The following is a 115,343-nucleotide window of genomic DNA, read 5'->3' as shown; positions in this document are numbered from 1 at the left end:
AAGAATTAATCTCCATCAACAATTTTTATGAATTTCCCATTGCTGTCGAGTAACACATCAAACTTTTTTCCGTCTTTTTTAATTTCGGCTTCATACGTAATCACATTTTTATCGTCTGTAATTTTGGAAGCTTCTGTAATTTTGCCGGTAGGATATTTTTTTTTCAAATATGCTAAAGCATTTGCAGGAAGTTCGTTTGTTTTAATAGCTGATTCGAGTTCTTTCCTATGCCCTTTTTTATCATAAACTGCTGAAGTTTCAGTCCCATTTATTTTAAATTCGGCTTCATATCCGCCGTCTTCTGCACTCCATTTTGCTTTTCGTTTCGGAAATTCTTGGGCAAAAGCTTCTGTAACCACTGTCGGAATTTTAGATGTCTTCGATTTTGTTTCCGTTTGTGCCGTTACCACAGCACTTAGTGCAATAGTTATGGCCAGGAATATTGTTTTCATTTTTTATCGATTTAAAATTAATTGCTTCTCAGTATAAGTACAAAGATGAAACACAATTCTATTTTAAATCTATGGGAAACCGGTGATATCCTCTTTTATCGTGTAGTTAACTTAAAATGATGCCTATCTGAAACATACTTGTAATCCAAGGTCAATCCGCTCACTTCTGCAATTTCTTTTGCGATAGACAAACCTAACCCTATAGAAAGATGGCATGTTGATTTTTTTTGAAAACGCTCAAAAAGGGTGGTGGTATCGAGTGATTCTTCTTTTCCGGTATTAGAAATAGTTACACTGTGATTTTCGATAAAAAAAACAATACTTCCACCTTCGATATTATGTCTTATAGCGTTCTGCACCAAGTTATTAATCAGAATCAAACATAAATCAGGATTGATATCAATACTAAAATCTTCTTCAATGTTTTTGCTTACCGTTAGTTTACTGGCTTTGATTTGCTCATCAAATAAAAGCAGCGAATGGTCAATTATTCCAACTATGGATACTTTTTCCGCAATTTTAAATTGCCTGTTTTCAATTTTTGTCAACAATAAAAGGGATTGATTTAGGCGCGTTAACTTAAAACAGGCATCATCAATACCGGCTATTAACTTCATTTCATACGCTTTCAAATTATCAGACTGCATCAATAAATCAATCTTTGACTTTATGACCGCTAGTGGAGTCTGAATTTCGTGCGATGCATTCTCTGTAAACCGTTTTTGGCTGTTATAATCCGCTATCATCTTTTCCATCATGGTATTGAGCGAATTATTCAGCGCAGCAAATTCTTTTATGGAAGTTTTTTCAAAACTGGGTAATTTATTAGTGCTGGCACTAAACGTCTCTAATGAAGTTACTGTAGTATTGAAAGGCTTCCACAAGGTTTTGGAAACCCAAAAATTAATCAATATTGAAATGATAAAAAGGAAAAGCAAGATGATAGCAAGTAATGATAAAATGCCTTCTATTAATTCGTCAAATTCTAAAGTGCTTCGCCAAATTTTGATTTGATAATTTTCTTTTCCGATAGGTACAACAGTGGTAATAATCCGGTTGGGAGCCATTTCATTTTCAGCTTTGTCCAGAATAAGCGTGTCTGAGAAAATAGTTTTACCTGCCAGTTGGGAATTAAATTTTGAAACCCGTTTAATCTGTGCTTCCCCGCTATTGACAATAAAGTGTAGGGCAACCGTATCATTGTTTTTAAGATACTGCACTATTTGAATTTTACGATTAAGCAATAGTTCATTATTGCTGTCTTTTACTTCTTGGGTAATAACATAATAACAAACAAATCCAGACAGTAGCAGCATCGGGATACTTAACACTAAATAATACAAACTTGTCTTAGTTAACAGTCTCATTCCTTGGTTTTAAAGTTATATCCTATTCCGTAAATGGTTTGCAGGTAATCTTCACATTTTTTTTCCAATAATTTTTTGCGCAGATTTTTCACATGGTTGTATATGAAATCAAAGTTATCCAGTTGATCCGCATTGTCTCCCCAAAGATGTTCTGCTAAGGCACTTTTACTAACGACCCTATTTTTATTGGTTATGAAATAAAGCAATAAATCATATTCTTTTGAAGTTAAAACTACAGGGTTGTTATGCACATAAACAGATCTTTCAACAGGCGAAATTCTAATTTCATTGATCACGATTTCCAAATTTCCGTCAAATTTTTTTCTCCTAATTAATGCTTTGATTCGGGAGTTGAGTTCTGACAAATGAAAAGGTTTTGGTAAATAATCGTCAGCACCTAAGTCGAGCCCTGTTATTTTATCATCCAGAGAATTTTTAGCCGAAATGATGATAATGCCAGCTTTAGATTTTTTGATTTTTATTGTCTTAATCAAATCAAGTCCTGATCCTCTGGGTAAAGTAATATCAATTAAAATACAGTCATAATCATAAAGGGCAATTTTTTCCTCAGCACTACTGAAATCATCGGCTACTTCAACCACATTACTTTCCATTTCAAAGTATTGTCTGATGCTTACCTGCAATTCCGGTTCATCTTCTATCAGTAATAGTTTCATTAATTATAAGCGATTTTAATAACAGTAAAAAAATTTAATTGTGCACTATAAAAGTAACTAAGTTAATTTACAAACACCTAAAAAATCATATTGGCTCCCACTAAAGTAAAGTTTTGATTTGAACGGAACGAATAGTGGAACTTAGGTTTAAAGCTTTTTACACCACCAATGGCTGTAGTTGTTTTCTCTGTAACCCTTGATTTCACAATGCTTTTACCAATAATGTATCCCATAAATATTGCAATGGGATAATCCGAAGCCCAATGCACTTTACTTTGCAACATCTCAAAACTCATCAGCCCCATCATACCGAAACCAACAGGTTTTATCCATTTGATTTCTTTATAATTTTCAGAGATAATCATCACGGATGTCATTAGCGTCGTAATATGACCCGATGGCATTCCGTCATAAGCAGGCGTGTTTTTTTGATAGGCACTAAATGAAGGGAATAAGTCCCAATCGCCACCATTATTTCCATTATCCTCAGCCACAAAGGGGCTTTCCCGTCCTGAAATTCTTTTAAAGGGTTGTACTAACAGCCCTGAAGCCAATAGTCCCTCCATCAATTCACTCGAGGTATGTAGCGCTCGGTAATTATGATTGATGGCGCCATAGGCCAACAATCCTCCACCAACCAATAGTGCTGTAAAACCATTGCCCAATCTAAAAATGGTAGAATTAATATTCTTAGGAAACATTTTAATAGGCCCTGAATAACTGTGTCCCGATTCAAATCCTATTTGTTGTCCAAAACTTCTGGAGCCATTGGTTATCTTTTGATCATACGGAAGTAAAGCAACTGTAGCTCCAACGGTAGCAGTAAACCCAATAAGATTCTCTTTTTGGATAAACATAGTACCCATGATGCCAAAATCGTTTGGAATTTTGGTAATAAAATCAAAGAATTTTGGTTTTTGATACTGATAGGAAAGCGTTGGTGTAATTCTAAATTCCTGAGTGCTGTCGTTTTTCAAAACTGATAAAGTGTCTAAAGCTTGTGCCTGAAACTTACTAATGGAAAAAACACAAAAAAAAACCAATATCCAATTTTTCATTTATGGCGTATCTTTTTTAAATTAAAGGGTAATGCTACTGATTAAATCTATTTAGATTCTATGGTATGAAAATTTCTATTGTAGTATAAACCGAAGTACTTTAGATTGTTTTCCGTTTGAAATTTTAGCAAAATAAACCCCTGAGTTCAATTCCGCTAAAGCTAGAGAGTTTTCATTATTAGATAATGGAATTGTTTTTATAGATCTTCCTAAAGTGTCATAAATTGCAAGTTGAGTGGGCTCATTATCTATATTTGAATATGAAAATTTCAATTCTTTATTTTGAAGAGGATTAGGAGTTATTGTAAAATCAATATTCGTTAAATTAGAAGTTTCAATACCCAATGCGCTGGGAGTAGCTAACCAAATAATAGCATTCATCAACAATTTCTGATGATTGCCATTAGCATCCGTGATATAACCATTATACAGTGTGTCACCGCTGTCCCCTGTGCCATCATCAGTTATAGAACTATCCCCTATGGCAACCACTTTGCCGCTTTGATAGGTAGCAGCAGCACATAATACATTCGTAGAACCTGTTGAACTTGTTCCTGTTTTATACACTAAACCGGTTACCGAACTGTTTTGAGCTGTATTCAAACTCATTGTCGTGCCGTTTGACCATTTAACCTGAGATACTGTTCCAGCTGTCCCGTGCAGTATAGGATTTGTTGGAAGATTGGCAATATTCGAAGATGTTTGTGAAATATCATTGTAATCAAAGGCAATACCAAAGGCATTATTCTGAACCGTATTGTTACTCAGCAAATCATTCAAAACCTGAGGCGAATCTGCTCCATCATTGTTTCTGTCTGAAATGGTATGGTCTGAAATAATACACAAACCACCGCCATGTTGGACAAAAGTGATAATGGCCGCTTTTTCAGTATCGGTAAATAAAATATTAGGCTCATCAATTACAAAAACTTTATAATTACTCAAATCCTGTAAATTCGAAGTCATGCCATAGGTGATTTGTCCGTTATAAGGCAAACTTTCAACCGTATAGCCTTGATTAACACAATCTATTCCCCAATTCGATAAACCGCCATTCCAGTAGGTCTCCGGTGTTGAGGAAGTAATGTTCGATTGTAAAGGAGATGGTGTTCTTTGCGGGTTGGCTTCATTACCTGTTCCCGTTATGGCAGGACCTGATGAAAATCCTAAATTATGAGTGTCAGCATCAATAACCCAATCTGCATTTCCGGCGGTTTCAGCTTTGGTCGCGTCAAATAAAATTTTGATTTGGGCGTTGGTATTTAATGTTAGTAGAAGAAGCGTAAAGAATCCTAGTTTTTTCATTTAAATTTTACTTTTAAAAAGCAAAATTAAAAGTCAATTCTATCGTAATTCTATGTCAAGTTTCTTTTGAATTTATTTTATAGCAGTATGTGTTAACTGCATTCAATGAATTCTTTTACTTGAATTTCCAACTATTTTTATTTGGAAAGGGGTGTATTAAAATCCAAGAATCAAACGGGCAATGGCAAAGTATAGAATAATACCAAAAACGTCATTGGTGGTAGTAATAAAAGGCCCCGTAGCGATAGCCGGATCGATTTTATTTTTGTGAAGAAATAAGGGTACTAAGGTTCCCAAAGTAGCGGCAAAAAGAATCACCACTATGATAGAAATAGAAATCGCCAATCCCACTTGATATTGCTGATACATCACAGAATGGTATATCAATAAGAATAATGAGATTATTGTTCCCGAAATCATGGCTACGGTGAGTTCCTTGCTGAAATATTTTCTACTGAATTCTTTCAAAGTGCCGTTGGCCAAACCTTGTACCACGATAGCTGATGCCTGAACGCCAATATTTCCTGCAGTTGCCGAAAGTAGCGGTACAAAAATGATTAAGGTTTCATATTTGTGAAAAGCAGACTCGTTGTTTTTTAACACAAACGAAGCTATGATTTCAATAACCATTCCTATTAAAAGCCAAGGCAAACGTGCTTTAGTGAGTTCGTAAACACTATCGCCAGCTTCTACGTCTTGCGTGATACCGGCCGCCATTTGGTAATCTTTATCGGCTTCTTCCTTGATAACGTCTAAGATGTCATCTACCGTTACACGACCTACCAATCGGCCCATTTCATCCACAACGGGAATGGCTTCCAGGTCATACTTCTGCATGATGCGCGCCACTTCGGTATTGGGAGTATCTACTTTTACGTAATCTACTTTTTTGATATAAACTTCGCTAATCGGAGTTTTGGTAGAAGTGGTCAATAAGTCTTTTAAAGACAATCTTCCTTTCAATCGGTTTTCATCATCCACCACGTAGATAGAATGTACGCGGGTAACGTGTTCTGCCTGAATCCGCATCTCTTTGACGCAGGTGAGCACATTCCAGTTTTCATTGACTTTCACCAGCTCTTTCCCCATCAAACCTCCGGCTGTGTCTTCGTTGTAACGCAACAAATCCACAATGTCTTTGGCGTGCTCTACGTCTTCGAGCTCCGAGATTACTTCTTCTTTTTTGCTTTGCGAAAGTTCAGCGATGATATCGGCAGCATCATCCGTATCCAATTCATCTAACTCTTCCGCAATTTCTTTAGCCGAAAGGCCATGAAGGATTTTTTCACGCACATCATCTTCCAGTTCAGGAAGGATTTCAGCGGTGATTTCACTATCTAATATTCTGAAAATATAAGTGGCTTCCTCAATGTTTAACTCATCAAAAATCTCGGCGATATCGGCATGGTGCATGTCATTCAACAATACTTCCAATTCCTGGTCGTTCTTGTCATGAATGAGTTGCTCGATTTGCGCTAAGAGTTCTTTGCTGATTTTAAACTGCATTGGCTTCTATTTTTTGGGTAAGTTCTATGAACTGTTCTACAGATAATTGTTCCGGACGGAGGTCAAAGATACTATCTTCTTTTAAATTATCCGAAAGGTTGAAGGATTTTAAACTATTTCGCAAGGTCTTGCGGCGTTGCTGAAAGCCCGTTTTTACAACACTAAAAAATAGCTTTTCGTTACACGATAAATGAAAATCCGCTTTTCTGCGCAAACGCAAAACACCCGATTTTATTTTTGGTGGCGGATTGAAAACGGTTTCATCAACGGTAAATAAGTACTCCGCCTCATAAAAAGCCTGCACTAAAACGGATAAAATACCATAGACTTTACTGCCTTTTTTAGAACAGATTCTCTCAGCCACTTCCTTCTGAAACATGCCCGAAAACTCCGGAACCTGTTCGCGTAAATCCAAACAGCGGAAAACGATTTGAGTCGAAATGTTATACGGGAAATTGCCAATAATCGCAAACGGTTTGCCTTCAAAAACCTCGTTGATATTGTACTTTAAAAAATCTTTGGAAATGATTTTGCCTTCCAGTTTTGGGTAATGGGTATTCAAATATTCCACTGACTCTGTATCGATTTCGATAACGTAAGTGGTGATTGGTTTTTCCAAAAGATATTTGGTCAACACGCCCATGCCCGGACCTATTTCCAATACATTGTCATAGCCTTCAAAAGCTAAAGTGTCGGCAATGTCTTTGGCGATAGTTTCGTCGGTTAAGAAATGTTGCCCGAGGTGTTTTTTGGCTTTTACTTGACTCATGATAGATTGTTAGGTTGTTAGACGTTTTAGACTCTTTTCTAAGATGTCTGAATTTTGTCTGTTAATGATCGGAGATTAATTCCAATTCCGTGCGGAAGGCCAACATTTTGTCACCGAATAATTGGGCGCTTTCAGCTCTGAGTTTTGGCGCATCTTCGTCGTAGTAGCGTTGCAGGGTTTCTTTACTGTCTGTTGTGAATTGAATGGAATAAGTGGTTCCGCCCATTTCTTCTTCCACCAATACTTTTACCATACGAGCCGAAGAAAACTTTCCAGTAGCCAGCATGTCGTTGATGTGTTTTTCCTGCATCCATTGCATCCATTGGTCGTGAACACTTTCGTGTATGTTGATGGTTACGTTGTAAAGTATCATTGTCTTGAAATTTGTAGATTATAAATTGGTGTCGCCACGCAGTTTTCGGTATTTGTTCCGCGAGTCGACATAGTAAATGCTGTCTTCATGATGAAAAATAATTTCTTCGTAAAGAGGCTTCGCTTTTTCACTGTCGTGGAGTTGGGTATTGTAAATTTCTGCCGAAAAATACAGCGCTTCATCTATGTAAATGCTCTCTTTTTGCTTGGTGACAATCTCATTGTAGTTGGCTAAAGCATTGGTGAAATCGCCCATTTTTTCATATATTTTTCCGATGCGCAACAAGGTTACTGCTTCAATCTGATCGCCTTTGTTTTCTTTTAAAATGGCTTGAAATTGGGATAAGGCTTCTGTTTTTTTATTTTGATACAAAAGAAAATCAGCACGGGCAAATTTCTTCAAAGCTACTTGCGTGGAATCCTCCACAGTGTTATCGCTAATCAACATGTACAAATCCAAAGCGTCATTGGCAATGAGCTCGGAGGTAGCTGATTTTAAGACTTTCAATTGGTGGGAAGCCCAGGCAAAATCGGTTTTGAAATAACTGGTTTTGGCGGTTTTTAAACTGGCTTCCTGACCAATGACATCCCCGTTCATTTCTTCATCAATCTGCGAATAATAAATCAGCGCCTGATTGAATTTTTCTTCGAATAAAAGAATGTCTGCCAACTCCATTTTTACTTCTGCCAATTGGTATTTGTTGATGGGCATTTCCATGGCATTTTTCAAAATCACTTTTGCTTTTTCCGGGTTTTTCAAATGAAAAGCGGTGAAATCGGCTTGTAATTTTAATAAGGAAAGCGTGTAAGGGCTTACGCCAAATTCTTTAATCAAGGCTTCCAATTCTGCTGTGATGGCCGGATAGTCTTTTTCTAAAGCGTGATCAATTTTCATTTGCACCAAATAGGAATGCGACTTGATGAGCAACTCTAAATCATTGGTATTGTCTAATACAAACGTCAGGATTTCTTTGGCCGAATCCTGGTCGTTGTCCTCAATCGCCATTTGACCTAAATTCACAATATTGGCAAACGATTCCGGATATCTTTTGTAGATGGCTTTTTGTTGAATGAACGCTTTGCCATATTCTTTAAGTTGCACGAAATACCAGCTCAGAAAATCATTCCAAAAAACATCCTGTGTTTTTTGAGCTCTGACCAACAGTGCTTTTTTCAAAGCATCATTGAAATTGGCATCTGTTTCTTCAGTCATAAATCGCGATAGCTGATTCTGAATTACAGGAAGATTTTGTGGGTTTTTGATGGATTCGTCTAAGAAAGTTTCAATCATTAAATCGGTGTGACCTTGTTGCCCATAGAGCATAGCCATTTGAAAATTAAAACTCAATTTAGGATCTTTGTCCAAAGCAGTTTTATAGGCTAATAGAGCATAATCAATCAATGATTTTTTTTCAAAAACATAAGCGATTCCGTATACTTCATTCGCATTTTTTTTGATTTTATCAATGGCTTGATCAAAATATTTAACGGCTTTCTCTTGATTTTTTTGCAGTTGGTAATTATAACCTAACTCCACCAGCAATTGGTTTTGTTTGAATCGGTCGTATTGCTCCTGAATGGCTTTTTCGGCTTTGTCGTACTGTTGCAATTGCTGATAACATTCTACCACTCTTTGGAAATAATTAAAATTCCCAACTTGACTTTTCAATAAATCCTGATAGCTGATTAAGGCTTTCTCAAATTCGCCACGGTCAAAATAATTATTGGCCAATTGCTCGTTTTGAGCAAAAGCCGAAAGCGACAAGAATAATAAAGCTACAGACAGGAGTTTTTTCATAATTTCCATTAAAACGAACAATGTACTAAAGTAACACTTTTTGTGTCGATTTAGTACATTGTTTACGAAAGATTAACGTTTTAGTTAATGATGTCAAAACCGGTGTAAGGGCGCAATACTTCTGGGATTACGATACCTTCCGGGGTTTGGTAATTTTCTATAATTCCAGCTAAAACTCTTGGCAGGGCTAAGGAACTTCCGTTCAGGGTGTGTGCCAATTGGGTTTTACCGTCTTTTCCTTTGAAACGCAATTTCAAACGATTGGCTTGGAACGTCTCAAAATTGGAAACCGATGAGATTTCCAACCAACGATCCTGAGCTGTTGAAAACACTTCAAAGTCATAGGTTAAGGCCGAAGCAAAGCTCATGTCTCCACCACAAAGTCTTAAAATACGGAACGGTAATTTCAGTTCGCGCATGATGTTTTTTACGTGTTCTACCATGCCGTCTAAAGCAGCATAAGAATTATCAGGATGTTCGATGCGAACGATTTCTACTTTGTCAAATTGGTGCAAACGATTCAAACCACGAACGTGCGCGCCATACGAACCGGCTTCTCTACGGAAACAGGGCGTGTAGCCTGTACACAAAACCGGCAATTCGGTTTCCTGTAAAATGACGTCGCGGAACAAATTGGTTACCGGTACTTCGGCAGTTGGAATTAAGTATAAATCGTCAACGCCAACGTGGTACATTTGCCCTTCTTTATCAGGTAATTGTCCGGTTCCGAAACCGGAAGCTTCGTTTACTAAATGAGGCACTTGAAATTCCTGGTACCCGGCTTCGGTATTTTTATCTAAAAAGTAGGCAATTAAAGCGCGTTGCAAACGAGCCCCTTTTCCTTTGTAAACCGGGAATCCGGCACCAGTAATTTTTACACCCAGTTCGAAATCAATGATGTCGTATTTTTTGACCAATTCCCAATGCGGTTGCGCTCCTTCGTGTAACACAGGAATGTCACCTTCTTCAAAAACATTTAAGTTTTCTTCCGGCGTTTTTCCTTCTGGCACAATGTCAGCAGGGAGGTTCGGTAATAAGTACATTTTTTGAGTAAGTTCCGTGGCAAACGTTTCCAATTTCTCAGAAAGTTCTTTGCTGGTTTCTTTGAGTTGGACTGTTTTTAGTTTTAATATTTCGGCTTTGGATTTTTCGCCGTTTTTCATCAAATCGCCGATAGCGGATGATAGTTTGTTGGCTTCTGCCAAAGTATTGTCAAGAGCCACCTGTGTGCTTCTTCTGTTTTCGTCTAATTGGATTACGTCTTCAACGATAGCCTTGGCATCCATGTGCTTTTTGGCTAAAGCGGTAATCACTTTTTCCTGATTTTCTCTGATGTAACTTATTTGTAACATGACATTTCTTTATAAGGTCGCAAATTTAAGGAAATGTTTTGTATAAAATTTGAGATATAAAAAAACTTATTTTTAGGGTAAATGATTACGAATCTGTTCATAAGGTATCATTTTACCAAAAATTTAATAACGGCTCATTATCTTTATTATTATATTCGCAAAAATTTCTCAAATACCATGAAAAAAATCTACATTTTCTGCTTGTGCCTTTCGATATCTTTTTCATTTGCCCAAAACAATCGGAAACGTTTAAATTCGATAGCAGAGGCTGAGATGAAAGCAGCAGCAAAAATTGCCAATTTTCAAGCCAATCCTCACACTCAAAATTATGATATAACGTATCATAAGTTAGAATTCACCGTTAATCCGGCGGTTTATTTTATAACCGGAAAAGTGACCACTACTTTCCGAGCATTGAGCAATATGACTACCGTTACGTTTGATTTGAACAATGTTTTAACGGTTAGTTCGGTAAAAAGCGGGACTACTAATTTGACTTTTGTACAAAATTCCAGTAAAGAACTAGTCATTACGTTGCCAAGCACTTTAACCATTGGCAATTCGGCTACCGTTGAGATTAATTATTCGGGAGCTCCGGGAACTTCGGAACAAGCGTTTACTAAAGATGTACACAATGGAACGCCAATCATTTGGACACTTTCCGAACCTTTTGGCGCCAGAGACTGGTGGCCATGCAAACAAGATTTGAATGATAAAGTGGATAGTATTGATGTTTATATTACGGCTCCATCCCAATACAAAGCCGTTGCTAACGGAATTGAAACGACTGCTCCGGTGATTTCCGGAAGTAATAAAACGACTCATTTTCATCACGGTTATCCTATTCCGGCTTATTTGATTGCTATTGCGGTTACCAATTACAGTGTTTACAATCAAACGGCGGGAACTGCTCCAAATACCTACCCAATTATCAATTACATCTATCCGGAAGATTTAGCTTCGGTGCAAACCGATTTGGATCAAACACCATTGATTTTGAATTTATATGAAAGTTTGTTCGAAGTGTATCCGTTTCACAATGAAAAATATGGCCATGCCCAATTTGGTTGGGGAGGCGGAATGGAACACACCACAGTTTCTTTCATGGTTAGTTTTGACCGACAATTGATTGCTCACGAAATGGGACACCAATGGTTTGGCGATAAAATTACTTGTGGTTCCTGGAAAGACATTTGGTTGAATGAAGGGTTTGCTACGTATTTAGCCGATTTGGTTATTGAAAACTTTGATGGTCTTGATGCTTTTGTTGCCGATAAGGCCGATATGATTAATTACATTACTTCCAATCCATCCGGAGCTGTTTATCTTACGGATGCCCAAGCGACAGATGTAAACCGAATTTTCAGCAGCCGATTGAGTTATGATAAAGGCGCTATGGTTTTGGAAATGCTGCGTTTCAAAATGGGAGATGTGATGTTTTTTCAAGCTCTGAAAAATTATTTAGCCGATACTAATTTGGCCTATAAATATGCGGTAACGTCTAATTTGCAAGCGCATTTAGAGGCGGTGTATGGACAAAGTTTAACGGAGTTTTTTAATGACTGGGTGTACAATCAAGGCTATCCGACATACAACATAACGGCTCAGAACTGGGGAGCCGGACAAGCTAAATTTACCGTAAGTCAAACCCAATCGGATGCCTCGGTAACTTATTTTGAAATGCCGGTTCCGGTTAGGGTTTATGGTGCGGGAGGACAACAAGCGGATTTGGTGTTAGACAATACTTATGATGGGGAAGAAATCATTAAGAGTGTACCGTTCCCAATTACCAGTTTGGAGTTTGATCCGGAGCGTCATATTATTTCCAATAACTCTACAGTGACTTTAGGCAATCAGAGTTTTGATTTAGAGAAAGCCATTACGGTATATCCGAATCCTAGTTCTGATGTTTTGCATGTTCAAATGCCGAGCACTATGACTTTGGAAAAAGTTACGATTTATAACAATCTGGGTCAGAAAGTTATGGAAAGTGCCACATCTGATTTCTCTGTGAGTACTTTGTCATCGGGTGTACATTATATGGATATTCAGACGGGTGAAGGTACTTATCATAAAAAATTCATAAAAAAATAATCAAAAACAAATTATCTATGCAGGAGTAAGGTGAAAACCTTACTTTTGTGCGTTTAAAAGAAACCGATACATAAGAAATGGAAATTGCAATCAAATTATCTCAATTTTTACTGAGTTTATCAATATTAATTATACTTCACGAATTAGGACATTTTATTCCTGCCAAATTATTTAAGACAAGAGTTGAAAAATTCTATTTGTTTTTTGACATCAAATATTCTTTACTGAAAAAGAAAATCGGGGAAACCGAATACGGTATTGGATGGTTGCCACTTGGAGGTTACGTTAAGATTGCCGGAATGATAGACGAGAGCATGGATACGGAACAATTGCAAGCCGAGCCACAGCCTTGGGAATTCCGTTCTAAGCCGGCCTGGCAACGTTTAATCATCATGTTGGGTGGTGTGACGGTGAATTTTATTTTGGCTTTTATTATTTACATCGGAATGACTTTTTTCTATGGCGAACAATACATTGCCAATAGTGAAGTAAAAGACGGAATCTGGATTACCAATCCGGTAGTGGAAAAAGCAGGATTAAAAACAGGTGACAAACTAGTTTCGATTGATGGCGAGAAAGTCAATCGTTTTTATGAGTCGAATGAGAAGTTGTTCTTGTCTAAAGAGATTGTGGTGCTTCGCGATGGAAAAGAAGTGAAAGTACATTTTCCGGTAAACTTTATTGATCAACTGATGCAGGGGAAAAAATCCTCGTTGGTTGAATTGCGTGTGCCGTTTGTGGTGATGGAAGTACAGGATGATTCTCAAAACAAAGGATTATTAAAACCGCGTGACATCATCACCAGTTTTAATGGGCAATCAGTTAAATACGCTGACAATGTTATTGCGGCAGTAGATACCCTAAAAGGGAAAACAGTACCGGCACTGGTTAAAAGAGACGGGAAAGAAGTTGCTGTTGCTTTAAAAGTGAATCAAAAAGGGAAGTTGGGAGTGGCTTACGCTTTCAGAACGCCTTATGACGATTTAGAAAAATTAGGCTTATACAAAATCAGCAAAGAAGAATACAGTTTTACTGAGTCTATTCCGGTGGGAATAAATAAAGGTTTTACGCAATTAAGCAATTACGGCAAACAACTGAAAGCTATTTTTAATCCAAAGACCGGAGCTTATAAAGGGGTGGGTGGTTTTGCGGCTATCTTCAATATTTTCCCGAATACTTGGAGCTGGGAAGCTTTCTGGAGCATTACGGCTTTGTTATCCATTATGCTTGGTGTTATGAATTTATTGCCGATTCCGGCATTGGATGGAGGGCATGTGATGTTTTTATTGTATGAAATCATTTCGCGTAAAAAACCTAGTGATAAATTTTTGGAAAGAGCCCAACTGGTTGGATTTGTACTACTTATTACCTTATTGCTTTTTGCTAATGGGAATGATATTTACAAGGCGATTGTAGGCAAATAATATTTTTCGAAATTTTATTCATTTTTATTTGCAAAAAATAAAATTCGTTCTATCTTTGCAACCGCTTAAAAGATATAAAATCTTCCTCCTTAGCTCAGTTGGTTAGAGCATCTGACTGTTAATCAGAGGGTCCTTGGTTCGAGCCCAAGAGGGGGAGCAAAAACAAAAAGACTATCAGAAATGATGGTCTTTTTTTATTTCCATACCTTACTGTCTTCGGAAAACCTATTTTGATTATTCCCTAAAGTATTTTGCTACCTTTGTAATCTGTTTTTAGATTATGGAGCAGCAGTATTTAGTACTTAGAAAGCATATAGAAGAGATTTGCCCGATATCCGATATGGAGTGGCAATACATTTATCCATTCTTTACCCATAAAAAACTCAAAAAACACCAATTCCTTGTGCAAAAAGGCCAACCGGTTTCTTGCGAATACTTTGTGATTAAGGGTTTGTTAAAAGCGTATGCCATTGATGGCGAAGGGAAGGAGCATATACTTCAGTTTGCTATGGAATACTATTGGACAAGCGACTTTCAGGCTTTTCAAACCCAAACCCCGGCAACCTTGTTTATCGATTGTATCGAAGATTCCGAATTTTTCTGTCTCGGGAAAGAAGGCCGGGAACAGCTGTGTCAGGAGATGCCTAAGATGGCTAATTTCTTTCGGATAAAATCGCATTACGGGTATATTGCCTTGCAACAACGTATCTTGTCAATGCTTACCGAAACGGCCGAAGTGCGTTACAATAATCTACTCAAAAAACTCCCGCATTTAGTGCAACGGGTTCCTAAGAAGTTACTGGCTTCTTATTTAGGGGTTACCCGTGAAACCTTAAGCCGATTTAAGGGATAGCGTATATGTGATCTACATCACTTCAAAATGGTGATGTTTGTCCTCGCACAGCCATTCTAGGTGGCCGAATTTTGTACTGTTAATTTTAATAGTACAACGGATGAAATCAATAACGTATGAGAATGCCCCCAAAACAACTACTGCCACCAGTATCCCGGCTGCGCTATGGGCTCTGACCATCAGTGCTTTTGGTATTGGGACGACCGAATTTGTCATTGTAGGTTTATTGCCTACCGTGGCCAATGATTTAAAAATCACCATCCCTTCCGCCGGATTGTTAGTGAGCCTTTATGCCATTGGTGTCGCCATTGGGGCACCGGTTCTGACAGCTTTAACGAGTCGCCTTCCCCGCAAAAAATTACTCATCGGTTTAATGGCCTTGTTTATTGTAGGCAATGGTTTAGCCGCTATAGCCCCAAGCTTCCTTACCCTAGTCATGGCCCGAATCATTACCGGTTTTGCCCATGGTGTTTTCTTTTCTATTGGGTCAACCATTGCTGCGGGTTTGGTGCCTGCTCATAAGAGAGCCATGGCCATATCCATCATGTTTAGCGGTTTGACCATTGCTATTGTTACCGGGGTTCCTTTAGGGACTTTTATCGGACAGCAGTTTGGCTGGCGGGCAACGTTTATAGGAGTGGCTTTGCTGGGTATTATCGGTTTGGTTTCGAGTTGGATATTGGTCCCCAATACTATTAAGAATGAAGCACAGGTATCGTTTAAGGAGCAGTTTAAAGTCATTACCAACAAACGCTTGTTATTGGCTTTCCTGATGACCGCTTTAGGATATGGAGGAACGTTTGTGACCTTTACCTATTTATCTCCCATATTGCAAAAAATCACAGGGCTTTCAGAATCTATGGTTACTCTGGTTTTGATTTTGTATGGTATTGCCATTGCTTTTGGGAACCTGATAGGAGGAAAAGTGTCTAATAAAAACCCATTAAAGGCTTTGTTGTGGATGTTTGTTTTACAGGCAATCGCACTGTTACTATTCACCTTTACAGCTAGTGATTCTGTTTGGAGTATCGTAACTTTGTTTGTTTTGGGAGCGCTTTCTTTTTCCAATGTACCCGGACTTCAATTGTACGTAGTGCAACTTGCCGAAAAACATTTACCGGGTACCGAAGATGTCGCCTCTGCTTTTAACATTGCCGCCTTCAATGTGGGTATCGCCATTGGGGCATTCGCCGGAGGATTGGTGGTAGAATCTTCCCTAGGCCTTGGAGCCACGCCATGGGTAGGAGCACTATTTGTATTGCTTGCCATAGTGGTCACTTTATTCAGTTCAAAAATTTCAAGAAAATAACAAATCAAATGAAAACAATACTACCGTATTTAAAAAGAGTCATGATGGTTATCGCAGTTGGCACCATAATGATAATCAGTTCACAAGCTACTGCCCAAACGCAAAACAATACGAAAATGAAAAAGAAAATTTTATTTGTGGTGACCAGTCATGATAAAAAAGGTTCCACCAATCAGCCTACTGGGTATTACCTGAGCGAAGTGTCCCATCCATGGGAAATACTGCATGAAGCAGGTTATGAGATTGATTTTGTAAGCCCTCAAGGGGGGAAAGCGCCGGTTGACGGATTTGATTTGAGCGACCCGGTCAACAAAAAGTTTTGGGAGGATAAAGTGTATCGCCATAAGGTTGAAAACACGCTGAAACCATCACAAGTCAATCCGGCAGACTATGTGGCCATTCACTTTGCCGGTGGACATGGTGCCGTTTGGGATTTTCCCGATAATGAAGCAATCGCCACTATTGCGGCCAAAATTTATGAAAACAATGGGATAGTAAGCGCTGTTTGTCACGGTCCGGCTGGGCTTGTCAATATCAAACTCAGCAACGGAAAGTATTTGGTGGATGGCAAAAAAGTAAATGCTTTTACCAACGAAGAGGAAATTGCTGTCGGATTGGAAAAAGTAGTTCCATTCCTCTTAGAAGACAAACTCATAGAAAGAGGAGCGAAATTTGAGAAGTCGGGGCTATGGCAATCCCATGTCGTAAGCGATCACCGACTCATTACCGGACAAAATCCACAGTCGGCCGTTGCTGTGGGAAAAGCGATTGCAGCGGAATTAGAGCAATTAAATAAGATATAAATATATTTCCATAAAAAAAGGAGCTCCATTGGAACTCCTTTTTACTTTTTATGCTGCTGTGTTTATTTGTTTAAAACTACTTTTTTGGTGGTTTTGTTTTTGCCGTTTTCAATGGAAAGCAGGTAAACGCCTTCCTGCAGGTTTTCTATGTTGATGACTTCATTGGCGGCATTGGTTTCTTTGGAAAGAATTTCTCTGCCTTGTATGTCATGCAATTTCAATAGTGTTTTATCTAACGCTGAAGGCAGGCTGATGTTGATGATTCCTTTGGTTGGATTTGGATAGACTTTTACATTGGCTAACTCATTTTCGGGAGTTGCTAAAGCCGGAGTCACATAACAAAGGTCGATGCTGAATGAGTTGACGCTTCCACCGTCGCCATTGTATGGGTCGTTTACGTGTAAGGTCCACTCGCCATCGGCTGGCAAGGTATTTAAGGAGCTTAAAGAATCATAAGGAGCAATGGTTCCTGATATAGAAGGATTGCCGGAACAAGCCGGTGCGCCTCCTGCATCATCCATAGTACAGGCAATATTGTCATTGTCACCACAAGGTTCTTTTAACAAAATAATGGTTGGGCTTCCAATAGCTGCCGGACCCACTAAGGAGATGGTCATGTCCTGAACATAGGTATGTGTAATGTTAAGACGTACTTTTAGATTTCCAATAGTGTAGCCACCGCTAACGGTTACCGGAACACTGGCTGTGGAATTGGAAACAGAGTCGATAAAGGCATTCGAGAAATCGGTAGCGGTAAATGAAGTGGAGCCACATACTACAATTCCGGTGTCAAAACTATAAACGGTAGCGTTGGCCGGAATTCCGTTGCCGCAGTGATTGCTTGGAATCACTCTCCAGTAGTATCTTGTTTGTTGGTTTAAACCGGTAGCTACGTATTCGTTTGTAGTAACGACATCATTGACGATGGTTGTGTCAAATGTGGATGAGGTAGAAGCCTGAACGGTATAACTCTCTGCATTGGCATTGGTATTCCATTTTAAATTTACCGAAGTGGAAAGTCCGGTTTGTCCATTGGTTGGCGAGCTTAAACTGATATTTTGAAAGGTGGAATTGTAAACTCTTAAGGTTTTGTATCGGGTTTCCGATTCTGTTCCGCTGGTACCTTTTATACCGATAATATACTCTCCGGGCACTATGTTGGATAAGCCCGAAAGAGTCATGGTAACTACACCATTAGCACTTAAGGAATTATTGTTGAAACTGGCCGTAGCTCCCGTTGGTAACCCAACAGCACTGAAAGTGGTGGTTCCGGTTCCGGTTTGTTTGTAATTAAAACTGAAAGCCGCTGTTTGATTAGCACAAACTACTAAATCGGAAGTGGTTGAGTTTAGCGAAAAAGAAGAAGTGATTCCGGTAACTACCAAAGAGTAATTTTGACTGCCTCCCTGTAAGTTTCCTTTGTGTGAAATGGTTATTGTATAATCACCCGCAGCGGTTGGTGCATCGATTTTGACTTGCTCTACATTGTCAACATTGTTGTCTCCGGTTCTGATAGCCGGATTGTTAGGATCAGGATCTAATCGCCAAGGGTAATAGGTGGAGTTGTTTTTGGTTATTCTGATGTCTAAATCATTTACTAATGCTGGTGTTGGATCGTTGTCTCCTAAGTCACCCAAATTGGCATTACCCGGTAAGTCGGTCCAAGTGATGGAAGCTATCAGCGGGGAAACCCCATCCGATTTTACCGTCATGCTGTAGGTTTGGTGTTGCGCTAAATTTTCTTCCGAAACCCAGGAGGTGAGTCCGTTTCCGGTAATGGTTTCTGCTGCTTTTTTGGCATTCAATAATCCCCATCCAAAAACTGCATCCGGGCCTACTTCGCCTGCATCATCGGCGGTGTGACAAGCCAGGCCTTTTAAGGTTGCCGCCTTCATGAAGCTATTGGTTATGTTTTTATAGTGTTGTTGCAGCAGTAATAAAGTTCCGGCTACGTTTGGAGAAGCCATAGAAGTTCCGGTTAGTGTAGCCGTTGCGGTATTGCTGGTACTACTGGTAGACGTAACGGCGGTACCGTTACCGGTAATGTCCGGTTTTATTCTTAAATCATCCGTTGGACCTTGGCTGCTGGAACCATTAATGGCTACACTGGTTAAGGTTCCGTTGGTGGCTACCACGGCATCCTGAGCATTGGCCACTACTAGATTGTTTTTGGCGGTTTTGTTGGTCGTTAATTTATCAAAACCATAAGCAATAGGATTAGCATTATTGTTGTCATACCCATCGTTTCCTGCCGAAGCTACCATTAAATAGTAAGGCGAAAGATAAGCAGCTTCGTCCCAATCTCTGGCTTCGGAAGAATAGGCGCCAATAAACCAGGCTGGTAAAGCATCGGTTGTCCCTGTTATAGGAGTTCCGTAGGAGTGATTGGAAATTAACATTCCTTGTTGTACTTCGTCTAATGCTTCTGAAAGATCATTGGTCCATTCAAAAGTTCGGGCGCTTGCCTGGTAGGCCATTCCTTTGGTCGCTGCCTGTGCATTGGAAGCCATGATGGTTCCGGTTACGTGGGTAGAATGTACTACATATGTATTGCTGCTTGGTTCGTCAACAACAGTGACTCTGCCTGAAAATAAAGTATGTGAAGCTCTTACGGTTCCTCCATCCCAAACCCGGGCAATCATGCCTTGTCCGTTAAGGTCTAAACCAAGGGAGCCGCCAGTATTTAAATGGTTGGCTCTGGTAGATTTTGCGGCATTGGCATTGTCGGTGGTGTAATAAATGGGATGGCCATCCGGAGTCAATCGCATCAATTCACTCATGGAGCTGTCTTTTACGATTTTGATAGGCCAATGATTGATTTTGGCTGCTGCTTCGGCTTTTGCTTTTTCTGTTGTTTCTTTCTTTTTGAAAAATTCCTGACGCTCTTTTATTTTGGCTAAGTCATAATTTTCAACAATCTTCGAAGCTTCTTTTTTGTCTTGGGCGACGCTTGTTGTGGTCACTATAAAAAAAGAAAGCAGGAAAAAATAAATAGTTTTCATGTGGTATTAGATGTGGTTTAGTTTAGTTGCGGCAAATATATAAATCATTCATTCTCTGACTGTATTATTTAACAATTATTCTAAAGACATTTAGGTCTTTGAGCGTAAATGCTGTGAAATTTTCAGAAAAGTGTTCGGTTACATCGCTTTAATCACATAAGTCACAATGCCCCAAATAATCAAATCGTTTTCTTCGGTGACTTTTATGGGTTGATAGTCCTTGTTTTCGGGAAGTAAAAACAGACCGTCTTTTTCTATTTTGATGCGCTTCACTGTGAATTCTCCATCAATGCAGCATACGGCAATTTTTCCGTTTTGTGGTTCCAAACTTCGGTCGATGACCATAATGTCGCCATCGTCTATACCGGCACCAATCATTGAGGTTCCTGAGGCTTTGGCATAAAAAGTGGCTTCGTGGTTTTTGACTAGTACTTTGTCTAAACTGATTTTGGTTTCGTCGAAATCGGCTGCCGGTGATGGAAAACCGGCTTTGATACCACCACTGAAATAAGGGAGTTCCAGATTATTGTTTGTATCTGACACAAAAAAAGAAAGCTTATTTTTTATCGGCATTGTACTTCCAGTATTTCGTTAAAATCAGTAGTGTATTTTTTAGACAGATGATTTTGTTTCATAATCCAGGTGTTTTGTAAATCCTGATTACCCAAACGGATTTTGCGTTCGCCCGTTTTTTTATGATAGGCATCCATCACCTGCATCAGTTTCCAATGTTTTGGATTTTCTTCTTCAAACAGATGGAGTTGCTTTTGGTTTTCCGCTACAAGTCCGGTTACAATGACTCCGGCTCTCAGATAGGTTTCACCAGGTTGGTGGAGTTTTTTCAAAAGACCAACAGCGACATTGCTAATCGTTAAACTGGAATTACTGGCAAAAGACAGGGTTTCCATCTGACTGAGGTAATAGCGTTTGTCGTAGGTCAGTTGTTTGTCTTTGACCAAAATAACAATCACGCTGTGGCAACAGGAATGCTGTTTGCGGAGCTTTTCGGCACAGACTGTGGCAAATGTTGAAATCCGTTCTTTAATGCCGTCAAAGTCTGAAAGTTTCTTTTTAAACATTCGGGTAATGGCAATGCTTTTTTTGTCCTCCAACGGATTGTCTAAAGTCAAAACAGATTTGCCTTCGAGTTCGCTTTTTAGGCGGAGACCGGTAACTCCCATAGTAGTTCTGATGAAGTTTTCATGCTGTGGCAATGTGAAATCGTAAGCGGTGTTGATGTTTTTGTCTTTCATCTTTTTCTTCAACCGAAAACCAATGCCCCATACGTCTTCAATTTTAGTCCATTTCAAGGCTTTGATGCGTTTCTCTTCAGAATCGATGCAATAGACCCCTTGGGTTCTTTCCGGATACTTTCGGGCAATTTTGTTGGCTACTTTTGAGAGGGCTTTCGTTTCGGCAAAACCAATCGAAACCGGAATGCTGAGCCATTTCATAATACGCCGTTTCATCTGTACGCCATAGTCATAAAAATCAGGAACCGGTACGCCATCAAAATTCAAAAAAGCTTCGTCTATACTATACGGTTCTGTATGCGGTGTGAAGCCTTCCAATATACTCATCACGCGACTGCTCAAATCACCATACAAAGGATAATTGGAAGAAAAGACATGAATGTTTTTATCCTTGAGTTCCTGCCGCACTTTAAATTCGGGAGCACCCATGGGAATGCCGAGTGCTTTGGCTTCATCACTTCGGGAAATAATGCAGCCGTCGTTATTGGATAAAATCACAATGGGTTTGCCTACCAGGTGTGGCTGGAAAACACGTTCGCAGGAAGCATAGAAATTATTGCAATCGACTAAAGCATACATGGTATAAAATTACACAATAGTCGATTATTGACAGCGGAACAAAAGTTAATTTCGAGGATTTTTTACTAACAAAAAAACCATCAAAATGGTACTTGATGGTTTAGATAGGTTTTAAGATTTTGCGTCAGGATTAAGGTTGTTTTCTTTTTTGTTTTGGAAGTAATGCCACAGTAATGAACCTGCCAGGAGTAACGTCCAGAACAGAGGTACGCCTATAGTGTAAACAGGGGTCAAGGTGTCGTAGCGCAAATACGGATTCGGATTGGTGTAATCTTCGGGGGTAACCGAGAGCCAATCCTGAACGCCTTCGTAGACATTTATTAGCATAAAAATGATAATATAAACACGTAGGTTTCTAAGGGTTTTGGTTACCGAAACTCTGTATGTGAACAGACTGCTCGAAATAGCGAAAATCAAAAACAAATAGCCTAGTCCAAACCCCCAGCCGGTATAGGGAACCAGGGTAGCTTTTAGGTTTTTATTGCTATCCAAATTCAAATAAAAACTGAATACCGAAATGGCAATAGCAAAGAGATAAAAGGCAATAATATCTAAAGGAGCTTTTTTGTAAGCAGCCGATACTTTAGTAGCGTTTTCCATGCGCAATATATTTTGTTACCCAAATATAAGATTTTATTTAAAAGAAAAAACCATCAAAATGACTCTTGATGGTTTTCGGTATAGTTATGGAGAACTCTTTTTAGTTCAATAAATTGGTCACGAATGACGGATAAATTCCCATTAGGATGTTTAGTAAAATAGCTAGTACTGCCACAGCATAATATACCAACGGAACCGGTTGTTTTGCTTCGGGAGCTTCTTTGGTATACATCGCCAAAATCAGTTTGAAATAGTAGCCCACACTGATAATTGAGTTGATAACCCCGGCAATAACTACAACTAAAAATCCGGCTTTGATGGTTTGACTGAACAACATAAACTTAGCAAAGAATCCGGCAAAAATCGGAATTCCGGCCATGGATAAAAGCGAAGCCGTTAAGATAGCGGCTAGTAATGGATTGGTTTTTCCTAAGCCGTTGAAATTGGCAATATCCTCGTTGTCTTTGTTTCGGGTAACATAAATGATTACGGCAAAAGAAGCGATACCGGCCAAGGCATAAGCAGCAGTGTAATATAAAAGCGTGCTGGCTGCTGTAGCTAAACTTAAAATAGCCATCAACATAAATCCGGCATGCGATATACCTGAGAATGCCAACATACGTTTTACATTTTCCTGACGCAAAGCCATGATATTCCCGACAGTCATGGATAGTATGGAAACGACCACAATTACCATTTCAAAAGTTGGTGTTAATGCGGTGGTCATGCCGTTTAGTAATTTGTATAAAGCGGCCATCGCTACTACTTTGGCCAACGTACTCATAGTAGCAGTTGTCATAGATGGGGAGCCTTCGTAAACATCGGGAGCCCAAAAGTGGAAAGGGGCTGCTGCAATTTTGAACAGCATACCAATAACCATCAAAGTAATCCCGATGGGGAACCAAATAGGCATTCCTAATCCTGACGATAAATCTTTGATTTCCGCAATGTCAAAATAACCGGTGGCACCATAAATCAAACAAATTCCGAATAACAGTATTCCCGAAGCGAAAGAACCCAATAAGAAATATTTCATTCCGGCTTCGTTGCTTTTCACGTCTAATCTTCGGCTGGCAGCCAAGATGTATAGGGAGATGGACAGTACTTCAATTCCTAAGAAGAACATCGATAAATTTCCGAAAGAAACCATAGCCACAGCTCCGGCCAAAAGGAATATTTTGATGGCGATAAAATCCGAGATTTTAGTGGGATGCTCTTTATAGAAATCGCCACTCAACGCCACTAAGAAAATGGTAAGGACAATAAACAAACTCGAAAACGCTACCGAAAATTTATCGACTACAATCATGTTGTTGTAATACGCATTCGGAGTGTTGAATTCAGAAACGGTAAGTCCAAGAATAGCCAATAGTCCTAGTACGGCAACCGGAACTAACAGCTTTCTTAAATTAAAGATTTCAGCGATGAGGCAAAAAACACCTAAACCTGATATGGCAATTAATGTATTCATTTCTGGACTTTTATCTATTTATAGTTTGTAAAATGACTTTTAAACTTGGCGTTACCAAATCGACAATCGGTTTTGGATACAAGCCGAAGAATAACAAAAAGGCGATGATAATGATTAGCGTTATGGCTTCATTGGTGGTTACGTCTGCAAACACTTTGGTGTTGGTTTCTCCCAACATGGTGTTTTGGAACATTTTCAACATATAGTAAGCACCCAAAATAATGGTAGTTCCACCTAAAACGGCGAACCAAATATTAGCCTGACTTAAGCTGAACAGCACTGTGAACTCTCCCACGAAGTTGAAGGTTCCCGGCAAGGCAACGGATGCCAAAACCAAAATCATAAACATCGAAGAGAACTTAGGCGTTTGTGTTCTGATGCCACCCATATCGGCAATGGTTCGGGTTTCGTATCTTCTGAAAATAATTTCTGCGGCGAAGAACAAGCCTACGATTACAAATCCGTGGGCAATCATTTGGGAAACCGCTCCACTCAATCCGTCAAGTGTCAAAGTATAGCAACCAGCTGCGATTAAACCAACGTGGGCCAAAGAAGAATAAGCCAATAATTTTTTCAAATCTTTTTGGCGCAAAGCCACGATTGAACCATAGATAACTCCGGCAATACTCAACCCAATCAGAATCGGCATGTATTGTCTGGCAGCACTGGGTGCGATTGGTAGTTGCCAACGAATAACGCTGTACAATCCCATTTTTAGCATGATACCGGATAACAGCATCGTTCCAACGGTTGGTGCTTTTTGGTATACTTTAGCTTGCCAGGTATGGAAAGGAATAATCGGAATTTTGATAGCATAAGCTAAGAAAAACGCGAAGAAAATCCAGCATTGTTCCTGGAAGGATAAATCAAGTTTGTATAAGTCTTCCAGTAAAAAGCTTCCGGCTTTTGAGTATAAATAAGCAAAAGCGATTAGCATGAAAAGGGAACCTCCTAAAGTATAGATGAAGAATTTTAAGACTGCTTTTTTGCGCTCTTCGGCATCGCCATTCCCCCAAATTAAAGCAATGAAGTAAATCGGAATCAAAGCCAATTCCCAGAAAATATAGTATAATAATCCGTCAGCAGCTAAGAACGTTCCTGTCATGGCAAAGGCCATAAACAATACTAAAGCATAGAAATTTTTGCTATTGGAGAATTGATTCCCAAAAGAAGAGAAAATAATTAGCGGTGTCAAAGCAGTAGTCAATAAAACCATGGCCATCGATAAGCCATCAGCTTTGAAAGCTAAAGCTACTTTCGGGTTGTCAATCCAGCCTGCCATGAAGCCGATGTTGGCGCCTTGATTCAATAAGTTCAATAAATACAAAGACACTCCCAACGCTCCTAAACTGAATAGCAGCGCCACTTTGGAAGCTAATTTATCTCCTGCTAAAAAGGTGGCAATCGAACCCACCAGAAGTACTAATAATATAGTAGTTACATCCATTATGTAAAATTATTGAGCGATATGAGTTATAAATAAATACGTTATGATGGCACAAACTCCAATCACAAAAGCGAAAAGGTATAAACCGATGTTTCCGTTTTGCAATTTCTTTCCTTGTGTTCCCAAGCCATTCGCGGCGGTTCCCAAACTGTAAACCACTTTGCCTAAAGCCGGTTCTAAAGTAGTTCGGAAGAAATTCGCCAAGCCGTTGATTGGTTTTACAAGTAAGAAAGTATAGAATTCATCTACATAATATTTGTTGTACACCGTTTTGTTGAAACCAACAATTTCGGCATCTTCTTTAGGAACAAAAGCTTGTTTGATGTATTTGGAATACGCCCAGGCAATCCCAACAAGAGCACCGGCTAAAGCAATCCCCATCAACATGTATTCGTTGCTGCCCAAAGCGTGTTCTTCGTGTTTGGTTGCTAAAATTGGTTCTAAGAAATGGTTTAACCAATTGCTGCCCGGTAAGTTGATGGCACCACCAATCAAAGCCAAAATCGCTAAGATTACTAAGGGAATAGTTATCAGACTTGGACTTTCATGCAAATGTTGTTTTTGTTCTTCGGTGCCTCTGAATTCTTTGAAGAAAGTCAGATACATCAATCGGAACATATAGAAAGCGGTCATGATAGAAGCGATTGAAGCTACTACCCATAAGACTTTATTGTGTTCAAAAGCTACCATTAAGATTTCGTCTTTGGACCAAAACCCTGCGAATGGGAAAATACCGGCAATCGCTAAAGTAGAAATCAACATGGTGATGTAAGTGATTGGCATGGCTTTGCGCAAACCACCCATTTTTCGCATGTCCTGTTCTCCGTGCAAACCGTGAATTACGGAACCGGAACCTAAGAACAAACAAGCTTTGAAGAAAGCATGCGTAATTACGTGGAATACTGCTACGTTGTAAGCGCCAAGCCCTAAAGCCAGGAACATTAATCCCAATTGGGAAACGGTTGAGTAAGCCAATACTTTTTTAATATCGTTTTGTAATAAACCAATCGAAGCCGCTACTAAAGCTGTAGCTGCACCAACAATGGCGATTATCGTTTGTACTTGTGGCGTTAAGTCGAATAAGAAATTCATTCGGGTTACCATAAAGATACCGGCTGTTACCATCGTTGCCGCATGGATTAAAGCCGAAACCGGTGTTGGACCAGCCATGGCATCCGGTAACCAAGTGTATAATGGCAATTGTGCTGATTTTCCGCAGGCTCCGATGAATAAACACAAAGCAGCGATTACAACTTGTGTACTTACTCCGGATACAGAACCTGAGATGAGCATTGGTTTCATGTGTACAAATTCTAAAGTCCCACAGTAATTGGCCAACAGGAATATTCCGATTAAGAAACCTAAATCCCCAATACGGTTCATGATAAAAGCTTTCTTGGCCGCATCGTTATAATCTTGGTTTTTATACCAAAATCCGATAAGCAAATAGGAGCAAAGACCAACGCCTTCCCAACCAATGAACATCACCAACAAGTTACTTCCGATAACAAGCGTTATCATGAAAAACACGAACAAATTCAAATAGGCAAAAAACTTGTGCATATTCTCGTCATCGTGCATGTAGCTGATGGAATATAAGTGAATTAACGAACCAATTCCGGTTACGAATAATAACCAAAGTAAAGACAATTGGTCTAATTGCAATCCGAAGAATAATTTGAAATTATGTACCGAAAGCCATTCAAATAATAAGATGTGAACCGGTTTTCCGTTTTGATTCAGTTGTGTAAAAAAGCAAATGCTCAGCAAAAAGGAAACCACCACCGTCAGCGTTCCAACGGCGCCGGCAAAACCTTTGCTTACTTTTTTTCCAAAGAAAATATTGAAAAGAAATCCAGCAAATGGAGCTAAGAGTAATAGTAAAGCTAATTTTGTTTCCATCCCGGGTTATCCTTTTAAATTCTTTAAATTATCAATATCAATCGAGCCTAAGTTTCGGTAAACCGAAACCAGAATCGCTAAGCCTACAGCCACTTCGGCAGCAGCCACAGCCATCGAGAAGAATACAAATACTTGTCCTTCGGCATCTTGGTGATACGTAGAAAAGGCTACGAACAATAAGTTTACCGCATTCAGCATAATCTCAATCGACATGAAAACGATGATGGCATTTCGACGGTACAACACTCCGAAAACGCCGATGCAAAAAAGCAACACCGAAAGGAAAATGTAGTTTTCTATTCCTATTTGATTTAAAATATTGTTCATTTTATTTCTCTGTTTTTTCTTTTTTAGACAATAAAACCACACCAATCATCGCTACCAATAATAAGATGGAAGCAAATTCGAAAGGCACCATGTATTCGTTCAGCAACACATTCCCAAGCTTTCTGATGGATTGGAAATCTTCGCCCAGCGGATCATAAGGACCCATGATGGTTTTGGAATGAATGAAAATTGTAATTAAAACAATGCTCAGTACTATGAAAACAACGATAGCACCCAGTCTTGTAATTCGGGGTTTATGGACTTCGTCTTCTTTATTCAAATTCATCAACATGATGGTAAAGAGGAAGAGCACCATAATGGCTCCGGAATATACGATGATGTGAACAATGGCCAGGAATTGCGCATTGAAAAGTAAATAATGACCGGCGATTGAGAAAAAGCAAATCACTAAATAAATAGCACTGTGGATTGGGTTTTTGCTGTAAATCGTTAAGAATGCCGTTGACAAAGTGATGGCAGCTAAAACGTAGAATATGATTTGAACTGGTGACATAATTAATTCAGTTTATTAGTGTTTGCCATAGCCATTTCTAATGGCATAACTAATTTATCTTTTCCGAAAATGAAATCCTCTCTGTCGTAACTCGCCGGAACTAATTCTTTGGAAAGGGTCAAGTAAATAGCGTCTTTCGGACAAGCTTCTTCACACAATCCACAGAAAATACAACGCAACATGTTGATTTCATAGATTTCGGCATATTTCTCTTCGCGGTATAAATGTTCTTCTCCCGGTTTTCTTTCGGCAGCTTTCATTGTGATAGCTTCCGCAGGGCAGGACAAGGCGCACAACCCACAAGCCGTACAGTTTTCACGGCCTTGTTCGTCGCGTTTCAACATGTGTTGTCCACGGTAAACCGGACTGAATTCCCTAACTTGTTCCGGATAATGAATGGTGGCTTTTTTTCTGAAAAAGTGTTTGATGGTAATCCATAACCCTTTAAAAATAGCCATCAGGTACATACGTTCCAAAAAGGTCATTTCCTTATTGGAAACCTGCTTTTTATGGCCTGATAATGATATATTTTGTATAGCTGTTGACATAATTTCTTTTCCTATTTAAATCCAAAAAAGGCAAAAATTTCACTTCTTAATAGAACCATTCCTACTAACATAATATTGACGATAGAAAGCGGAATTAAAATCTTCCACCCTAAATTCATCAATTGATCGTATCTAAAACGCGGTATCGTCCATCTGATCCACATAAAGAAGAAGATGAAGAAACACAATTTCATAAATAAAGCTCCGATTCCAATAACGTTGGCGATGTTAACCCCCCAATGTTCTAAGGCCCAGCCCATGCCAGGATAGTTGTAACCTCCGAAGAATAAAACCGCAATAATGGTGGAGGAGATGAACATGTTGGCGTACTCGGCAAACAAATAGAATCCCATTTTCATCGAAGAATATTCCGTGTGATAACCCCCAATTAATTCCGATTCACATTCCGCTAAATCGAATGGTGTTCTGTTGGTTTCGGCAAAAGCGCAAATTAAAAAGATTAGAAAGGATAACGGTTGGTAGAACACATTCCAATGCAAACCGTGTTGTTGTGCAGAGATTTCTTTTAAGCTCAAGGTTCCGGTCATCATTAGCAAAGCTATCATCGATAATCCCATAGCTACTTCATACGAAACCATTTGCGAAGCGGCACGAACGGCTCCCATCAAAGAGAACTTGTTGTTCGAGGCCCAACCTCCAATCATGATGCCGTAAACTCCGATAGAAACTACGGCAAAAATGTACAATAAAGCACTGTCGGTATCGGTCGCCTGTAGTTGAACGGTTCTTCCGAAGACTTCTAATTTATCACCCCACGGAATTACAGCACTCGTCATTAAGGCGGCACTCATTGCAATGGCTGGTCCTAAAAAGAATAGGAATTTATTTTTGGTATCCGGTTCAAATTCTTCTTTGGCAAATAATTTCATACCATCGGCAAGCGGTTGTAATAAGCCACCCCAACCGGCGCGGTTTGGTCCAACTCTGTCTTGCAAATAAGCTGCTACTTTACGTTCAGCCCAAGTGGAATACATCGCCATTACCATCGTCACAGCAAAAACTATGACAATCAAAACACTTTTTTCTATAATAAAGGCACTATCCATTTTTCTTTGAATTTACTGGGTTACCGTCTATTTTTTCATTGTATTCAATCTCGGCCATACTGATTTTTTTACGGTCGATGTCTCTACCTTGAAGGATGCCTTTTTCGGTATCGATTACTACTTTGTCTAATTTTCCGTAATGTTTATTTTGGTTGATAACCGAGTCTTTCTCGAATTTACGAGGCCCTTCGATTACCCAATCCGCAACGTCTTTTTTGTCGAAACGACAAGTGTTACAGATGAATTCTTCTACTTCATGGTACTCGTCTTTGCGGGCGGTTACCCTTTGAATTTCGTCACCAAACATCCAAACAGTCGTTTTCCCGCAACATTTATCACAATCTCTGTGCGCGTTGAACGGTTTGTTAAACCACACTCTCGATTTGAATCGGAACGTTTTATCAGTCAAAGCACCCACCGGACACACATCAATCATGTTTCCTGAGAATTCATTGTCGATGGCTGTAGAAATGCAAGTTGAAATTTGCGAATGATCCCCACGATTCAATACCCCGTGAACTCTTTTGTCGGTCAATTGATCCGCCACTTCCACACAACGTTGGCAAACAATGCAACGGTTCATGTGCAATTGAATTTTGTCTCCGATATCTTCCGGTTCGAAAGTTCTTTTTTCTTCTATGAAACGCTGTTGTAATTTTCCGTGTTCGAAACTTAAATTCTGCAAATCACATTCGCCTGCCTGGTCACAAACCGGACAATCCAAAGGGTGATTGATCAAAAGAAATTCGGTTACGGCTTTACGGGCTTCAAAAACTCTGTCCGAACCTTTGCTCGCTACTTCCATTCCGTCCTGACAACCGGTTACACAAGAGGCAACCAATTTTGGCATCGGTCTTGGATCGGCTTCGCTACCTTTGGTAACATCCACCAAACAACAACGGCATTTTCCTCCGGTTCCTTCTAGTTTCGAATAATAACACATGGCTGGCGGAACAGATTCTCCACCAATCATACGAGCAGCCTGCAGGATCGTTGTTCCCGGTGCTACTTCAATTTCTTGACCGTCTATGGTTACTTTCATGTTTATATTTTTAGAAAGGTCTCTTTTTAATTTTTAAAATGTTCGTTATATAGTTTTATAACTTCTTCTAATTTTTTTACTTTATAACTTTTTGGATTCATCCATTTATCATGTAATTCTGGATAATCAACAATAAATTCCCCCAATTTTTCTCTTACATCAGGGCCTTGTAATTCTACAAATTTTCCGTCCTTTAATCCAAAACCAATTCCAAATACTGGCGCTCCTGCAGCACTTAAATAATATCTGTAATACATAAGTTTCCCAACTATTACTTCGTGGTAAAAACGATTGTAATCATCATATTTAAGACTCACAAATTTTAAATCTCCAAACTTAGTTCCTTTAATTAAAAAAGATTTTAACTCTTTAGAAGTGTATTTTGCTTTTTCACCTTTACTGTATATACTAATTTCATCACGAATGGATGCGACCTCTAAAAGTGTTTTGTCAAACATATTTGTTGGAACAAAATATTTACAATTTATAGTGTCATTTGTATTGGTAACCACATATCCGTCAAATTTTTGAGAATGGACAAATAGTGGCAATAATAATATGAACAAATACAACCTCATTTTATACATTTTCCTTTGCTACTAAATGCTTTACTTTTTCAAAAGGCTCATTCACAAAGTGATCTCTATTCTTAATTTTTTCCGGGAAACGGATGTGGTATTCAAATTCATCTCTAAAGTGTCGAATAGCCGCAGCTACTGGCCATGAAGCCGCGTCACCTAAAGGACAAATCGTATTTCCTTCTATTTTGGATTGGATGCTCCATAGCAATTCGATGTCTTCTTCGCGTCCTTGTCCGTTTTCGATTCTCCACAATACTTTTTCCAACCAGCCCGTTCCCTCACGGCATGGCGTACATTGACCACAGCTTTCATGGTGATAGAATCTTGAGAAATTCCAAGTGTTGCGAACGATACAAGCGCGGTCATCGTATACGATAAATCCGCCTGAACCTAACATCGAACCCGTGGCAAAGCCACCATCAGCCAAACTTTCGTAAGTCATCAAACGGTCTTCGCCTGCAGCGGTTTTGTAGATTAAATTTGCCGGTAAAATTGGCACCGAACTTCCTCCAGGAACTAAAGCCTTTAAAGGGCGATCAGTTTGCATTCCGCCACAATATTCATCGGAATTCATAAACTCGTATACAGAAACCCCTAATTCAATTTCGAAAACGCCTTGGTTTTTGATGTTTCCGGAAGCCGAAATTAATTTGGTTCCAGTCGAGCGACCGATTCCGATTCCGGCATAATCAGCACCCGAATTGTTGACAATCCAAGGCACAGCCGCAATCGTTTCTACGTTGTTTACTACAGTAGGATTTTGCCAAAGTCCTTTCACGGCAGGGAATGGTGGTTTCAATCTAGGATTGCCACGTTTTCCTTCCAGACTTTCAATTAAGGCTGTTTCTTCTCCGCAGATGTAAGCTCCGCCACCAATTTGAACGTATAATTCCAAATCGTAACCAGAGCCTAATATATTTTTGCCTAACCAACCGGCTGCTTTCGCTTCGGCGATGGCTTTTTCTAAAATTTTATACACCCACATGTATTCCCCACGAATGTAGATGTAGGATAGGTTGGCGCCCAAAGCATAACTCGAAGTAATCATTCCTTCAATCAAAAGATGCGGAATGTATTCCATTAAGTAACGGTCTTTGAATGTTCCCGGTTCCGACTCATCGGCGTTGCACACCAAGTGTCTTGGGTTGCCCGATTTTTTGTCGATAAAACTCCATTTCATTCCGGCAGGGAAACCCGCACCACCACGACCACGTAATCCGGAAGTTTTTACTTCTTCGACTACTTCATCCGGAGTCATTTTTTTCAGGGCTTTTTCCACCGAAGCATAACCGCCTTCACGACGGTATACTTCATAGGTTTTAATACCCGGAACGTTTATTTTGTCTAATAATATTTTTCTTCCCATGATATTATTTATCGTGTAAAGTGATTTTTCCGTCTTTGCAATCAGCAATCAGCTGGTCTACTTTCTCTTTCGTCAAATGTTCTTGATAGAAATCACCCAACTGCATCATTGGAGCATATCCGCAAGCGCCTAAACATTCTACGCCACGTACTTCAAACATGCCGTCAGCAGTGGGTTCGCCAATGCCTACGCCCAATTTAGAACAAGTATAATCCATCAAATCTTCCACACCGTTTTGACAACAGGCAGCGGTTTGACAGAATTCGAACATGTATTTCCCAATTGGTCTTTGGTTGAACATGGTATAAAAAGTAACAACTTCGTATACTTCGATTGGCAATATTTCTAAGATTTCAGCAACCTTGTTTTGCAATTCAATACTCAACCAATTGTCGTGAGCATCCTGAACTTCGTGCAAAACCGGCAATAATGCTGATTTCTTTTTATCGGCAGGATAATGACTGATCAACTCATTGATGCGAGCCATCAACGTGTCAGTAATATTTATCTCTTGTTTGATATGTGATCTTTCCATACTACTTAAGCGTCTAATTCGCCAGCAATTACATTTAAACTTGATAAAATAACGATAGCATCAGACAACATGGCACCTTTTATCATCTCCGGATAGGCTTGGTAATAGATATAGCATGGTCTTCTGAATTTCAATCGGTATGGGGTGCGACTTCCGTCGGTAATTAAATAGAATCCTAATTCTCCGTTGCCACCTTCTACGGCATGATAAATTTCATCCACAGGTACCGGAACTTCGCCCATCACAATTTTGAAATGATAGATTAAGCTTTCCATGTTGGTGTACACGTCTTCTTTTGGCGGTAAATAATAATCGGGAACGTCAGCGTGGATTGGGCCTTCCGGCAATTTCGCCAAAGCTTGTCTGATGATGCTCAAACTTTCCCAAACTTCGCCATTACGAACGCAAAAACGGTCATACGTATCGCCTGATTTTCCAACAGGAACATCAAATTCGAAATCTTCGTAAGAAGAATACGGAGCGGCTTTACGCACGTCATAATCGATTCCGGCAGCGCGTAAATTGGGTCCTGTAAATCCGTAAGCCATAGCTTTTTCGGCGGTGATGCCACCAACATTTACAGTTCTGTCTATAAAAATTCTGTTTCTTTCAAATAGGTTTTCGAATTCTTTCCAGGCTACCGGAAATTCTTCGAGGAAAGTGTTTAGCAATTCAAATGCTTTTGGCGACCAGTCTCTTTCGAAACCGCCAATTCTTCCCATATTAGTGGTTAAACGGGCGCCGCAAATTTCTTCGTAAATCTCGTATACTTTTTCTCTGAATTGGAACACATACAAGAAACCAGTATAGGCTCCAGTATCCACTCCTAAAATCGAATTACAAATCAAGTGGTCTGTAATACGCGCCAATTCCATCACGATAACTCTTAAATATTGCGCACGTTTTGGTACTTCAATATTTAATAATTTCTCTACTGTCATCCACCACGCCATATTGTTGATAGGTGATGAACAATAGTTCATACGGTCGGTCAATACGTTGATTTGGTAAAACGGACGGTTTTCGGCAATTTTTTCGAAGGCACGGTGAATGTATCCTACAGTTGGCTCCGCTTCAATGATTCTTTCGCCATCCATCAATAAGATGTTTTGGAAAATTCCGTGAGTGGCCGGATGCGTTGGTCCTAAATTCAAGATAGAAAATTCACTTCCGTCTTGATTTCGGCTTTGCTCTATGATTTTAGCATAGCGATGCTCTGGTGGTAATAATAAATCTGACATTTATAATGTTGAATTATTTAATTATTAACTGGTGTTCTTCCAAAGAAACGGTCGTCTTTATCGGTTCTTCCGCTGTCTTCCATCGGGAATTCTTTGCGCATTGGGAACGACACCATTTCATCCATGTTCAAAATTCGTTTCAACTGTGGATGACCTTTGAAATTGATTCCGAAGAAATCCCACGCTTCTCTTTCCATCCAATTGGCGCAAAGGAACAAATCAGTTATGGTATCTACTTCTGCCGGATCTGACAAATAAGTTTTTACACGGATTCTCACGTTTTCAATCCAGTTGTGCAATTGATACACTACTGAAAATTGGTGTTCCTCATCATTATCCGGGAAATGAATTCCGGCCAAATCAGTAAGAAAGTGAAAATTTAGATCCTCTTGTTCTTTCAAAAAGCGAATCACCTCGTGAATGGTACTTGGCGTAGCTTCGAAAGTGAAAATATCGCGTTTCATCTCAAAATTCAGCACATTGTTGCCGAACGCCTGAGTCAATTTATCTTGTATATAAGCTGTTTCTAAAGCCATGTTATAGGTTATAAGAAGCTAATAATTCTTTATATTCTGGTGAATTTCTTCGGCGAACCGATTCGTTTTTCACCAATTCCTGCAATTGCATTACGCCCTGAACGATTTGTTCCGGTCTTGGCGGGCAACCTGGTACGTATACGTCTACCGGAATTACTTTGTCAATTCCCTGTAAAACGGAGTAGGTATCAAACACACCACCTGATGAAGCACAAGCACCAACGGCGATAACCCAACGAGGTTCTGACATTTGCTCGTACACCTGGCGTAAAATCGGCGCCATTTTTTTGGAAATCGTTCCCATGACCATCAACATATCGGCCTGACGCGGAGAGAAACTTACTCTTTCCGAACCAAAACGCGCTAAATCATAGTGAGAAGCCATAGTAGCCATAAACTCGATTCCGCAACAAGAAGTCGCGAAAGGCAACGGCCAAAGGGAATTAGCACGAGCCAATCCGACAACGTCGTTCAATTTTGTAGCGAAGAATCCTTCACCAACTACTCCTTCCGGCGGAGCGACCATATTTGGTTTTGTAGTACTCATAGCAATTGTTTTTTTATTCCCACTCTAACGCTTTCTTCTTGATAATGTAGAAGAAGCCCACTAAAAGCAACAACATAAAAATAACCATTTTAATCATGCCTGTCATTCCTAACGCTTTGAAATTGATAGCCCAAGGATAAAGGAAAATTACTTCGACATCAAAAAGCACAAAAAGGATGGCTACCAGGAAATATTTTACTGAAAATGGAATCCGGGCATTTCCGACAGATTCTATTCCGCATTCGAAATTTTTATCCTTGTTTTTAGAGTGTCTCTTTGGGCCTAAAAAGCTAGAGCCAATAATAGTTAAGACAACAAATCCGACCGCTAAACCTGCCTGCATGAGGATGGGAATATAATCTAATTGATTGGACTGCATAATGCTAAAATTTAGAAGTAATTAAAATAGCCACAAATATACATCGCATTATTTAATTCACAAAAATCAAGGGATAAACGTTTGGTAATTCTTCTGGGAAACCATTTATTTAAACTGATTTTAAATAACGAGGTTGCGGTATAAAAAAACGTCCCGAAAATTTTCGGGACGTTGAGTCATTCTAGGTAATCAAAAAATAATATATATTAGTCTTCGATAGCTACTACTTGAGCTGCTACTTTACCTTTTCTACCTTCTTCTTCTTCGTAAGATACTTTATCCCCTTCAGCTAGATTTTCAGATCTAACTCCGGTAGCATGTACGAAAATGTCTTTTCCTGTCTCGTCGTCAGTAATAAAACCGTAACCTTTTGATTCATTGAAGAATTTAACTTTACCTGTGCGCATTTTGTAATATAAAAATAATTAATAATGCCCAAAGATATACTTATTTGTGACATAGCAAACAAAAATCAAATAAAAAGTTAAAATATTTTTAAGAAATTTTAATTATAATTGAATGATTTTCAATGCGGTATTTGAATTATTCTAAAAATTAAAATAAAAAAAGCAACTATTTCTGAAAATTTAAATAGTTGCTTTCTAATAAGTTGCGAATTTGATATTTATTGCGTCAAGTCTAGTTTGATATGTAATTCCTGTAACTGACTACTGTCAATTACTGATGGTGCATCAATCATTACATCGCGTCCGGAATTGTTTTTTGGGAAAGCAATAAAGTCACGGATGGTTTCCTGTCCGCCAAGGATGGCTACTAATCGGTCCAAACCAAAAGCTAAACCTCCGTGTGGCGGAGCACCAAACTGGAACGCATTCATCAAGAAACCAAATTGATCTTGCGCTTGTTCGGGCGTAAATCCTAAAAGAGAAAACATTCGGCTTTGCAAGTCTTTATCGTGAATACGAATAGAACCCCCACCGATTTCATTTCCGTTCAATACCATATCGTAAGCATTGGCACGTACTTTCCCTGGTTCGGTTTCAATGAGTTTCATGTCTTCCGGTTTTGGTGACGTAAACGGATGGTGCATTGCGTGGTAACGACCGCTTTCTTCATCCCATTCTAATAATGGAAAATCAACCACCCATAACGGTGCAAATTCTTCCGGTTTTCTTAAACCTAATCTTGTGGCCACTTCCATACGCAAGGCAGAAAGTTGTGTTCTGGTTTTGTTGGCATTCCCGGATAATACTAAAATCAAATCGCCCGGTTTGGCATTGGTAGCTTCAGCCCATTTTTTCAAATCGTCCTGGTCGTAGAATTTATCTACCGAAGATTTGAAAGTGCCGTCTTCTTCACATTTCACATACACCATTCCTGAAGCTCCTACTTGAGGACGTTTTACCCAGTCAATTAAAGCATCAATTTCTTTACGCGTATAAGCTGCACAACCCGGAGCCGCAATTCCAACTACTAATTCAGCCGAATTGAAGACACCAAAATCCTTGTGTTGTGCCACGGCATTCAACTCACCAAATTTCATTTCAAAACGAATGTCCGGTTTGTCATTTCCGTAGGTTTTCATAGCGTAATCGTAGGTCATTCTTGGGAATTCTGCTACGTCTATGCCTTTGATTTCTTTTAGTAAATGCCTTGTCAATCCTTCAAAAACATTTAAAATATCTTCTTGCTCCACAAAAGCCATTTCGCAATCGATTTGTGTGAATTCCGGTTGTCTGTCGGCGCGCAAATCTTCGTCACGGAAACATTTCACAATTTGGAAATATTTGTCCATGCCACCCACCATCAACAATTGTTTGAACGTTTGAGGCGATTGTGGCAAAGCATAAAACTGTCCTTCGTTCATACGGCTTGGTACGACGAAATCACGAGCGCCTTCCGGAGTTGATTTGATTAAATACGGTGTTTCCACTTCGCAAAAATCTAAATCAGATAAATATTTGCGCACTTCCATAGCCACTTTGTGACGGAAAAGCAACGAGTTTTTTACCGGATTTCTACGAATATCCAGGTAACGGTATTTCATTCTAATGTCTTCACCACCGTCAGTTTCGTCTTCAATGGTGAACGGAGGAAGGATGGAAGCATTCAATAAAATCAGCTCGGAAACCAAAATTTCCACATCACCGGTTGCCATAGTAGCATTCTTGGATTCACGCTCAATGACAGTTCCTTTTACCTGAATTACGAATTCTCTTCCCAAAGATTTTGCTTTGTCAAAAACCGCTTTGTCTGTTCGTTGTTCGTCAAAAATTAACTGCGTAATTCCGTAACGGTCGCGCAAATCTACCCAAACCATGAATCCTTTATCACGTGATTTTTGAACCCATCCGGCTAAGGTTACTTCTTTGTTGATGTGTGTAGCGTTTAATTCTCCACAATTATGACTTCTGTACATTCTTCCCTAAAATTTAGGGTGCAAAAATACTATTTTGTTTCAAGTAATTAAAGCTCAAAAGAGTGTATTTTGATTTAATTTTTGACTTAAAAAAGAAATCCCAATGTTAAGTTTTCACTCAATGTTACCAAATTGTTAAGTAAAAGTTTTTTTAATGTAAAATAACTAGTAACTTTGTTATCTAATTATTAAGCAATTAAAACCTACGGCTATGAAAAAGATATTGATTTTAGGAGCATTGTTAATCTCAGGATTTAGTTTTGCTCAAACGGTAAAACCAGTTTTAGAACAAGAAGGAAACTTAGTGAAAGCTACTTATTATTACGATAACGGAAAAATCCAACAACAGGGTTATTTTAAAGACGGAAAGTTGGAAGGCAAATGGGTAGCGTTTGACGAACAAGGAAATAAAAAATCTACTGGGGAATATGCCAACGGAGAAAAAACCGGCAAATGGTTTTTCTGGAATGACAAATCACTAAGCGAAGTAGATTATTCCAATAGCAGAATTGCCGCTGTAAAAACAGTTAAACAAGAGGTGCTAGTGAATAGAAATTAAAGTTAATTATTCATCATAAATGAAAAAGGAACTCCATTGGAGTTCCTTTTTTTGTATCGCATTCGAAATTATGTTATGCTTCAACGGCATTTCTGTGATTTCTTCGGTCGCGCAACCAGTATTTAGTTCGTTTTACCAGGAAGAACATGACCGGTACCATTACTAAAGTCAATACAGTAGCATAAGTCAATCCAAAAATAATGGTCCAGGCTAACGGTGACCAGAAAATCACGTTATCACCACCCATGTATAAGTGAGGATTCAAATCGGTTACCAATCCGAAGAAGTCGAAATTCAATCCGATTGCCAATGGAATTAATCCCAATACAGCTGTCAACGCGGTTAACAATACCGGACGCAAACGCGATTTACCGCTTTCGATAATGACTTCTTTGATTTCGTCTAAAGTTAAATCGTCATGGCTTTCAACAGCTTTATCCGCTACTTTTTTGTCCAATAGTAAGACGAAGAAGTCCATCAATACGATTCCGTTCTTCACTACAATTCCCGCCAGCGAAATGATTCCCATCATCGTCATCAGAATGACAAAATCCATGTTGGCAATCACATAACCGTAGAAAACACCACTAAAACTCAGCAATACCGTAAATAAAATCACGATGGTTTTGGATACCGAATTAAACTGTAACACGATAATAATAGTAATACCAGCCATGGCTAGGAACAAAGCAAACATCAGGAAATTTTGATTTTTCCCTTGCTCTTCCTGCACACCCGAGAACGAATAGGTAATGCCTTTTGGTAACTGATAATTCTTTAATTCCGTACCAATTTGCTTAGTGATTTCGTCTCCGTTAAAACCAGTCAATACATTCGAATAAACGGTCAAAATACGTTTGTAGTTTTTTCGTTTGATTTGGTTATACGTATAAGTTTTCTCGGTTTGAGACACCGCAGAAATAGGGATTTGTACTATTTGGCCATTCCCTTGGTTTCTGAATGTCATCGATTGGTTGAACAACACGTTTTCGTTTTTGCGTTGGTCTTCCTGCATTCTGACTACAATGTTGTAATCGTCATCGCCTTCTTTAAAAGTTGAGATTTCCTGACCATAAACCGAACGACGCAAATTGAATCCTAACTGACCCGTGGTAACTCCGGCACTACCAGCATTTACCCGGTCAACCGTTACTTCCAATTCCGGACTTTCTTTATTGACATCAACGTTCAAACGTTCGATTCCCGGAATGTTTTTACTGTCAATATAGGCAATCATTTTATCGGCTTCTTTCAGCATCACATCATAATCAGCGCCCGCAGAACCGGTTAATTGAATACTGATAGGATATCCGGCTGGTGGCCCGTTGGCATCTTTTTCAACGGTAACTTTAGCTCCGGCAATTCCTTTTACCCGCGCCCGAATTTCATCTAAAACGTCCGAAGTATTGATGCCTCTTCTGAATTTGAATTCCGAAAAGTTCACAGTTACTTTTCCTTTAAAAGGGGTTTCCGAAGCAGAACCCGCATCCACATTTGGATTTCCGGCGCCAACTCCCACTTGGGAAACGATGCTTTCGGCCAAATAATTTTCACTGGTTTTTGGATCGATATATTTTTTCATGATATCGATGATTTGTTTTTCAACAAATAGAGTAGCCGTATTGGTTTTTTCAATGGAAGTTCCTTGCGGATATTCAATATAAGTGATTACCTGTCTCGGGATATTATCCGGGAAGAACAATACTTTTCTTGGGAAAGCCCCCAATAAAATTATCGATAAAAATAACATCGCAATAATTCCTCCTAAAGCCATCCAGGCATTTCTTCCTTTTAAGATTTTAGCCAAAAAGCGTTTGTATCGGTCTTCTAATCTTGGGAAGAAACTGTGTTGGAAATCCTGAGTCCATTGGTACATTTTCCATTTGTACAACCACATTAATCCTAATGAAATTAAGGATAAATGCCCAATAGCTCTGGCAAATGACGAATCGTTTACATTTCCGATGATGACAAAAATCAATCCGGTAATTCCGAAAATGATGCTGTAGGTTTTGGCCGATTTAGCGGTTACATTTCGATCTTCGATATCCATAGAACCACCGGTCATAGCGGCATTGATAACCATCGCCACAAATAAGGAAGCTCCTAAGGTTACCGAAAGCGTCATTGGGAAATAAATCATGAATTTACCCATGGTGCCCGGCCAAAGCGCGAACGGTAAGAACGCCATTAAGGTAGTAGCAGTTGAAGAAATTACCGGCCAGGCAATTTCCCCAATACCAATTTTGGAAGCCTGAACCCTTGGCATGCCCTTCTTCATGTTGGCAAATACGTTATCGACCACCACAATTCCGTCGTCAACCAGTAATCCTAGTCCCATTACCAATCCGAACAACACCATCGTGTTTAGTGTTAATCCGAAAGCGGAAAGTATCGTAAACGCCATCAGCATGGATAACGGTATCGCGGCTCCCACGAATAAGGAGTTTCGCAATCCCATCGTAAACATCAATACAATCATTACCAGCACAATTCCGAAAATGATGTGGTTGGACAATTCGTTTACTTGGTGTTCAACGCGGGAGGATTGGTCTCCGGTTAAGGCTAATTTCAAATCTTTTGGCAAATAATTTTCCTGAGCCAATTTGATTTTTTCTTTCACCTGTTCGATGGCGGAAATCATGTTTTGTCCCGAACGTTTTTTCACATTCAGCATCACTACTTCTTTGCCTTTTTCACGGGCGTAGGTCGTTTTTTCTTTTTCCTTAAACGAAACTTTGGCAATATCTTTCAGATAAACCGTTCCGCCATTGTGTTTTACAATAACGTTTTCCAGTTCAATCGGGTCTTTGATTTCACCGACAATACGGATGTTGTTGCGCGAACCTTGTGAAATTAAATTTCCACCGGAAATGGTCATGTTTTCATATTTCACGGCATTTTGAATATCGTCAAACGAAACCTGAGCCGCCGTCATTTTGAAAATATCTACGGCAATTTCTACTTCTTTGTCATCAACACCCAGGATGTCTACTTTTTTAACTTCCGGGATTTCTTCGATGTCATCCTGTAGTTTTTCGCCATAGCTTTTCAACTGTTGCGTGGTGTAGTTTCCTTTTAAATTGATGTTCAAAATCGGCACTTCTTCCGAAATGTTTAATTCGAAAACACTAGGTTCTACCTTACTGCCGTTGTCCAAATTAGGCCAATCGGTATCCGCTTTTACAATGTCAACTTTGTCTTTGATTTTGGTTTTGGCTTCTTCAATACCCACTTTGTCATCAAATTCAACGACTATCATCCCGTAATCCTGGAACGAACTAGCCGTTATTTTATCGACATGGCTGATGTTTTTGATTTCTTTTTCGAGCGGTTTGATGATTAACTTCTCGACATCTTCGGCTGAGTTTCCTGGGAAAACAGACGAAATGTATACTTTGTTTTCAATGATTTCCGGGAAATCTTCTCTAGGCATTGTGATGTAGGCCGTAAGCCCCATAACGACGATAAGCAGCGTTATGATGTATACGGTAACCCTATTGTCAACAGCCCAGCTTGATATACTGAATTCTTTACTTTGGTGACTCATTTTTTACTTTGGTTGGGTTGATTAGAAATTTAATTTCATTCCTTCCGAGATGCTATTCACACCTTCGGTTACGATAATGTCATTGGCCGCTACACCGCTTAAAATTTCGGTAACATTATCAGATGATTTTCCAACGGTTACTATTACTTTTTTAGCTTTTCCGGTTTTGCCGTTGCTACCTTCAACTGTGTACACATAGTGATTGCCATCGCCATCTTCCTGAACTACGTTCGTTGGAACAACTACCGCATTTTTATTGGTATAATCCACGATTTTTAATTTGGCCACTTGATTAGGTCTAAGTAAATTTTCCGGATTGGGAACACTTACTTCAATGCCAAAACTTCTGTTGTTCGGATTGATGAAATTACCCACCTGACGAACTTTTCCTTTATAGGTTTTGCCCAATGATGCTAAGAAAACATCTACTGTTGTACCCACTTTTAGTTTGCCGATGTACGTTTCAGGAACAGAAGTAGAGACATACATGTTGCTCAAATTCACAATTCGCATTAAACCTTGTGCACTTGGCGCCACTACTTGCCCTTTTTCTACAAAAACTTCATCGATGCTTCCGGTAAATGGAGCGCGGATAACGGTTTTAGCCAATTGGGCCTGAATTTGTGCTACGCCTTTTTGAGCCGAAACCATTTGGGTTTGCGCTTGTAAATATTGAATTTCAGAACCGATTTTTTTGTCCCAAAGATTTTTTTGTCTTTCGAAAGTCGTTTTTGCTAATGCATATTGATTTTGCGCGTTGGCCAATTGTTGGCTCATACCACCGTCATCAACGCGGCCTAAGATTTGTCCTTTAGCCACATGATCTCCGGCTTTAACGGTTAGCGAAGTTAATGTTCCGCTGAATTCCGGTTGTACCAAAATATTTTCTTTGGTATCAACACTTCCCTGAATGTCAAGATAGTGATTGAACAAAGTGTCTTTTACAGTAGCCACCGAAACCAAAGCCTCATCGGTTTTCACATCTAAAGTGGCTAAAGCTTCATCAATTTTGGTTACATCGGCCTGCAATGCAGCTTTCTTTTCCTGTAGTGCTTTTACGTTTTTGGCACTGATTAAGTCATCAATGTTTTCAGGCTTCTTCGCGTTCGAGCAAGACAGTAAAAACAGTGAAAATGCGGATAGGTATAGTATTTTTTTCATTGTTATATTGGATTAGTTTTTGTTTGTAATTTTTTCTAGAGCGGCTTTTTTGTTGATGATATTGACCATCGATTGTAAATAGTTTTGCTGAGCGGTGTACAATTGTCGTTGTGCTTCGCTGAAATCAAAACTGGAAGACAATCCTTCGGTAAATTTGATTTGTTGTTTTTTCTCAATACGCTCGGCCAAGTTCAGGTTGCTTTTGGAAGTCGCATATTCTTCGATACTGAATTCGTATTCGCTTTTGGCTTTTTCGTATTGCAATTTTAACTGTTGCTCGGTTTGCGTTAGTTGGGTTTTAGCTTGTTCGAAAGCAATTTTGGCTTGTTGTGTTTTGGCACTTCTTCCGAAACTACTAAAGATAGGCACACTCAGACTCACACCCAAGTTGGAAAATTTATTCCATTTTTGTTTGCTGTCGGCAAACGAAAAATCATTGGCAAACGAGTTGTAACCAAGGTTAACCGCCGCGGCAAGTGTTGGCAACGCTTTACTTCTTTGCAATTTTAATTCTAATGATTTTTGATCCTGAAAATTCGAAGCCATTTGATAACTGATGTTATTGGTTACTTCAAATCCGTTTTGGCCCAAAGCCATATCTAAGTTCGAAACCGTCAGATTATCCAATTTGTCAGTCAAGGTTAACTCGGAAGAAACATCAATTCCCAACGTGAATTTCAGCATCTTATTAGCCACATCTAACAATCTTTTGGTGTTGTTCAGATTACTTTCGATAGAAGCCAATGTAATTTGAAGCTGCTCCACATTTTCCTCTTCGATCAAACCGTTTTTATAGGTTTCCTGAGTGTCTGATAATGTTTTGGATAACGTGGCTTTGTTTTTTTCCAAAATGGCGATGCTTTCTTCTGCCAATAGCACATTTCCGTAGGCATTGATGACCATTTCTTTGATGTCTACATTGGTTTTTTGCTTCGCATTTTCATAGTACTTCAAATAGGTTTTAGAAGCCTGAAGAGCAACGATATAAGAACCGTCGAAAATCAGCTGGCTCAACGTCAGACTGGAAGTCATCGATTGTTTTGTGCCAAATGCTACCAAACTAATAGTATTAGGATCCGCGCTTGGATTAAATGCATTTCCGGAAATACCCTGCAAGGTAAAATCGAAATTGTTCAAATAACTGGCGCTGCCGCTAATTTGTGGTAATCCCGCTGCGGTGGTTTCCCATTTTTTCTGCTTGGCGGCATCAATATCCCGATTGGCATTGATGGCCGAGTAGTTGTTTTGCAGCGCATGATCAATGGCCTGTTGCAAACTAAACGAGTACGTTTGCTTTTGTTCCTGGGCCTGCAACATGCTTGCCATCAGGAGGAAGGTTAGTAAAATTTTGTTTTTCATAGAGTGATGATTGTTATTGATTATTGTTTTTGAGTAATTGTTCTAATACGGCAACACCTTTGGCGGTGCAAATGCCTCGCAAATGGTATTCTAGGTAGGTTTCCTGTACAACTTTGGTGCTGAATTGTATTGGGTTAAAAAGCTCGGCGTCTTTCAGGCTGGTCATTCCGGCAAAATAAAAGCGGCCGATTAATTCCAAATTCAAATCGTCTCGGAATAAACCTTGGTCAATTCCTTTTCTCAGATTGGCTATAACACAGTCGTCCATTTTGGCAAATTGCCGCGACATCAGAGTTTTGTGAATTTGAGGATAGTATTTTTGCAATTGGTAAATAGGCGAAGCGCTTTCGTTTTTTAAATTTCGCAACACAAAATCTTTGATGGTGAAAAGCTCTTCAATAGGATTTTGGTCCAAGGTCAATATTTCATCGATGCCACACGAAATGGTTTCGAATAAATTCATGGTCACGGCTTCGACCAAGTCATTTTTATTTTCAAAATGCTGGTAAATGGTTTTTTTGGAAATTCCCATTTTAGAAGCAATATCATCCATCGTAACACTCTTAAACCCGAATGTCAGATACATTTCTGTTGCTTTCGTTATAATCTTAGTATTCATTATCTGTTACATATTGCTGAATCTCAATAACTCAAGATTCTAAATTCTGGTGCAAATGTATGACGGAAACTTTTAACACAAAAATAGTTTCCAAAGTTTTTACATAAATTTAACATTTCGTTAAGACAAGACGTTTGTAATCCAAGGGGAATACCCTAAATTAGCCAAAAAATATTTTTCATGCACGCTATTGCACAGTATCAGGACCTAGTCTCGGCACATTTTAACTCCTTAACTTTTCAAAAAGAGCCAAACAATCTTTACGAGCCGATTCGGTATATTTTATCGCTTGGCGGCAAACGATTGCGACCTGTTTTGACGTTAATGGCCACGGAAGTTTTTGATGCTGATTGTCAAAAAGCATTAGCAGCAGCAACTGCTGTGGAGGTTTTTCACAATTTTTCGCTGATTCACGACGACATTATGGACGATGCGCCCTTGCGAAGAGGCAACGAAACAGTACATGAAAAATGGAACATCAATACCGGAATTCTTTCGGGCGATGCGATGCTGATTTTGGCATATCAGTTTTTTGAAAGTTATGAACCCGCAGTTTTTCAGGAATTGGCTAAATTGTTTAGCAAAACCGCTTTAGAAGTTTGCGAAGGCCAGCAATACGATGTCGATTTTGAAACGCGCGACGATGTAACCATTGCAGAATATCTGAAAATGATTGAATACAAAACGGCGGTATTAGTGGGAGCTGCCATGAAAATGGGAGCCATTGTGGCACAAACTTCCGAAGAAAATGCCAATGCTATTTATGATTTTGGTTTGAATTTAGGAATTGCGTTTCAGTTACAAGACGATTATTTAGACGCTTTTGGTGATCCGGAAACGTTTGGAAAACAAGTGGGTGGGGATATTATCGAAAACAAAAAAACCTATTTGTATCTCAAGGCGATGGAGTTTGCCAAGCCCGATGAGAAAGAACAATTACTGCATTTGTTCTCCATCCAACCCAATGACAATACAGATAAAATCGATTCGGTAAAAGAAATTTTTAACCAAACCGGAGCTAGTGAAACGACGCAAACAGCCATTCAGGACTATACTTTCAAAGCGTTTGAAACCTTAGAAAAAATGCAAATTGAGGAGGATAAAAAAACGATTTTGAAAGCTTTTGGTGAGAATTTAATGAAACGAAACGTCTAATGTTTGTTGCACCAATCAATACAGATTTGTTACTTTCGGAAGCCGAAAAGGAAAACCTGTACTCAAAACTCATTGAGCAAATCAACAAGGATTTCAACTTTGCCAACGAACCGATTGACTTTCCGCAAAGTACTTCTCCACACGAATTGAAAGTACAATTGCACGAAAAAATATACCGCTTAATTCAATACAGGTTTGCTGAATATTTAAACCTGTTATACATCATTGACGTGCCCGAAGAAACCGTGAAACAGCTTGACGGCTCTGACTTGGTAGAGCTTTCCGAACAAGTGTCTTTTTTGATTTTAAAAAGAGAATGGATGAAAGTATGGTTTAGAAATAAACTCTGATAAAAGGCATAAACGCATCGCCATAAACATCTTTATTTTTATCGAATAACAAGTTGAATCGCGCGCCAATCGTGACATTGTCAGCCCGATAACCGGCACCCACATACAAGCCAGTATTCCAAAAACTTTTCTTGAAATTGCCATCCGTAAACACATAAGTGTTGTTGACATGCATTTCTTCCAATTCCAGCGAAAGCTGAATTTCTTCAATAGGATTGAATAAACCGATAAGGCTGCCACCAATCATATTTGAATTATAGTAATTTTTTTGTTTTAAATGGCTGTATTGAAATCCGGTACCTAACGCAAATTGGTCGTTAAAATTATAAATGGCACTTGGCGCAATAGTAATATCGGTATAATCATTACCGGCGCTTACCCCAAAAACACCACCAAACTGAACATTGTCCCAAAAGGCTCCGGTTTTGGCTTTTGGTAACGGTTTTTCTTGGGATAAAACGGTTTGTGAAATCCCCAAAAGGAGCAGCAATAGTAAAAAGGGTGTAAAATCTTGAATCGTATTCTTTTTCATCTAAAGTAGAGAGTTAAATTAGCGTTATAAATGTACTAAAAACATTGAAAGATTATTACAAATATCATACTTTTGCATTTGATTTTTTAATACAAAGATTATTTACTCGTAAGATATGGATAGGTTTTCCTTTTTAAACGCAGCACACACCGAATTTTTTGCCGATTTATACGAACAGTACCTTCAAAATCCCGATAGCGTAGAGCCAAGCTGGAGAGCCTTTTTTCAAGGGTTTGACTTTGGAATGACGACCTATACTGAAGAAAATGCCGCACAACAAATGGTTGATGCTATTAACGGCAATCAGGATTGTAGTATCGTGTCGGATAAATTACAAAAAGAGTTCAACGTATTGAAACTGATTGATGGTTACAGAACCCGCGGACATCTTTTTACCGAGACCAATCCCGTTCGTACCAGAAGATCTTCAACACCAACTTTAGATTTAGAAAACTTCGGACTTTCTGCTGCCGATTTGAATACGACTTTTGATGCCGCTAAAATATTAGGACACAAACCGGAAACACTTCAGCAAATATTAAACCATCTCAAAAACGTGTATTGCCAGCACATTGGTATCGAATACATGTACATGCGAAATCCGGAAGTGATTCAATGGATTCAGGATAAATTGAATGTAAACGATAATCTTCCTAACTTCAATAACGACCAAAAGAAACATATTTTAGGAAAACTAAACGAAGCAGTTTCGTTTGAGAATTTCCTGCATACCAAATACGTGGGACAAAAGCGTTTCTCACTCGAAGGTGGCGAAAGTATCATCCCGGCGTTAGACGCTTTGATTGAAACGGCAGCCGAAAAAGGCGTAGAGCATTTCGTAATGGGAATGGCTCACCGCGGAAGATTGAACGTGTTAGCCAATATTTTTGGCAAAGCTACCCAAGATATTTTCTCCGAATTTGACGGAAAAGATTACGATAAAGAATATTTCGACGGTGACGTGAAATACCATTTGGGATTAACCGCCGAAAGAAAAACCAAATCGGGCAAAAAAATCAACATCAATTTGGCACCGAATCCCTCTCACTTAGAGACTGTAGGAGCCGTGATTGAAGGCATTACCCGTGCCAAACAAGACAAGCATTTCCCCGAAGATTTCTCGAAAGTATTGCCTATCGCCGTTCACGGGGATGCCGCAGTAGCTGGGCAAGGAATCGTATATGAAATTGTGCAAATGGCGCAATTAGACGGGTACAAAACCGGAGGAACGATTCATATCGTTATCAATAACCAAGTTGGATTTACGACCAATTATTTAGATGCCCGTTCGTCAACGTATTGTACGGATGTGGCCAAAGTGACTTTGTCGCCGGTACTTCACGTGAATTCGGATGATGCCGAAGCGGTGGTTCACGCGATGCTTTTTGCATTGGATTTCCGCATGCAATTCGGTCGCGATGTATTCATCGATTTATTGGGCTACAGAAAATACGGCCACAACGAAGGCGATGAACCGCGTTTTACACAACCGCTTTTATACAAATTGATTGCGCGTCACAAAAATCCGAGAGATATTTACTCAGAGAAATTAATCACTGCCGGAATTGTTGATGCGGCTTATCTGACCAAAATAGAAAACGATTATAAAGAAAACCTGGATGAAAACCTCCAGGCTTCCCGCAAAAAAGATTTGACCATTATCAAGCCTTTCATGCAGGACGAATGGCAAGGATTTGTACAGGTGTCGGATGATGAAATGCTGAAAAAAGTAGACACGACTTTCGATAAAAAGAAATTAGACGAAATCATCGTTTCGGTTTCGACTTTGCCATCGGATAAAAAATTCATCAGCAAGATTTCCAAAATTGTTACCGATAGAAAAACAATGTACGATAATGACGTCATCGATTGGGGAACGGCAGAAACCTTGGCGTATGGCTCATTGTTGACCGAAGGTTATGATATTCGTGTTTCCGGACAAGATGTGGAAAGAGGAACATTCTCGCACCGTCATGCCGTAGTAAAAGTAGAAGACAGCGAAGAAGAAGTAATCCTGTTAAACACCGTAAAAGGCAAAAAAGGAAAATTCAACATCTTCAATTCGTTGCTTTCTGAATATGGCGTTTTAGGATTTGATTATGGCTATGCCTTAGCCAATCCGAATGCGTTAACGATTTGGGAAGCCCAGTTTGGGGATTTCTCTAACGGTGCCCAAATCATGATTGACCAATACATTTCGTGTGGCGAAGACAAATGGAATAACCAAAACGGAATCGTTCTTTTGTTGCCTCACGGTTATGAAGGACAAGGAGCTGAGCACTCTTCGGCACGTATGGAGCGTTACTTACAACTGTGTGCCAAACACAATATGTTCGTGGCCGATTGTACAACGCCGGCGAATTTCTTCCACTTGTTGAGAAGACAAATGAAAACCAAATTCCGCAAACCATTGGTAGTATTCTCACCAAAAAGTTTGTTGCGTCACCCGTTATGCGTTTCCACTCGAGAGGACTTGTACAAAGGGCAGTTCCAGGAAGTGATTGACGATCAATCCATCGACAAGAAAAAAGTAAAAACAGTCGTTTTCTGTACCGGAAAATTCTATTACGATATCTTAGCTGAAAGAGAAATTCAAAAGAGAAATGACGTAGCTTTGGTACGCATCGAGCAGTTATTCCCGTTGCCGGTAGAGCAATTGAAAACCGTGATTGCCAGTTATCCGAATGCTGACGATTTCGTTTGGGCACAGGAAGAACCAAAAAACATGGGCGCTTACAGCTATATGTTGATGAATTTCGATTTGGTAAAATGGAGATTGGCTTCGTTAAAAGCCTACGCAGCACCAGCCGCAGGAAGTCATACACGTGACAGAAGAAGACATGCCGATGCCATCAGAATGGTATTTGACAAGAATTTGTTCCGATAATTAGGAGCTGTTTCCCGCTTTCCGCGCTACATGGTAGCCAGCTGCAATCGGGGCTAGAAAAAAAGAAGAAACAAGAACAACACTATAAAATTATAAACGATGATTTTAGAAATGAAAGTCCCTTCACCGGGCGAATCGATAAAAGAAGTAGAAATTGCAACTTGGCTGGTAAAAGACGGCGATTATGTAGAAAAAGACCAAGCCATTGCTGAGGTGGATTCTGATAAAGCTACGCTAGAGTTACCAGCAGAAGCCAGTGGTATCATTACGCTAAAAGCCGAAGAAGGCGATGCAGTAGCCGTTGGTGCTGTAGTTTGTTTAATCGATACTGATGCTGCCAAACCAAGTGGTGCTGCTCCTGCAGTTGCCGAAGTAAAAGCGGAAGCTCCAAAGGCGGAAGAGAAAAAAGTGGAAGCACCGAAAGCAGCTCCGGTTGCCGCGACTACTTATGCTGCTCAAACACCATCACCGGCAGCTAAGAAAATATTAGACGAAAAAAACATCCAACCTGTTGACGTTGTCGGAACAGGAAGAGAAGGCAGAATCACCAAAGATGATGCGGTAAATGCGGTGCCATCTATGGGAACTCCAACCGGAGGTAACCGTGGTTCGGAAAGAACCAAATTATCGATGTTGCGTCGTAAAGTAGCGGAACGTCTAGTAGCTGCGAAAAACGAAACCGCCATGTTGACTACGTTCAATGAAGTGGATATGACCAATATTTACGCGTTGCGTGACCAATACAAAGAAGAATTTAAAGCGAAACACGGTTTAGGATTAGGCTTTATGTCGTTCTTTACCAAAGCGGTAACTCGTGCGTTACAATTATATCCTGATGTAAACTCTATGATTGACGGTCAGGAGAAAATCTCTTATAATTTCTGTGATATTTCAGTAGCGGTTTCAGGACCAAAAGGGTTGATGGTACCGGTAATGCGAAGTGCAGAAACCTTGTCTTTCCGTGGTGTGGAAGCCGAAATCAAACGTTTAGCTTTGCGTGCCCGTGACGGACAAATTACCGTTGATGAAATGACTGGCGGAACGTTCACCATTTCTAACGGAGGTGTTTTCGGAAGTATGTTGAGTACGCCAATTATCAATCCACCACAATCAGGAATTTTAGGAATGCACAATGTGGTGGAAAGACCTATCGTAAGAAACGGTCAAATCGTTATCGCTCCGGTAATGTTTGTGGCTTTGTCTTATGATCACAGAATTATCGACGGTCGTGAATCCGTTGGATTCTTAGTGGCTGTGAAAGAAGCGTTGGAAAACCCAGTTGCAATTTTGATGGATAACAATCCTAAGAAAGCTTTAGAGCTCTAGGATTTCTACCTGCCTCGGATGAGGCGCCTATATATGTAATCCCGTCTTGTTGTTAACGAGACGGGATTTTTTTAAGCAAAAAGGTTTCGTTTAAATTTAAAAAGTGAAGTGCAAATAATAAAAAACTATTCTTATTAGGGATTTATTAAAATAACTATAGGTTATTATTTATTTTAGCGCCTTAAATTTTTTTAGCAGCGTTTTTCAGTTTTTTCAACATGTATAAAATCATCTATTATTTTATAATTTTATTATCCTTTTCTTCAGCTTTTGCTCAGGAATTAAACGAGGCTGAAATTAAAAGAACCCGAAGCATACAAGAAAATCTCATTTCAAATCCTGATCAAGCTTATGCTGAAGCTTTGGAAATGAGTAATGCTAAAAACGAATTGGTTCGTTTTTTCGGCAACTATTATGTCGCCAATTACTTCTATAATAAATCCGAGTTTGCTCATTCCAAGCAACTTCTTCTGGCACTTTTAAAAAATATAGAAAAAAGTGATGTTCCCAAATCAAGCCAAGTTTACCATGACTTGATGGGCATGTGTGTCAACAAACTTTTTTATATCCATAAGAATTTGGGAGAGTATGACATGGCCTTGTTTTATCTTGATAAATATAAAAACCGTTTACCAAACAATCGTTTTAACGAACAATATGGCTTAGTAAAAGTGGCTATGGGTGATTTTGTCAACGGCATTGCTTTGTTGAAGCGTGAATTAAAGACATCACCACACCGAAAATTAGGTGTAGGTGAAAAAAAAGTAATGAATAAAAAATTATTTGCAGATAAATACAACTTCATTGGCGAAGCCTACCAACAGTACTATATTCAGTCCAAAAAAGTGGTGTTTTTGGATTCTGCCAATTATTACTTTAAGGCAGCCGCAACGATGCTGTTACAAGATAATTTTTTTCCAGACTACACCCAAGCATTATTGTACATGCGTGAAGCAAAAAGTGCTGCTTTAGCAGAGGATTACAACAAATCATTGTCTTTGTACAGAAAGGGGAAAAAGTATACGGTTATTCAGGATAACATAAGAACAGTACAGTTATTTGATTTGGGGATGGCCGATTGTTTCTATCATGTAAGGCAAATTGATTCTGCCTTTTTCTATTGTAAAAAATATATAAAGAGTTATCGGATAACTAAAGTTTCCAAAGAAAATCTATTGATGGCCTATAACATAATGACCCAATGTTACAGTGCCAAAAATGACAATAAGAATGCTTATCTGTACGCCCAAAAAAGTCTAGTCTTAATTCGATCCATAGAAGGCATAAAAAATAAATCTATAAATTTTCTGCACAACTATGACTTAAATATTATAAAAGAAGAATCTAATAAAATTATAGCTTCTAAGAATTATTTTAAAATTTCCCTTTTTAGTATCTTGATTGTTTTAGGGATAGTTGTTTTTAGTTTTTATTATTATTACAAGCATCAGAAAGAAAAGCATTATCGGTTTTTAAAAATTATTCAAAACCTGAAAGAATCTAAAGCCTCAGGGATTAATAAAACACAAATCAATACCACTGAAGCACCAACAAAACAAATAATTGACGAGGAGCTTATTCAGAAATTGACCTTAGGGTTAAAAAAATTAGAGCAGAAAGAAGTTTTCTTAGATCCGAATTTCAAGTTGGCTTTTGTGGCCAAAAAATTAAATACCAATACCGCTTATTTATCGCAATACTTCAATCAGGTTATGCAAAAATCTTTTTCGGAATACACCCAAGAACTGCGCATTCATTATGTACTTCAAAAGTTAGTTGACGCACCCTATTTCCGAAAATATACGTTGCAAGCTATAGCCGAAGAAGTGGGATATAAAGATGCCAATACGCTGGTTCGCGTTTTTAAAAAGCAAACCGGCCTTTCTCCCAATTATTACATTGAAAAGTTGAAAAACACAGAGTAAGTATTTAAAAATCAAAAAAATACACCTTATTTAAGCTGCCGATTATTTATAAATAGTCCAATAGATAAATTGTTCCGGTAGCACATTCCTCCTAGTTTTGGCCAGAAATCAAATCAAAATTTAAATTTTTGGAAAACTAAAGTAAGATGAAAAAAAAAGGTATTCTTCTGGGATTAGTATTGTTCTCTTTTTTGACTACTAATGCTCAATTATTAAACAAAATTATCAAAGCCAAAAACACAGCCAATCAAGCATCTGAGGTGGTAGAGACTGTGGAGAAAGGAAAAGAAGCAGTAAAAGGAGGCAAAAAGAAAAAAGGGAGCAGTGGTTCAGCCGGTTTGAAACTTGACTGGACTATGTTCAAACAAACGCCGGCTGTAACGTTTAACTCGCTTCTTTACGGAACAGGTTCTAGTCCTGGATTAATAAATAGTTACACGGCCACTTTTATTCCCAATAAAACGGTTGACGGAAGAACAGTAAATGCCTTTGCCGATCAGTCGGAGTATTTAAGAATCAAGGTATACAAGGACGGTCAATACATGAACTATTTTGAATATTCCGGAGACCAAGTTTTTGATGACGGCAAGAAGACCAAGTTCAATGAGCCAAGTAGTCGTTACCAACGTGATGGGGAATGGGTAGGACATTCGGAATCATTTATAACCGACTGGGGTCCCGGAAATTACCGATTGGATTTTTATGCCGGCGATAAAATGTTTTATGCATTCGATTTTGAATTGGTTAAATTGACCAATAATGATCCTTATGCAACGATGAATGAAATGTATGTGGTTCGTGGCCCATGGAATAATTTTGCCTACATGCAATATGCCGATACCGGTAATTTGGTGTTTGGCTATTACATCACACACGAAGAGTTTAAGCCAAATCCGGCTAACAGCGCCAAGACCAACAAGAGCGTAAAGTGGAGTGTGAAAATGTTCAAAGACAACAAATTGTTTGCTCAAAATTATGGAAACGGACCGAGTACAGCTCAGGTAGAACAAGCCAAATGGAACGAGGTTTCGTGTGCGTTTAAAAGAGTGGACAAACCGGGCGAAATTAAATTTGCAGATCTTGCAGATGGAGCTTATAAAGTGGAACTTACTATTGAAGGGGAAGCCAAACCGAGAATCTACAAGTTTGATGTAAAGGATAAAAGAATCGTTCAAATTCCGGAACAGGACAGAACTAAAAATACCGATCCAACAAGACTCATTGAAGGATGGAATGACTTTTTTTGGATGAAATTGGAGAAGTAGTCAGTAGCATTAAACAAACCATTAGTGTTACTATGGCTAATGATTATTTCAGTTGAAAAATCATAAAGCTTGTTTACTATTCATAATAATTGTGGTTAGCGACCCGACTGAAAATGTCGGGTTTTGCTTTTTTAATAGGTTGATATGGCTTTTGAAGTTTCTACCCGTTACCTGTATATTTAAAATTCCGTTTGGTCTTCTAATCGGGATTTTTCGTTTATTTGCATACTGCGTGAGTGATGGGAGCAAGTACCGTGTACTGCGGACAGCACGACCCCGAAGGGGGCACGCCCAAAAACTACTCTATGAAAAAAAACCAAAAACAGGCGGCGATAGGATTTATTTTTATCACGATGCTTATCGATATTACGGGTTGGGGAATTATCATTCCGGTGATTCCCAAATTAATCAAAGAACTCATACATGCTGATATCAGTGAAGCGGCAAAATATGGCGGCTGGCTTACGTTTGCTTATGCCATCACGCAGTTTCTTTGTGCACCGTTGATAGGGAATTTGAGTGATAAGTACGGAAGACGTCCTATTATTTTAATTTCGCTTTTTGCTTTTGCATTGGATTATTTGTTACTGGCTTTCTCACCAACGATTGCCTGGTTGTTTTTAGGAAGAATCATAGCCGGAGTGACTGGTGCCAGTATTACAACGGCTTCAGCGTATATAGCCGATGTGAGTACACCAGAAAACAGAGCTAAAAACTTCGGAATGATTGGGGCTGCGTTTGGTTTAGGATTTATAATTGGTCCGGTTATAGGAGGATTACTGGGGCAATTTGGTTCGCGTGTGCCGTTTTATGCAGCGGCGGTTTTGTGTATGTTGAACTTTTTATATGGCTATTTCATTTTGCCCGAATCGTTGCCCAAAAAGAACCGCAGGGAATTTGAATGGAAACGCGCTAACCCCATTGGAGCCTTACTTAATTTAAAAAAATATCCATCACTGATTGGATTGATTTTAGCGGTTTTTCTTTTGTATGTAGGAGGGCACGCGGTGCAGAGTAACTGGAGTTTCTTTACCATGTACCGTTTCCATTGGGATGAAAAAATGGTGGGCATTTCATTAGGTGCTGTGGGGCTTTTGGTCGGAATTGTGCAGGGTGGCTTGATTCGTTGGACAAGTCCAAGACTGGGGAATGAAAAAAGTATTTACATCGGTTTGGCGCTATACACTATCGGAATGTTGCTCTTTGCCTTTGCTACAGAAAGTTGGATGATGTTTGTTTTTTTAATTCCGTATTGCCTGGGAGGTATTGCCGGCCCTGCATTGCAATCGGTGATTTCAGAGAAAGTACCACCCAATGAACAAGGCGAAATTCAAGGAACTTTGGCTAGTTTAATGAGTGCTTCCGCTATTGTCGGACCGCCGATGATGACTAATGTTTTTTACTTTTTTACCCATAAAGACGCTCCGTTTCAACTACCAGGTGCTCCATTTATACTGGGAAGTTTCCTGATGTTAATCAGTACACTCATTGCTTATTTTTCTTTCCACAACAGAAAAAAAAATCCTGCTATCGGTGATTAGCAGGATTTTAATTATCTCACGATTTTCATTAATTTTACCGTTACCGGGAGATACATGTTGCTCTCGATATTGTTAATGGTTTGTGTGGCAAAATAAATTTTTCTGTCTTGTAAATAAGTTTGAGGGGATAATAAAATTCTACTATCAGTTATATCGGGACTAAATAAAACACCATTGTCAATTTCGGGTGTTTCGGATAATGAATAATCAAATCTATACCACTTAATGTTTTCACCATAAACATGAAGATCACTTACTGTAGAACCCAAAGGGAGTACTTGCATTCTGTCGCCCGATGGGGCTTTTGGAGTCAAAGATGCCAAATTCGAGTTGGAATTTGCATCATCATTGCTGCATCCTAATAGTAAAAAAGCTATTAACAATGCAATGCTGAAAAATGTAATTTTTGCTTTCATTGTACATTGTGTTAGATTATCAAACAAAATTAAACATTAAAAAAACAAGTGGTTTTTATTCTAGGAGTTTAACAACAATTTAAGTTATTAACACGTTGATACTTATAAACTAAGAGGAATGTAGCTCCAAAAATGAAGTAACAGGAAGAATAATCAACTGAAGCTATTTGAGGTACAAACAGTGATTGTAATAATCAATAATCGCTTTGCCTTCCAATAATATATCAGCGCCTATAATGCCGTGAACGGGTTTGGCTTTGTATTGTTGCAAGGCTTCGTTCACGTGGGTCATGTCAAAAATCACCAAGTGAAATTCATCGGTTTGCCAACGACCAATTTTGAGCAAATTGTTTTTGGCAATTTGAGTCAGCATTCCGGTCGCTCCGGCACCGGCTGCTTTGGTTTTTGATTTTCCGGCTTTCAGATTAAAAAGAACAATGCTTTCAAAACCTACGCAGCTGTTTGACGCACCGGTATCTAAAATAAAATTACCCGAAATACCGTTAATAGTAGCTTTGATTAGCAAATGCTGCGTCTTCGAAACTTTGAAATTGATTTTCTTGTACTTTTCTTTTTTGAGTACCTCGTGCAAATTTTTCATAAGATGAAATGAAGTTCAAATGTAATCTAAAAACCAACAACCAAAAAATCTTTAGAAAGGTAGTACCTTAGCGCCTTAGTAACTTAGTTTCTTTTATCCGAATGGTTTTAACAGACACCCATACCCATTTATATTCCGAAGAATTTGATCAGGATCGCACCGAGATGATTCAGCGCGCTATTAGCGTGGGCGTTTCGCGCTTTTTTATTCCTTCTATTGATTCGAATTATACACAGAAAATGTACGACTTGGAAACCCAATTTCCGGAGAATATTTTCCTGATGATGGGCCTGCATCCTACGTATGTCAAAGAAAATTATCTGGAAGAATTAGCGCATGTGGAAACCGAATTGGCGCAAAAGAAGTTCTATGCAGTGGGCGAAATCGGGATCGATTTATTTTGGGACAAAACCTTTTTGAAACAACAGCAGCATGCTTTTCAGTACCAAATTCAACTGGCCAAGAAATATAAATTGGCTATCAACATTCATTGTCGTGATGCTTTTGATGAGGTTTTCGAAGTGTTGGAGAGCGAAAGAGCCACCGATTTGTTTGGCATTTTTCATTGCTTTACTGGCGATTTCGGTCAGGCCAAAAGAGCTATCGATTTAAACATGAAGCTTGGCATTGGCGGCGTGGCCACTTTCAAAAACGGAAAAATTGACCAGTTTCTGAATGAAATCGATTTGCAGCACATCGTTTTGGAAACGGATTCTCCCTATTTAGCACCGGTTCCTTTTCGCGGTAAGCGCAACGAAAGCAGTTATGCCAAACTCGTAGCCGAAAAGCTAGCGGATATTTACCAACTTCCTATTGAAGAAATCGCCCGAATTACAACAGAAAATTCCAAAGCTATTTTTGGGATTTAATACGGAAAGCGTCATACATTGAGTTTTTTTTTGTTCTTTTGTTCATCTTAAATTGTGAAGTAAAATGCAGAAATTTGATTCTATTCGTCCGTTTTATGATACTGAAGTAAATGAAGCTATTCATTCCGCAGTCAATCATCCGATGATGAAAGCTTTAATGGGTTTTACATTCCCCGAGGTGGATGAAGAAGTTTGGAAAAACCAACTCAAAAAAACGCATTCGATTCGCGATTTTCAATGCAATTTTATTTACCAATCGGTACAAAAAGTGTTGGAAAAAAGTTCAGAAGGTTTAACGACTTCGGGCTTTGAGAAACTGGAACCGAACACTTCGTATCTTTTTATTTCCAATCACAGAGATATCATACTGGATACTTCGCTGTTAAACGTGGCTTTGTTTGACCACGGTTTGGTCATGACGGCTTCAGCCATTGGCGATAATTTGGTACAGAAATCATTTCTGAAAACCTTATCCAAACTCAATAGAAACTTTTTAGTACAACGCGGTTTGCCGCCAAGAGAATTGCTGGAAAGCTCTAAACTAATGTCGGAATACATCGGGCAATTGTTGTTGCGCGAAAACCGTTCCGTGTGGATTGCGCAGCGCGAAGGAAGAACTAAAGACGGCAACGATGCCACCCATTCCGGTGTGTTGAAAATGCTGGCTATGGGTTCGGATGAACCAAAAATGCTGGATTATTTCAAGAAAATAAAAATTGTTCCGGTTTCCATTTCGTATGAATATGATCCGACGGATGCTTTGAAAATGCCACAGTTAATCGCCGAAGCCAAAAACGAAATTTACATCAAAGAAAAAAATGAAGATTTTGTTACGTTATTGAGCGGAATCATAGGCCAAAAGAAACGCATTCACATTCATATTGGCGATGTTTTGGATAAAGAATTAGATGCGATTGCGGCAGAGTTTGACAACAACAACAAACAAATCCAAGCTTTGGCACAAGCCATAGACGATTCGATTTTACAGAGTTATAAGCTGTGGCCAACAAATTATATTGCTTATGATTTGTTGCACAAAACGGATAAGTACAAAAACCACTATACCGAAAATGAAAAGTCTTTATTTGAAAGAAGACTCGAAATGAAAATTGATGAGAACAATCCGCAAATGCTGGAAAGTTTCCTTTGTATGTATGCCAATCCTGTAGTGAATAAATCCAAATACGAGAATGCAATCTAAACCGAACATACTGCTGATTTACACCGGTGGTACCATTGGTATGATGAAAGATTTTGAAACCGGTGCCTTGAAAGCTTTCAACTTTAAAAAACTGTTGCAAAAAATTCCGGAACTCAAACAACTGGATTGTAACATCGAAACCATTTCGTTTGAAAAACCCATCGATTCCTCGAATATGAATCCGGAAAAATGGGAAACTATCGCTAGTATCATTGAAGACAATTATGTCAACTTCGATGGTTTTGTGGTGCTTCATGGTTCGGATACGATGTCGTATTCGGCTTCTGCATTGAGTTTTATGTTAGAGAATTTGAACAAACCGGTAGTATTCACGGGCTCCCAATTACCTATCGGAGACTTGCGAACCGATGCTAAAGAAAATCTGATTACGGCTTTACAAATAGCCTCCTTACAACAAAAAGGCAAACCGGTAATTCACGAAGTATGCTTGTATTTTGAATACAAATTATACCGTGGCAACCGAACCACAAAAATAAATGCCGAACATTTCAATGCTTTTGCTTCGCCTAATTATCCGCCATTGGCCGAGTCGGGAGTGCACTTGAATGTCAATTCCACTACCGTTTCACAAAAACAATCCAATAAAAAATTAGCCGTACACAAGAACCTGAACGATAATGTAGTGATTGTAAAAATGTTTCCGGGGATGAATGAATCGGTGCTGTCTGCCATCATCGGAATTCCTAATCTAAAAGGCATTATTTTGGAAACCTATGGTTCTGGCAATGCGCCAACCGAAGAATGGTTAATTGCCATTTTAAAGAAAGCCATCAAAAGCGGTTTGCATATAGTGAATGTCACCCAATGTTCGGGTGGAAGTGTGAATATGGGACAATATGAAACCAGCACTCAATTGAAAAAAATCGGCGTGATTTCGGGGAAAGACATTACTACAGAGGCAGCGATTACAAAACTTATGTACCTGATAGGGCAAAACGTGGCACCGACTGTTTTCAAAACTATTTTCGAAACGTCATTACGAGGCGAAATGCAATAATAAATTGCTAAACTAACTTTTTTTAGTCAAAAATTTTGTTGTTCTTTGCACCCCAATAGAGAGGTGTCCGAGTGGTTGAAGGAGCAAGCCTGGAAAGTTTGTATGTGGGTAACTGCATCGTGGGTTCGAATCCCATCCTCTCTGCAAAGAAAATGCGCTTTCGAAAGAAAGCGCATTTTCATTTCCAAAACTTGGCAAATTCATTTGCTTAAGTTTTGGAAATGAAAAATGGTTAGATGCGCAGCATCACATTTTCTTTGACAGTTTCCCCCTCAGGGATCACCGCAGGTAATCCCATTTGCTTAAGTTTTGGAAATGAAAAATGGTTAGATGCGCAGCATCACATTTTCTTTGACAGTTTCCCCCTCAGGGATCACCGCAGGTAATCCCATTTGCTTAAGATTTTACGGCTTGTAGATAGTTAATTTTCAGTCAAATACTTGCACAGCCCGAATATTCTTGCCATATTTGTGTGTATAATTCAAGAATGAAATCTAATTTTTTCCATAACAGTATTTGTTGTTGTTTCTCCAAAAACGGGGAGTGCTTTGTTATGGACTAATACTATTTTATAGTTTCTAAACAACAAGACTCTTCAATTTTTTGGAGAGTCTTTTGTTTTTATACCAATGCCAATATCGAATCAGAATCAATTTTAGTGCAGTATGAAATCAATAAACAAAACCATATACCAATCCAATTTTTTGGAAAAACGAATTCTATTGAACAAAAAGAAAGCCAAATACTGGATCAATGAACTATCCTATTGGCTGTTTTGTTCCAATAAGGAATACATCGAATATGATTTTTTTGAGCAAAAAGAAGCCGAACTCAAATCCGTTTTAATCACTCTTTTGGAACAAGAAGAATTTACAAAAGAGCAAGCCACTCAATTGACGGAAGATTTCTTTAACGAGATTAATAGTGTGTACCAACAGCTTTTACAAGATTTGAAAGCGATTTTAAATTTTGATCCGGCGGCCAAATCAAGGAATGAAGTTTTGATTGCTTATCCCGGATTTTATGCCATAACGGTGCACCGGATTGCCTATGTTTTGTGGCAAAAAAAAGTCGCCATTTTGTCCCGATTGATTGCCGAATACGCCCACAGCAAAACCGGAATCGACATTCATCCGGCGGCTACCATTGGCGAGAGTTTCTTTATTGATCACGGCACTGGAATCGTAATTGGTGAAACAGCCGTTATTGGCAAAAATGTAAAAATCTATCAAGGGGTAACGCTCGGCGCTTTAACGGTCAGCAAAGACAAAGCTTCAGAGAAACGCCATCCGACGATAGAAGACGATGTGGTGATTTATGCCAATGCTACTATTCTAGGAGGAAACACCACCATTGGCAAAGGCGCCGTGATTGGCGGAAATGTTTGGATTACCAATTCCATTCCGGCACAATCATTAGTTTTTCATAAAAGTGAAATCGTTATAAAAAACATTCAGACTTTCCCGGAAGCCATGAATTTTAGTATTTAATTTAAAAATAAAGGTATGAAAGCAAACAACATTTTAGAAACCATTGGCAATACACCGGTGGTAAAATTAAGCCGGTTATTTGAAAACAGAAACGTTTGGGTGAAACTCGAAAGAAACAATCCAGGCAACAGTATCAAGGATAGAATTGCCTTAGCGATGATTGAAGATGCCGAAAAGAAAGGGCTCTTGAAACCTGACAGCATTATCATTGAGCCAACATCGGGGAATACCGGAATTGGCCTAGCGCTGGTCGCTGCCGTAAAAGGATACAAAGTAGTCTTGGTTATGCCCGAATCGATGAGTGTGGAGCGTAGAAAATTAATGGAAATCTACGGCGCAGAATTCGAATTAACCCCAAGAGAAAAAGGCATGAAAGGTGCCATTGAAAGAGCGGCCGAACTGGTTGCCGAAACACCCAATGCCTGGTCACCAAAACAATTCGACAATCCGGCGAATATTGAAATTCATAAAACCACAACGGCTTTGGAAATCCTGGCCGATTTTCCGGACGGATTGGATTATATCATCACCGGAGTGGGAACTGGCGGTCATATTACCGGCGTTGCCGAAGTGTTAAAAGAGAAATTTCCAAACCTGAAAGTCATTGCGGTTGAACCGGAATTGTCTCCGGTCTTAAGTGGTGGAAGTCCGTCACCCCACCCAATTCAAGGGATTGGCGCCGGGTTTATTCCACAAAATTATCATGCGGCGGCCATTGATGAAATTATTCAGATTAGCAAAGACGAAGCTTATGAATTTGCCAGAGCCATCGCCAGAAAAGAAGGGATTTTGGTAGGCGTTTCTTCAGGTGCTTCTTTGGCAGCTGTTGCCAAAAAACTGCAAGGAATTCCAAACGATGCCAGAGTCTTGACCTTTAATTATGACACAGGCGAAAGATATTTGTCAATCGAGGGATTGTTTTAATTTTCAATCAAAATAGCAATCAATTGAACACCTTTTTACCAAGGTGTTTTTTTATGATTTGTGCAAAATAGTGTTTGTAACTAGTGGCAATCAGTTTTTTTCGTAAGTTTATGCCTTATTAGATCAGTATGCGTTTTTATCTTTCTTTTTTCCTTTTTTTACTGACGTTTTGTGCCACGGCTCAAGATGTAGCTACCGACTTTGATGCTGTCGATTCGCTGTACAGAGAGGACCAATTTTATGTTGGGATTACGTATAACACACTGCTGAAAAAACCATCAGGCCTGCGCCAAAATAAATTTTCTACCGGACTTTCCTTCGGTTTTTTAAGGGATATGCCCATCAACAAAAACAGAACTTTTTCGATTGCGGCCGGTTTGGGATATTCGCTTTCTATTTATAATCAAAATCTCGAAATTCAGCCGGTAAATGGGGATAATACCTATCAGATAATTGCCTCGGGAAATTACTTTTCTAAAGATAAAATTTCGCTGCATTATGTGGATGTTCCGGTTGAATTCCGCTGGCGAAATTCCACTCCCGACAGTCATAAATTTTGGCGTATTTATTTGGGACTAAAGCTGAGTTATCTTTTGTATGACCAATATAAATTGGTTTCTACCGATGTTACTATAAAGCAGTCACACAACAAAGATTTAAACGATTTTCAGTATGGAGTGTATTTGTCAACCGGATGGAACACCTGGAATATCTATGCGTATTACGGACTGAATCCGTTGTTCAAATCATCGGCCAAAATTGACAACCAAACCATCGACATGAATGCGGCCAATTTTGGTATCATGTTTTACATTTTATAACCAAAAATAAAGCAGCGCTAGTTGTGGAATGATACCGCACAAAAATCCAATCAATAATTCTTTAGTAGTATGTGCTTTCATCACCAGGCGGGAGGAAGCCACCAGCCCATTCATGAACATGAAAAATGTTACCAGATTAATCGTGTTGGTTTGATTTTTAAGGCTCAATCCAATGATGAAAGCGGTTAAGGCGCTCATGCCAATCATGTGAATGCTGGCTTTGATTTTGGCATACAGTAATAAAAAAGCAAACAAAGCACTGAATAAACCACCCAGAAAAAAGAAATACAGCGGTGGAAATCTATCCACAGTGATACTTTTTTCTATCAAAATACTAAGCAACATAATGTGAAGCAGCAACGGAATTTTGCGATGAGCTATGTCCGAAAGCATGATGTTCTCTATTTTACCAAAGGTTCTCAAAAGATAGAAAAAGGCAATCGGTAGCAAAAAAGTAACGATGATAATTTGCAAAAACAATCCTAAATACTGTGCCAAAGTAAAATAGCGCGTATCCAGTAAGACATAAAAAATAGTTCCTAAAAGCGGAATGAAAATAGGATGGAAGAGATACGAAAAAAAGGGAAGGATTTTTTTCAAAGAAAATCAGTTTAAATTTTCTTTCTCATTCTCGCAATCGGAATGTCCATCAATTCACGGTATTTGGCAATGGTTCTTCTCGCAATCGGATAGCCTTTTTCTTTTAGAATGTCGGCCAACTGATCATCCGGAAGCGGCTTGTGTTTGTCTTCTTCTTCGATAACGGTTTTCAGGATTTTTTTGATTTCCAAAGTCGAAACATCTTCGCCTTGATCGTTTTTCATCGCTTCCGAGAAGAATTCTTTAATCAGCTTCGTGCCATAAGGCGTATCCACATATTTGCTGTTAGCGACACGGGAAACGGTTGAAATATCCAAACCAACCATATCGGCAATGTCTTTCAGAATCATCGGTTTCAGCTTGGTTTCTTCGCCGTCCAGGAAGTATTCCTGTTGGAAGTGCATAATGGCATTCATGGTCACAAATAAGGTTTCCTGACGTTGTCGGATGGCATCAATAAACCATTTGGCCGAATCCAGTTTTTGTTTGATGAACTGCACGGCATCTTTCTGCGAATGCGATTTGTCGCGCGAGTCTTTATAGGTTTGCAACATTTCCTGATAATCTTTGGAAACGTGTAAGGTTGGAGCATTTCGGCCGTTCAAGGTCAATTCCAATTCACCATCCACAATTCTAATGGCGAAGTCGGGCACAATTTGTTCTACCACACGACTGCTGCTGTCAAATGAGCCGCCTGGTTTTGGATTTAATTTTTCGATTTCTTCAATCGCCTTTTTAAGCTGCTGTTGCGAAATCTCGTATTTCTGAAGTAACTTATCGTAGTGTTTTTTGGTAAAAGCGTCAAATTGATTTTCGAGGATATCAATCGCCAATTCCACGTATTCTGTTGGGGTTTTGTGCTTTAGTTGCAACAATAAACATTCCTGTAAATCGCGGGCACCCACTCCCGAAGGCTCTAATTCATGAATGATATGCAGTATTTTTTCAACGGTTTTGTCATCGGTATAAATACCTTGCGTAAATGCCATATCATCTACCATATCTTGAATGCTTCTTCGCAAATAGCCATCGTCATCAATACTTCCCACTAGAAATTCCGCTATGCTGCGTTGCTCTTCGGTCAGGATAAAAGTATTCAACTGATTAATCAAATCCTGATGAAAACTCACCGATTCGGCAAAAGGCGTTTCGCGGTCATCGTCGTCGTCGCTGTAATTATTGGCCTGAAGCTTGTAATCCGGCGTTTCATCGTTGCTTAAATATTCGTCGATGTTGATTTCAGTATCGATGTTTTCGCTGCCTTCATAATCATCGTATTCATCGTTGTTGTCAAACTCGTCTTTCTCATACAATTCTTCCTCTTCTTTACCGCTTTCCAAAGCCGGATTCTCCACCATTTCCTCTTTCAGACGTTGCTCAAAAGCCTGCGTAGGCAATTGAATTAACTTCATCAGCTGAATTTGCTGTGGCGATAATTTTTGTGATAATTTTAGATTTAGAAACTGCTTTAACATTGTATGGTTATTTGGTTATTCGGTTATTTGGTTATTCGAATGGACAAATTACCAAATCCACAAATTAACTTTTCTTAAAATTCTGCGTTTTGCGGCGTTCTTGGGAACGGAATTACGTCGCGGATATTGGTCATTCCGGTAACAAAAAGCACCAGTCTTTCAAATCCTAATCCGAAACCGGAATGCACGGCTGAACCAAATCGGCGGGTATCTAAGTACCACCATAATTCTTCTTCATCAATGCCAATGGCTTTCATTTTCTCCACCAAAACGTCATAACGCTCTTCTCTTTGCGAACCACCCACGATTTCTCCGATACCAGGGAACAAAATATCCATGGCACGAACGGTTTCTCTGCCTGGCTCAGTGCCATCATTCAAACGCATATAGAACGCTTTGATTTTGGCTGGGTAATCGTATAGAATTACCGGACACTTAAAGTGTTTTTCCACCAGGAAACGTTCGTGTTCTGATTGTAAATCAGCGCCCCACTCTTCAATTAAATATTGGAATTTCTTCTTTTTATTGGGTGTAGATTCTTTTAAAATATCAATCGCTTCCGTATAAGAAACGCGTTTGAAATCATTGTTCAGAATGAAATTTAATTTTTCCAACAAAGCCATTTCGCTGCGTTCGGCTTGTGGTTTTTGTTTTTCTTCGTCTAACAATCTTCCTTCTAAGAATTTTAAATCATCGGTACATTTGTCAACAGTATATTTGATTACATACTTGATGAAATCTTCGGCCAAATCCATGTTGTCGTTCAAATCATTGAATGCCACTTCCGGCTCAATCATCCAAAATTCGGCTAAGTGACGCGATGTATTTGAATTTTCTGCACGGAAAGTTGGTCCGAAAGTATAAATCTGACCCAATGCCATGGCAAACGTTTCACCTTCTAATTGTCCCGAAACGGTAAGGTTGGTTTGTTTTCCGAAGAAATCTTTTTTATAATCGATGTTGCCTTCTTCATTTTTAGGCAAATTGTCTAATGGCAAGGAAGTTACCTGAAACATTTCTCCGGCACCTTCGGCATCAGCGCCTGTGATTACCGGCGTATTTACATAGAAAAATCCTTTTTCCTGAAAATACGAATGTACCGCAAATGACAATACCGAACGCACTCGCATAATCGCTCCGAAGGCATTGGTTCTAACTCTTAAATGCGCATTTTCTCTAAGGAATTCCAAAGAGTGTTTCTTAGGTTGCATTGGGAATTTCTCTGCATCGCAATCGCCAAGAATTTCCAATTTCGAAACTTGGATTTCATATTTTTGTCCGGCACCCTGACTCTCGACAAGATTTCCTGTCAAAGCCACAGCGGTTCCGGTATTGATTCTTTTTAACGTTGCTTCAGCGGTGTTTTCAAAATCAACCACACACTGCAAATTATGAATAGTTGAACCATCGTTCAACGCAATAAATTGATTATTTCTAAAAGTTCTTACCCAACCTTTTACCGTTACTTCATAGTTCGTTTTGTCGCTGCTTAGTAAGTCTTTAACTTTTGAATGTTTCATTTTTATTCTTTTTTTCTGATACAAATATAATTTAAAATAGGCTTATTTTTCGCTCTCTTCCACTTCGTTTTCTTCATTGTTATCGCGATAAATGTTGATGCTCGGTTCGTCTAAAAATTCCTTTTTACCACTCCATTTTTCGGTAGTCAAAACTAAAGCCGGGAGCACCACTAAGTTAGCAAACATAGCAAAGGTCAACGTTACCGATATCAATCCGCCCAGCGCTATCGTTCCTCCAAAACTTGACAACGTAAAGATAGCAAAACCAAAAATCAAAACCACCGAAGTATAGAAGGTACTCACGCCGGTTTCGTGCAACGCACTGATAACGGCTTTTTTAATTTTGCCTCCGTTTTGAATTAAGTCGTGACGGTATTTGGCCATAAACTGAATTGCATTATCTACCGAAATTCCGAAAGCAATGCTAAAGACCAAAATGGTGGATGGTTTTAATGGAATTCCGAAATAACCCATCAATCCTGAGGTGATGCAAAGCGGTAAAATATTGGTCACCACCGAAGCGAAAATCATTTTCCAGGAACGGAACATATAGGCCATCAATCCTGCGATAAGCAAGATAGCGAATATCAGTGATTCGATAAGGTTGTCAACTAAGTAAGCTGTTCCTTTTTGGAAGACTAACGCTTTTCCGGTCAGTGTAACTTCGTATCGGTCACTCGGGAAAATTTTATCTATTTTGGCATGTAATTTCTTTTCAATCTTCGCCATTTCTTCGGTGCCAATGTCTTTCATGAAGGTGGTGATTCGGGCGTATTGTCCCGTTTTGTCCACATAACTTTTCATCAGATTGTCTTTGGAACCTTTGGTGGCATTTTTGGCATAGGAAAGAATGAAAGCCTGCTCCTGAGAATTTGGCAAATCGTAATATTCCGGATTGCCGTTGTAGAACGCCTGCTTCGAATATTTCACCAAATTCACAATCGAAACCGGTTTTGAAAGCTCCGGAATACTGTCAATCGTTTGCTGCAATTCATCCATTTTTCGCAAAGTGGAGGCTTTCATTACGCCTTTTTTGCGTTTGGTGTTAATCATGATTTCCAAAGGCATCACGCCGTTGAATTCTTTTTCGAAGAAAACAATGTCCTTAAAGAACGAAGCGCTTTTTGGCATTTCGCCAATCAAACTTCCGGAAATTTTCATTTGCGAAACTCCAATTACACTGAAAATCAAAAGCAAGCCATAAATGCCGTAAATCAGATTTCGTTTGTTTCGAACCAAATTTTCCACTGAATTCAAAATCGCCGAAAGGTAATTTTTGCTCAAATGGTTTAAGTGCTTTTCTTTGGGCAATGGCATAAAACTATACACAATCGGCACAACCAATAGCGTCAAAAGATAAACAGTAATCACATTAATGGAAGTCACCAATCCGAACTCGTACAGCAAATCATTTCCGGTAATCATGAACGTGGCAAAACCAATGGCTGTCGTCAAATTGGTCATCAAAGTGGATACGCCAATTTTGGAAATCACCCGTTGCAAAGCCTTGGCCTGATTGCGGTGAATCTTGATTTCCTGTTGGTATTTATTAATCAGAAAAATACAATTGGTAATGCCAATGACGATAATTAACGGTGGAATAATCGCCGTCAAAATCGTAATTTTATAATGGAACAAGCCCAGCGTTCCGAAGGACCACATTACACCGACAATCAAGATGCAAATTGAGATAAAAGTAGCTCGGTGTGACCGGAAAAACAGGAAGAAAATTAGTGAGGTGATGAACAGTGCCGCGCCAATGAAAAGCCCAATCTCGCCTTTCATGTTTTCGGTGTTGATGGTTCGGATATAAGGCATGCCCGAAACTTTCAGATCAATATGTGTGGCTTTTTCAAATTTTTCCACTTCGGGAACCAAGACATTCAGAATGAATTTTTTCCTGATAGGGGAATTGACCACTTTTTTATTGATGTAAATCGCCGAGCGAATGCTGCCCGATTTTTTATTGAAAAGCAAGCCTTCATAAAATGGCAAATCGTTAAAAAGCTGTCTTTTGATTTCTTTTAGATAAGCGGGATCAACGGTCTTTTTTTGGTCAATTAACGGGACTAATTCGAACTTCTCTAAGGTGTCGTTTTTTTGTAATTTTTTTAAATCATTTAACGAAACCACCAGTTCCACTTCTTGGTGTGATTTCAAATTAGTCATCATTTCATTCCAGGCTTTATAAGCACTTGGCGTGAATAATTTATTGTCTTTAACGCCAATAACCACTAGGTTTCCTTCTTCTCCAAAGGTGTTTAGGAATTGGGTATAATCTTTATTGGCTTTATGGTTTTTGGGTAATAAGTTGGCTTCGTTGTAGGTCATGCCAACGTTTTTCCATTGCATGGCCAGGAAGAGGGTCAGCAGTACAATTCCAACGCTGATGGTTATTCTGTTTCTCAGAATAATTCCGGCGATAAATTCCCAAAATCCTGCTTTTAATTTCTTTTTCATTCTAAATTTTAAACGGTTGCAAAGGTAAGTAAAACGGACATAATTGGGTAAGAAATTGTGAAAGTTTTACGTATTTTAATGTGTGTCAAAAGGCGAAGATTAAATAAATGTCAACGCCCAAAAAAAATCTGAAAAATTACATTGCTTTTTAGCATCTTTGTAAAGCACAAATTGACAGTATTTGGTATGAGAAATTTAAAAAATACTTTATTTTATTTGATTATAATTGTCGGTTTCACGGCTTTGATGTATTGGATAGTAGAGCAGGGAAGACTTTTAGAGGTGGGTAGAAAAATCATTTCACCATCCGCCAGCGATAATCAATGGACGCAGTTTTTATCTTCACTATTTCACAATTTGCAGCACCCACTGGCCTTATTGCTTTTTCAAATCATTACTATTGTTTTGGTAGCCCGAATTTTTGGTTGGATATTCAGAAAGATTGGTCAGCCAACCGTTATTGGTGAAATTATTGCGGGTATTGCCTTGGGACCATCCCTCTTCGGGTTGTATTTTCCAGATATGGAAGGAGCCTTATTTCCGGCTGATTCTTTGGGCAATCTTCAATTGTTAAGTCAGGTAGGTTTGATTCTTTTCATGTTTATTGTGGGTATGGAATTAGATTTGAAAGTGCTAAAAAATAAAGCCAATGAGGCAGTCGTTATCAGTCATGCCAGTATTGTAATTCCCTTTGCTTTAGGTATTGGGTTGTCGTATTACACCTATCATCAATTTGCACCGCCAGGTATCGAATTTTTGTCCTTCAGTTTGTTCATGGGAATTGCTATGAGTATTACTGCTTTTCCGGTTTTGGCCCGAATTGTTCAGGAACGAGGAATTCACAAAACCCGATTGGGAACCATAGTAATTACATGTGCTGCAGCCGATGATATCACAGCTTGGTGTATATTGGCCGTAGTTATTGCCATTGTAAAAGCCGGAAGTTTTGTGAGCTCCATCTATGTTATCGGATTAGCGATTGTGTATGTGCTGCTGATGCTTTTTGTAGTGAAACCGTTCTTAAAACGCGTCGGCGATTTATATGCCAAAAAAGACAACATTAAAAAACCGGTAGTGGCTATTTTTCTTCTGACATTAATAATGTCGGCCTATGTAACCGAAATCATTGGAATTCACGCTTTGTTTGGCGCCTTTATGATGGGGTCTATCATGCCGGACATCACTAAATTCAGAAATGTTTTTATCGAAAAAGTAGAAGATGTTGCCGTGATATTATTGCTGCCATTGTTCTTTGTATTCACCGGATTGCGTACTGAAATTGGTTTAATCAATGATCCGTATTTATGGAAAATAACCGGTTGTATTATTGCGGTAGCCGTAGCCGGAAAATTCTTTGGAAGTGCTTTAGCGGCCAAATTTGTCGGTCAAAGTTGGCGCGATAGTTTAACCATCGGAGCCTTGATGAACACTCGCGGTTTGATGGAATTAGTGGTGCTGAACATCGGTTACGAGTTGGGAGTGCTTTCGCCAAAAGTCTTTACTATGATGGTGATTATGGCTTTGGTGACCACTTTTATGACGGGTCCGGCATTGGATATTATCAACTTTATATTCAAAACGAAAGATGTCATCATTCCGTCTGAAATTAAGAAAAATTCTGAATTCAAAATTTTGATCTCTTTTGGGAACAATGAAAAAGGGAAATCTTTATTGCGCTTGGCCAACAGTTTGGTAAAAAAACAAGCCGAAACTGCCAATGTTACCGCCATGCACTTGTCGAACAGTGACGAAATGCATTCGTATAATTTAGAAGAATACGAAGCGTCCACTTTTGAACCCATTCTCAAAGAATCTAAAAAACTCAACCAGGAAATCACCACCATTTTCAAAGCTACGGGTGATATGGAATCGGATATTGCCGATATCGCTCAGGAAGGACATTATGATTTTGTGCTGGTGGGCTTAGGAAAATCTATTTTTGAAGGAACCATATTGGGGAAAGTACTTGGGTTTACCTCGCGAATCATCAACCCGGACCGATTATTAGACAAGTTTAAAGGAAAGGAAGGCTTATTTGAAAATTCACCTTTTGATGACAGAACGCGTTTGATTATTTCCAAAACCAAAACGCCATTAGGAATTTTGATTGATAAAGATTTGCACCAAGTCAATAAAGTTTTTGTTGGAGTTTTTGCCATTGGCGATGTGTTTCTGATTGATTATGCTCAGAAACTGATTTACAACAACGATGCGCATGTGACCATTTTGGAAAACAACAGACAAACCAAAAATAATTTCATCGTTGAAAATGCTTTCGAGGCTTTGGAACAAAAACATCCGGACAATATTGAAGTGTTGAACCCTGAAAAGATTAGCAAACCACTGTTGGCCAATCAGGACTTGGTGATTTTCAGTTTAGAAACCTGGAAAAAATTGGTAGACGACGAGGTAACTTGGCTAACTGATATTCCTTCGGTATTGATTATCAAACCGTAAGTTACAATCCTAAATCCAATACAAAACTCAATTTAATGGCTAAGTTGTCTTCAAATCTTGGTAGTTGGTTTGGGCCGTAACGATAGAATCCGGTCAATCCGAAACCTTTGTAGATTTGATTCAATTCAATGCCCGATTCGAACAGGCCTTGGTCTAAAGTTTTGTAATCAATGCCAATGTGGCGCTCCGGATTCTTCAAATTTCCCCACACCATTCGCGTTACCAGAACCAAGGAGGGTTTTACTTTTGGAAATAATTCTACACGCTTGAGTCCGTGTTTGAATTGCAGCATCACAAATTCACTCGAGAAAAACTCATTGAAATACATGGTTTCAAAACTGTTTTTGCCAGCAATTGTTATCCTTTGCAGGATGTTGTCTTTTGTTAAATTATTCGGAGAGGTATTGTATAAATGCGTCAGCGGAACGGCACCAAAACTATAACCGGCCTGCACCAGAATTTCTGATTTTTGTCCGTTCAGATATTTCTTTTCGTATTCAATTCGGGCATCAACTTTACTGAAATCAAAATCATTATTTAAGAAATGAGGCAATGATTTGGTAAACTGCAAAGCAAATCTCGGGAATCTTTTTTCGTATTCAATTCGGCCATTCGGCGTTTGCATAAAATCACTAAAAGGATTCCATTGAATAGCAAACATAGCGGTAGTCATGGCAAAATCGCGATACAATTTTCCATCATAATCAAAAGTGTAATCAAACAATGGGCTGATTTCGCTGTGTGACAGTTGCCAAATGCTTTCTGTTTTCGGAATGATTTTGGTTTCAATATACCCGCGCCAAGTCTTGTGATTGTAAAAGGTACTGATGTTAATCGGTCGTGGATCGTAGAGTTTGAAAACGCGTTTGTCTGTAGCAAAAGTGGTACTGGCAATCTCCCGGACATCATCTGTATAAGAACCGCCAATCCAGGTGCCGGAAGCATTTCCAATTCTGACGGCAGAACCTAAATTGTATTTGAACGTTTCGTCTTTCAACCCATAAGCGGTGTAGCCTTCGATGCGAAATTTTCGGGAAAATAATTCATTGGTAATCCCGCCGATGCCGAAACGGAATCCCTCGAAATTGTTATAACTCAGCAGATAACGCAAATCAAAATCAAACGGACCAAAAGGCAAATACCCATTAATAATCTTGCGTCCAAATCGGATTTTCTTCTCAATTTTTTGTTTGGTGACCACACTGTCCAAAACAAAGTAAGTTCGTTCGCTTCGCGTGTCCAGACTGTCGGTTCGGTTTTCCTTCCAAAAAGCATCCTCTCGGGTGTTTGCATTTTCCTTCACATCAATAGTGATGGCTGATTTTTTGATTTTCAAATCGGTGTTTACTTTCATATCAAAAACATGCATTTCGGATGCCAGATAGGTAAAGTCGGAAGCTTGTTTTTGGCTGGTTGCTTTTTCATCCTCATCTTCGGCGGCGAATTCAATCCTTCCACCCAAAACAGTTGTAGGTTCTTTGCTTTTTCCTTTGACAATTTTGAAATTTTTACGTACCGGAAACCAAATATTTTCGGCTGGTAAATAGCTAAATTCATGCACTCCGGTAATATCCAAAACACCGCGAATCCGCATTACGGCTTTGGCTATGGCAAAGTTTTCGTTATCCACATACAACAATCCCTCCAGTCCTTTGGCGCTGATTTTGTTTTTGAAATAAATAACCAAAACAGGTCTGTTGCTGATAGTCGTCGTGTCGAGAATTTTATAGCGGTATTCTTTGAGCGCGCCATTGGCAATCGGACTTTTGTACTTGGTTTCAAACAACTCGTATTTCTCATCGTAAATAGAAAACGACTGCAAACTAAAGCCCAACAGTTCATAGATGGGCTCTTTAAATCCAGCCATTTTAGTACCCAATATAGTTTCTTTCAAGATGGGTTTTTCAAATTGAAACTGCGATACTTTTTCCGTCAGAAACAAATGTTGTTTGTCGATTATTTTTTTGAATTTATAATCGGATGAATCAATTTTGGCAATTTTATCTTTGGAAACAACATCTACAAAAAGCGTGTCGATTTTCCCAACGATGGAATCCGGATTGGCCGTTACCAGTAATTTGTTATAGGATTTGAATTGAAAAGTGTGTAGTTTTTTTTGAGGATTGTTGGCTTCTTTTTGCTGAATGACTTTAGTAATAATGGCTTTTGCCGGATTTTCATTGGAGAGGATCACTTCTTTCAAAACGTCTGTTTTTGGCGAAAGTAAAATGGTGAAGAACAATTTGGTCTCAAAAAGCGAAATGGATTTTGGTTCATAACCCACATAAGAAACGGTCAAAGTTTCGGGTTGTGCTGCTAAAAGAAAATGAAATTTTCCATCCACATCCGATATAGTGGCAAAGCCGTTTTCGGTAGTAATGGTAGCAAAAGGAAGCGGTTTTTTGGTTTCGGAATCCTTAATGATGCCATTGATTTGAAATTGTGCCTGAAGCGACAGGGTGAAGAATAAAAATAAAAATAGCAGTGGCTTCATTAGAAAGGGTTTGGCACAAAATCTACTGCAAAAGTAGGAATAAAAAAATCCGCACACGGCGGATTTTAGTATTGAATTAACAAAGTTACACTTTCATGATTTCGGCTTCTTTGTGAAGCAAATGTTCGTCAATTTTTTTGATGAACGAATCGGTTAATTTTTGAACGTCATCTTCGGCCGTTTTACAAATGTCTTCCGATGTACCTTCTTTTTCTAATTTTTTGATTTCGGTATTGGCATCTTTACGCGCATTTCGGATTCCGATTTTGGCATCTTCCGCTTCTGCTTTGGCTTGTTTTACCAAGTCGCGTCTCCTTTCTTCGGTCAGAGCCGGCACGCTGATGATGATGTTATCCCCGTTATTCATGGGATTAAAACCAATATTGGCCACCATGATGGCTTTTTCAATAGGATGCAACATGTTTTTTTCCCAAGGCGTTACCGTGATGGTTCTGGCATCGGGTACATTAATGTTGGCCACTTGCGATAATGGGGTTTGCGAACCATAATAATCTACAAACACGCTTCCGAGCATTTGTGGAGAAGCTTTTCCGGCGCGAATGTTTAAAAATTCTTTTTCTAAATGAGCAATAGAACCAATCATTGATTCTTTGGTGCTGTCTAAAATAAATTCAATTTCTTCCATTGTTTTTAAAAAGTTTTTTAGGTGGTAGGTTGTGCGTTGTAAGTTATAAAATAGAACCGACAACGTAGAACCGACAACTATATTTTAACTACGGTTCCTATAGTTTCGCCTTCGCAAATTTTTAACAGATTTCCTTTTTTGTTCATGTCAAAAACCACAATTGGCAATTCATTTTCCTGACTTAAGGTGAAAGCTGTGGAGTCCATTACATTCAGGCCTTTTTTGATTACATCGTCAAAAGAAATAGTGTCAAATTTCACGGCATTGGCGTTTTTCTCAGGATCGGAATCATAAATTCCATCCACGCGGGTTCCTTTCAAAATCACGTCGGCATTCACTTCCACACCACGCAAAACGGCAGCAGTATCGGTAGTGAAATACGGATTTCCGGTTCCGGCTCCAAAAATAACAATTCTTCCTTTTTCCAAATGACGTACGGCTCTTCTTTTGATATACGGTTCGGCAATGGCTTCAATTTTTAAAGCCGTTTGCAAACGAGTCAGCATGCCTTTGTCTTCTAAAGCGCCTTGCAACGCCATTCCGTTAATCACGGTGGCCAACATTCCCATATAATCTCCCTGCACGCGGTCCATACCATTACTGGCTCCGGCTACCCCTCTAAAAATATTTCCACCACCAATAACGATGGCAATTTCTACGCCTTTGGAGTGAATTTCTTTTATCTCTTCGGCGTATTCAGCTAAACGTTTTGGGTCGATTCCGTATTGTCTGTCGCCCATCAGCGCTTCACCGCTTAGTTTTAGAAGAATTCTTTTGTATTTCATTCCAGATAATTTTTGTTAATTAGGAGTCATGCTTTCGCACACTCAAGTCGTTTGTTGAGTTGTTTAATGGTTGCAAATATAAACATATTCTGTTTTTGTACCCTATTCGATAAAAATAATGTTTGGTAACAATTATCATGTTTTTCGGCTTTTGGGTTTTGTAACTTTGCAGTCGAAAAACACTGTTTATGAAAGCCATTATTGCAAAGAGTTTACTCAAGAGTTACCCCTTTACCGAATATAGAAATTACATTACCACGTTGTTTAAAGAAGGAAAAGCAACCGGAAAGGAACAATCAGAAGCCTTGGTGCATTATACCGAATTAAATGAAGCGCGCATGAACCGGTTAGAGAAAACAATTTTGGTTACCGATGACTATGTTCAAAAATTGCGGGGTTTGCAAAAAGAATACATTTGGCTGGTGATTTCCGAAGGCTGGTGTGGCGACTCGGCACAGATTGTTCCGGTTATTTATAAGATGGCAGAGGTTTCGGAGAACATTGATTTAAAAATGGTATTCCGTGATGAGAACGATGAGTTGATGAATCTTTTTTTAACCAATGGAACGCGATCCATTCCAAAATTAATCGTTTTAGATAAAAACACTTTGACCGTTTTGGGCGAATTCGGGCCAAGACCACAAGCCGCGAAACAATTAATTTTGGATTATAAAGCACAACATGGTGTGGTAGATGACAAAGGGAAAACCGCTTTACACATGTGGTATCTGCATGACAAAGGATTGTCAACCCAAAAAGAAATCATGGAGTTGATGATGGCCGTCGAGTAATCATTAAAGCGTAATGGTCATGCCAAGACTAAAACTGCCTATTTTATAATCGTAATTTTTGGAAAACCCATATTGGCAAAGCTCCAGATAAAGACCAAAATTACCTTTACCGTCTCCTACACCAACACTTATTTTTTTAAAATAACCGGATAATTGATTGCTGCCAATGGTTAAGGCTCTTCCAAAACCGGGCTCTACAAAAATGCGGAGGTCTTCTCCAATTTTCGGATTGATCTTTACAGAACCAAATAAAGGAACAACAACCAAACACTCACTGGCTTTCCAGTCAACGCCCAAATTGGTGCCTATACTAATCCAATCATTGGCTTTGATGCCAAAACCAACTCTTCCACTAACACCATCCGGTAAAAACCAAGGCTCTTTTTCACCGGTGTACGGGTCGATTTCGCCCGCATATTGATTGGCACGAATGGGAACTGAAAAATCAATTTTGGTATAAGTGTACTTGGCTTCTTTGGGTTTACTATCGTCTGAATTATGAGTTTCCTGAGAAAATCCCAATTGACAGAGTAATAGCGCTATGAGTACAAGTTTAGCTTTCATTTTGATTAATGCTTTTTTCAAAAGCTTCCGGAGAAATGGCATTTTCTACTGAATAGTCTCCGATTTTGGTTCTTCGCAATACGGATAAATAGCCACCTGAATGCAATGCTTTTCCAAAGTCATAAGCGAGTGAACGGATATAGGTTCCTTTGCTGCAAACTACTCGGAATTCAATGTCAGGTAAATCAAATTTAGTGATTTCAAATTCATGAATCGTAGTTTTTCTCGAAGAAATTTCAACTTCAGCTCCGGCACGGGCGTGTTCGTATAATCGAATGCCGTCTTTTTTAATGGCTGAAAATACCGGCGGTTTTTGGTCGATTTCGCCAAGAAATTGCTTCACTGTTTGCTGAATTAAATCAGCCGTAATATGTTCCGTCGGGAAAGTGGCATCTACTGGCGTTTCCATATCATAGGATGGCGTCGTAGCGCCAACAGTAATGGTTCCGGTGTATTCCTTGGCCTGACCTTGAATCTCCGTGATTTTTTTGGTAAATTTTCCGGTGCAAACAATCAGTAAACCAGTGGCTAGTGGATCCAAAGTTCCGGCATGACCAATTTTGAATTTTTTTGGAAGATCGTATTTTCGCTTTAGAATGTACTTTAACTTATTCACCGCCTGAAACGAAGACCAAGTGAGCGGTTTGTCAATCAAAAGGACTTGCCCTTCTAAGATAGCTTCGGCCGTCATTAAAGAACAAACAAAGGATGGAAGTAATTAATCACTAAAATCGCAACGCCAACAATGATTCGGTAATACCCAAACATTTTGAAACCGTGTTTGGATAAGTAACCAATAAACGATTTAATCGCTAACATCGCCACTATAAAAGCCACTACATTGCCAATAATCAAAAAGTTGATTTGCTCGTGACTTAAGACAAAACCGTCTTTACAGTAATCGTAACATTTTTTAACCGTAGCACCCAACATGGTTGGTACCGCTAGGAAAAATGAAAATTCAGCTGCTGTTTTTCGCGATAGTTTTTGCGACATTCCGCCAATAATACTCGCGCCACTTCTAGAAACGCCCGGAATCATGGCCAAACATTGGAACAACCCAATTTTCAAAGCGGTCAAATAACTTATGGTTTCGGTTTCCTGAGTCTCTTCTTTATCGGTAAACCAATCATCCACTTTCAATAAAATGATACCACCCAATACTAAAGAAACTGCCACTGTAATTGGGTTCTCCAACAAAGCATCAATTTTTTTGCTAAACAGCAATCCGAAAATCACTGCCGGAAGAAAGGCAACAAACAATTTGAAATAGAAATCCAGCGTCTGAAAAAAGCGTTTGAAATACAAAACCACCACCGAAAGGATAGCACCCAACTGAATCACAACGGTAAACAATTTGGTAAAATCATCATGGGCAATGCCAAAAAAAGAAGAAGCAATAATCATGTGACCGGTAGAAGAAATCGGCAAGAACTCCGTGATGCCTTCAATGATCGCCAGTACAACGGCTTGAATGTAATCCATTAATTAGATTGTTAGATTGTTAGATAATTAGATTTAAGGAAAGTGGTAAGAAGGCTCTAATAATCCAACCATCCAAAAATCTATAAAGCTATTTGCTTTTCTTAAAAATAGAATAAATCGTAATGCCAAAACCAATCAAAACCACGGTTGGCGCCAAACGAATTCTTCTGAAACTGAAAACATCTTCGTTGAACACTTTCGGATCATCACTACCCCCGCCACTCATTAGTATAAAGCCAATAGCAATCACGGCAATACCGATTAATAATATTTTGTAGTTCACTTTCTCGAAAAGAAAATCCGGTTTTTGCTCGTTATTTTTCATAGTATCTTAAATCAAAAATTAATAAAGGTCGTCTGTTCTCAAATTCAAAAAGCGTTGCGTCGCAAAATAGGTGCTGATAAAAGTAATCACAATACCAAGAACCAAAACGCCCAAAAGCACAGCAATTATAGCCACTTGGTTTTCCATAATTCCCAAATTCGGGAAGCTGGTCTGGATGTAAATCAGCACGCCTATCAAAGCCAAAATGGCCAACACCGCGCCCACAAACCCGAGAATAACATTGGTTTTGATAAACGGTTTTCGGATGAACGATTTGGTAGCGCCCACCATTTGCATGGTTTTGATAATAAAGCGATTCGAATAAATCGATAGTCGCAGCGAACTGTTAATCAGCAATACTGAAACCAAAGCAAAAATGCAGCTGATGACCAAAATCCACATACTGATATTTTTGATGTTGTCATTGACCAACGTCACCAATTGTTTGTCATAAACAATGTCTGCAATCATTGGGTTTTGGCGCAAACGGTCCTGAATTTTGGCAATTTCCGCATTGTTTACATAATCTGCTTTCAAATGAATGTCAAACGAATTCTGCAACGGATTCACACCCAAAAATTGCATGAAATCTTCGCCTATCACTTTTTTGTGCTGCGCTGCCGCTTTTTCTTTCGAAACATATTCAAAAGATTTGGCAAACTTCGCCGTTTTCAATTCACTGTTAAAAGCGGTCGTAACCGAGTCCGTTGCTTCATTTTTAAAGAAAACCGTCATCACGATTTCTTCCTTAAAATTGTCTGATAAACGTTTGGAATTGATGACAAAAAGCCCCAAAATTCCCAATAAAAACAACACTAAAAAGATACTCAACACTACCGAAAAATAGGAGGTAATTACTCTGCGCTTCTGAAACTTTTCAAATGAGTCTGACATAAACAGTGATTTAAGCCGTAAAAATAATAAAGAAAATTGTTTTTCTCCTTTATAACGCACAAACTTTTAACTTTATTATAATAAACGTAAATTTGTCGCTTAAATTTTTTAGAAGCGAGTGGTCCGGGCAGTTTCAGCCAGCCATTTTCCCGCTTTCCGGGTTACACGGTAACCTCTCCAATCGGGGCTAAAAAGTAAACGCAATTACATTACAACGAATGAAGTATTTCCACGAAAAAATCGAAGCCAAATGGCAACAGTATTGGGCACAAAACCAAACGTTTGCCGCCAGCAATAATTCCGACAAACCCAAGTATTATGTCCTCGACATGTTTCCGTATCCTTCCGGAGCGGGCTTACACGTGGGGCATCCGCTGGGCTACATCGCTTCCGATATCGTGGCGCGTTTCAAACGGCATAAAGGATTCAACGTATTGCATCCGCAAGGCTACGACTCTTTTGGTTTACCGGCCGAGCAATACGCCATCCAAACTGGGCAACATCCGGAGAAAACCACCCGCGAAAACATCGCCCGTTACCGCGAGCAATTAGACAAAATCGGTTTCTCTTTCGATTGGAGTAGAGAAGTGCGTACGTCCAATGCCGATTACTACAAACACACGCAGTGGATTTTTATTCAACTGTTCAACTCGTGGTACAACTTAGCGACCGACAAAGCCGAAGACATTTCTGAGTTGGTATCCATTTTTGAAAAAGCGGGAAACGCAACAGTTCACGCCGTTTGTGATGACAATGTAGAAATATTCTTCCCTTCCGATTGGAAATTCTATTCCGAAGAAAAGAAACAACAAATCCTATTGCAATACCGTTTAACCTATTTGGCCGAAACCGAAGTGAACTGGTGTCCGGCTTTAGGAACCGTGTTAGCGAATGACGAAATCGTAAACGGCGTTTCCGAACGCGGTGGTCATCCGGTGATTCGTAAAAAAATGACCCAATGGTCGATGCGAATTTCCGCTTATGCCGAAAGATTATTGCAGGGATTAGAAACCATTGACTGGAGCGAATCCATCAAAGAAAGCCAAAGAAACTGGATTGGGAAATCCGTAGGCGCTTCAGTGGATTTTAATGTGAAAAATTCCAGCGAGAGGATTTCGGTATTCACCACACGCCCTGATACAATATTTGGCGTTACGTTTATGACTTTGGCACCGGAACATGAATTGGTTTCGCAAATCACGACTCAGCAACAAAAAGCAGCTGTTGAGGCCTATGTAGAAGCTACTGCCAAGCGTTCCGAACGTGAAAGAATGGCGGATGTTAAAACCATATCGGGCGTTTTCACCGGAGCCTATGCTGTTCATCCGTTTACGCATGAACCCATCCCGGTTTGGATTGGCGATTACGTTTTAGCCGGTTACGGAACCGGAGCGGTGATGGCGGTACCCTGTGGCGATGAAAGAGATTATGCGTTTGCCAATTTCTTCAAAGGTCAAAAAGGCATGCCTGAAATCAAGAACATTTTCAATCAAGATATTTCACAAGAAGCTTTCGCCGGAAAAGAAGGGTTTGAATTAGTCAACTCTGATTTCCTAAACGGGTTGGGCTATAAAGACGGAACCAAAAAAATCATCGAAGCCTTAGAAAAAATCCATCACGGAAAAGGCAAAACCAATTACCGTTTGCGCGATGCGGTTTTCTCAAGACAAAGATATTGGGGGGAACCTTTCCCGGTATATTATGTGAACGACTTACCGCAAATGATTGACGCCAAACACTTGCCCATCGTTTTACCGGAAGTAGAAAAATATTTACCAACCGAAGATGGCCAACCACCATTAGGAAACTCTACCAAATGGGCGTGGTCAACAGTGAAAAATACTATTGTAGACAATGACAAAATTGACAACGAAACGGTATTCCCGTTAGAGTTAAACACCATGCCGGGTTGGGCAGGAAGTTCGTGGTATTGGATGCGTTATATGGATGCGCACAACGATGCCGAGTTCGCCTCAGCCGATGCTTTGAACTATTGGGAAAGCGTAGATTTATACATAGGCGGCAGCGAGCACGCTACCGGCCACTTGTTGTACTCTCGTTTTTGGAACAAATTCCTAAAAGACCGTGGCTACGCCCCAACCGAAGAACCGTTCAAAAAACTGATCAATCAGGGAATGATATTGGGGATGAGTGCTTTTGTATACAGGAGCGAAGATTCTAAAAAGCTTTATTCAAAAGGATTGATCGCAGGTGAAAAGGTTCATCCAATTCATGTTGACTTAGCAGTCATCAACGATATAACAAACGAATTGGATATTGAAGCCTTCAAAAAGCATCCGTTATATTCAGACTATAAAGACGCCGAATTCATTTTAGAAAACGGTAAATATATTGTCGGCCGCGAAGTCGAAAAAATGTCCAAATCGAAATACAACGTGGTGAATCCTGACGACATCTGTAACGATTATGGTGCCGATACCCTTCGTTTATACGAAATGTTCTTAGGGCCATTGGAGCAAGCCAAGCCTTGGAACACGGCAGGAATCACGGGAGTATCAGGTTTCCTGAAAAAACTATGGCGTTTGTATTTTGATGAGAACACGGGGTTAAATGTGAGCAATGACGAACCCACGCCGGAAATGTACAAATCGCTACACAAAACCATCAAAAAAGTGACCGAGGATATCGAGAACTTCTCGTTCAATACGTCGGTGTCGCAGTTTATGATTTGTGTGAATGAATTGGCTACGATGAAATGCAACCACAGAAAAATCCTGGAACCATTGGCCATAGTGATTTCGCCGTATGCACCACATATTGCGGAAGAATTGTGGAGTCAATTAGGACACGAAGGTTCTGTTTCCACTGTGGCTTTCCCAATTTGTGAAGAGAAATATTTGGTAGAATCGGAAAAAGAATATCCGGTTTCGTTTAACGGAAAAATGCGTTTTACCATCAAATTGCCTTTGGATTTAACCGTTGCCCAAATACAGGAAATCGTATTAGCCGACGAAAGAACCATCAAACAATTAGAAGGAAGAACACCAAATAAAATAATTATCGTTCCGGGGAAAGTCATCAATCTGGTAGGATAAAAATCAATTTCAAATAGTAAGAATCCCAAATTCAGTTGAGTTTGGGATTTTTTTGTAACCTATTGGCAACCCTTTCGACTAATACAAAAAACCAATTACCATGAAAAAACACGAAGTACACACCATTGTTGAGAAAGCGGGTTTCAGCAGTATGAAAGAAAAACTAACGGAAAAAGTAGAGCACTTCCTCAACGAAAAAGCCAATGCAGGCTACGAAATCATAAGCGTGAATTTTACCTATTACGAAGCCGCCGAGTTAGTTGCTTTTATCACGATTTGCCGATAAATGACAGGCTGTCATTGTTATTCCTTTGGCGCACAATTTGATGTTGTTTTAGAAAACAAAAAATAAAAATCATGTTAGGATACTATATTTTAATCGGACTCATAGCTTTAGTAAGCTTTGCCGTAAGCTCTAAATTAAAGAGCAAATTTGAGGAATACTCACACATCCAGTTGCGCAATGGGTTGAGCGGTGCCGAAATCGCCACCAAAATGCTACAGGACAACGGCATCTATGATGTCAAAGTCATTTCGGTAGAAGGTCAATTGACCGATCACTACAATCCTGCTGACAAAACCGTAAACCTGAGTGAAGCGGTATACAATCAGCGAAATGCGGCTGCGGCTGCCGTGGCGGCTCACGAATGTGGTCATGCCGTACAACACGCCCAGGCTTATGCTATGTTACAATTGCGGTCACAGTTAGTGCCCATCGTCAACGTGTCGTCCACGCTCTCGCAATGGTTAATCTTTGGTGGATTGATTCTGGGAGCCGGAGCCCATTTAGGTTTTGGATTTTACGTGGCTGTTATCGGGTTGGTGCTTATGGCAGTGGCTACAGCTTTCAGTTTTATCACATTGCCGGTTGAGTATGATGCGAGCAATCGCGCCTTGGCTTGGTTGAAAAACAAAAACATGCTGAGCCAACAGGAATACGCTGGCGCCGAAGATGCCTTGAAATGGGCCGCACGCACTTATGTGGTAGCGGCCATCGGAGCTTTGGCCTCACTCTTATATTGGGCGTTGCAGGTCTTTGGCAACCGAAGATAATGTTGTAGCCGATTTTTTATTTATAAATGGACTTATGGCTGTTTTAATAGTTTGTTTCGTGCAATATGTGAACATACGGCTATTAATGGCGAGTTAATTTTTAAGTGCTAAAAAAAAATTGTAGATTCGGGCATCATAAATACCACAATGATGATAAGACTTTACGGAAATGAAATATTTCGAGAAATCGAAACAGCTATCCCATTAAAATATAGGTATGCTGTTTCCAACAGAGGAAGACTAATCAGTTTTACCAATGAATTTCGGGATGGAAATGTTTTAAAGGGTTCGGTTTCTGACGGATTTAAGGCTTTTCGGTACAGAAGAAAAAACGCAGCCGGCAAAATGATTTACAACACCTTTTTTGTATACAAACTGGTAGCGGAGTTTTTTATTCCTAAGACTTCTGAAGAGCAGTTGTATGTAATTCACTTGGATTATGTGCGCGGGAATGATTCAGTCGAGAATTTAAAATGGGTAACTTATGAAGAGCGACAAGAACATTACAAGAGAAGTCCGCATGTGATTAAATCAATGAAAAAGTTGACGGAACATAATTTAAAAGCGGACGGGCGTAAACTTACTTCGACAAGGGTTATGTATTTGAAAAAATTACTAAACGATCCAAACAATAAGACGCGGATGAAAATGTTAGCGAAACAATTTGGAATTAGTGAAATGCAGGTCAACCGCATCAAGCGTGGCGAAAATTGGGGGCATATAAAAGTTTGATTACAGTTGAATCTGTCTTTCTATCTGTTGTTCCAATGAAATAAAGGTTTCCGTTCTGGAAACCCCATCAATCGGTTGTATTTTTTTATTCAATAGTTGCATCAAATGTTCATTGTCGCGGCAAATGATTTTGATAAGAATACTCCAATTTCCAGTAGTATAATGACATTCCAATACTTCAGGAATTTTTTTCAATTCTTTCACCGCCTCTGAGTTGCTGGCTGCTTTTTCCAAATAAATCCCAATAAAGGCCATGGTTCTATAGCCTAAAACTCTGTTGTTTACGATAAATTTAGAGCCCGAAATCACTCCGGCGTCTTCCAGTTTTTTCAGCCTTTGATGAATGGCTGCACCCGAGATTCCAATTTTATTGGCAATCTGTAAAATGGGTTTTCGGGCATCTTCCATCAGGTCGCGCAGGATTTCCTTGTCTATTCCATCAATTTCTATTTGTAGTTGGTTTATTTTCATAGCTTTCGAATTGGTTTAAGAATGATAAGACAAGCTAAAGCTTGTATACCTCAAGCCTACTGGGCTTGCTCCTTTTAATTTCAAATCATCAATTTCTATTTGTAGTTGATTTATTTTCATAATCAGAGTATTTGAAAGTAAAAATAGCAATTTACTTGGTATCTATAAACAAAAAACCGAAATCGGTTAGAATTTCGGTTTTAGCATATTGTAAGGATGAAGTTTAATTTCCTAATAATTTATCCGGATTGTAGCCCACATAAGGCATTTCGGTTTCATTGAAAACAATACCATGGGCTGCCAGTTCTTTCAAAATGGGTTCGTACACTTCTTTTTTAATAGGCAATTGTACGCCAGGCGTTTTGATGTCGCCGTTCAGGATGTGCAAAGTAGCCATAGCTACCGGTAATCCAACTGTTTTGGCCATGGCTGTGTAGATTTGGTCATCACCAATGCACACCATTTTGGAATCGATTTGCTTGCGCTCGCCATTCAATTCGTAACCAAATTTGTGGTACATCACTATCATGTCTTTGTCATCCGGTTGTAGTGTCCAACTGTCGTTTAAGATGCGTTCTAAAATTTGTGCCGGAGTAGCATTTTTGAGCCCAACGATCTTATTTTTATTAAAGATATCGAGTTCCATTAATTTGTCCCACATGATGTCGTCTTGTTCAATACCAAGTGCCATACGGGTTTTTAATTCAACCGAGTCTGAGGCATGAAATGGTAAAAAGGAATTGATGAAATCACGGTAGCTCATCGTTTCAGAGTTTTCCATTACATAAGAATCATCGGTCATGCCCAATTGCACAAACATATTCCAGGCTTTAGAAAAACCAACTCTACGAATAGTTCCCCGATATAAAGTCAGGATGTCATCTAGGCCATAAATGCTTCTGTATTTTAATGAATCGCGATTGGCATAGCCTTCAAATTTTCCGTACCCTTCCACATGAAAGAATTCGGTTCTGCGGAACAATTTGTGATACGGTATGTATTTGTATTTGCCTTCCTGAATGAATTTGGCAGCGCCACCTTGTCCGGCCAAAACTACGTTTCTCGGGGCCCAGGTGAATTTGTAATTCCAAAGATTATCGTCAGACTCAGGAGCAATCAGCCCACCACAAAACGATTCGAATAAAATCATTTTGCCGCCTTTTTCGTGAATTTCGTCAATCACTTTCATGGCACTCATGTGATCAATACCGGGGTCTAGCCCCACTTCATTCATAAAAATTAAGTTGTTGGCTTTGACTTCGGCATCCAAACTTTGCATGGCATCCGAAATATAGGAAGCAGTAACCATGTTTTTCTTGAAGGTGACACAGTCTTTCGCCACATCTATGTGCATGTGTGCCGGCAACATCGAAATTACGATATCGGCCTTTTGAATTTCGGCCTGACGTTGTTCAACATTGTTGATGTCTAAGGCAATAGGTGTGGCATTAGGGTGATTGTACGTTTTCCTTTTGGCTAATTCTATGGATAAATCGCCAATGGTTACGTTTAAGTTTTCCTGAGTAGATTTTCTTAAAAGATGTTTTATTAGTGAAGAGGCAGAGCGTCCGGCACCAATGATTAAAATATTTCTCATGCGTTTGTTTGTTGTAGGCAGCAAATGTATGAATTTGAAATAAAAAAAGCCCATCGTTTCGGATGAGCTTTTGGTGAATTATTCCAAACCTTCTATTTCTTCGAGTTCTTTTTTGGCTTCTTTCTTATTCTCGATTTTTTCTTTTTCAAACTGAGTGTCTTTCGCGACTTCGTCTTTGATTAAAAATGTTTTGCCCAAAACAAAAACAGAGCAAAGAACACCAATCAGTAACAATGCTTTAGGAATGAGTTTTTGTTTGTCTTCGGATTTTTTAAGCAACAATAAGCCAAAAGCAATGGCAAAACCTATAGGCAGAAAAGCCAAAGTGTCCATGGGCATTACCGAAAAAATGATGGCCAAAATGGTAAAAACAATAGCTAAAATTAGAAACAGTTTTCTCATGATAATGTTGAATTAAATGCCGCTTGCTGAGGTTAAGGCTAATTGTCCGGTTCCTACCGGGATGCTGAATTTCAATAAAGTCGGGATTTTTTTGGCATCGGCGGTTAACCAGATTAAGTTTTTGTCTTTGCCGCGCAATGCATCTGTTTTGGCGCCGATAGAAATTTTATAGCATTCTTTTTTGCCTAAATTTCCAGCGTTAACAGTTTCTTTCCCCATATATTTTAAGGTTACCGGAATTTGCTTTTCGTCAAAAACAATTAGTAACGATTGTGTTTGCCCTTCTTTGAATTTGTTGAAATCTACCGTTCTTACTTTGTAAAACATCGAAACCACATCTTGGGTTGAAGCTCCGATAGTAAAGGTTTTTTGGGTTTCCGGTTTGTTTTTTTTCTTGGCAGTACTATTGACTACATTATTTTTGATGACGTATTTTTCTTTTTTCGTCCAACCGCCTTCGTCTATGCTTCTTTTGTACAAACTAGGTTTCAGCGTTTGCGGATTTACATACGATTCATAAATATCCCTGATTTTAAAAAACGAATCCCATTTGCTATAGGTGGCCAATTCACAACTTAAATGTAAATAAGAATTCTTAGCGGTAGCCACCGTTTCAGTACTCATGGTTACTTGTGCCAATTGAGTCATCAAACCACTCATATTATAAGAACCGGCAAAGACTAATTTCTCACCGGCTTTAATTTGCTGATTTCCATCGGTGGTAAACGAACAGAAAACAAAAAGGGAACAAAGTATAAAAAGTATTTTCTTCATGTCTATTATTTCAAGCTGCAAATATAAAAGATTTAAAACTGTTAAATTTCCAAAAGAAAAGTGAAATTTTCTTTCCGATGAACAGATAACGGATAAATTTGTGTTTTAGTATTCAAAACAAAAACATGGAAAGAAAAATAACAGGCGTTGCTGCTTTGATGGGAATGACAGCGATAATTTTGGGAGCCTTCGGAGCGCATGCTTTAAAAAAATACTTGTCGGTGGCAGAATTGACAACTTTTGAAACCGGTGTCAAATACCAACTGTATCATGCCCTTTTTTTATTGTTTTTGGGATTGAATACAACACTCTCTGAAAAAGTCAAAAAAACCATCTTTCAACTCGTTATTTTTGGAGTACTTTTCTTCTCGGGTTCCATTTATTTGTTGGCCACCAAAACGATAACCGGGCTTAATTTTAAACCCGTAGGAATTGTAACCCCTATAGGCGGAGCCTTATTAATAGGGGCTTGGGCACTGTTGTTTTGGAATGTATTGAAAAAGAAGCAATAATATTTTCAACAAAAAAATACTTTCTAAAATTTAATTTTTACCTTTGTTGCCTGATTATTAAAACAACACAAACTAATTTCTATGGAGAACTACGCTCAAATTACGAAATCGATTTCGTTAGAAAAATACGGAATCAAAAACGTTCACGAAATTATCCACAATCCTTCCTTTGAAAAATTATACAATGATGAGTTAAATCCGAGTTTAGAAGGCTTTGAAAAAGGGCAACTTTCTGAATTAGGAGCGGTGAATGTGATGACAGGAGTTTTCACGGGCAGATCACCAAAAGACAAATACATTGTTAAAGATAGCGTTACGGAAAACACCATTTGGTGGAACTCAGACAAAGCCGTGAACGATAATAAACCGATTAATCAAAACACTTGGGATGCCTTAAAAGAAACTACACTTGCCCAATTAACCGGTAAGAAATTATATGTAGTGGATGCTTTTTGTGGTGCCAATGAGAATACAAGATTAAAGGTGCGTTTTATCATGGAAGTGGCCTGGCAGGCGCATTTTGTGACCAATATGTTCATTCGCCCGACAGAAGCTGAGTTGGAAAACTTTGGCGAGCCTGATTTCATTGTCATGAATGGTTCGAAAACTTCTTTTAAAGATTATGCCGCGCACGGATTGAATTCAGAAGTGTATATCGCTTTCAATTTGACTGAAAAAATGCAGTTAATTGGCGGAACGTGGTACGGTGGTGAAATGAAAAAAGGAATGTTTGCCATGATGAACTACTATTTGCCATTACAGGGAATTGCTTCCATGCATTGCTCTGCCAATAAAGGAAAAGATGGTGATGTAGCTGTGTTTTTTGGATTGTCAGGTACAGGAAAAACAACTTTGTCTACTGATCCAAAACGCGAATTGATTGGTGATGATGAGCATGGTTGGGATGACGAAGGCGTCTTCAATTTTGAAGGCGGTTGTTATGCTAAAACCATTGATTTGAGCAAAGAAAACGAGCCGGATATTTATGCCGCCATCAAAAGAGATGCGTTATTAGAAAACGTAACCGTTGATGCGGATGGAATTATTGATTTTAAAGATGGTTCTGTGACACAAAACACTAGAGTTTCTTATCCGATTTATCACATTCACAATATTGTAAAACCGGTTTCTAAAGCTGGTCACGCGACTAAAGTTATCTTCTTAACGGCAGATGCTTTTGGAGTGATGCCACCGGTTTCAAAACTAACACCGGAACAAACAAAATACTACTTCCTTTCTGGATTTACGGCAAAATTAGCTGGAACTGAAAGGGGAGTAACACAACCGGAACCGACATTCTCCGCTTGTTTTGGAAAAGCTTTTTTAACCTTGCATCCAACTAAATACGGAGAAGAATTGGTTAAGAAAATGGAACAACACAACGCCACAGCTTACATGGTAAACACAGGTTGGAACGGAACCGGGAAACGTATTTCTATCAAAGATACTCGCGCTATTATTGACGCCATTTTAGATGGTTCGATTGAAAAAGCGGAAACTAAAACAGTTCCTGTTTTTAATTTAGTTGTACCGACCGCCTTACACGATGTGAATTCAGCAATTTTAGATCCTAGAGACACTTATGCTGATGCGTCAGAATGGAATACAAAAGCGGAAGATTTAGCTGCAAGATTCATTAAAAACTTTGCGCAATATACCGATAATGAAGAAGGTCAAAGCTTAGTAAAAGCAGGGCCGCAAGTATAACAAACAAACCTAACCAAAGAAAAAAGCCATTCAATTTGAATGGCTTTTTTTATTCTGATAAAACTAAATTTATTTTCCTTTGTTGGCGTCAGCAATATATCTTTCTAATGCCATGGTCATGGATGGGGTTTCCGGTGTTGGTGCTAAGATGTCAATTCGCAAACCGTGTTCCAAAGCTTCTTTTTGTGTAGTGCTTCCAAAAACGGCAATACGGGTATTGTTTTGTTGGAAGTCAGGGAAGTTTTTGAATAACGATTTAATTCCGGTTGGGCTAAAGAAGGCTAAAACATCATAATACACATCGGCCAAATCAGACAAATCACTCATTACGGTTTTGTAAAAAGTTGCTTGTGTCCAATCCACTTTTAGATTATTCAAGGTTTGTGGCACATCATAATTTAATTGATCCGAAGCCGGCAACAAGAATTTTTCTTCTTTGTATTTTTTGATTAGCGGAGATAAATCAACGAAGTCTTTTTGACCCACATAGATTTTACGTTTTCTGTAAACTACATACTTCTGCAAGTAAAAAGCAATCGCTTCTGACTGACAAAAATACTTCAAATCTTCAGGAACCTTATAGCGCATTTCTTCAGCTACTCTGAAAAAATGATCCACAGAGTTTCTGCTAGTCAAAATAATAGCCGTGAAGTTATTCAGGTCGATTTTTTGAGCTCTAATATCTTTTGCACTTACACCTTCAACATGTATAAATGAGCGGAAATCAATTTTTACCTTATGCTTTTGTTGTAACTCAAAATAAGGTGAATTCTCTACTTTTGGCTCTGGCTGTGACACCAAAATTGTTTTCACTTTCAAATTGGACATTCTAATGTGCTAAATTTTTTGTAATCAAATAATATATAAAATAGTAGGGCGCTATTTCAAGTGCGCAAAGATACAAAATAAAATAAAACAACTTACTGATGAGTAAGTTTTGATAAATCTTCAACGAAATCAAATAAGTAAACAAATTAATTGCCAAAATCACAGCAATAACGCAAATAATCAAAACATTTGATGGAGAATTGTTATAAAACAAATAAATATTAACCGGAAGTAATGCCATTCCGATAAACGTTCGGTAACTGACTTTTTGCAAATTAAATTGTTCTGTAAATTCTTCGATATTAAACGTGGCGGCAATAATCTTTTCAATCAAAAATTTTGAAAGCACAAAAATCCCGAAAAAAGTAAAAATCCGAAGAAATAATACCCAATCAGTTTTCGAGACATATCCTAAATGATTGAGGATTAATTGGATAAAAAATGAAAACGAAATCACCTGAACAATAAACAAAAGAATCGTGAAACCACTCATCAAATGAGAAGTGTCTTTATACACTTTAATGTATTTGTCCGAAACCAAAATCCTGAGAAAATCACTAAACCGCGTTTCAAAAGCCGTTTTGGTAATGGCAATTAAAGCAAACGAAAATATAAAAAGATAAGTGGCCCAATCTTTAGGTTCTAAAACTCTCGGCTGTAATACGGTTTCTATCATAATCCCGACAAAATTACTAATTTTTTATTTGTTAAATTATTATAAAATTATTAAGATAGTGCTCTGATAAAAAGTTTATTTTTGCAACGAAGATTGACACCATTTTATGAGCGACGGCATTGTAATTATTCCTACCTATAACGAAATTGAAAACATTGAAAGCATTATTCGCGCTGTGTTTTCATTGCAAAAACCGTTTCATGTTTTAATTGTCGATGATAATTCACCCGATAAAACAGCGGATAAAGTCATGGAGCTGCAAAGTGAATTTCCAAGTCAATTGTTTTTATCGGTAAGAAAGAAGAAAGCAGGTTTGGGAACGGCTTATGTACACGGATTCAAATGGGCATTAAAACACCACTACGAATACATTTTTGAGATGGATGCCGATTTTTCACACAATCCGAATGATTTGGAAAAATTGTACAATGCCTGCCAAGCCAACGGAGCCGATTTAGCTATTGGTTCTCGTTATGTTACCGGAGTAAATGTAGTAAACTGGCCTTTGAGCAGAGTATTACTGTCTTATTTTGCCTCGGTGTATGTGCGAATGATTACCGGTATGAAAATCATGGATGCCACAGCCGGATTCATTTGTTATCAAAGAGAAGTGTTGGAAAAAATAAACCTCGACCGAATCAAATTTATCGGTTATGCGTTTCAAATTGAGATGAAATACAGAGCTTTCGCCAAAAATTTCAACATACAGGAAGTTCCGGTCATCTTTACCGATAGAACCAAAGGGCAATCCAAAATGAGTGGAGCCATTATAAAAGAAGCCATATTTGGCGTTATTTCTTTACGGTTCCGAAAGTTTTTAAACCGATTATAACCACAAAAAATGAATACCGTTTTAATTAAGAATGCCAAAATTGTAAACGAAGGAACTATTTTTGAAGGCGATGTTTTGATTGAAAACGAATTTATAGTTGAAATTGCCGAAAGCATCAGCCCCAAACTTTCCAGTTGTAAAATCATTGACGCCGAAGGAAGTTACTTAATTCCGGGAGCTATTGATGATCAAGTACATTTTCGTGAACCGGGTTTAACGCACAAAGGCGATATTGCTTCCGAAAGCAGAGCTGCCGTGGCCGGAGGGATTACTTCTTTTATTGAGCAACCCAACACGATTCCGAATGCGGTAACTCAGGAGATTTTAGAAGAAAAATATCAAATCGCAGCCAGGACTTCCTATGCCAATTATTCATTTATGATGGGCGGCACCAATGATAATTTGGAAGAAATCCTAAAAACCAATCCCAAAAATGTAGCCGGAATTAAATTGTTTCTTGGCTCTTCAACGGGCAATATGTTGGTGGATAATCAGGAAGCGCTGGAAAAAATTTTCTCCTCAACCAAAATGCTGATTGCCGTGCATTGTGAAGATGAAGGGACTATCAAAGCCAACTTAGAAAGATATAAACTCCAGTTCGGTGAAGACATACCGGTTGAGTTTCATTATTTAATCCGAAGTGAAGAAGCCTGTTATTTATCTTCTTCCAAAGCAATTGAATTGGCCAAAAAAACAGGCGCAAGACTCCATATTTTTCATCTTTCTACGGCTAAAGAAATGGAGTTGTTTACCAATAAAATTCCATTAGAAGACAAACAAATTACCGCCGAAGTTTGTGTACATCATCTTTGGTTTTCCGACGAGGATTATAAAACAAAAGGCAATTTAATCAAATGGAATCCGGCAATCAAAACGGCTACCGACAGAAGCGCGCTATGGGAAGCTTTACTCGATGACCGAATTGACGTTATCGCCACCGATCATGCGCCGCATACTCTGGAAGAAAAAAAACAATCGTATCTGAAAGCACCTTCCGGTGGGCCGTTAGTGCAACATGCTGTTGTGGCTATGTTTGAAGCCAATCATCAGGGAAAAATTTCGATTGAGAAGATAGTGGAGAAAATGTGCCACAATCCGGCAAAAATTTTCAAAATAGAAAAGCGCGGCTTTATCAAAGAAGGATTTTATGCCGATTTGGTAATTGTAAATACCGGTCTGCCATGGAATGTAAAGAAAGAAAATATACTGTATAAATGTGGCTGGTCGCCTTTTGAAGGCTATAATTTTAAATCAAGAATTACCCATACTTTTGTAAACGGAGAATTGGTGTATCAAAATTTTAAAGTAAAAGAGACTCCTGTTGGGAAACGATTGCTTTTCGACAGATAAAAACTAGAGAGATGAAAAGAAGTATTGCTGTAATTTGTTTGCTTTTTTTGTTGGTTGGTTGTAACAACAGCACCATTGAAAAACCAAAAAACCTAATAGAGAAAGATAAAATGATTGACATTTTATACGATTTGTCATTATTGGAAGCGATTAAGTCTCAAAATATTGCCGGGGGTATCAGCGTCAAAAAATCAAACGAATATCTTTATAAAAAATATAAAATCGATAGCACTCAATTGGCCGAAAGCAATAAATACTACGCTTCGGATATAGAAGAATACAAAAAAATGTTCGAAGAAGTAAAGAGCCGATTAGACCAAGAAATCAAAAAAATTGATGGCAATAACAATAGTCAAATTCCTCCACCAAGTCCGGATACGCCCCAAATACAATAATTACTTTTCTTGTAAAATAACAATTCGTTTAATAACAGCATCGATGCTTTGAAACTCAAAATTCAGAGCATTTTTTATTTTGGTATTGGAGATAAAAGTAGCCGTCGTCAATGAAGTAGCAGTGTATTTAGAAAGCTTTCTTTTTGTTCTGAAAAATGTGGCAAAAAACCAATCCAATCGCCAGGCTATGGCCAGCATCCAGGGCTTAGCTTCCAGTTTTGGTTTTTTGGCTTTCAAGTTGTCGGCAATTTCGAAGATCACTTTGTCGAATGGCAGATTCTCGGCAACTATTGTAAACCGTTCCCCAACAATCGGGCTTTGCAGTAATCGTGTCATAATTTTAACTACATCGGTAACGCCGACATAAGCTTTGATGCCTTTGGTGTAAAATGGAAATCCTTTTTGTATGGAAGAAAAGAAAACGCCGCTTCCTTGGCCCCAAAACCCCGGTCCCAGAATAATCCCCGGATTGACCACCACTACATTCAACCCTTCTTGTTGTCCGCGCCAAATTTCCATTTCGGCTCCGTATTTTGAAATGGCGTAATCGCTATGCAGCACTTCCGGATTCCATTCGGTGGCTTCGGTAATTTCTTTTTCATGGGAAGCCAAATCTCCCAAAGCCGCTATAGAACTCACATGGCAGAGTTTTTTGATGTTGTATTCCAAACAAAAATTAACAATATTGGCGGTGCCTTCAATGTTTACTTTCCGGAGTAGGCTTTCATCCTTTGGGTCATAGGATATGACAGCGGCACAATGGTAAACATATTCAACGTTTTGAAAGGCAATCTCCAGTGAAGGGACATCAATAATATCAGCCTGAACCCAATGGATTTTGGAGAATAAATTTTCTTTCTGATAAAGTTCAAAAAGGTCTTTGGTTTTTTTAATGGTTGCGGCTTCGCGATAAATAGCACGAACAGAATCTTCATTATCCACTAAATGAAGAAGCAAATGTGCTCCAACCAATCCTGTTCCGCCTGTGACTAATACCATTTGGCGAATTTACGATTTTTTGTTTTTCAAATAACCGAATAACCAAATGTCCAAATCAACATTTATTTTATCTTTGCCCACACGAAGCCAAAAGGCTGATTGAGGAAGTAAATTGATTACAAGATGAAGAATTTAGTCGAAGAATTACAATGGCGTGGCTTAGTACACGATATCATGCCCGGAACCGAGGAGCAACTTTTGAAAGAAATGACCACGACTTATATTGGGTTTGATCCAACCAGCGATTCGTTGCATATCGGGAGTTTGGTGCCAATTATTTTGTTGGTGCATTTAGAAAAATTCGGACACAAACCTATTGCTTTGGTGGGTGGTGCTACTGGTATGATTGGAGATCCTTCGGGGAAATCAGATGAGAGAAATTTGTTGGATGAAGCGACACTGAATAAAAATGTGGCCGGAATCAAAGCAGTTTTGTCTCGCTTTTTAGATTTTAATTCAACAGCAACCAATGCTCCGATTTTAGTAAATAATTACGATTGGATGAAGGATTTGTCGTTTATCAATTTTGCCCGTGATGTGGGGAAACGTATCACGGTGAACTATATGATGGCAAAAGATTCTGTAAAAAAACGGTTGTCAGGAGAAGGAGACGGAATGAGTTTCACGGAGTTTACTTACCAGCTGATTCAAGGCTACGATTTTCATCATTTGTACAAAACGCATAATTGCTTATTGCAAATGGGAGGTTCTGACCAGTGGGGAAATATCACCACAGGAACGGAATTAGTGCGTAGAATAAATGGAGAAGGTGCCAAAGCGTTTGCCATGACTTGTCCGTTAATCACAAAGGCAGATGGTTCTAAATTCGGGAAATCCGAAGGCGGTAACGTTTGGTTGACTGCTGATAAAACTTCGGTGTATAAATTCTATCAATTTTGGTTGAATACTACAGATGTTGATGCCGAAAAGTATATCAGGATTTTTACATTTTTAGATAAAAACACCATTGATTCTCTGATTACAGAACATCATGAAGCACCACACTTGAGAGTTTTGCAACGAAAACTAGCGGAAGAAGTGACCACTTTTGTACATGGTGCTGCCGAGTTGGAAAAGGCAATTGAAGCTTCGAATATTTTGTTTGGAAACTCAACCTCACAGGATTTAAAAAAATTGGATGAAGCTACTTTTTTAGAAGTTTTTGATGGCGTTCCGCAAGCGGAGATTTCCAGAACGGCTATAGAAACCGGAATCAACATAGTGGATGTCCTTAATGAAAAATCAGGATTTTTAAAATCGAATGGGGAAGCCCGACGTGCTTTGACAGAGAATTCGATTTCGGTAAATAAAGAAAAAGTTACGGAAGAATTTCAATTGACTGCCAATGATTTGATTAATAATCAATTTGTATTGTTGCAGCGCGGGAAGAAAAATTATTTTGTTATAGTTGTTAAATAAAAAAGGAGCCAATTGGCTCCTTTTTTATTCCCTAAAATCGATTGCTACTTTGTTGGAAGTAAACCATCCTTTTAGGAAGTCGTTGTTTTTCATCATCTTTTCGTATTCATCCGGACTTAGATTTTCTTTGTTTTCTTCTTTCCACAAAACCATTGAGATTTCTATAAAATGAGGTTCTTTTTCATTAATATAATATTGATACTCATTGATTTTAAAGTACCGCGTTTTGTCCCAGTAAAAAGGCTGAGTATATTTTTTCACCTCATTAGGGTGCAAAGTATAAATAGCATCTAGTAAACGCTTATTTTTTCTTTTCCATAAGAGGTTTGGATTGTCAAATTCTTTTTGAATTGCTGAATTGATTGAGTCGGTTGAAAGGGTCCATTTTTTATACGCTTCTTTGTTTCGAATTTCTTTTTTTTCCTGCCAATTTCTGGCGTTTTTGAGTTCATTATTATAATCCATCCATAGTTTGTTAGTTTCTAAAACATTGGCATCAATGGACTGATTATTCTCAAATAATTTATAACTCGGATTGAGGCTCATGGCAGCGTTCATGTTTGACAGTATAGTATTTGGTGAAAAGAAAAACGTAAGCTCTCGATTCGTCAAATTTTCAATGTGATAAGTAACTATAAACTTTCTAAAGACAATGCTGTCAGATGAAGTTATGGAATCAATTTCAATTTTAATTGCCGGATTTTGGGATAGCATTGTGGCGGAAAGAAACAAAAATAAAAAGTATTTCATGGCTTCGATTTAGTGTGAAACGAAAAAGCATTACAGGACCATTAGGTTACAGCCCCGAATATCCGAATTATCAAAACGTCCCAATATTTCGAAAGAGTTATTGGGATGTTTTTTGCCTAAATCCTGCGTAGCAATAAACGAACACGAATTGATATTGGCCAAATCAATCACATTGACGCCGCCGGTTTTTCCATAATCAACAAAGGTCATAGCGTCTTCGGGATCACGAATTAAGATTTGCATCCAATTTGGGCATTCAAAAATGCCATGGCCTAGCGAATAAGCTTGGGATAATAATTCGGTCATACCATATTCGGAATGAATGCCTGAAACGCCAAATCCTTTACTTAAAGTAGCGTGCAATTCTTCGCGAATGATTTCTTTGCGTTTGCCTTTCATGCCACCGGTTTCCATGATGATGGTGTTTTTTAACTGAAAGTTTTGTTTTTCAATTAAATCTAACAAAGCATATGTAACGCCAATCAGAATCACATTTTGACCGGAAGCATCCAGTTCCGTCAGTTTGGCAATTAATTCTTCATAATTGTGCAGATAAAAGCCGCTGTTTTCATTATTGGAAAGTTCAATCAAATCCTTTACCATATAAATCAAAGACGAACCACTGCGTTCCAAATAAGACGGAAGCAGCGCCAAAACAGCATAGTTTTCAATGTTACCATAGAACTCTGAAAAGGCTAGGCGATAACTTTGTTCGTATAAAGAAACGTCTGTGACCAAATGTTTGCTGGTAATCATTCCGGTAGTGCCGCTGCTGGTGAATGTTTCTTGTATGCTATTAGTATTAGAAACTACAGTATGGCTTTTGAAAAACTGAATCGGTAAAAATGGAATCTGTTGCAACGTTTTTACCGTGTGTTTTTCTACTTTCAAAAAATCACAAAACTCCTGATATACTAAGTTGTTTTCGTATTGGAAACGAAAAACTTTCAAAGCCATTTTTTCAAATTGCTTTTGGGATGAGATGGAGAATATGTCTTGTGGATTGATCAAGTTGTATAGGTTCTGAAGCTGGCTCAGAATGATGCAAAAGTAATGAAAATAAAAAAGCCCTAACTTTCGTTAGAGCTTTTTTGGTATGGTAAATAATGATTATTTGATAACCAATTTTCTAGTAGCAGTTTTACCTTCTTCGGTAATTTTAACTACATAAACACCAGTTCTTAATGTACTTACGTTGATAGCGCTATCAGCAGTAGTAGTATTTAAAACTTGTTTACCTAATACGTCATAAATAGTAACTGTTTTAGCAGCATTAGCAGCTGTTTCAACGAATAAAGTTCCGTTAGATACTGGGTTTGGATACACTCTTAAGCCAGCAATGTTATTATTGCTTGTTGCTAAAGTTCCATTAGTAACTTGACTCCAAGTTGTTCCGATTCTTAACTCATCAATTGAAAGAGAAGGTGTTTCAGTTGTACTGTCTTGTCTTAATAAGAAGTTTGAAATTGTAGATAAATCTGTTCCGGTATGAGTATCCGTAATTGTAGCAGCAGGTTGAGCACCATTTATGGTTGGGTTTACCCAAAGGCTTACAGTATCATCTGAAGCCGCAGCGTTAAATGTATATCCAACAACAACAAAATAAGTTGTACCCGTTGTATAGGCAGTAGTATCAAAAGTAGTGTTTGCACCAAGTGCAGTTCTAACTTCTAGACCAAGATTGAAAACACCGTCATCAACTCTTTTTGACCATAATGTTGCGCCAAGATTTGAAGAACTTGAACCAAATGTAGCAAAGTAACCACCATCAGCACTAGTTACACCAGCCATTGAATTAATATTCAATAAGAATGAATAATAGATAGTTCCGCTATTTGTTGGTGTAAATGGAGTAGTACAGTCGATTCCGTCTGCACCAAAAGTTACATAACCAGTAGTACTAGGAGATAAACCCGGGTAAGCTGGCGTTAAAAGGCCACCCGCAACAATAATATTGTCACCGGTGTTAACATTAGACCATTGTTGGCTTTGACCTAAAGAGCTAGCTTCAGCATATGCAAAAGGCTCATAATATGGTAATCCATTGATTGGTTTACATTCAGGAGCTGTTACTGTTGCTTGATAAGAACATGATCCGCTTACAATATTAACAGTAAGATTTGTGCCTTCTGTAACACCACTAATAGTTATTGTTCCGGCAGCTAATGTGCCAGGATTGTCACCACCAACTGTTCCTGAAGAAGGGGTAATTGTATAACTTCCAGATCCGCCACCGGTATAGTTGATAGAGGCTGTATATGTATCAAGGGCTGTAGTAACAGCATTACATGCTGCAGTTGGAGTTGCAAGAACTAAAGTACATGAAGCGTTAAAATTGAAAACTCTAACGTCATCAACTCTGAATTGTAATGCTGAAGTCGATGTAAATCGAATTGAAAGTGTTGTTGAAGATGGAATTCCTGATGTAATTGTAGCCAAAGTCCAACCAGTTGCACTTGGAGTATAGGTCAAAGGAGTCCAGTTAGTAGCATCAGTACTAACTTCTACTGTTAATACGTTTGTTACTGCAGTAGGTGTATTGATTCCGAAAGAAAGCTGTAAGCCTGCTGTTGTATAAGCTGATGTGTTAATTCCGTCTATTTGAAAATATTTAGCAGCAGCATTAAAAAACACATTACCACCTGCAGAAGCGCCAGTATAACCAGATGAAACCAAAGTACTTCTTACGTCAGCAGTACCTGTGTAAACAATAGGAGAAACATTTTGAAAAACGTTTGTTGCAATTGGGGTTGTCGCACTAGGAGTCCCCATGTTTTCTGTGTAGATAGTTTGTCCGAAAGACACATAGCCCACTACCAGTAATAATAAAGAGTAGATTTTTTTCATTTTTTTAAATTTAATTAGCCTACAAATATAATGACAAATTTTCTTTGTAGAAAAAAAGAATGTAAAAAAATTATTAAATAAAGATTAAAAAACTAAAATTTTAACTATCTGACAATTAGTTTTCTAGTGGCTGTAGTATCACCTTCAGTAATTTTAATAATGTAAACTCCGGGAGGAATGGAAGACACATTAAGTTCTTTGGAAGAAATGGTAGTTTGTAAAACTTTTTTGCCCAACACATCGAAAATCATAATGTCTTTATCAAGACTAGTTTTAGAGGTGATGTAAATTTTACCATTACTAACCGGATTAGGGTAAAATCCTAACACATCATTTCCTTGCTGTTTCCCATCTTGCGCAAAGCTAAGAAGCGAAAACAAAGAAAAAAGTAAAGTAATATAAAAGTATTTTTTAGCCATCATTTCAATTTGGTTATTACAAAGATATAAAAATTATTTCAAATACTGTACCAAAAAAAACATCCCGAAATTTTCGGGATGTTTATACGTGAGAAATAGTGTAAAATGCTTATTGAATTAGACTTACACCACCAACAGTTGACCAGGCACCATTAGTCAATGAAGCTCCGGTAGCCGTTGTACTTGTTGTAAATTGTCCGTCTGGAAAAACTACAGTTAACGGTTCTGCAGGAGTACCTACACTGGCACCAAGAATGTTAACAGCAGTATTGGTAATTTTAACATTTGTTAGTTTAATTTTGGAACCGTTTACCTGATTGGTATTGGTGGTTGCATCTTGAATTTTGATAGCCGCTCCCTGATAAGTAGTTGCGCCCTCAGTATAAGTAGTATACCCATCAATAACAATGTTACTATAATCACCATTGGCTTCTTTTTTGAATTGAATAGCGTCAATTTGAACATCACCGGCAACTTCTGGGGTACATCCTACAGCTCTTTTTAAAGTGATGTTTGTCACTTTTGGCCAAAAACTGTTATTGTTGTTAGAACATTCTATCTCCATACCATAGTTTCCTTTAGTAACTTGTAAGGCATACCAATTAGAATTATTTTGCCCCTGCCATCCGTCTTGCCAATCAAATGCATCATCATAATTTCCATAAGAAATAGCATTGGTCATGCTCACAGTTCCACCGAAAAACTCATATCCGTCATCGGCACCTTTATACGAAACTAAATGGTCTAAGGTAGTTCCGGTTCCACAAGAATAAAAGGTAAATCCATTGTTTTCTTTGGTTCCGTCAGCCAATTTGGCTCCGGCATATTCTACACGAACATAATTCAAGGAACCCCCGTTATGAGCTGGATTGGTTCCACCATAAGGCAAAGCATTTCCGTCTTCTGAAGTAGAAGTGGTTACACCGCCAATAGCTTTAATAGGAGCGTCGCCATACATGATGATTCCTCCCCAAGAACCCGGAATCCCTGATTTTTCAGTAAATACTACCGGTTGTGAAGCAGTACCATTAATGATTAATTTTCCTCCGTTTAGAACTACTAAAGCATTATCGCCTGTTGTTTTGTCACAAGTAATGGTTGAACCAGCATCAAAAGTAACGGTTACGCCAGAGTTTATTTTTACAATTCCTTTTAGAGTATAAGTTCCTAAAGGAAACACTTTGTCTGCCGCTATCGGACCTGTAATTTCACCGGTAACCACTGCTGCTGTTGAATTGTCATCGCTGCTGGTGCAGGAAGTAAAAGTTGAAGCTAAAATAACTAAGCTTAAAAGAATTTTTTTCATGAGTTTTGTTGTTTAAATTTTCTGTTACAAAAGTAAATTCGGGCGAAAAAATAGAGGTTAGCTGAATATTATAAAAGGGTTATCAGTAGTCTATTAAAAAGTAAATTTATCGTTAAGAAGGACACTTTTTAATAACACAAAAGCTGCCTAAATGAGACAGCTTTTGTATTTGGTTTTTTTTAGAAAGTATAGCTCAGGTTTAAAGAAAAACCAACGCCTTTTTTGTAATTGCTTATAGTGTTGTCAGGAGCGGTGATTGGAGATGTTCCATCGGTTCCTTGTTCAAATTTTCTATCCGGATTTAACAAGTTGTCTGCCGAAAATTTCAAATCAAAATGGTCTGATAGTTTACTGCTCCAAACCAAATCCAATTGGTTAACCGGCAGTTCATAAATATGATCCAAACCACCAGTTCCTACGGCATAAATTCGTTTGCCAAAAACAGAATACACTAAGGAAACTGTGTTGCTCCATTTTTTATTGAAATCAAATTGGTATTTCAAATCTGAATTGATTAACCATTTCGAAGCTCCCTGCAAATCTCTTGATTTATGAGTTTCAATCGAGTTCACGATGCTTCCGTCAGGATTCACCGTAACCGGTTTCACATCAACTTGCGTTTGCATCAACGATGTATTAAAGCCAAAAGAGAAATCGGATAAGCTTTTATTGATTCGCGCAAAATCCAACAGGAATTCTAATTCCACTCCATACAGATTCGCTTTATCGGAATTCAAATACGTGGTGATAGTGGAGTTCGCGGCATTAGCAATAAAAGTTCTTTCAATCGGATTCTTAATCGATTTGCCAAAAACACCTACCGCTAACATTTCTTTTGCCGTTGGGAATAATTCGTATTTCAAATCCACATTAAAGTTATCACTGTTTACCAAAAACGGATTTCCTCTGGTTGAAGTCCCGTCAGCATTGATGTACTCAATTGGATAAGCTTCCATGATTACAGGTCTGGTGTAGGTTTGACTTGCCGCAAAACGCAAATTGGCTTTCTCGTTAACTTCATATTTCAAATTCACCGATGGCAACACATACAACTTGTCTTTCTTGATTTTTAAATACGGTTGGTCAAAAGAACCTTGCTCTCTGTATTTGGTTTCTCTCTCCGTGTTTTCAGCTCTCACACCACCGTTAATTTCCCATTTATCGGCAAATTTGAACAACACATTAGCATAACTGGAATTGGCCAATTCCATCAATTTGGCTTTGTAAGTAGCATTGGAACTTTCTCTGAAACTGAAAGCATTTTGGCTTAAATAATCATTCAGTTGCGCATCCAAACCATTGGTTGGAACCGTAAAACTGTTCGGCGCAAAATTGTTTACGGGTGTTATAAAACGATACGAAGACTGCATCAGCGAAGCGCTTCCGTTGTACCCAACGCTCAATTTGTTTTTCTTGTCTTCACCACCAAATTTCAAACTGTACTCCAATAATCCCGATAAATAAATATCACTGTTAATGTCTAAATATTGTTTGATGAAGTTGTTTCCGGCAATGGAAGTGATGATGTTATCACCGTCCAAAGTACCTGAAAAGAATTTTCGGTCCGGCTGTTGGTAAGACGTTTTGGCAAAAGAACCGCCCGCTTTTATGATTTGATTTTTATCTTTAGTCAATGCATATTCGCCCAACAATTGCGAATTGAAATAATCCGATTGATCCAATTGATTGGTTCGGATTAAGGTTTTGTTTTCGTTAGCCGTTAAATCAGCGTAACCGTATTGGTCTTTGATTAAGTTTTCGGTTGTTCTCAAATAAAAATTGTTCCAGGTCAATTTTAATCGGCTGGTCGAATAATTCAAGCCCAACAAAGTTGAAGTGGAGGTTTTATAACGGTATTCCGAATTAATGAAATCGTTTCGGTACACAAATCCTGATTGATTGTTACTGAAGTTGCGCTCTACTCCGGTTCTGAAACTATAATTGTTGTCAAAATTCAACGAAAGCAAATAAGAAAAAGTAGCCTCGTTTTTCAAACTGAATTTCTCCGAATGCAAAAAGCCAAAGCTCATGTTCAGCGGACTTTTAGTTTCCGAAACATCAAAACCACTTTTGAAAGAAGCCAAAGCCTGGTCAGGCGTAAAGGTATAACTCGAAGGTTTTCCACCCAATAATCCTGGTAACTGTCTATCGCCACCGGTCAAACCAAAGAAGCCTTTAGTCCCGTCAGCATCTTTAGAAATTAAAAAGTCTTTCAGATTATTATTGGTAGTAAAACTGGTTCCGATGCTGATTTTAGTAATGCTTTTGTTTCCTTTGGAAGTAGCAATATTAAAAGTTCCTCCGGCAAAATCACCATAAATATTAGGATTGAAAGTTTTGTAAACATCAATCACACCAATGATATCCGTCGGAAACAAATCCAAAGGAATGATTTTTTTGAAAGGATTATTGGTCGGTGCCGCCAAATCGTTAATCAATAAATTATTGTAACGGTCTTCTAAACCCCGAACGAATAATCCGCGCGAACCTACTTTGGTAATTCCGGTGATTTTGGTCAAGCCTTCTTCCACATCGCTAACGCCTTTTCTCGACATTTCCTGCGCACCGATACTTTGTTTGATTTCCACCGCTTTTTTCTGTTCCAATAACAAAGCCGTTTCTTTTTCGCGGCTGGTGGTGTTTTGAATCACCACATCTTTCAATTGGTAACTTCCCGAACCCAATGCTTTATTCAGCGTAATGGTTTCGCCGGCTTTCACTTCAATTTTTTCTTCTATATTTTCATAACCCAAAAAGCTGAATTGGATTGTATATGTTCCGGCTTCTACGGTAATCGTATATTTTCCGGTTTCATTGGTAGTAACAGCAATTGCAGTTCCTTTTAGTACCACATTGGCAAAAGGCAACGGCTCATTATTCAATTCTTTATCGGTTAATGTTCCTGTAATAGTTCCTTTGTTTTGGGCAAAACCAATAACATTCAGCAATAAAAAAGTAACAATTAATTTAAGTTTCATTTCAGTCTTGTTTAATTTTGGTGCAAAGAAACCACCGCAGTGTAAAGGTCACGTTACTCCATTATTACCATTTCGTTGGTTAACTATTACCAAATTGTTAACATATTAAATTACCGTTAACTCCCGTTTGGTTTTGTACAAGCATTTTGTATTATCTTTACATTTACATCCACAAAAACAATTGTGTCCGTTATGAAAAAAAAAGACATCAAGATTTTATTAGTAGATGATGAGCAGGATATCCTCGAAATCGTAGGATACAACCTTTCGCAGGAAGGCTATCAAATTGTAACCGCTACCAATGGTAAAGAAGCGATTGCCAAAGCCAAAAAAGAACTGCCGCAACTCATCATTATGGATGTGATGATGCCCGAAATGGACGGCATGGAAGCCTGCGAAAACATTAGAAAATTACCCGAATTGAGCAATGTTATCATAACGTTCCTGACGGCAAGAAGCGAAGATTATTCCCAAGTGGCCGGGTTTGACGCCGGTGCCGATGATTATATCACCAAACCCATCAAACCGAAATTATTAGTAAGCAAAGTGAAAGCTTTGTTGCGCCGATTAAAAAGCGACGAACATGCCTCGGAAACACTCAACGTGGGCGGCATTGAAATCAATCGCGAAGAATATAAAATCATCAAAAATAACTTAGAGATTATCCTTCCAAGAAAAGAATTTGAACTGTTTTATCTTTTGGCTTCCAAGCCGGGGAAAGTATTCAAACGCGAAGAAATTCTGGATAAAGTTTGGGGCAATGAAGTCATCGTTGGCGGAAGAACCATTGATGTTCACATCAGAAAACTGCGCGAAAAAATCGGTGAAGAATTGTTCAAAACCATCAAAGGCGTGGGCTATAAATTAGAAGTGTAAATGAAAATAAAATTCAAGAAAACATATACGTTTGCGGTAGTTTCCTCTTCCTATATTACCCTTTTTGCAACCGGTTTTCTCGGATTATTATTGTGGTTTTTTCACGAATTTTCATGGCAAATCTGCTTGGTCTTTGCCGTTTGTATGTTTACGTTTTCCTTTTTTGTCTTGCAATACCGAGTGGAACGATTCATCTATCGAAGGGTGAAAAAAATCTATGACGACGTTTCGCTTTTAGAATCGACTTCGTTCCGAAACCAACCGATTACTACTGACATGGCGACTTTAACCAAACAGGTAAAAAAGTTCGCTACCGATAAAAAAATGGAAATCGAAACGCTGAAAGTGCGTGAAGAATACCGCCGCGAATTTTTGGGCAATGTGTCACACGAATTGAAAACACCGTTGTTTACCGTGCAAGGCTATCTTTCCACGCTGCTTGATGGTGCAATGAACGATAAAAATGTTCGCAAAAAATACCTGGAACGTGCCGAAAAAGGAGTAGAGCGTTTAATTTACATCGTCGAAGATTTAGACATGATTTCCAAACTCGAAATGGGCGATGTGAATTTGGAATTATCCAAATTTAACATAGTCGAATTGATTCAGAATGTTTTCGATTTATTGGAAATGAAAGCCGATAAAAAGAACATCATTCTCATGTTTGATCGAAAATACAACAAACCCATCACGGTGTTTGCCGATCAGGAAAAAATACAGCAAGTGCTGACCAACTTGGTGATGAATTCCATAAAATATGGCAAAGAAAACGGCACCACCGAAGTCACCATTGAAGATTTAGTCAACGACAAAATTATTGTGCGTTTCAGAGATAACGGGGAAGGCATAGAAAAACAATACATTCCGCGTTTGTTTGAGCGGTTTTTCAGAGTGGATAAAAGCGGTGCGCGAAGTGAAGGCGGTTCCGGTCTCGGCCTCTCCATCGTAAAGCACATCATTGAAGCCCACGGCGAAAAAATTTATGTGGAAAGCGAATTCGGCAAAGGATCTGAGTTCTCCTTTACCTTAGAAAAGTACAAATAATTCTTTCCAATCCAACTCTTTTTTCAATTGTGGTAAGCCATTGTACATCGAAACTTCCAGCAAATTTTCTCTTTTAAAATCGTCTTGGTGGGCAAAAGGCGCAAAGCCGTCCCGCTTTAATTTTTTGGCCAAATATTCCTGTTCAAACTGTCCCGGTGTTGGAATAAAAAAAGCTTTTTTCCTGAGTTTCGCCAAATCCATAACGGTGGTATAGCCCGAACGGCAAAGCACTATTTCACTTTCGTTAAACGTTTTTTCCAACTCAGCGGAAGTCATGAAATTGTAGTAAGTAATGTTTTCAACCACTTCCTTTTTTTGTTTGGCCTCAATAATACCTCTAACAAAAACGACTTTCCCGGCAAAGGAATGAATTTCGGCTTTCAGTTTTTCTTCCAAAAAAGTGCGTTGTGGCTCAGGCCCAGATAAAACAACCATCAGGTCATATTGAATCGACAACTCTTTTCTTTCCAGGCGACTCAGCGGACCAATGTATTTTAACTGTAAATGAGTTGTTTTCAAATGACCCAATTTCCCGGTCAGATTAGGTTTTTCCTTAATATCCGGTACCCAACATTCGGTAAATTTTTGAATGAAATATTGATGGAGTTTACTCGAAATCCAAGTGGTTTTTCCCGACAGAACATTGAGTTGGTGTGTGATAAAAACACTCGGAATCTTTTTGCTGTATACGCCCAAACGATTGTCGGAAATAATCCCTTGAAGATTGTATTCAGGAATCCATTTTTTGACAATTTTCTTTTCGCTCAACACAGCTTCAATCATTTTCGGACTGTTTTTCAGCAATTTCCATTTGAAATCATCGGCGCTTTTGGCATATTCAATGTTATAGGAAGGCAAAGCCAAAGCCTGTAAATGCGGAAACTCTTTTCGAAGTAATTCAAGGGCAGGACCATCAGAAGCCAAGATAGGAGTAAACCCGTTTTTTTGCAATTCCCGAATGATGGGAATGCAGCGCGTGGCATGTCCTAACCCCCAATTTAATGGAGCTACCAGTATATTTTTTGTTGCCGTTTCCAAGTCGTGAAGTTACACTTTTACCCTGGCAAAATAAAAAAGATTTCCAATAGTTTATATTTCCTTAATTTTGCGAAAAATTTAAGTTTGTGGGAAGTAAGAATAAATTAAAACGATTTAAGGAAAACGAAACTTTTGAAAATGTTTTTCAACCAACCCGAGAAGAAGTCGTAGGGGGTGAATTTCCGTTGAAAGGAAAATGGAGCAAAGACTTTTTTAAAAACGACAATCCAATCATTATTGAATTGGGCTGTGGCAAGGGGGAATATTCTGTTGGCTTAGCCGAGCGTTATCCGGAGAAAAATTTTGTTGGGATTGATATCAAAGGTGCCCGTTTTTGGCGTGGTGCCAAAACAGCCGTTGATGGCGGAATGCACAATGTGGCTTTTGTCCGCACCCAAATTGAATTAATCAATTTCATTTTTGCCGAACAGGAAGTAGACGAAATCTGGATTACTTTCCCCGATCCGCAAATCAAATACAAACGCACCAAACACCGAATGACCAATTCGGAATTTTTGCAGCTATACAAGAAAATTCTAAAACCAAATGGTGTGGTTAATCTTAAAACCGACAGCGAATTCATGCACGGTTATACCCTTGGTTTGCTACACGGAGAAGGACACGAAGTGTTATATGCCAACCATAATGTGTATAAAAATGAAGGCGCTCCGGATGAAGTGACAGCGATTCAAACCTTTTACGAAAAACAATATTTGGAAATCAACAAAGCAATTACGTATATTCGTTTCAAAATCAAATAGATGACTTACTTTTTGCCGCTTGTTCTGGGTTTTTGCATAGCTTTTTTGGCGGTTATCCTTCCGGGATTAATCAACATGACGGCTGCTAAAATTAGTTTGCAGGAAGGTAAAAATGAAGCTTTAAGTTTTGCGGTTGGCGCTTCAACAGTGGTGTTTTTTCAAACGTTTATCGCAGTGCTTTTCGCCCGATTCATCAGCAACCATCAGGAAATTGTAGCCACTCTGCAGGAAATCGGCATCTTTGTTTTTTCGCTGTTGAGTATTTATTTTTTTTGGGTCGCCAAAAAACCTAAAAAGCCCAAAACCAATTTAAAAGTCAAAGGAAAATCGAATCGTTTTTTCTTTGGAATGTTATTGTCAACAATCAATTTATTGCCCATTCCGTTCTATGTTTTTGCCAGTATGGGTTTATCAGCGGCGGGCTATTTCAGCTTTGATAAAATTCCGGTTTCTTCCTTCGTTATGGGTGTGGTTTTAGGATCGTTTACTGTTTTTTATATCTACATCGTCGCTTTCAAAAAGATTGAAAAGAAAACCGAATTCATGATGCAGAACATCAATACGATTATTGGTTCGGTAACGACTTTTATGGCAGTGGTAACGCTTGTCAAATTACTTTACAAATAAACCATGGAAGAAAATTTCTTCGAAAGAGTCTATGCGATTGCGCGCCAAATTCCGGAAGGCAAAGTTACTTCCTATGGTGCCATTGCCAAAGCTTTAGGTACAGCGCGTTCTGCTCGCATGGTCGGTTGGGCGATGAATGCCTGTCATGGCAGAGATGACGTTCCGGCACACCGTGTGGTTAATCGAATCGGAGTGCTTTCCGGTAAACATCATTTTGACGGGACTAATTTGATGCAGCAATTGTTAGAAAACGAAGGCATTGAAGTGGTCGATAATCAGATTGTAGATTTCGAAAAACACTTTTGGCAACCTAAAATTGAGCTGTAATTAGCTTTAACACCAACTATATTTCCATAAACATTTTCAATTCATTAACGATTGTTTCAACACAATTCGTATTATCTTTGCAATCTAAAATCAGTTTAAATAAATATAACAAAAAATACGGTAACCTTTTAGCGGTTAGCGGTAAACAATAAAGATGAAATTAGATAGAAAAGAAATCCTGTTAGCATTGGAAACGATTACCATTGCCGGTGAAGGAAAAAATATGGTTGAAAGCGGTGCCGTGAAAAATGTAATCACTTTTGGCGATGAAGTTGTTGTGGATTTAGTAATAGCCACTCCGGCCATGCACATAAAGAAACGCGCTGAAGACGATATCAAAAAATTAATCCACGAGAAATTCTCGCCCGATGCTGTGGTGAAAGTCAACATCAAAGTTGAAGCACCAGCAAATCCAAACGAAATCAAAGGCAAATCCATTCCGGGCATCAGCAATATTATTGCGGTAGCTTCCGGAAAAGGAGGTGTTGGAAAATCAACGGTTACAGCCAACTTGGCCGTGACTTTAGCCAAAATGGGTTTCAAAGTCGGAGTGTTGGATGCTGATATTTACGGGCCATCGATGCCGATTATGTTTGACGTGGAAAACGAAAAACCAATCTCTATCGAAGTGGACGGAAAGTCAAAAATGAAACCGGTAGAAAGCTACGAAATCAAAATTCTTTCCATCGGATTTTTCACGGCACCAAGTCAGGCTGTAATTTGGCGTGGACCCATGGCTTCGAAAGCGTTAAACCAAATGATTTTTGATGCTGCCTGGGGCGAATTAGATTTCATGTTAATTGATCTACCACCGGGAACTGGCGATATTCATTTATCCATCATGCAATCGTTACCAATTACTGGGGCTGTTGTCGTGAGTACACCACAAGCCGTAGCTTTGGCGGATGCTAAAAAAGGAGTGTCAATGTTTTTATCCGACAGCATCAACGTTCCGGTATTGGGAATCATAGAAAACATGGCGTATTTCACGCCGGAAGAATTGCCAAATAACAAATATTACATCTTCGGGAAAGAAGGCGCTAAAAACCTTGCGGCCGATTTACAAGTGCCATTCCTTGGCGAAGTACCCTTGGTACAAAGTATCCGTGAAGCAGGAGATTATGGTCGTCCGGCAGCTTTGCAAACCGCTTCAGTAATCGAAAGCGTTTTTGAAGAAATTACAAGAAACGTAGTGCAGGAAACGGTAAACCGCAACGAAAGTTTACCACCAACGGAAGCTATCAAAATAACAACCATGGCCGGATGCTCGGCTGTTAAAGGTAAATAATCATGACAAACGAAGAATTGACTTTAAACATTGAAAAAGCCTTAGACGAAATCAGACCCTTTCTGAATTCGGATGGGGGCGATATCAGTTTGGTTTCCATTGAAGACGAAAAGCATGTCAAAGTACGTCTTCAAGGCGCGTGTACGTCCTGTAGTTTGAGCATTAGCACTATGAAAGCCGGTGTAGAAACTACCATTAAAAAGTACGCGCCACAAATTGAAACGGTAGAGAATATCGCTTAGTTTTTAATGATAAAAATCATATAATTTGAATTGAAGTTTCCCAAACTTTGCGGCTTAGAACTTCGATATTATGCCACGAAAAAAAATGATTGAAACAGATATATTGATAATCGGCGCCGGACCTACAGGACTTTTTGCTGTTTTTGAAGCTGGATTATTAAAATTAAAATGCCATCTTATAGATGCTTTACCGCAAATTGGCGGACAATTAGCAGAACTATATCCCAAGAAACCCATATATGATATTCCCGGGTATCCTGAAGTGTTAGCCGGAGATTTGGTTACCAACTTAATGGAGCAAATCAAACAATTTCAACCCGGATTTACTTTAGGAGAAACTGCCGAAACCATTGATAAATTAGAAGACGGAACTTTTATAGTAACCACTAATGAAGGCACAAAACACCACGCCAAAGCCGTTGCTATAGCCGGTGGCTTAGGTACTTTTGAACCCAGAAAACCAATACTGAAAGATTTGGAGTTTTACGAAAAAGAAGATCGTGGTGTTGATTATTTTGTCAAAGATCCGGAAAAGTACCGAGGTAAAAATGTAGTGATTTCCGGTGGTGGCGATTCTGCTTTAGATTGGAGTGTTTTCTTAACTGATGTAGCTGCTTCCGTAACTTTGGTACACAGAAGAAATGAATTTCGTGGGGCTTTAGATTCTGTTGAAAAAGTACAGGAATTAAAATCGGCCGGAAAAATAAAACTGATAACACCGGGAGAAGTCATAGGATTTAAAGGTTCAGAAAGAATAGAATCCGTAGATATTGAAGTCAACGGAGCCCGTATGAATGTAGTGACCGATTATTTTATTCCGTTATTTGGGCTTACGCCAAAATTGGGAGCTATTGCCAATTGGGGATTGGAAATCGAGAAAAATGCAATTAAAGTCAATAATGCCTTAGATTACCAAACCAACATTGATGGTATATACGCCATTGGCGATGTGAATAGTTATCCGGGGAAACTGAAACTGATTCTTTGCGGTTTCCATGAAGCAACGTTGATGTGTCAAAGCGTTTATAACCGAATCAATCCGGGAAAAAAATACGTTTTGAAATACACCACAGTTTCCGGGATTGACGGTTTTGATGGTACTCGTAAAGAAGCCGAAAAAGCCGTAGTAAAATCAATTGACTAAATGCAACTCAACCATCCTGAATTAGTAAATCTTTTGAAGAAAGCTTATTCTGCTGAGAAAGCAGGAAAACAAGAATGACTATTTGAAAAAATATTTAATAGATTATATGAAAAGTTAGTATGCCACAAGATATTACCATAAAGATAACAGACCGCGAAGGCATTGCTCACGAAGTGCAAGCACCAACAGACATGAACATGAGCATCATGGAATTGGTTAGGGCCTATGAACTGGCACCCGAAGGAACTATTGGGATTTGCGGCGGTATGGCCATGTGCGCTTCCTGCCAATGTTATGTGTTAAACAATGTGGAGTTACCCGAAAAAGGCCCCGATGAAGAAGCCATGCTTTGGGAAGCTTTCAATGTAAAAGACAACAGTCGTTTAGGCTGTCAAATTCACATCACTGAAGCTATTGACGGACTGGAGATAGAACTGGCTCCGGAAGCTTAAAAAATAAAAAAGGCGAGAAATTTTTCTCGCCTTTTTTGACTAATAAAACAGCTAACTTGATGAAAAACACTGATTATCGATATTCGATGACCATAACTTATGCTAAGGTACTATAAGTATAATGGGAAAATAATAAATGAGAGGAACTACTAAAAAACTGCGGTAAATAATTCAGTTTGTGCTACTTTTCATAATAGCAAATAGCCAAATTAGGCTGCATGGCAAATTCCAAAGTTTGAAATCCTGTTTCTTTTTCTGTTTCGGTTGAAACTAAATAATGGTTGTTGATGATGTCTACTAAAACCAACATCGGGGAATAAAAAGTAATCCCGATTTTGTGTTTGGAGCTATCGGTAATGTCAGTATTTATGATGTCCAATTGAAAATTGGTAAACGGAAAAAAATGATTCCCCAAAACATCAGTTACCCGATGAAAATTACCTTTCAATTGTTCTACATAGCCATTGGCAGCCATGCTCACCAAAAAATGCAATTGGTTTGCCTTTTCATTTTCATTCAATAATTCCCGGAAAGTCGTTTTCGGATTTTCTTTGGAAGCAAACAATTGTTGCTGCATCAAATACTCTTTATAGGTATCCTCAAAAACATATTTGTCCCAGGCAAAAGTGGAAGCAGTGTCGATAACAATTCGGTAGGCCAATCTGATTTTTGTCATTGCAATAGCACTAATTAAAAACAAAAATAGAGAGAATCATACAATATCTCTCTATTTTCAAAATACAAAAAAAACAGGTACTAATTTATTCAACCAACATTTTTCGACTTTGTTCAAAAGTGCCATTGGCATTAACCACTTTCACTTTATAAATATAATAACCACTGCTCAATCCATTTCGGTCAAGGACTAACGAATTAGCGCCATAGGATAGATTTTTATCTATTGGGGTTGCAATCAATCTTCCCATTAAATCGAATAATTGAACAGTAACTTTAGAATCGGTGTTTAAAGTCAAAGGAATGGTGGTGCTATTTTTCATTGGGTTCGGATAGTTTTGTCCTAATCCAAAAGCTTGTTCGCTGGCTTCGTTGATACCCAAATTTGGTCCGGCAACATAAATCGTATGATTCAGAACAAATCCGGCCGCTACACTTCCGGTTACGGTCGATAGTTCATTGGTAACTCCATCCGAAAACACATTGTCTGAAGTATAATAAGTATAACCCGTCATGCCTTTGGTATACCCATTGGCTGTCGAAGCATTGACCAATACTACCGCACTGTTAGCTCCTTCCGGAAAAGCAATTTGGGTAACCAATAAAGAAGTTCCGGCAGAATTGTAGATATGCACGTGAATATGCGTCGAGCGTCCAGTGTACCAACCAGGGAAAATAGACGTAAACGTCACCAATCCGTTAGCATCGGTAGTTTGCCTTCCTCTTAGGAAATTATAGCTGGTAAAATCGGCTGTTTGCATGCCGGTTCCCCCGTATTGCGAGTAATAACCGTCTTTGTCACAATGCCAAATATCTACAATAGCTCCCTGAAGCGCGGCACAATTAGCATTAATATTATTGATGTTGATATTGATGGTAAAAGCCACTCCGGTTCGGTCGCCAACCATATTGGTTCTCACATAGGAAGCTGGCGTAATAGTAGGAAAGGGGCCGGCAGTTTCGCTATTTGTTACCGAACATGCCAAAGCTGCTGCTGTACTTGTTTCTTTAGCTTTTAACATACTCGGAGCCGCTACTGCTAATCCAAGAAAGCCAATACTGTTCTTTAAAAAGTCTTTTCTTTCCATAATGATATGATTTTAACAAGTCAAAGTTGGTTGCAATTCCTTGAAAATCAAAATAAATGAGGTAAACAGATTTTTTATTACGGTGAAAATCTATTCTTGTAAGGTTGTTTCCAATAGTATTAAAATGGAATTTTCGGCTAAGGCTTCAAATTCTGCT

The 115,343-nt window shown here is 38.8% G+C and carries 107 protein-coding genes and 2 tRNA genes (1 of these 109 only partly in view); 42 read left to right on the top strand and 67 right to left on the bottom strand.

Translation table 11 applies throughout. The features are described 5' to 3' along the window. Positions 1-5: 5 nt before the first annotated feature. From V7D82_RS02210 to serS, 10 genes are all read right to left on the bottom strand, one after another. Positions 6-452: a PepSY-like domain-containing protein gene (locus V7D82_RS02210; protein WP_333599338.1), complete on the bottom strand. Its 447-nt coding sequence runs from the start codon at positions 450-452 to the stop codon at positions 6-8. 95 nt (positions 453-547) lie between these two features. Next, the gene (gene porY, locus V7D82_RS02205; RefSeq protein WP_333599337.1) at positions 548-1,819 is read right to left on the bottom strand and encodes a PorY family sensor histidine kinase; all 1,272 of its coding nucleotides are present in this window, start codon (positions 1,817-1,819) and stop codon (positions 548-550) included. Further along, positions 1,816-2,496 (bottom strand): response regulator transcription factor, encoded by a 681-nt coding sequence (locus tag V7D82_RS02200; protein WP_333599336.1) that lies wholly within the window; start codon positions 2,494-2,496, stop codon positions 1,816-1,818. The genes porY and V7D82_RS02200 overlap by 4 nt, the downstream gene beginning before the upstream one ends. Positions 2,497-2,573: 77 nt before the next feature. Further along, positions 2,574-3,554: a phosphatase PAP2 family protein gene (locus V7D82_RS02195; RefSeq protein WP_333599335.1), complete on the bottom strand. Its 981-nt coding sequence runs from the start codon at positions 3,552-3,554 to the stop codon at positions 2,574-2,576. A 75-nt stretch (positions 3,555-3,629) separates the two neighbouring features. Beyond that, positions 3,630-4,859 (bottom strand): T9SS type A sorting domain-containing protein, encoded by a 1,230-nt coding sequence (locus V7D82_RS02190; protein WP_333599334.1) that lies wholly within the window; start codon positions 4,857-4,859, stop codon positions 3,630-3,632. 156 nt (positions 4,860-5,015) lie between these two features. Continuing rightward, positions 5,016-6,365 (bottom strand): magnesium transporter, encoded by a 1,350-nt coding sequence (mgtE, locus tag V7D82_RS02185; RefSeq protein ID WP_333599333.1) that lies wholly within the window; start codon positions 6,363-6,365, stop codon positions 5,016-5,018. Next, a complete protein-coding gene (gene rsmA / locus V7D82_RS02180; protein ID WP_333599332.1) occupies positions 6,355-7,134 on the bottom strand; it encodes a 16S rRNA (adenine(1518)-N(6)/adenine(1519)-N(6))-dimethyltransferase RsmA in 780 nt (259 codons plus the stop codon). Before rsmA ends, mgtE begins: the two co-directional genes overlap by 11 nt. 61 nt (positions 7,135-7,195) lie before the next feature. Continuing rightward, the gene (locus V7D82_RS02175; RefSeq protein ID WP_333599331.1) at positions 7,196-7,507 is read right to left on the bottom strand and encodes a DUF4286 family protein; all 312 of its coding nucleotides are present in this window, start codon (positions 7,505-7,507) and stop codon (positions 7,196-7,198) included. Between the two features lie 18 nt (positions 7,508-7,525). Then, positions 7,526-9,304: a tetratricopeptide repeat protein gene (locus tag V7D82_RS02170; protein WP_333599330.1), complete on the bottom strand. Its 1,779-nt coding sequence runs from the start codon at positions 9,302-9,304 to the stop codon at positions 7,526-7,528. A gap of 80 nt (positions 9,305-9,384) precedes the next feature. Then, complete coding sequence (gene serS / locus V7D82_RS02165; protein ID WP_333599329.1) at positions 9,385-10,656, bottom strand: serine--tRNA ligase; 1,272 nt, start codon at positions 10,654-10,656, stop codon at positions 9,385-9,387. Between the two features lie 177 nt (positions 10,657-10,833). Between serS and V7D82_RS02160 the strand changes: the two genes are divergently transcribed. From V7D82_RS02160 to V7D82_RS02135, 6 genes are all read left to right on the top strand, one after another. Continuing rightward, the gene (locus V7D82_RS02160) at positions 10,834-12,750 is read left to right on the top strand and encodes a M1 family aminopeptidase (RefSeq protein ID WP_333599328.1); all 1,917 of its coding nucleotides are present in this window, start codon (positions 10,834-10,836) and stop codon (positions 12,748-12,750) included. Positions 12,751-12,827: 77 nt separating this feature from the next. Next, positions 12,828-14,174 carry an RIP metalloprotease RseP gene (gene rseP, locus V7D82_RS02155; protein WP_333599327.1) on the top strand — a complete coding sequence of 449 codons (1,347 nt, stop codon included), beginning with the start codon at positions 12,828-12,830 and terminating at the stop codon, positions 14,172-14,174. Positions 14,175-14,257: 83 nt separating this feature from the next. Then, positions 14,258-14,331: transfer RNA gene (locus V7D82_RS02150), tRNA-Asn, on the top strand. A 123-nt stretch (positions 14,332-14,454) separates the two neighbouring features. Further along, the gene (locus tag V7D82_RS02145) at positions 14,455-15,027 is read left to right on the top strand and encodes a Crp/Fnr family transcriptional regulator (RefSeq protein WP_333599326.1); all 573 of its coding nucleotides are present in this window, start codon (positions 14,455-14,457) and stop codon (positions 15,025-15,027) included. A gap of 100 nt (positions 15,028-15,127) precedes the next feature. Then, the gene (locus tag V7D82_RS02140) at positions 15,128-16,336 is read left to right on the top strand and encodes an MFS transporter (protein ID WP_333599325.1); all 1,209 of its coding nucleotides are present in this window, start codon (positions 15,128-15,130) and stop codon (positions 16,334-16,336) included. An 8-nt stretch (positions 16,337-16,344) separates the two neighbouring features. Next, a complete protein-coding gene (locus V7D82_RS02135) occupies positions 16,345-17,139 on the top strand; it encodes a type 1 glutamine amidotransferase domain-containing protein (RefSeq protein ID WP_333599324.1) in 795 nt (264 codons plus the stop codon). 62 nt (positions 17,140-17,201) lie between these two features. Here V7D82_RS02135 and V7D82_RS02130 read toward each other — a convergent pair whose 3' ends face one another. The 21 genes from V7D82_RS02130 to aspS all read right to left on the bottom strand — a co-directional run bounded on the left by V7D82_RS02130 (position 17,202) and on the right by aspS (position 38,456). Next, positions 17,202-20,141, bottom strand: coding sequence for a S8 family serine peptidase (locus tag V7D82_RS02130; protein WP_333599323.1), 2,940 nt, complete (start codon positions 20,139-20,141; stop codon positions 17,202-17,204). Between the two features lie 138 nt (positions 20,142-20,279). Further along, positions 20,280-20,714 (bottom strand): LexA family protein, encoded by a 435-nt coding sequence (locus V7D82_RS02125; protein ID WP_333599322.1) that lies wholly within the window; start codon positions 20,712-20,714, stop codon positions 20,280-20,282. After that, entirely contained in the window at positions 20,705-21,973 is a 1,269-nt protein-coding gene (locus V7D82_RS02120; RefSeq protein ID WP_333599321.1) for a Y-family DNA polymerase, read from the bottom strand. The genes V7D82_RS02125 and V7D82_RS02120 overlap by 10 nt, the downstream gene beginning before the upstream one ends. 111 nt (positions 21,974-22,084) lie before the next feature. After that, positions 22,085-22,573, bottom strand: a complete 489-nt coding sequence (locus tag V7D82_RS02115; RefSeq protein ID WP_333599320.1) for a hypothetical protein — start codon at positions 22,571-22,573, stop codon at positions 22,085-22,087. A 100-nt stretch (positions 22,574-22,673) separates the two neighbouring features. Then, entirely contained in the window at positions 22,674-24,044 is a 1,371-nt protein-coding gene (locus tag V7D82_RS02110; protein WP_333599319.1) for an NADH-quinone oxidoreductase subunit N, read from the bottom strand. Positions 24,045-24,054: 10 nt separating this feature from the next. Then, positions 24,055-25,491, bottom strand: coding sequence for a complex I subunit 4 family protein (locus V7D82_RS02105; protein ID WP_333599318.1), 1,437 nt, complete (start codon positions 25,489-25,491; stop codon positions 24,055-24,057). 9 nt (positions 25,492-25,500) lie between these two features. Then, positions 25,501-27,393 (bottom strand): NADH-quinone oxidoreductase subunit L, encoded by a 1,893-nt coding sequence (nuoL, locus tag V7D82_RS02100; protein ID WP_333599317.1) that lies wholly within the window; start codon positions 27,391-27,393, stop codon positions 25,501-25,503. 6 nt (positions 27,394-27,399) lie between these two features. Further along, positions 27,400-27,720: an NADH-quinone oxidoreductase subunit NuoK gene (gene nuoK, locus V7D82_RS02095; protein WP_162126706.1), complete on the bottom strand. Its 321-nt coding sequence runs from the start codon at positions 27,718-27,720 to the stop codon at positions 27,400-27,402. 1 nt (position 27,721) lies between these two features. Beyond that, positions 27,722-28,234 (bottom strand): NADH-quinone oxidoreductase subunit J family protein, encoded by a 513-nt coding sequence (locus V7D82_RS02090; RefSeq protein ID WP_333599316.1) that lies wholly within the window; start codon positions 28,232-28,234, stop codon positions 27,722-27,724. Positions 28,235-28,236: 2 nt separating this feature from the next. Beyond that, positions 28,237-28,782, bottom strand: a complete 546-nt coding sequence (locus V7D82_RS02085; RefSeq protein ID WP_333599315.1) for a NuoI/complex I 23 kDa subunit family protein — start codon at positions 28,780-28,782, stop codon at positions 28,237-28,239. 11 nt (positions 28,783-28,793) lie between these two features. Continuing rightward, entirely contained in the window at positions 28,794-29,849 is a 1,056-nt protein-coding gene (gene nuoH / locus V7D82_RS02080; RefSeq protein WP_333599314.1) for an NADH-quinone oxidoreductase subunit NuoH, read from the bottom strand. Then, entirely contained in the window at positions 29,842-30,891 is a 1,050-nt protein-coding gene (locus tag V7D82_RS02075; RefSeq protein ID WP_333599313.1) for a 2Fe-2S iron-sulfur cluster-binding protein, read from the bottom strand. Before V7D82_RS02075 ends, nuoH begins: the two co-directional genes overlap by 8 nt. 26 nt (positions 30,892-30,917) lie before the next feature. Continuing rightward, a complete protein-coding gene (locus tag V7D82_RS02070) occupies positions 30,918-31,457 on the bottom strand; it encodes a hypothetical protein (protein WP_333599312.1) in 540 nt (179 codons plus the stop codon). Positions 31,458-31,470: 13 nt separating this feature from the next. Beyond that, the gene (gene nuoF / locus V7D82_RS02065) at positions 31,471-32,838 is read right to left on the bottom strand and encodes an NADH-quinone oxidoreductase subunit NuoF (RefSeq protein WP_333599311.1); all 1,368 of its coding nucleotides are present in this window, start codon (positions 32,836-32,838) and stop codon (positions 31,471-31,473) included. 4 nt (positions 32,839-32,842) lie between these two features. Further along, complete coding sequence (locus V7D82_RS02060) at positions 32,843-33,373, bottom strand: complex I 24 kDa subunit family protein (RefSeq protein WP_333599310.1); 531 nt, start codon at positions 33,371-33,373, stop codon at positions 32,843-32,845. Between the two features lie 5 nt (positions 33,374-33,378). Then, positions 33,379-34,614 carry an NADH dehydrogenase (quinone) subunit D gene (gene nuoD, locus V7D82_RS02055; protein ID WP_333599309.1) on the bottom strand — a complete coding sequence of 412 codons (1,236 nt, stop codon included), beginning with the start codon at positions 34,612-34,614 and terminating at the stop codon, positions 33,379-33,381. 17 nt (positions 34,615-34,631) lie between these two features. After that, on the bottom strand, positions 34,632-35,150 hold the full coding sequence (locus V7D82_RS02050; protein ID WP_333599308.1) for an NADH-quinone oxidoreductase subunit C: 519 nt from the start codon (positions 35,148-35,150) through the stop codon (positions 34,632-34,634). Between the two features lies 1 nt (position 35,151). Further along, positions 35,152-35,697 carry an NADH-quinone oxidoreductase subunit B gene (locus V7D82_RS02045; RefSeq protein ID WP_284652651.1) on the bottom strand — a complete coding sequence of 182 codons (546 nt, stop codon included), beginning with the start codon at positions 35,695-35,697 and terminating at the stop codon, positions 35,152-35,154. Between the two features lie 13 nt (positions 35,698-35,710). Further along, complete coding sequence (locus V7D82_RS02040) at positions 35,711-36,076, bottom strand: NADH-quinone oxidoreductase subunit A (protein ID WP_333599307.1); 366 nt, start codon at positions 36,074-36,076, stop codon at positions 35,711-35,713. 206 nt (positions 36,077-36,282) lie between these two features. Next, the gene (locus V7D82_RS02035; protein WP_333599306.1) at positions 36,283-36,483 is read right to left on the bottom strand and encodes a cold-shock protein; all 201 of its coding nucleotides are present in this window, start codon (positions 36,481-36,483) and stop codon (positions 36,283-36,285) included. A 218-nt stretch (positions 36,484-36,701) separates the two neighbouring features. Beyond that, positions 36,702-38,456, bottom strand: coding sequence for an aspartate--tRNA ligase (aspS, locus tag V7D82_RS02030; protein WP_333599305.1), 1,755 nt, complete (start codon positions 38,454-38,456; stop codon positions 36,702-36,704). A 211-nt stretch (positions 38,457-38,667) separates the two neighbouring features. On the opposite strand from aspS, the gene V7D82_RS02025 reads away from it, so the two are divergent. Beyond that, a complete protein-coding gene (locus tag V7D82_RS02025; RefSeq protein WP_333599304.1) occupies positions 38,668-39,015 on the top strand; it encodes a toxin-antitoxin system YwqK family antitoxin in 348 nt (115 codons plus the stop codon). A 73-nt stretch (positions 39,016-39,088) separates the two neighbouring features. Here the strand turns inward: V7D82_RS02025 and V7D82_RS02020 are convergent, their stop codons facing one another. Genes V7D82_RS02020 through V7D82_RS02005 form a run of 4 tightly spaced genes read right to left on the bottom strand, consistent with a single transcriptional unit; the run spans position 39,089 to position 45,704 of the window. Next, positions 39,089-42,565 carry an efflux RND transporter permease subunit gene (locus tag V7D82_RS02020; RefSeq protein WP_333599303.1) on the bottom strand — a complete coding sequence of 1,159 codons (3,477 nt, stop codon included), beginning with the start codon at positions 42,563-42,565 and terminating at the stop codon, positions 39,089-39,091. Between the two features lie 21 nt (positions 42,566-42,586). Continuing rightward, positions 42,587-43,726, bottom strand: coding sequence for an efflux RND transporter periplasmic adaptor subunit (locus V7D82_RS02015; protein WP_333599302.1), 1,140 nt, complete (start codon positions 43,724-43,726; stop codon positions 42,587-42,589). A gap of 12 nt (positions 43,727-43,738) precedes the next feature. Beyond that, positions 43,739-45,085: a TolC family protein gene (locus V7D82_RS02010; protein ID WP_333599301.1), complete on the bottom strand. Its 1,347-nt coding sequence runs from the start codon at positions 45,083-45,085 to the stop codon at positions 43,739-43,741. A 13-nt stretch (positions 45,086-45,098) separates the two neighbouring features. Next, the gene (locus V7D82_RS02005) at positions 45,099-45,704 is read right to left on the bottom strand and encodes a TetR/AcrR family transcriptional regulator (RefSeq protein WP_333599300.1); all 606 of its coding nucleotides are present in this window, start codon (positions 45,702-45,704) and stop codon (positions 45,099-45,101) included. A gap of 180 nt (positions 45,705-45,884) precedes the next feature. Here V7D82_RS02005 and V7D82_RS02000 point away from each other — a divergent pair, with 180 nt between their 5' ends. Together V7D82_RS02000 and V7D82_RS01995 are read left to right on the top strand one after the other, a co-directional pair. Beyond that, the gene (locus V7D82_RS02000; protein ID WP_333599299.1) at positions 45,885-46,859 is read left to right on the top strand and encodes a polyprenyl synthetase family protein; all 975 of its coding nucleotides are present in this window, start codon (positions 45,885-45,887) and stop codon (positions 46,857-46,859) included. Then, positions 46,859-47,209: a hypothetical protein gene (locus tag V7D82_RS01995; protein WP_333599298.1), complete on the top strand. Its 351-nt coding sequence runs from the start codon at positions 46,859-46,861 to the stop codon at positions 47,207-47,209. The genes V7D82_RS02000 and V7D82_RS01995 overlap by 1 nt, the downstream gene beginning before the upstream one ends. On the opposite strand, the gene V7D82_RS01990 is transcribed toward V7D82_RS01995, so the two are convergent. Then, positions 47,193-47,741, bottom strand: coding sequence for a hypothetical protein (locus V7D82_RS01990; protein WP_333599297.1), 549 nt, complete (start codon positions 47,739-47,741; stop codon positions 47,193-47,195). The two genes, V7D82_RS01995 and V7D82_RS01990, sit on opposite strands and share 17 nt — an antisense overlap. A 115-nt stretch (positions 47,742-47,856) precedes the next feature. Between V7D82_RS01990 and V7D82_RS01985 the strand changes: the two genes are divergently transcribed. The 5 genes from V7D82_RS01985 to V7D82_RS01965 all read left to right on the top strand — a co-directional run bounded on the left by V7D82_RS01985 (position 47,857) and on the right by V7D82_RS01965 (position 56,685). Then, positions 47,857-50,628 (top strand): 2-oxoglutarate dehydrogenase E1 component, encoded by a 2,772-nt coding sequence (locus V7D82_RS01985; protein WP_333599296.1) that lies wholly within the window; start codon positions 47,857-47,859, stop codon positions 50,626-50,628. A gap of 99 nt (positions 50,629-50,727) precedes the next feature. Continuing rightward, positions 50,728-51,954: a 2-oxoglutarate dehydrogenase complex dihydrolipoyllysine-residue succinyltransferase gene (gene odhB / locus V7D82_RS01980; protein ID WP_333599295.1), complete on the top strand. Its 1,227-nt coding sequence runs from the start codon at positions 50,728-50,730 to the stop codon at positions 51,952-51,954. 218 nt (positions 51,955-52,172) lie between these two features. Beyond that, entirely contained in the window at positions 52,173-53,879 is a 1,707-nt protein-coding gene (locus V7D82_RS01975) for a helix-turn-helix domain-containing protein (RefSeq protein ID WP_333599294.1), read from the top strand. 146 nt (positions 53,880-54,025) lie between these two features. Next, positions 54,026-55,144 carry a hypothetical protein gene (locus V7D82_RS01970; protein WP_333599293.1) on the top strand — a complete coding sequence of 373 codons (1,119 nt, stop codon included), beginning with the start codon at positions 54,026-54,028 and terminating at the stop codon, positions 55,142-55,144. 305 nt (positions 55,145-55,449) lie between these two features. After that, entirely contained in the window at positions 55,450-56,685 is a 1,236-nt protein-coding gene (locus V7D82_RS01965) for a TCR/Tet family MFS transporter (protein ID WP_333599292.1), read from the top strand. Positions 56,686-56,696: 11 nt separating this feature from the next. Here the strand turns inward: V7D82_RS01965 and V7D82_RS01960 are convergent, their stop codons facing one another. Together V7D82_RS01960 and V7D82_RS01955 are read right to left on the bottom strand one after the other, a co-directional pair. Then, positions 56,697-57,101 carry a hypothetical protein gene (locus V7D82_RS01960; protein ID WP_333599291.1) on the bottom strand — a complete coding sequence of 135 codons (405 nt, stop codon included), beginning with the start codon at positions 57,099-57,101 and terminating at the stop codon, positions 56,697-56,699. A 163-nt stretch (positions 57,102-57,264) separates the two neighbouring features. Next, the gene (locus V7D82_RS01955) at positions 57,265-57,702 is read right to left on the bottom strand and encodes a retropepsin-like aspartic protease (RefSeq protein WP_333599290.1); all 438 of its coding nucleotides are present in this window, start codon (positions 57,700-57,702) and stop codon (positions 57,265-57,267) included. A 101-nt stretch (positions 57,703-57,803) separates the two neighbouring features. Here V7D82_RS01955 and V7D82_RS01950 point away from each other — a divergent pair, with 101 nt between their 5' ends. The 7 genes from V7D82_RS01950 to V7D82_RS01920 all read left to right on the top strand — a co-directional run bounded on the left by V7D82_RS01950 (position 57,804) and on the right by V7D82_RS01920 (position 64,025). After that, positions 57,804-58,571, top strand: a complete 768-nt coding sequence (locus V7D82_RS01950) for a TatD family hydrolase (protein ID WP_333599289.1) — start codon at positions 57,804-57,806, stop codon at positions 58,569-58,571. 64 nt (positions 58,572-58,635) lie between these two features. Further along, positions 58,636-59,772 (top strand): 1-acyl-sn-glycerol-3-phosphate acyltransferase, encoded by a 1,137-nt coding sequence (locus tag V7D82_RS01945; RefSeq protein ID WP_333599288.1) that lies wholly within the window; start codon positions 58,636-58,638, stop codon positions 59,770-59,772. Then, entirely contained in the window at positions 59,762-60,790 is a 1,029-nt protein-coding gene (locus V7D82_RS01940) for an asparaginase (RefSeq protein WP_333599287.1), read from the top strand. Before V7D82_RS01945 ends, V7D82_RS01940 begins: the two co-directional genes overlap by 11 nt. Positions 60,791-60,847: 57 nt before the next feature. Continuing rightward, positions 60,848-60,934, top strand: a tRNA-Ser gene (locus tag V7D82_RS01935). Between the two features lie 521 nt (positions 60,935-61,455). After that, on the top strand, positions 61,456-62,280 hold the full coding sequence (gene epsC / locus V7D82_RS01930; RefSeq protein WP_333599286.1) for a serine O-acetyltransferase EpsC: 825 nt from the start codon (positions 61,456-61,458) through the stop codon (positions 62,278-62,280). Between the two features lie 15 nt (positions 62,281-62,295). Continuing rightward, positions 62,296-63,204 carry a cysteine synthase A gene (cysK, locus tag V7D82_RS01925; protein WP_333599285.1) on the top strand — a complete coding sequence of 303 codons (909 nt, stop codon included), beginning with the start codon at positions 62,296-62,298 and terminating at the stop codon, positions 63,202-63,204. A gap of 128 nt (positions 63,205-63,332) precedes the next feature. Then, positions 63,333-64,025: a porin family protein gene (locus V7D82_RS01920; protein WP_333599284.1), complete on the top strand. Its 693-nt coding sequence runs from the start codon at positions 63,333-63,335 to the stop codon at positions 64,023-64,025. Here V7D82_RS01920 and V7D82_RS01915 read toward each other — a convergent pair. From V7D82_RS01915 to V7D82_RS01900, 4 genes are all read right to left on the bottom strand, one after another. Beyond that, positions 64,020-64,625, bottom strand: coding sequence for a hypothetical protein (locus V7D82_RS01915; RefSeq protein ID WP_333599283.1), 606 nt, complete (start codon positions 64,623-64,625; stop codon positions 64,020-64,022). The genes V7D82_RS01920 and V7D82_RS01915 overlap by 6 nt on opposite strands. An 11-nt stretch (positions 64,626-64,636) precedes the next feature. Continuing rightward, the gene (gene rpoN / locus V7D82_RS01910; RefSeq protein WP_333599282.1) at positions 64,637-66,100 is read right to left on the bottom strand and encodes an RNA polymerase factor sigma-54; all 1,464 of its coding nucleotides are present in this window, start codon (positions 66,098-66,100) and stop codon (positions 64,637-64,639) included. Positions 66,101-66,174: 74 nt separating this feature from the next. Next, positions 66,175-67,620, bottom strand: coding sequence for an asparagine--tRNA ligase (gene asnS, locus V7D82_RS01905; RefSeq protein WP_333599281.1), 1,446 nt, complete (start codon positions 67,618-67,620; stop codon positions 66,175-66,177). 42 nt (positions 67,621-67,662) lie between these two features. Further along, positions 67,663-70,080: an efflux RND transporter permease subunit gene (locus tag V7D82_RS01900; protein WP_333599280.1), complete on the bottom strand. Its 2,418-nt coding sequence runs from the start codon at positions 70,078-70,080 to the stop codon at positions 67,663-67,665. 186 nt (positions 70,081-70,266) lie between these two features. Here V7D82_RS01900 and V7D82_RS01895 point away from each other — a divergent pair, with 186 nt between their 5' ends. Continuing rightward, positions 70,267-72,537 (top strand): cation:proton antiporter, encoded by a 2,271-nt coding sequence (locus V7D82_RS01895; protein WP_333599279.1) that lies wholly within the window; start codon positions 70,267-70,269, stop codon positions 72,535-72,537. 1 nt (position 72,538) lies between these two features. Here V7D82_RS01895 and V7D82_RS01890 read toward each other — a convergent pair whose 3' ends face one another. The 3 genes from V7D82_RS01890 to pyrH all read right to left on the bottom strand — a co-directional run bounded on the left by V7D82_RS01890 (position 72,539) and on the right by pyrH (position 76,462). After that, positions 72,539-75,031 carry a DUF5686 and carboxypeptidase-like regulatory domain-containing protein gene (locus tag V7D82_RS01890; protein WP_333599278.1) on the bottom strand — a complete coding sequence of 831 codons (2,493 nt, stop codon included), beginning with the start codon at positions 75,029-75,031 and terminating at the stop codon, positions 72,539-72,541. 85 nt (positions 75,032-75,116) lie between these two features. Then, positions 75,117-75,677 (bottom strand): ribosome recycling factor, encoded by a 561-nt coding sequence (frr, locus tag V7D82_RS01885; protein ID WP_333599277.1) that lies wholly within the window; start codon positions 75,675-75,677, stop codon positions 75,117-75,119. Between the two features lie 77 nt (positions 75,678-75,754). Beyond that, positions 75,755-76,462, bottom strand: a complete 708-nt coding sequence (gene pyrH, locus V7D82_RS01880; RefSeq protein WP_333599276.1) for a UMP kinase — start codon at positions 76,460-76,462, stop codon at positions 75,755-75,757. Between the two features lie 188 nt (positions 76,463-76,650). Between pyrH and V7D82_RS01875 the strand changes: the two genes are divergently transcribed. Then, on the top strand, positions 76,651-77,253 hold the full coding sequence (locus V7D82_RS01875; RefSeq protein ID WP_333599275.1) for a thioredoxin family protein: 603 nt from the start codon (positions 76,651-76,653) through the stop codon (positions 77,251-77,253). 3 nt (positions 77,254-77,256) lie between these two features. On the opposite strand, the gene V7D82_RS01870 is transcribed toward V7D82_RS01875, so the two are convergent. The 5 genes from V7D82_RS01870 to V7D82_RS01850 form a co-directional block, all read right to left on the bottom strand. Further along, positions 77,257-77,817: a hypothetical protein gene (locus tag V7D82_RS01870; protein ID WP_333599274.1), complete on the bottom strand. Its 561-nt coding sequence runs from the start codon at positions 77,815-77,817 to the stop codon at positions 77,257-77,259. Further along, positions 77,807-78,508 carry a tRNA pseudouridine(55) synthase TruB gene (gene truB / locus V7D82_RS01865; RefSeq protein WP_333599273.1) on the bottom strand — a complete coding sequence of 234 codons (702 nt, stop codon included), beginning with the start codon at positions 78,506-78,508 and terminating at the stop codon, positions 77,807-77,809. The genes V7D82_RS01870 and truB overlap by 11 nt, the downstream gene beginning before the upstream one ends. Then, on the bottom strand, positions 78,508-79,302 hold the full coding sequence (locus V7D82_RS01860; protein ID WP_333599272.1) for an undecaprenyl-diphosphate phosphatase: 795 nt from the start codon (positions 79,300-79,302) through the stop codon (positions 78,508-78,510). The genes truB and V7D82_RS01860 overlap by 1 nt, the downstream gene beginning before the upstream one ends. 88 nt (positions 79,303-79,390) lie before the next feature. After that, positions 79,391-79,627, bottom strand: a complete 237-nt coding sequence (locus V7D82_RS01855) for a DUF3098 domain-containing protein (protein ID WP_333599271.1) — start codon at positions 79,625-79,627, stop codon at positions 79,391-79,393. Positions 79,628-79,645: 18 nt separating this feature from the next. Beyond that, entirely contained in the window at positions 79,646-80,521 is an 876-nt protein-coding gene (locus tag V7D82_RS01850) for a cell division protein FtsX (protein WP_333599270.1), read from the bottom strand. 218 nt (positions 80,522-80,739) lie between these two features. Here V7D82_RS01850 and leuS point away from each other — a divergent pair, with 218 nt between their 5' ends. From leuS to V7D82_RS01830, 4 genes are all read left to right on the top strand, one after another. After that, entirely contained in the window at positions 80,740-83,577 is a 2,838-nt protein-coding gene (gene leuS, locus V7D82_RS01845) for a leucine--tRNA ligase (RefSeq protein ID WP_333599269.1), read from the top strand. Between the two features lie 100 nt (positions 83,578-83,677). After that, positions 83,678-83,863, top strand: a complete 186-nt coding sequence (locus V7D82_RS01840; protein WP_333599268.1) for a hypothetical protein — start codon at positions 83,678-83,680, stop codon at positions 83,861-83,863. A 71-nt stretch (positions 83,864-83,934) separates the two neighbouring features. Beyond that, positions 83,935-84,630: a zinc metallopeptidase gene (locus V7D82_RS01835; protein WP_333599267.1), complete on the top strand. Its 696-nt coding sequence runs from the start codon at positions 83,935-83,937 to the stop codon at positions 84,628-84,630. A 147-nt stretch (positions 84,631-84,777) separates the two neighbouring features. Then, entirely contained in the window at positions 84,778-85,362 is a 585-nt protein-coding gene (locus tag V7D82_RS01830; RefSeq protein WP_333599266.1) for a hypothetical protein, read from the top strand. Here the strand turns inward: V7D82_RS01830 and V7D82_RS01825 are convergent, their stop codons facing one another. From V7D82_RS01825 to V7D82_RS01810, 4 genes are all read right to left on the bottom strand, one after another. Then, positions 85,363-85,833 carry an Lrp/AsnC family transcriptional regulator gene (locus tag V7D82_RS01825; protein WP_333599265.1) on the bottom strand — a complete coding sequence of 157 codons (471 nt, stop codon included), beginning with the start codon at positions 85,831-85,833 and terminating at the stop codon, positions 85,363-85,365. A 223-nt stretch (positions 85,834-86,056) separates the two neighbouring features. After that, entirely contained in the window at positions 86,057-87,430 is a 1,374-nt protein-coding gene (locus V7D82_RS01820) for a saccharopine dehydrogenase family protein (RefSeq protein ID WP_333599264.1), read from the bottom strand. A gap of 78 nt (positions 87,431-87,508) precedes the next feature. Continuing rightward, complete coding sequence (locus V7D82_RS01815; protein ID WP_333599263.1) at positions 87,509-87,832, bottom strand: hypothetical protein; 324 nt, start codon at positions 87,830-87,832, stop codon at positions 87,509-87,511. Between the two features lie 12 nt (positions 87,833-87,844). Next, on the bottom strand, positions 87,845-88,606 hold the full coding sequence (locus tag V7D82_RS01810; protein ID WP_333599262.1) for a DUF3108 domain-containing protein: 762 nt from the start codon (positions 88,604-88,606) through the stop codon (positions 87,845-87,847). A gap of 125 nt (positions 88,607-88,731) precedes the next feature. Between V7D82_RS01810 and V7D82_RS01805 the strand changes: the two genes are divergently transcribed. Then, positions 88,732-89,118, top strand: a complete 387-nt coding sequence (locus tag V7D82_RS01805; RefSeq protein ID WP_333599261.1) for a DUF423 domain-containing protein — start codon at positions 88,732-88,734, stop codon at positions 89,116-89,118. Between the two features lie 81 nt (positions 89,119-89,199). Continuing rightward, positions 89,200-90,825: a phosphoenolpyruvate carboxykinase (ATP) gene (gene pckA / locus V7D82_RS01800; RefSeq protein ID WP_333599260.1), complete on the top strand. Its 1,626-nt coding sequence runs from the start codon at positions 89,200-89,202 to the stop codon at positions 90,823-90,825. Between the two features lie 69 nt (positions 90,826-90,894). Here pckA and V7D82_RS01795 read toward each other — a convergent pair whose 3' ends face one another. Beyond that, a complete protein-coding gene (locus tag V7D82_RS01795) occupies positions 90,895-91,644 on the bottom strand; it encodes a uroporphyrinogen-III synthase (RefSeq protein WP_333599345.1) in 750 nt (249 codons plus the stop codon). A 10-nt stretch (positions 91,645-91,654) separates the two neighbouring features. Then, positions 91,655-92,329, bottom strand: a complete 675-nt coding sequence (locus V7D82_RS01790) for a DUF4271 domain-containing protein (RefSeq protein ID WP_333599259.1) — start codon at positions 92,327-92,329, stop codon at positions 91,655-91,657. A gap of 106 nt (positions 92,330-92,435) precedes the next feature. Here V7D82_RS01790 and V7D82_RS01785 point away from each other — a divergent pair, with 106 nt between their 5' ends. The 3 genes from V7D82_RS01785 to V7D82_RS01775 are packed head-to-tail and all read left to right on the top strand — an operon-like array spanning position 92,436 to position 94,906. After that, positions 92,436-93,161 (top strand): polyprenol monophosphomannose synthase, encoded by a 726-nt coding sequence (locus V7D82_RS01785; protein WP_333599258.1) that lies wholly within the window; start codon positions 92,436-92,438, stop codon positions 93,159-93,161. Between the two features lie 9 nt (positions 93,162-93,170). Further along, positions 93,171-94,511: a dihydroorotase gene (locus tag V7D82_RS01780; protein WP_333599257.1), complete on the top strand. Its 1,341-nt coding sequence runs from the start codon at positions 93,171-93,173 to the stop codon at positions 94,509-94,511. 11 nt (positions 94,512-94,522) lie between these two features. Next, entirely contained in the window at positions 94,523-94,906 is a 384-nt protein-coding gene (locus tag V7D82_RS01775) for a DUF4296 domain-containing protein (RefSeq protein WP_333599256.1), read from the top strand. Here the strand turns inward: V7D82_RS01775 and V7D82_RS01770 are convergent, their stop codons facing one another. Further along, the gene (locus V7D82_RS01770; protein ID WP_333599255.1) at positions 94,907-95,905 is read right to left on the bottom strand and encodes an NAD-dependent epimerase/dehydratase family protein; all 999 of its coding nucleotides are present in this window, start codon (positions 95,903-95,905) and stop codon (positions 94,907-94,909) included. It abuts the gene before it with no gap. A gap of 123 nt (positions 95,906-96,028) precedes the next feature. On the opposite strand from V7D82_RS01770, the gene tyrS reads away from it, so the two are divergent. Beyond that, on the top strand, positions 96,029-97,324 hold the full coding sequence (gene tyrS / locus V7D82_RS01765; RefSeq protein WP_333599254.1) for a tyrosine--tRNA ligase: 1,296 nt from the start codon (positions 96,029-96,031) through the stop codon (positions 97,322-97,324). A 24-nt stretch (positions 97,325-97,348) separates the two neighbouring features. Here the strand turns inward: tyrS and V7D82_RS01760 are convergent, their stop codons facing one another. The 6 genes from V7D82_RS01760 to V7D82_RS01735 form a co-directional block, all read right to left on the bottom strand. Beyond that, the gene (locus V7D82_RS01760) at positions 97,349-98,074 is read right to left on the bottom strand and encodes a hypothetical protein (RefSeq protein WP_333599253.1); all 726 of its coding nucleotides are present in this window, start codon (positions 98,072-98,074) and stop codon (positions 97,349-97,351) included. Positions 98,075-98,104: 30 nt separating this feature from the next. Next, positions 98,105-99,085: a LuxE/PaaK family acyltransferase gene (locus tag V7D82_RS01755; protein ID WP_333599252.1), complete on the bottom strand. Its 981-nt coding sequence runs from the start codon at positions 99,083-99,085 to the stop codon at positions 98,105-98,107. 99 nt (positions 99,086-99,184) lie between these two features. Then, positions 99,185-100,921, bottom strand: a complete 1,737-nt coding sequence (locus V7D82_RS01750) for a T9SS type A sorting domain-containing protein (RefSeq protein ID WP_333599251.1) — start codon at positions 100,919-100,921, stop codon at positions 99,185-99,187. A gap of 104 nt (positions 100,922-101,025) precedes the next feature. Next, on the bottom strand, positions 101,026-101,340 hold the full coding sequence (locus tag V7D82_RS01745; RefSeq protein WP_333599344.1) for a T9SS type A sorting domain-containing protein: 315 nt from the start codon (positions 101,338-101,340) through the stop codon (positions 101,026-101,028). Between the two features lie 109 nt (positions 101,341-101,449). Beyond that, positions 101,450-102,646: a hypothetical protein gene (locus V7D82_RS01740; RefSeq protein WP_333599250.1), complete on the bottom strand. Its 1,197-nt coding sequence runs from the start codon at positions 102,644-102,646 to the stop codon at positions 101,450-101,452. Positions 102,647-102,825: 179 nt separating this feature from the next. After that, positions 102,826-105,624: a TonB-dependent receptor gene (locus V7D82_RS01735; protein WP_333599249.1), complete on the bottom strand. Its 2,799-nt coding sequence runs from the start codon at positions 105,622-105,624 to the stop codon at positions 102,826-102,828. A gap of 192 nt (positions 105,625-105,816) precedes the next feature. Between V7D82_RS01735 and V7D82_RS01730 the strand changes: the two genes are divergently transcribed. Both V7D82_RS01730 and V7D82_RS01725 read left to right on the top strand, forming a co-directional pair. Next, entirely contained in the window at positions 105,817-106,500 is a 684-nt protein-coding gene (locus V7D82_RS01730) for a response regulator transcription factor (protein ID WP_333599248.1), read from the top strand. Beyond that, positions 106,501-107,544, top strand: coding sequence for a sensor histidine kinase (locus tag V7D82_RS01725; protein ID WP_333599247.1), 1,044 nt, complete (start codon positions 106,501-106,503; stop codon positions 107,542-107,544). It begins immediately after the preceding gene. Here the strand turns inward: V7D82_RS01725 and V7D82_RS01720 are convergent. Then, complete coding sequence (locus tag V7D82_RS01720) at positions 107,527-108,582, bottom strand: glycosyltransferase (RefSeq protein WP_333599246.1); 1,056 nt, start codon at positions 108,580-108,582, stop codon at positions 107,527-107,529. The genes V7D82_RS01725 and V7D82_RS01720 overlap by 18 nt on opposite strands. A gap of 86 nt (positions 108,583-108,668) precedes the next feature. Here V7D82_RS01720 and trmB point away from each other — a divergent pair, with 86 nt between their 5' ends. From trmB to V7D82_RS01685, 7 genes are all read left to right on the top strand, one after another. After that, positions 108,669-109,343, top strand: a complete 675-nt coding sequence (trmB, locus tag V7D82_RS01715; RefSeq protein WP_333599245.1) for a tRNA (guanosine(46)-N7)-methyltransferase TrmB — start codon at positions 108,669-108,671, stop codon at positions 109,341-109,343. Continuing rightward, positions 109,344-109,970: a lysine transporter LysE gene (locus V7D82_RS01710; protein WP_333599244.1), complete on the top strand. Its 627-nt coding sequence runs from the start codon at positions 109,344-109,346 to the stop codon at positions 109,968-109,970. It abuts the gene before it with no gap. A gap of 3 nt (positions 109,971-109,973) precedes the next feature. Beyond that, positions 109,974-110,297 carry an MGMT family protein gene (locus V7D82_RS01705; RefSeq protein ID WP_333599243.1) on the top strand — a complete coding sequence of 108 codons (324 nt, stop codon included), beginning with the start codon at positions 109,974-109,976 and terminating at the stop codon, positions 110,295-110,297. 154 nt (positions 110,298-110,451) lie between these two features. After that, a complete protein-coding gene (locus V7D82_RS01700; protein WP_333599242.1) occupies positions 110,452-111,585 on the top strand; it encodes an Mrp/NBP35 family ATP-binding protein in 1,134 nt (377 codons plus the stop codon). Between the two features lie 2 nt (positions 111,586-111,587). Further along, the gene (locus tag V7D82_RS01695) at positions 111,588-111,827 is read left to right on the top strand and encodes a NifU family protein (RefSeq protein ID WP_333599241.1); all 240 of its coding nucleotides are present in this window, start codon (positions 111,588-111,590) and stop codon (positions 111,825-111,827) included. An 85-nt stretch (positions 111,828-111,912) separates the two neighbouring features. Next, complete coding sequence (locus tag V7D82_RS01690; protein ID WP_333599240.1) at positions 111,913-112,971, top strand: NAD(P)/FAD-dependent oxidoreductase; 1,059 nt, start codon at positions 111,913-111,915, stop codon at positions 112,969-112,971. Between the two features lie 119 nt (positions 112,972-113,090). Continuing rightward, positions 113,091-113,423 carry a ferredoxin gene (locus V7D82_RS01685; RefSeq protein ID WP_333599239.1) on the top strand — a complete coding sequence of 111 codons (333 nt, stop codon included), beginning with the start codon at positions 113,091-113,093 and terminating at the stop codon, positions 113,421-113,423. Positions 113,424-113,604: 181 nt separating this feature from the next. Here V7D82_RS01685 and V7D82_RS01680 read toward each other — a convergent pair whose 3' ends face one another. From V7D82_RS01680 to V7D82_RS01670, 3 genes are all read right to left on the bottom strand, one after another. After that, complete coding sequence (locus V7D82_RS01680) at positions 113,605-114,099, bottom strand: hypothetical protein (RefSeq protein ID WP_333599238.1); 495 nt, start codon at positions 114,097-114,099, stop codon at positions 113,605-113,607. 85 nt (positions 114,100-114,184) lie between these two features. Then, on the bottom strand, positions 114,185-115,186 hold the full coding sequence (locus V7D82_RS01675; RefSeq protein WP_333599237.1) for a T9SS type A sorting domain-containing protein: 1,002 nt from the start codon (positions 115,184-115,186) through the stop codon (positions 114,185-114,187). Between the two features lie 90 nt (positions 115,187-115,276). After that, on the bottom strand, positions 115,277-115,343 hold the 3' portion of the coding sequence (locus V7D82_RS01670) for a pirin family protein (protein ID WP_333599236.1). Its footprint extends 614 nt past the window's final position; the window shows 67 of its 681 coding nt (coding positions 615-681); the start codon falls outside the window, past its right edge; its stop codon occupies positions 115,277-115,279.

Origin of the sequence: Flavobacterium sp., assembly GCF_036741995.1 — a bacterium.
Lineage (GTDB): Bacteria > Bacteroidota > Bacteroidia > Flavobacteriales > Flavobacteriaceae > Flavobacterium.
Note: the sequence above shows the minus strand (reverse complement) of the source record. Positions and strands in the feature narration are given on the sequence as shown.

Coding starts and splice junctions, on each gene's coding strand:
- V7D82_RS02210 (WP_333599338.1), bottom strand. CDS start 452: ATGAAAACAATATTCCTGGCCATAACTATTGCACTAAGTGCTGTGGTA.
- porY (WP_333599337.1), bottom strand. CDS start 1,819: ATGAGACTGTTAACTAAGACAAGTTTGTATTATTTAGTGTTAAGTATC.
- V7D82_RS02200 (WP_333599336.1), bottom strand. CDS start 2,496: ATGAAACTATTACTGATAGAAGATGAACCGGAATTGCAGGTAAGCATC.
- V7D82_RS02195 (WP_333599335.1), bottom strand. CDS start 3,554: ATGAAAAATTGGATATTGGTTTTTTTTTGTGTTTTTTCCATTAGTAAG.
- V7D82_RS02190 (WP_333599334.1), bottom strand. CDS start 4,859: ATGAAAAAACTAGGATTCTTTACGCTTCTTCTACTAACATTAAATACC.
- mgtE (WP_333599333.1), bottom strand. CDS start 6,365: ATGCAGTTTAAAATCAGCAAAGAACTCTTAGCGCAAATCGAGCAACTC.
- rsmA (WP_333599332.1), bottom strand. CDS start 7,134: ATGAGTCAAGTAAAAGCCAAAAAACACCTCGGGCAACATTTCTTAACC.
- V7D82_RS02175 (WP_333599331.1), bottom strand. CDS start 7,507: ATGATACTTTACAACGTAACCATCAACATACACGAAAGTGTTCACGAC.
- V7D82_RS02170 (WP_333599330.1), bottom strand. CDS start 9,304: ATGAAAAAACTCCTGTCTGTAGCTTTATTATTCTTGTCGCTTTCGGCT.
- serS (WP_333599329.1), bottom strand. CDS start 10,656: ATGTTACAAATAAGTTACATCAGAGAAAATCAGGAAAAAGTGATTACC.
- V7D82_RS02160 (WP_333599328.1), top strand. CDS start 10,834: ATGAAAAAAATCTACATTTTCTGCTTGTGCCTTTCGATATCTTTTTCA.
- rseP (WP_333599327.1), top strand. CDS start 12,828: ATGGAAATTGCAATCAAATTATCTCAATTTTTACTGAGTTTATCAATA.
- V7D82_RS02145 (WP_333599326.1), top strand. CDS start 14,455: ATGGAGCAGCAGTATTTAGTACTTAGAAAGCATATAGAAGAGATTTGC.
- V7D82_RS02140 (WP_333599325.1), top strand. CDS start 15,128: ATGAAATCAATAACGTATGAGAATGCCCCCAAAACAACTACTGCCACC.
- V7D82_RS02135 (WP_333599324.1), top strand. CDS start 16,345: ATGAAAACAATACTACCGTATTTAAAAAGAGTCATGATGGTTATCGCA.
- V7D82_RS02130 (WP_333599323.1), bottom strand. CDS start 20,141: ATGAAAACTATTTATTTTTTCCTGCTTTCTTTTTTTATAGTGACCACA.
- V7D82_RS02125 (WP_333599322.1), bottom strand. CDS start 20,714: ATGCCGATAAAAAATAAGCTTTCTTTTTTTGTGTCAGATACAAACAAT.
- V7D82_RS02120 (WP_333599321.1), bottom strand. CDS start 21,973: ATGTATGCTTTAGTCGATTGCAATAATTTCTATGCTTCCTGCGAACGT.
- V7D82_RS02115 (WP_333599320.1), bottom strand. CDS start 22,573: ATGGAAAACGCTACTAAAGTATCGGCTGCTTACAAAAAAGCTCCTTTA.
- V7D82_RS02110 (WP_333599319.1), bottom strand. CDS start 24,044: ATGAATACATTAATTGCCATATCAGGTTTAGGTGTTTTTTGCCTCATC.
- V7D82_RS02105 (WP_333599318.1), bottom strand. CDS start 25,491: ATGGATGTAACTACTATATTATTAGTACTTCTGGTGGGTTCGATTGCC.
- nuoL (WP_333599317.1), bottom strand. CDS start 27,393: ATGGAAACAAAATTAGCTTTACTATTACTCTTAGCTCCATTTGCTGGA.
- nuoK (WP_162126706.1), bottom strand. CDS start 27,720: ATGAACAATATTTTAAATCAAATAGGAATAGAAAACTACATTTTCCTT.
- V7D82_RS02090 (WP_333599316.1), bottom strand. CDS start 28,234: ATGTCACCAGTTCAAATCATATTCTACGTTTTAGCTGCCATCACTTTG.
- V7D82_RS02085 (WP_333599315.1), bottom strand. CDS start 28,782: ATGTCAACAGCTATACAAAATATATCATTATCAGGCCATAAAAAGCAG.
- nuoH (WP_333599314.1), bottom strand. CDS start 29,849: ATGGATAGTGCCTTTATTATAGAAAAAAGTGTTTTGATTGTCATAGTT.
- V7D82_RS02075 (WP_333599313.1), bottom strand. CDS start 30,891: ATGAAAGTAACCATAGACGGTCAAGAAATTGAAGTAGCACCGGGAACA.
- nuoF (WP_333599311.1), bottom strand. CDS start 32,838: ATGGGAAGAAAAATATTATTAGACAAAATAAACGTTCCGGGTATTAAA.
- V7D82_RS02060 (WP_333599310.1), bottom strand. CDS start 33,373: ATGGAAAGATCACATATCAAACAAGAGATAAATATTACTGACACGTTG.
- nuoD (WP_333599309.1), bottom strand. CDS start 34,614: ATGTCAGATTTATTATTACCACCAGAGCATCGCTATGCTAAAATCATA.
- V7D82_RS02050 (WP_333599308.1), bottom strand. CDS start 35,150: ATGGCTTTAGAAACAGCTTATATACAAGATAAATTGACTCAGGCGTTC.
- V7D82_RS02045 (WP_284652651.1), bottom strand. CDS start 35,697: ATGAGTACTACAAAACCAAATATGGTCGCTCCGCCGGAAGGAGTAGTT.
- V7D82_RS02040 (WP_333599307.1), bottom strand. CDS start 36,076: ATGCAGTCCAATCAATTAGATTATATTCCCATCCTCATGCAGGCAGGT.
- V7D82_RS02035 (WP_333599306.1), bottom strand. CDS start 36,483: ATGCGCACAGGTAAAGTTAAATTCTTCAATGAATCAAAAGGTTACGGT.
- aspS (WP_333599305.1), bottom strand. CDS start 38,456: ATGTACAGAAGTCATAATTGTGGAGAATTAAACGCTACACACATCAAC.
- V7D82_RS02025 (WP_333599304.1), top strand. CDS start 38,668: ATGAAAAAGATATTGATTTTAGGAGCATTGTTAATCTCAGGATTTAGT.
- V7D82_RS02020 (WP_333599303.1), bottom strand. CDS start 42,565: ATGAGTCACCAAAGTAAAGAATTCAGTATATCAAGCTGGGCTGTTGAC.
- V7D82_RS02015 (WP_333599302.1), bottom strand. CDS start 43,726: ATGAAAAAAATACTATACCTATCCGCATTTTCACTGTTTTTACTGTCT.
- V7D82_RS02010 (WP_333599301.1), bottom strand. CDS start 45,085: ATGAAAAACAAAATTTTACTAACCTTCCTCCTGATGGCAAGCATGTTG.
- V7D82_RS02005 (WP_333599300.1), bottom strand. CDS start 45,704: ATGAATACTAAGATTATAACGAAAGCAACAGAAATGTATCTGACATTC.
- V7D82_RS02000 (WP_333599299.1), top strand. CDS start 45,885: ATGCACGCTATTGCACAGTATCAGGACCTAGTCTCGGCACATTTTAAC.
- V7D82_RS01995 (WP_333599298.1), top strand. CDS start 46,859: ATGTTTGTTGCACCAATCAATACAGATTTGTTACTTTCGGAAGCCGAA.
- V7D82_RS01990 (WP_333599297.1), bottom strand. CDS start 47,741: ATGAAAAAGAATACGATTCAAGATTTTACACCCTTTTTACTATTGCTG.
- V7D82_RS01985 (WP_333599296.1), top strand. CDS start 47,857: ATGGATAGGTTTTCCTTTTTAAACGCAGCACACACCGAATTTTTTGCC.
- odhB (WP_333599295.1), top strand. CDS start 50,728: ATGATTTTAGAAATGAAAGTCCCTTCACCGGGCGAATCGATAAAAGAA.
- V7D82_RS01975 (WP_333599294.1), top strand. CDS start 52,173: ATGTATAAAATCATCTATTATTTTATAATTTTATTATCCTTTTCTTCA.
- V7D82_RS01970 (WP_333599293.1), top strand. CDS start 54,026: ATGAAAAAAAAAGGTATTCTTCTGGGATTAGTATTGTTCTCTTTTTTG.
- V7D82_RS01965 (WP_333599292.1), top strand. CDS start 55,450: ATGAAAAAAAACCAAAAACAGGCGGCGATAGGATTTATTTTTATCACG.
- V7D82_RS01960 (WP_333599291.1), bottom strand. CDS start 57,101: ATGAAAGCAAAAATTACATTTTTCAGCATTGCATTGTTAATAGCTTTT.
- V7D82_RS01955 (WP_333599290.1), bottom strand. CDS start 57,702: ATGAAAAATTTGCACGAGGTACTCAAAAAAGAAAAGTACAAGAAAATC.
- V7D82_RS01950 (WP_333599289.1), top strand. CDS start 57,804: ATGGTTTTAACAGACACCCATACCCATTTATATTCCGAAGAATTTGAT.
- V7D82_RS01945 (WP_333599288.1), top strand. CDS start 58,636: ATGCAGAAATTTGATTCTATTCGTCCGTTTTATGATACTGAAGTAAAT.
- V7D82_RS01940 (WP_333599287.1), top strand. CDS start 59,762: ATGCAATCTAAACCGAACATACTGCTGATTTACACCGGTGGTACCATT.
- epsC (WP_333599286.1), top strand. CDS start 61,456: ATGAAATCAATAAACAAAACCATATACCAATCCAATTTTTTGGAAAAA.
- cysK (WP_333599285.1), top strand. CDS start 62,296: ATGAAAGCAAACAACATTTTAGAAACCATTGGCAATACACCGGTGGTA.
- V7D82_RS01920 (WP_333599284.1), top strand. CDS start 63,333: ATGCGTTTTTATCTTTCTTTTTTCCTTTTTTTACTGACGTTTTGTGCC.
- rpoN (WP_333599282.1), bottom strand. CDS start 66,100: ATGTTAAAGCAGTTTCTAAATCTAAAATTATCACAAAAATTATCGCCA.
- asnS (WP_333599281.1), bottom strand. CDS start 67,620: ATGAAACATTCAAAAGTTAAAGACTTACTAAGCAGCGACAAAACGAAC.
- V7D82_RS01900 (WP_333599280.1), bottom strand. CDS start 70,080: ATGAAAAAGAAATTAAAAGCAGGATTTTGGGAATTTATCGCCGGAATT.
- V7D82_RS01895 (WP_333599279.1), top strand. CDS start 70,267: ATGAGAAATTTAAAAAATACTTTATTTTATTTGATTATAATTGTCGGT.
- V7D82_RS01890 (WP_333599278.1), bottom strand. CDS start 75,031: ATGAAGCCACTGCTATTTTTATTTTTATTCTTCACCCTGTCGCTTCAG.
- frr (WP_333599277.1), bottom strand. CDS start 75,677: ATGGAAGAAATTGAATTTATTTTAGACAGCACCAAAGAATCAATGATT.
- pyrH (WP_333599276.1), bottom strand. CDS start 76,462: ATGAAATACAAAAGAATTCTTCTAAAACTAAGCGGTGAAGCGCTGATG.
- V7D82_RS01875 (WP_333599275.1), top strand. CDS start 76,651: ATGAAAGCCATTATTGCAAAGAGTTTACTCAAGAGTTACCCCTTTACC.
- V7D82_RS01870 (WP_333599274.1), bottom strand. CDS start 77,817: ATGAAAGCTAAACTTGTACTCATAGCGCTATTACTCTGTCAATTGGGA.
- truB (WP_333599273.1), bottom strand. CDS start 78,508: ATGACGGCCGAAGCTATCTTAGAAGGGCAAGTCCTTTTGATTGACAAA.
- V7D82_RS01860 (WP_333599272.1), bottom strand. CDS start 79,302: ATGGATTACATTCAAGCCGTTGTACTGGCGATCATTGAAGGCATCACG.
- V7D82_RS01855 (WP_333599271.1), bottom strand. CDS start 79,627: ATGAAAAATAACGAGCAAAAACCGGATTTTCTTTTCGAGAAAGTGAAC.
- V7D82_RS01850 (WP_333599270.1), bottom strand. CDS start 80,521: ATGTCAGACTCATTTGAAAAGTTTCAGAAGCGCAGAGTAATTACCTCC.
- leuS (WP_333599269.1), top strand. CDS start 80,740: ATGAAGTATTTCCACGAAAAAATCGAAGCCAAATGGCAACAGTATTGG.
- V7D82_RS01840 (WP_333599268.1), top strand. CDS start 83,678: ATGAAAAAACACGAAGTACACACCATTGTTGAGAAAGCGGGTTTCAGC.
- V7D82_RS01835 (WP_333599267.1), top strand. CDS start 83,935: ATGTTAGGATACTATATTTTAATCGGACTCATAGCTTTAGTAAGCTTT.
- V7D82_RS01830 (WP_333599266.1), top strand. CDS start 84,778: ATGATGATAAGACTTTACGGAAATGAAATATTTCGAGAAATCGAAACA.
- V7D82_RS01825 (WP_333599265.1), bottom strand. CDS start 85,833: ATGAAAATAAACCAACTACAAATAGAAATTGATGGAATAGACAAGGAA.
- V7D82_RS01820 (WP_333599264.1), bottom strand. CDS start 87,430: ATGAGAAATATTTTAATCATTGGTGCCGGACGCTCTGCCTCTTCACTA.
- V7D82_RS01815 (WP_333599263.1), bottom strand. CDS start 87,832: ATGAGAAAACTGTTTCTAATTTTAGCTATTGTTTTTACCATTTTGGCC.
- V7D82_RS01810 (WP_333599262.1), bottom strand. CDS start 88,606: ATGAAGAAAATACTTTTTATACTTTGTTCCCTTTTTGTTTTCTGTTCG.
- V7D82_RS01805 (WP_333599261.1), top strand. CDS start 88,732: ATGGAAAGAAAAATAACAGGCGTTGCTGCTTTGATGGGAATGACAGCG.
- pckA (WP_333599260.1), top strand. CDS start 89,200: ATGGAGAACTACGCTCAAATTACGAAATCGATTTCGTTAGAAAAATAC.
- V7D82_RS01790 (WP_333599259.1), bottom strand. CDS start 92,329: ATGATAGAAACCGTATTACAGCCGAGAGTTTTAGAACCTAAAGATTGG.
- V7D82_RS01785 (WP_333599258.1), top strand. CDS start 92,436: ATGAGCGACGGCATTGTAATTATTCCTACCTATAACGAAATTGAAAAC.
- V7D82_RS01780 (WP_333599257.1), top strand. CDS start 93,171: ATGAATACCGTTTTAATTAAGAATGCCAAAATTGTAAACGAAGGAACT.
- V7D82_RS01775 (WP_333599256.1), top strand. CDS start 94,523: ATGAAAAGAAGTATTGCTGTAATTTGTTTGCTTTTTTTGTTGGTTGGT.
- V7D82_RS01770 (WP_333599255.1), bottom strand. CDS start 95,905: ATGGTATTAGTCACAGGCGGAACAGGATTGGTTGGAGCACATTTGCTT.
- tyrS (WP_333599254.1), top strand. CDS start 96,029: ATGAAGAATTTAGTCGAAGAATTACAATGGCGTGGCTTAGTACACGAT.
- V7D82_RS01760 (WP_333599253.1), bottom strand. CDS start 98,074: ATGAAATACTTTTTATTTTTGTTTCTTTCCGCCACAATGCTATCCCAA.
- V7D82_RS01750 (WP_333599251.1), bottom strand. CDS start 100,921: ATGAAAAAAATCTACTCTTTATTATTACTGGTAGTGGGCTATGTGTCT.
- V7D82_RS01745 (WP_333599344.1), bottom strand. CDS start 101,340: ATGGCTAAAAAATACTTTTATATTACTTTACTTTTTTCTTTGTTTTCG.
- V7D82_RS01740 (WP_333599250.1), bottom strand. CDS start 102,646: ATGAAAAAAATTCTTTTAAGCTTAGTTATTTTAGCTTCAACTTTTACT.
- V7D82_RS01735 (WP_333599249.1), bottom strand. CDS start 105,624: ATGAAACTTAAATTAATTGTTACTTTTTTATTGCTGAATGTTATTGGT.
- V7D82_RS01730 (WP_333599248.1), top strand. CDS start 105,817: ATGAAAAAAAAAGACATCAAGATTTTATTAGTAGATGATGAGCAGGAT.
- V7D82_RS01725 (WP_333599247.1), top strand. CDS start 106,501: ATGAAAATAAAATTCAAGAAAACATATACGTTTGCGGTAGTTTCCTCT.
- V7D82_RS01710 (WP_333599244.1), top strand. CDS start 109,344: ATGACTTACTTTTTGCCGCTTGTTCTGGGTTTTTGCATAGCTTTTTTG.
- V7D82_RS01705 (WP_333599243.1), top strand. CDS start 109,974: ATGGAAGAAAATTTCTTCGAAAGAGTCTATGCGATTGCGCGCCAAATT.
- V7D82_RS01700 (WP_333599242.1), top strand. CDS start 110,452: ATGAAATTAGATAGAAAAGAAATCCTGTTAGCATTGGAAACGATTACC.
- V7D82_RS01695 (WP_333599241.1), top strand. CDS start 111,588: ATGACAAACGAAGAATTGACTTTAAACATTGAAAAAGCCTTAGACGAA.
- V7D82_RS01690 (WP_333599240.1), top strand. CDS start 111,913: ATGATTGAAACAGATATATTGATAATCGGCGCCGGACCTACAGGACTT.
- V7D82_RS01685 (WP_333599239.1), top strand. CDS start 113,091: ATGCCACAAGATATTACCATAAAGATAACAGACCGCGAAGGCATTGCT.
- V7D82_RS01680 (WP_333599238.1), bottom strand. CDS start 114,099: ATGACAAAAATCAGATTGGCCTACCGAATTGTTATCGACACTGCTTCC.
- V7D82_RS01675 (WP_333599237.1), bottom strand. CDS start 115,186: ATGGAAAGAAAAGACTTTTTAAAGAACAGTATTGGCTTTCTTGGATTA.